This window comes from Mesorhizobium sp. B2-6-4, assembly GCF_006441495.1.
Taxonomy (GTDB): Bacteria; Pseudomonadota; Alphaproteobacteria; order Rhizobiales; family Rhizobiaceae; genus Mesorhizobium.
The window spans coordinates 228,215-340,289 of sequence record NZ_VFUE01000003.1 but is presented as its reverse complement, the minus strand read 5'-3'; the positions used below and the strand labels follow the sequence as shown (position 1 = coordinate 340,289).

The 112,075-nt window shown below is 63.1% G+C and carries 107 protein-coding genes, 1 tRNA gene and 1 pseudogene (2 of these 109 cut by a window edge); 51 read left to right on the top strand and 58 right to left on the bottom strand.

What is annotated here, in order from left to right; all coding sequences use genetic code 11:
• Positions 1-189, top strand: partial view of an NUDIX domain-containing protein gene (locus tag FJ426_RS06230; RefSeq protein WP_140580886.1) — the end only. The gene continues 276 nt to the left of window position 1, outside the view; 189 of the gene's 465 nt are visible here — the last part of the coding sequence; its start codon lies off the left edge, out of view; its stop codon occupies positions 187-189.
• Positions 190-234: 45 nt separating this feature from the next.
• On the opposite strand, the gene FJ426_RS06225 is transcribed toward FJ426_RS06230, so the two are convergent.
• The 9 genes from FJ426_RS06225 to FJ426_RS06185 form a co-directional block, all read right to left on the bottom strand.
• Positions 235-753, bottom strand: a complete 519-nt coding sequence (locus FJ426_RS06225; protein ID WP_140824808.1) for a PaaI family thioesterase — start codon at positions 751-753, stop codon at positions 235-237.
• Positions 750-1,520 (bottom strand): DNA repair protein RecO, encoded by a 771-nt coding sequence (recO, locus tag FJ426_RS06220; protein ID WP_140494585.1) that lies wholly within the window; start codon positions 1,518-1,520, stop codon positions 750-752. The genes FJ426_RS06225 and recO overlap by 4 nt, the downstream gene beginning before the upstream one ends.
• 132 nt (positions 1,521-1,652) lie before the next feature.
• The gene (locus FJ426_RS06215; protein ID WP_140517808.1) at positions 1,653-2,789 is read right to left on the bottom strand and encodes a porin; all 1,137 of its coding nucleotides are present in this window, start codon (positions 2,787-2,789) and stop codon (positions 1,653-1,655) included.
• Positions 2,790-3,370: 581 nt separating this feature from the next.
• Positions 3,371-4,261 carry an aminoglycoside phosphotransferase family protein gene (locus FJ426_RS06210; protein ID WP_140824803.1) on the bottom strand — a complete coding sequence of 297 codons (891 nt, stop codon included), beginning with the start codon at positions 4,259-4,261 and terminating at the stop codon, positions 3,371-3,373.
• A 5-nt stretch (positions 4,262-4,266) separates the two neighbouring features.
• A complete protein-coding gene (gene era, locus FJ426_RS06205) occupies positions 4,267-5,199 on the bottom strand; it encodes a GTPase Era (protein WP_140494591.1) in 933 nt (310 codons plus the stop codon).
• Positions 5,196-5,921 carry a ribonuclease III gene (gene rnc, locus FJ426_RS06200; RefSeq protein WP_140494593.1) on the bottom strand — a complete coding sequence of 242 codons (726 nt, stop codon included), beginning with the start codon at positions 5,919-5,921 and terminating at the stop codon, positions 5,196-5,198. Before rnc ends, era begins: the two co-directional genes overlap by 4 nt.
• A gap of 4 nt (positions 5,922-5,925) precedes the next feature.
• Positions 5,926-6,675: a signal peptidase I gene (gene lepB, locus FJ426_RS06195; protein ID WP_140494595.1), complete on the bottom strand. Its 750-nt coding sequence runs from the start codon at positions 6,673-6,675 to the stop codon at positions 5,926-5,928.
• Positions 6,676-6,752: 77 nt separating this feature from the next.
• Positions 6,753-7,166: a holo-ACP synthase gene (gene acpS / locus FJ426_RS06190; RefSeq protein ID WP_140494597.1), complete on the bottom strand. Its 414-nt coding sequence runs from the start codon at positions 7,164-7,166 to the stop codon at positions 6,753-6,755.
• Positions 7,163-7,762: a DUF2062 domain-containing protein gene (locus FJ426_RS06185; protein WP_140824801.1), complete on the bottom strand. Its 600-nt coding sequence runs from the start codon at positions 7,760-7,762 to the stop codon at positions 7,163-7,165. The genes acpS and FJ426_RS06185 overlap by 4 nt, the downstream gene beginning before the upstream one ends.
• A gap of 216 nt (positions 7,763-7,978) precedes the next feature.
• Between FJ426_RS06185 and FJ426_RS06180 the strand changes: the two genes are divergently transcribed.
• Positions 7,979-8,500: a GNAT family N-acetyltransferase gene (locus tag FJ426_RS06180; protein ID WP_140559459.1), complete on the top strand. Its 522-nt coding sequence runs from the start codon at positions 7,979-7,981 to the stop codon at positions 8,498-8,500.
• Between the two features lie 6 nt (positions 8,501-8,506).
• Here the strand turns inward: FJ426_RS06180 and FJ426_RS06175 are convergent, their stop codons facing one another.
• The 4 genes from FJ426_RS06175 to rpoZ all read right to left on the bottom strand — a co-directional run bounded on the left by FJ426_RS06175 (position 8,507) and on the right by rpoZ (position 12,263).
• Entirely contained in the window at positions 8,507-8,887 is a 381-nt protein-coding gene (locus FJ426_RS06175) for a VOC family protein (RefSeq protein WP_140559458.1), read from the bottom strand.
• A 10-nt stretch (positions 8,888-8,897) separates the two neighbouring features.
• Positions 8,898-9,476, bottom strand: coding sequence for an orotate phosphoribosyltransferase (pyrE, locus tag FJ426_RS06170; protein WP_140517801.1), 579 nt, complete (start codon positions 9,474-9,476; stop codon positions 8,898-8,900).
• A gap of 28 nt (positions 9,477-9,504) precedes the next feature.
• A complete protein-coding gene (locus FJ426_RS06165) occupies positions 9,505-11,733 on the bottom strand; it encodes a bifunctional (p)ppGpp synthetase/guanosine-3',5'-bis(diphosphate) 3'-pyrophosphohydrolase (protein ID WP_140517800.1) in 2,229 nt (742 codons plus the stop codon).
• A gap of 128 nt (positions 11,734-11,861) precedes the next feature.
• Positions 11,862-12,263 carry a DNA-directed RNA polymerase subunit omega gene (gene rpoZ, locus FJ426_RS06160; RefSeq protein WP_140494610.1) on the bottom strand — a complete coding sequence of 134 codons (402 nt, stop codon included), beginning with the start codon at positions 12,261-12,263 and terminating at the stop codon, positions 11,862-11,864.
• Positions 12,264-12,596: 333 nt separating this feature from the next.
• Here rpoZ and FJ426_RS06155 point away from each other — a divergent pair, with 333 nt between their 5' ends.
• Together FJ426_RS06155 and FJ426_RS06150 are read left to right on the top strand one after the other, a co-directional pair.
• Positions 12,597-13,178 carry an NYN domain-containing protein gene (locus tag FJ426_RS06155; RefSeq protein WP_140494612.1) on the top strand — a complete coding sequence of 194 codons (582 nt, stop codon included), beginning with the start codon at positions 12,597-12,599 and terminating at the stop codon, positions 13,176-13,178.
• An 11-nt stretch (positions 13,179-13,189) separates the two neighbouring features.
• A complete protein-coding gene (locus tag FJ426_RS06150) occupies positions 13,190-13,852 on the top strand; it encodes a uracil-DNA glycosylase (protein WP_246672586.1) in 663 nt (220 codons plus the stop codon).
• A 14-nt stretch (positions 13,853-13,866) separates the two neighbouring features.
• On the opposite strand, the pseudogene FJ426_RS06145 reads toward FJ426_RS06150, so the two are convergent.
• The 3 genes and pseudogenes from FJ426_RS06145 to dapA form a co-directional block, all read right to left on the bottom strand.
• A pseudogene (locus FJ426_RS06145) lies at positions 13,867-14,576 on the bottom strand (GH25 family lysozyme).
• Positions 14,577-14,659: 83 nt separating this feature from the next.
• Positions 14,660-15,139, bottom strand: coding sequence for an SsrA-binding protein SmpB (smpB, locus tag FJ426_RS06140; RefSeq protein ID WP_140494616.1), 480 nt, complete (start codon positions 15,137-15,139; stop codon positions 14,660-14,662).
• Positions 15,140-15,164: 25 nt separating this feature from the next.
• A complete protein-coding gene (gene dapA / locus FJ426_RS06135; protein ID WP_140517797.1) occupies positions 15,165-16,046 on the bottom strand; it encodes a 4-hydroxy-tetrahydrodipicolinate synthase in 882 nt (293 codons plus the stop codon).
• A gap of 302 nt (positions 16,047-16,348) precedes the next feature.
• Here dapA and FJ426_RS06130 point away from each other — a divergent pair, with 302 nt between their 5' ends.
• Together FJ426_RS06130 and FJ426_RS06125 are read left to right on the top strand one after the other, a co-directional pair.
• Positions 16,349-18,394, top strand: a complete 2,046-nt coding sequence (locus tag FJ426_RS06130; RefSeq protein ID WP_140559456.1) for a lytic transglycosylase domain-containing protein — start codon at positions 16,349-16,351, stop codon at positions 18,392-18,394.
• A 175-nt stretch (positions 18,395-18,569) separates the two neighbouring features.
• Positions 18,570-19,466, top strand: coding sequence for an alpha/beta hydrolase (locus tag FJ426_RS06125; RefSeq protein WP_140559455.1), 897 nt, complete (start codon positions 18,570-18,572; stop codon positions 19,464-19,466).
• Between the two features lie 134 nt (positions 19,467-19,600).
• Here FJ426_RS06125 and FJ426_RS06120 read toward each other — a convergent pair whose 3' ends face one another.
• Both FJ426_RS06120 and FJ426_RS06115 read right to left on the bottom strand, forming a co-directional pair.
• Positions 19,601-20,668 carry a site-specific integrase gene (locus tag FJ426_RS06120; RefSeq protein WP_140559454.1) on the bottom strand — a complete coding sequence of 356 codons (1,068 nt, stop codon included), beginning with the start codon at positions 20,666-20,668 and terminating at the stop codon, positions 19,601-19,603.
• A 241-nt stretch (positions 20,669-20,909) separates the two neighbouring features.
• Positions 20,910-22,052 carry a porin gene (locus tag FJ426_RS06115; protein WP_140494624.1) on the bottom strand — a complete coding sequence of 381 codons (1,143 nt, stop codon included), beginning with the start codon at positions 22,050-22,052 and terminating at the stop codon, positions 20,910-20,912.
• A gap of 470 nt (positions 22,053-22,522) precedes the next feature.
• On the opposite strand from FJ426_RS06115, the gene FJ426_RS06110 reads away from it, so the two are divergent.
• From FJ426_RS06110 to FJ426_RS06095, 4 genes are all read left to right on the top strand, one after another.
• A tRNA-Ser gene (locus FJ426_RS06110) sits at positions 22,523-22,613 on the top strand.
• A gap of 96 nt (positions 22,614-22,709) precedes the next feature.
• Positions 22,710-22,952, top strand: a complete 243-nt coding sequence (locus FJ426_RS06105) for a GIY-YIG nuclease family protein (RefSeq protein ID WP_140559453.1) — start codon at positions 22,710-22,712, stop codon at positions 22,950-22,952.
• 123 nt (positions 22,953-23,075) lie between these two features.
• On the top strand, positions 23,076-24,224 hold the full coding sequence (locus FJ426_RS06100) for a porin (protein ID WP_140494626.1): 1,149 nt from the start codon (positions 23,076-23,078) through the stop codon (positions 24,222-24,224).
• 214 nt (positions 24,225-24,438) lie between these two features.
• Positions 24,439-25,551, top strand: coding sequence for a pyridoxal phosphate-dependent aminotransferase (locus tag FJ426_RS06095; protein WP_140559452.1), 1,113 nt, complete (start codon positions 24,439-24,441; stop codon positions 25,549-25,551).
• Positions 25,552-25,587: 36 nt separating this feature from the next.
• On the opposite strand, the gene FJ426_RS06090 is transcribed toward FJ426_RS06095, so the two are convergent.
• Positions 25,588-26,592: a bifunctional helix-turn-helix transcriptional regulator/GNAT family N-acetyltransferase gene (locus FJ426_RS06090; protein ID WP_140559451.1), complete on the bottom strand. Its 1,005-nt coding sequence runs from the start codon at positions 26,590-26,592 to the stop codon at positions 25,588-25,590.
• A gap of 166 nt (positions 26,593-26,758) precedes the next feature.
• On the opposite strand from FJ426_RS06090, the gene FJ426_RS06085 reads away from it, so the two are divergent.
• From FJ426_RS06085 to FJ426_RS06060, 6 genes are all read left to right on the top strand, one after another.
• Positions 26,759-27,043 carry an acylphosphatase gene (locus FJ426_RS06085; RefSeq protein ID WP_140517994.1) on the top strand — a complete coding sequence of 95 codons (285 nt, stop codon included), beginning with the start codon at positions 26,759-26,761 and terminating at the stop codon, positions 27,041-27,043.
• Between the two features lie 69 nt (positions 27,044-27,112).
• A complete protein-coding gene (locus tag FJ426_RS06080) occupies positions 27,113-27,763 on the top strand; it encodes a TetR/AcrR family transcriptional regulator (protein ID WP_140559450.1) in 651 nt (216 codons plus the stop codon).
• Positions 27,764-27,829: 66 nt separating this feature from the next.
• Positions 27,830-28,993, top strand: coding sequence for an isovaleryl-CoA dehydrogenase (locus tag FJ426_RS06075; RefSeq protein WP_140559449.1), 1,164 nt, complete (start codon positions 27,830-27,832; stop codon positions 28,991-28,993).
• A 1-nt stretch (position 28,994) separates the two neighbouring features.
• On the top strand, positions 28,995-30,602 hold the full coding sequence (locus FJ426_RS06070; RefSeq protein WP_140517991.1) for a carboxyl transferase domain-containing protein: 1,608 nt from the start codon (positions 28,995-28,997) through the stop codon (positions 30,600-30,602).
• A gap of 1 nt (position 30,603) precedes the next feature.
• Positions 30,604-31,167 (top strand): O-acetyl-ADP-ribose deacetylase, encoded by a 564-nt coding sequence (locus FJ426_RS06065; protein WP_140517990.1) that lies wholly within the window; start codon positions 30,604-30,606, stop codon positions 31,165-31,167.
• Complete coding sequence (locus FJ426_RS06060; RefSeq protein WP_140559448.1) at positions 31,149-33,110, top strand: acetyl/propionyl/methylcrotonyl-CoA carboxylase subunit alpha; 1,962 nt, start codon at positions 31,149-31,151, stop codon at positions 33,108-33,110. Before FJ426_RS06065 ends, FJ426_RS06060 begins: the two co-directional genes overlap by 19 nt.
• Before the next feature lie 153 nt (positions 33,111-33,263).
• On the opposite strand, the gene FJ426_RS06055 is transcribed toward FJ426_RS06060, so the two are convergent.
• A complete protein-coding gene (locus FJ426_RS06055; protein ID WP_140494645.1) occupies positions 33,264-34,385 on the bottom strand; it encodes a branched-chain amino acid ABC transporter substrate-binding protein in 1,122 nt (373 codons plus the stop codon).
• Positions 34,386-34,783: 398 nt separating this feature from the next.
• Positions 34,784-35,050 (bottom strand): sel1 repeat family protein, encoded by a 267-nt coding sequence (locus FJ426_RS06050; protein ID WP_010915070.1) that lies wholly within the window; start codon positions 35,048-35,050, stop codon positions 34,784-34,786.
• 445 nt (positions 35,051-35,495) lie between these two features.
• Here FJ426_RS06050 and FJ426_RS06045 point away from each other — a divergent pair, with 445 nt between their 5' ends.
• From FJ426_RS06045 to FJ426_RS06030, 5 genes are all read left to right on the top strand, one after another.
• Complete coding sequence (locus FJ426_RS06045) at positions 35,496-35,837, top strand: DUF2147 domain-containing protein (protein WP_140494647.1); 342 nt, start codon at positions 35,496-35,498, stop codon at positions 35,835-35,837.
• A gap of 207 nt (positions 35,838-36,044) precedes the next feature.
• Positions 36,045-36,203 carry a hypothetical protein gene (locus FJ426_RS31255; protein WP_181169517.1) on the top strand — a complete coding sequence of 53 codons (159 nt, stop codon included), beginning with the start codon at positions 36,045-36,047 and terminating at the stop codon, positions 36,201-36,203.
• Positions 36,204-36,256: 53 nt separating this feature from the next.
• Entirely contained in the window at positions 36,257-36,451 is a 195-nt protein-coding gene (locus FJ426_RS06040) for a hypothetical protein (RefSeq protein ID WP_140494649.1), read from the top strand.
• Between the two features lie 101 nt (positions 36,452-36,552).
• On the top strand, positions 36,553-38,013 hold the full coding sequence (locus FJ426_RS06035; RefSeq protein WP_224519193.1) for an AMP nucleosidase: 1,461 nt from the start codon (positions 36,553-36,555) through the stop codon (positions 38,011-38,013).
• 159 nt (positions 38,014-38,172) lie between these two features.
• Positions 38,173-39,183, top strand: coding sequence for an endonuclease/exonuclease/phosphatase family protein (locus tag FJ426_RS06030; RefSeq protein ID WP_224680932.1), 1,011 nt, complete (start codon positions 38,173-38,175; stop codon positions 39,181-39,183).
• A gap of 13 nt (positions 39,184-39,196) precedes the next feature.
• Here the strand turns inward: FJ426_RS06030 and FJ426_RS06025 are convergent, their stop codons facing one another.
• Both FJ426_RS06025 and FJ426_RS06020 read right to left on the bottom strand, forming a co-directional pair.
• Complete coding sequence (locus tag FJ426_RS06025; RefSeq protein WP_140559445.1) at positions 39,197-39,790, bottom strand: DUF922 domain-containing protein; 594 nt, start codon at positions 39,788-39,790, stop codon at positions 39,197-39,199.
• A gap of 137 nt (positions 39,791-39,927) precedes the next feature.
• The gene (locus FJ426_RS06020; protein ID WP_140559444.1) at positions 39,928-41,607 is read right to left on the bottom strand and encodes an electron transfer flavoprotein-ubiquinone oxidoreductase; all 1,680 of its coding nucleotides are present in this window, start codon (positions 41,605-41,607) and stop codon (positions 39,928-39,930) included.
• A gap of 220 nt (positions 41,608-41,827) precedes the next feature.
• Here FJ426_RS06020 and FJ426_RS06015 point away from each other — a divergent pair, with 220 nt between their 5' ends.
• The 3 genes from FJ426_RS06015 (at position 41,828) to FJ426_RS06005 (ending at position 44,306) form a co-directional block, all read left to right on the top strand.
• On the top strand, positions 41,828-42,472 hold the full coding sequence (locus FJ426_RS06015) for a hypothetical protein (protein ID WP_140517982.1): 645 nt from the start codon (positions 41,828-41,830) through the stop codon (positions 42,470-42,472).
• A 109-nt stretch (positions 42,473-42,581) separates the two neighbouring features.
• The gene (locus FJ426_RS06010) at positions 42,582-43,454 is read left to right on the top strand and encodes a uracil-DNA glycosylase (protein ID WP_140520708.1); all 873 of its coding nucleotides are present in this window, start codon (positions 42,582-42,584) and stop codon (positions 43,452-43,454) included.
• 48 nt (positions 43,455-43,502) lie between these two features.
• The gene (locus tag FJ426_RS06005) at positions 43,503-44,306 is read left to right on the top strand and encodes a helix-turn-helix transcriptional regulator (protein ID WP_140559443.1); all 804 of its coding nucleotides are present in this window, start codon (positions 43,503-43,505) and stop codon (positions 44,304-44,306) included.
• Positions 44,307-44,315: 9 nt separating this feature from the next.
• Here FJ426_RS06005 and FJ426_RS06000 read toward each other — a convergent pair whose 3' ends face one another.
• The gene (locus FJ426_RS06000) at positions 44,316-45,218 is read right to left on the bottom strand and encodes a DMT family transporter (protein ID WP_224617863.1); all 903 of its coding nucleotides are present in this window, start codon (positions 45,216-45,218) and stop codon (positions 44,316-44,318) included.
• A gap of 282 nt (positions 45,219-45,500) precedes the next feature.
• Between FJ426_RS06000 and pepN the strand changes: the two genes are divergently transcribed.
• Positions 45,501-48,146, top strand: coding sequence for an aminopeptidase N (gene pepN / locus FJ426_RS05995; RefSeq protein WP_140559442.1), 2,646 nt, complete (start codon positions 45,501-45,503; stop codon positions 48,144-48,146).
• Positions 48,147-48,247: 101 nt separating this feature from the next.
• On the opposite strand, the gene FJ426_RS05990 is transcribed toward pepN, so the two are convergent.
• Positions 48,248-48,661 carry a hypothetical protein gene (locus FJ426_RS05990; RefSeq protein ID WP_140520712.1) on the bottom strand — a complete coding sequence of 138 codons (414 nt, stop codon included), beginning with the start codon at positions 48,659-48,661 and terminating at the stop codon, positions 48,248-48,250.
• A 243-nt stretch (positions 48,662-48,904) separates the two neighbouring features.
• Between FJ426_RS05990 and FJ426_RS05985 the strand changes: the two genes are divergently transcribed.
• Positions 48,905-51,229 (top strand): PAS domain-containing sensor histidine kinase, encoded by a 2,325-nt coding sequence (locus tag FJ426_RS05985; protein WP_140494675.1) that lies wholly within the window; start codon positions 48,905-48,907, stop codon positions 51,227-51,229.
• A 44-nt stretch (positions 51,230-51,273) separates the two neighbouring features.
• Here the strand turns inward: FJ426_RS05985 and FJ426_RS05980 are convergent, their stop codons facing one another.
• The 14 genes from FJ426_RS05980 to FJ426_RS05915 all read right to left on the bottom strand — a co-directional run bounded on the left by FJ426_RS05980 (position 51,274) and on the right by FJ426_RS05915 (position 66,825).
• Entirely contained in the window at positions 51,274-51,753 is a 480-nt protein-coding gene (locus FJ426_RS05980; RefSeq protein WP_140559441.1) for a DUF4179 domain-containing protein, read from the bottom strand.
• Positions 51,754-51,804: 51 nt separating this feature from the next.
• Positions 51,805-54,765 carry a bifunctional [glutamine synthetase] adenylyltransferase/[glutamine synthetase]-adenylyl-L-tyrosine phosphorylase gene (locus FJ426_RS05975; protein ID WP_140559440.1) on the bottom strand — a complete coding sequence of 987 codons (2,961 nt, stop codon included), beginning with the start codon at positions 54,763-54,765 and terminating at the stop codon, positions 51,805-51,807.
• Positions 54,765-56,240, bottom strand: a complete 1,476-nt coding sequence (locus tag FJ426_RS05970) for an ATP-binding protein (protein WP_140559439.1) — start codon at positions 56,238-56,240, stop codon at positions 54,765-54,767. The genes FJ426_RS05975 and FJ426_RS05970 overlap by 1 nt, the downstream gene beginning before the upstream one ends.
• 8 nt (positions 56,241-56,248) lie before the next feature.
• Positions 56,249-56,923: a response regulator transcription factor gene (locus FJ426_RS05965; RefSeq protein WP_181165141.1), complete on the bottom strand. Its 675-nt coding sequence runs from the start codon at positions 56,921-56,923 to the stop codon at positions 56,249-56,251.
• A 343-nt stretch (positions 56,924-57,266) separates the two neighbouring features.
• On the bottom strand, positions 57,267-58,811 hold the full coding sequence (locus tag FJ426_RS05960) for a Do family serine endopeptidase (RefSeq protein ID WP_140494686.1): 1,545 nt from the start codon (positions 58,809-58,811) through the stop codon (positions 57,267-57,269).
• Between the two features lie 136 nt (positions 58,812-58,947).
• Positions 58,948-59,415: a cytochrome c-type biogenesis protein gene (locus FJ426_RS05955; RefSeq protein ID WP_140517973.1), complete on the bottom strand. Its 468-nt coding sequence runs from the start codon at positions 59,413-59,415 to the stop codon at positions 58,948-58,950.
• A complete protein-coding gene (locus FJ426_RS05950; protein ID WP_140559438.1) occupies positions 59,412-61,403 on the bottom strand; it encodes a heme lyase CcmF/NrfE family subunit in 1,992 nt (663 codons plus the stop codon). Before FJ426_RS05950 ends, FJ426_RS05955 begins: the two co-directional genes overlap by 4 nt.
• 29 nt (positions 61,404-61,432) lie before the next feature.
• Positions 61,433-61,876: a cytochrome c maturation protein CcmE gene (gene ccmE, locus FJ426_RS05945; protein ID WP_140494692.1), complete on the bottom strand. Its 444-nt coding sequence runs from the start codon at positions 61,874-61,876 to the stop codon at positions 61,433-61,435.
• 14 nt (positions 61,877-61,890) lie between these two features.
• Positions 61,891-63,045, bottom strand: a complete 1,155-nt coding sequence (gene ccmI / locus FJ426_RS05940; RefSeq protein WP_140555843.1) for a c-type cytochrome biogenesis protein CcmI — start codon at positions 63,043-63,045, stop codon at positions 61,891-61,893.
• Positions 63,046-63,172: 127 nt separating this feature from the next.
• Entirely contained in the window at positions 63,173-63,610 is a 438-nt protein-coding gene (locus FJ426_RS05935; RefSeq protein WP_140520719.1) for a hypothetical protein, read from the bottom strand.
• A gap of 187 nt (positions 63,611-63,797) precedes the next feature.
• Complete coding sequence (locus FJ426_RS05930) at positions 63,798-65,186, bottom strand: ATP-binding protein (RefSeq protein ID WP_281405479.1); 1,389 nt, start codon at positions 65,184-65,186, stop codon at positions 63,798-63,800.
• Between the two features lie 28 nt (positions 65,187-65,214).
• Positions 65,215-65,880 (bottom strand): response regulator transcription factor, encoded by a 666-nt coding sequence (locus tag FJ426_RS05925; RefSeq protein WP_140494700.1) that lies wholly within the window; start codon positions 65,878-65,880, stop codon positions 65,215-65,217.
• Between the two features lie 73 nt (positions 65,881-65,953).
• Positions 65,954-66,244, bottom strand: coding sequence for a hypothetical protein (locus FJ426_RS05920; RefSeq protein WP_140494702.1), 291 nt, complete (start codon positions 66,242-66,244; stop codon positions 65,954-65,956).
• 173 nt (positions 66,245-66,417) lie between these two features.
• On the bottom strand, positions 66,418-66,825 hold the full coding sequence (locus tag FJ426_RS05915; RefSeq protein ID WP_140494704.1) for a DUF3168 domain-containing protein: 408 nt from the start codon (positions 66,823-66,825) through the stop codon (positions 66,418-66,420).
• A gap of 256 nt (positions 66,826-67,081) precedes the next feature.
• Between FJ426_RS05915 and FJ426_RS05910 the strand changes: the two genes are divergently transcribed.
• The gene (locus FJ426_RS05910; protein ID WP_140520722.1) at positions 67,082-67,870 is read left to right on the top strand and encodes a fumarylacetoacetate hydrolase family protein; all 789 of its coding nucleotides are present in this window, start codon (positions 67,082-67,084) and stop codon (positions 67,868-67,870) included.
• A gap of 45 nt (positions 67,871-67,915) precedes the next feature.
• Here the strand turns inward: FJ426_RS05910 and FJ426_RS05905 are convergent, their stop codons facing one another.
• The 5 genes from FJ426_RS05905 to FJ426_RS05885 all read right to left on the bottom strand — a co-directional run bounded on the left by FJ426_RS05905 (position 67,916) and on the right by FJ426_RS05885 (position 72,907).
• A complete protein-coding gene (locus tag FJ426_RS05905) occupies positions 67,916-68,722 on the bottom strand; it encodes an ABC transporter permease (protein WP_140559436.1) in 807 nt (268 codons plus the stop codon).
• A 3-nt stretch (positions 68,723-68,725) separates the two neighbouring features.
• Positions 68,726-69,559, bottom strand: coding sequence for an ABC transporter permease (locus FJ426_RS05900; protein WP_140559435.1), 834 nt, complete (start codon positions 69,557-69,559; stop codon positions 68,726-68,728).
• A gap of 16 nt (positions 69,560-69,575) precedes the next feature.
• Positions 69,576-70,688, bottom strand: a complete 1,113-nt coding sequence (locus FJ426_RS05895; protein ID WP_140494711.1) for an ABC transporter substrate-binding protein — start codon at positions 70,686-70,688, stop codon at positions 69,576-69,578.
• 69 nt (positions 70,689-70,757) lie between these two features.
• A complete protein-coding gene (locus FJ426_RS05890) occupies positions 70,758-71,852 on the bottom strand; it encodes an ABC transporter ATP-binding protein (protein ID WP_140494713.1) in 1,095 nt (364 codons plus the stop codon).
• Between the two features lie 158 nt (positions 71,853-72,010).
• Positions 72,011-72,907: a LysR substrate-binding domain-containing protein gene (locus tag FJ426_RS05885; RefSeq protein ID WP_140553936.1), complete on the bottom strand. Its 897-nt coding sequence runs from the start codon at positions 72,905-72,907 to the stop codon at positions 72,011-72,013.
• Between the two features lie 75 nt (positions 72,908-72,982).
• On the opposite strand from FJ426_RS05885, the gene FJ426_RS05880 reads away from it, so the two are divergent.
• The 6 genes from FJ426_RS05880 (at position 72,983) to FJ426_RS05850 (ending at position 80,659) form a co-directional block, all read left to right on the top strand.
• Positions 72,983-74,572 carry an amidohydrolase gene (locus FJ426_RS05880; protein WP_181168499.1) on the top strand — a complete coding sequence of 530 codons (1,590 nt, stop codon included), beginning with the start codon at positions 72,983-72,985 and terminating at the stop codon, positions 74,570-74,572.
• Positions 74,573-74,600: 28 nt separating this feature from the next.
• The gene (locus FJ426_RS05875; RefSeq protein WP_140559433.1) at positions 74,601-75,533 is read left to right on the top strand and encodes a dimethylarginine dimethylaminohydrolase family protein; all 933 of its coding nucleotides are present in this window, start codon (positions 74,601-74,603) and stop codon (positions 75,531-75,533) included.
• A 206-nt stretch (positions 75,534-75,739) separates the two neighbouring features.
• Positions 75,740-77,893 (top strand): penicillin-binding protein 1A, encoded by a 2,154-nt coding sequence (locus tag FJ426_RS05870; protein WP_140520727.1) that lies wholly within the window; start codon positions 75,740-75,742, stop codon positions 77,891-77,893.
• A 133-nt stretch (positions 77,894-78,026) separates the two neighbouring features.
• Positions 78,027-78,611 (top strand): DUF1214 domain-containing protein, encoded by a 585-nt coding sequence (locus FJ426_RS05865; RefSeq protein WP_140520728.1) that lies wholly within the window; start codon positions 78,027-78,029, stop codon positions 78,609-78,611.
• Positions 78,604-79,173, top strand: a complete 570-nt coding sequence (locus FJ426_RS05860; protein WP_140520729.1) for a DUF1254 domain-containing protein — start codon at positions 78,604-78,606, stop codon at positions 79,171-79,173. Before FJ426_RS05865 ends, FJ426_RS05860 begins: the two co-directional genes overlap by 8 nt.
• A gap of 454 nt (positions 79,174-79,627) precedes the next feature.
• Positions 79,628-80,659: a hypothetical protein gene (locus FJ426_RS05850; RefSeq protein ID WP_140629390.1), complete on the top strand. Its 1,032-nt coding sequence runs from the start codon at positions 79,628-79,630 to the stop codon at positions 80,657-80,659.
• On the opposite strand, the gene FJ426_RS05845 is transcribed toward FJ426_RS05850, so the two are convergent.
• The 3 genes from FJ426_RS05845 to FJ426_RS05835 form a co-directional block, all read right to left on the bottom strand.
• On the bottom strand, positions 80,637-80,984 hold the full coding sequence (locus FJ426_RS05845; RefSeq protein ID WP_140494737.1) for a DUF1491 family protein: 348 nt from the start codon (positions 80,982-80,984) through the stop codon (positions 80,637-80,639). The genes FJ426_RS05850 and FJ426_RS05845 overlap by 23 nt on opposite strands.
• Positions 80,985-81,055: 71 nt before the next feature.
• Positions 81,056-81,820, bottom strand: a complete 765-nt coding sequence (locus FJ426_RS05840; RefSeq protein ID WP_140520732.1) for a peptidoglycan-binding protein — start codon at positions 81,818-81,820, stop codon at positions 81,056-81,058.
• The gene (locus FJ426_RS05835; protein WP_140520733.1) at positions 81,795-83,540 is read right to left on the bottom strand and encodes a PAS domain-containing sensor histidine kinase; all 1,746 of its coding nucleotides are present in this window, start codon (positions 83,538-83,540) and stop codon (positions 81,795-81,797) included. The genes FJ426_RS05840 and FJ426_RS05835 overlap by 26 nt, the downstream gene beginning before the upstream one ends.
• Before the next feature lie 198 nt (positions 83,541-83,738).
• On the opposite strand from FJ426_RS05835, the gene FJ426_RS05830 reads away from it, so the two are divergent.
• From FJ426_RS05830 to FJ426_RS05820, 3 genes are all read left to right on the top strand, one after another.
• Positions 83,739-83,978, top strand: a complete 240-nt coding sequence (locus tag FJ426_RS05830) for a hypothetical protein (RefSeq protein WP_140520734.1) — start codon at positions 83,739-83,741, stop codon at positions 83,976-83,978.
• Between the two features lie 95 nt (positions 83,979-84,073).
• Positions 84,074-84,424: a DUF5330 domain-containing protein gene (locus FJ426_RS05825; protein ID WP_140517959.1), complete on the top strand. Its 351-nt coding sequence runs from the start codon at positions 84,074-84,076 to the stop codon at positions 84,422-84,424.
• Positions 84,425-84,522: 98 nt separating this feature from the next.
• Complete coding sequence (locus tag FJ426_RS05820) at positions 84,523-84,951, top strand: SufE family protein (protein WP_140495047.1); 429 nt, start codon at positions 84,523-84,525, stop codon at positions 84,949-84,951.
• A gap of 184 nt (positions 84,952-85,135) precedes the next feature.
• Here the strand turns inward: FJ426_RS05820 and FJ426_RS05815 are convergent, their stop codons facing one another.
• Complete coding sequence (locus FJ426_RS05815; protein ID WP_095089970.1) at positions 85,136-85,561, bottom strand: MucR family transcriptional regulator; 426 nt, start codon at positions 85,559-85,561, stop codon at positions 85,136-85,138.
• Positions 85,562-85,990: 429 nt separating this feature from the next.
• A complete protein-coding gene (locus FJ426_RS05810; RefSeq protein ID WP_140520957.1) occupies positions 85,991-86,359 on the bottom strand; it encodes an SH3 domain-containing protein in 369 nt (122 codons plus the stop codon).
• 116 nt (positions 86,360-86,475) lie between these two features.
• Here FJ426_RS05810 and FJ426_RS05805 point away from each other — a divergent pair, with 116 nt between their 5' ends.
• The 3 genes from FJ426_RS05805 (at position 86,476) to FJ426_RS05795 (ending at position 89,834) form a co-directional block, all read left to right on the top strand.
• Entirely contained in the window at positions 86,476-88,590 is a 2,115-nt protein-coding gene (locus tag FJ426_RS05805; protein ID WP_140520735.1) for a S9 family peptidase, read from the top strand.
• 67 nt (positions 88,591-88,657) lie between these two features.
• On the top strand, positions 88,658-89,284 hold the full coding sequence (locus FJ426_RS05800; RefSeq protein ID WP_140520736.1) for a LysE family translocator: 627 nt from the start codon (positions 88,658-88,660) through the stop codon (positions 89,282-89,284).
• A 160-nt stretch (positions 89,285-89,444) separates the two neighbouring features.
• The gene (locus FJ426_RS05795) at positions 89,445-89,834 is read left to right on the top strand and encodes an SET domain-containing protein-lysine N-methyltransferase (RefSeq protein ID WP_140494748.1); all 390 of its coding nucleotides are present in this window, start codon (positions 89,445-89,447) and stop codon (positions 89,832-89,834) included.
• On the opposite strand, the gene FJ426_RS05790 is transcribed toward FJ426_RS05795, so the two are convergent.
• The 4 genes from FJ426_RS05790 to FJ426_RS05775 form a co-directional block, all read right to left on the bottom strand.
• Positions 89,835-90,785 carry a cytochrome c gene (locus FJ426_RS05790; protein ID WP_140559432.1) on the bottom strand — a complete coding sequence of 317 codons (951 nt, stop codon included), beginning with the start codon at positions 90,783-90,785 and terminating at the stop codon, positions 89,835-89,837. It abuts the gene before it with no gap.
• A 9-nt stretch (positions 90,786-90,794) separates the two neighbouring features.
• On the bottom strand, positions 90,795-91,232 hold the full coding sequence (locus FJ426_RS05785) for a cytochrome c (protein ID WP_140559431.1): 438 nt from the start codon (positions 91,230-91,232) through the stop codon (positions 90,795-90,797).
• 161 nt (positions 91,233-91,393) lie between these two features.
• Positions 91,394-91,996: a superoxide dismutase gene (locus FJ426_RS05780; RefSeq protein ID WP_140494754.1), complete on the bottom strand. Its 603-nt coding sequence runs from the start codon at positions 91,994-91,996 to the stop codon at positions 91,394-91,396.
• Between the two features lie 173 nt (positions 91,997-92,169).
• On the bottom strand, positions 92,170-93,048 hold the full coding sequence (locus FJ426_RS05775; protein ID WP_140494756.1) for a branched-chain amino acid aminotransferase: 879 nt from the start codon (positions 93,046-93,048) through the stop codon (positions 92,170-92,172).
• A 154-nt stretch (positions 93,049-93,202) separates the two neighbouring features.
• Between FJ426_RS05775 and FJ426_RS05770 the strand changes: the two genes are divergently transcribed.
• Together FJ426_RS05770 and FJ426_RS05765 are read left to right on the top strand one after the other, a co-directional pair.
• Positions 93,203-93,865, top strand: a complete 663-nt coding sequence (locus FJ426_RS05770) for a haloacid dehalogenase type II (RefSeq protein ID WP_140494758.1) — start codon at positions 93,203-93,205, stop codon at positions 93,863-93,865.
• Between the two features lie 202 nt (positions 93,866-94,067).
• Complete coding sequence (locus tag FJ426_RS05765; protein ID WP_140494760.1) at positions 94,068-94,892, top strand: L,D-transpeptidase; 825 nt, start codon at positions 94,068-94,070, stop codon at positions 94,890-94,892.
• 85 nt (positions 94,893-94,977) lie between these two features.
• Here the strand turns inward: FJ426_RS05765 and FJ426_RS05760 are convergent, their stop codons facing one another.
• Positions 94,978-96,516, bottom strand: a complete 1,539-nt coding sequence (locus FJ426_RS05760; protein ID WP_140559430.1) for a helicase HerA-like C-terminal domain-containing protein — start codon at positions 96,514-96,516, stop codon at positions 94,978-94,980.
• 282 nt (positions 96,517-96,798) lie between these two features.
• Here FJ426_RS05760 and FJ426_RS05755 point away from each other — a divergent pair, with 282 nt between their 5' ends.
• From FJ426_RS05755 to FJ426_RS05740, 4 genes are all read left to right on the top strand, one after another.
• Positions 96,799-98,241 carry a methylmalonyl-CoA mutase subunit beta gene (locus FJ426_RS05755; protein WP_140559429.1) on the top strand — a complete coding sequence of 481 codons (1,443 nt, stop codon included), beginning with the start codon at positions 96,799-96,801 and terminating at the stop codon, positions 98,239-98,241.
• Positions 98,238-100,358: a methylmalonyl-CoA mutase gene (scpA, locus tag FJ426_RS05750; protein ID WP_140559428.1), complete on the top strand. Its 2,121-nt coding sequence runs from the start codon at positions 98,238-98,240 to the stop codon at positions 100,356-100,358. The genes FJ426_RS05755 and scpA overlap by 4 nt, the downstream gene beginning before the upstream one ends.
• A gap of 111 nt (positions 100,359-100,469) precedes the next feature.
• Positions 100,470-100,691, top strand: coding sequence for an AbrB/MazE/SpoVT family DNA-binding domain-containing protein (locus FJ426_RS05745; protein WP_140494768.1), 222 nt, complete (start codon positions 100,470-100,472; stop codon positions 100,689-100,691).
• Positions 100,688-101,077, top strand: coding sequence for a type II toxin-antitoxin system death-on-curing family toxin (locus tag FJ426_RS05740; protein WP_140559427.1), 390 nt, complete (start codon positions 100,688-100,690; stop codon positions 101,075-101,077). The genes FJ426_RS05745 and FJ426_RS05740 overlap by 4 nt, the downstream gene beginning before the upstream one ends.
• A gap of 9 nt (positions 101,078-101,086) precedes the next feature.
• Here FJ426_RS05740 and greA read toward each other — a convergent pair whose 3' ends face one another.
• On the bottom strand, positions 101,087-101,563 hold the full coding sequence (gene greA, locus FJ426_RS05735) for a transcription elongation factor GreA (RefSeq protein ID WP_140559426.1): 477 nt from the start codon (positions 101,561-101,563) through the stop codon (positions 101,087-101,089).
• Between the two features lie 117 nt (positions 101,564-101,680).
• Here greA and FJ426_RS05730 point away from each other — a divergent pair, with 117 nt between their 5' ends.
• Complete coding sequence (locus FJ426_RS05730; RefSeq protein ID WP_140559425.1) at positions 101,681-103,057, top strand: TIGR03808 family TAT-translocated repetitive protein; 1,377 nt, start codon at positions 101,681-101,683, stop codon at positions 103,055-103,057.
• Positions 103,058-103,068: 11 nt separating this feature from the next.
• On the opposite strand, the gene FJ426_RS05725 is transcribed toward FJ426_RS05730, so the two are convergent.
• Both FJ426_RS05725 and FJ426_RS05720 read right to left on the bottom strand, forming a co-directional pair.
• Complete coding sequence (locus tag FJ426_RS05725) at positions 103,069-104,073, bottom strand: asparaginase (RefSeq protein ID WP_140559424.1); 1,005 nt, start codon at positions 104,071-104,073, stop codon at positions 103,069-103,071.
• A 26-nt stretch (positions 104,074-104,099) separates the two neighbouring features.
• The gene (locus tag FJ426_RS05720; protein ID WP_140494778.1) at positions 104,100-105,266 is read right to left on the bottom strand and encodes an acetyl-CoA acetyltransferase; all 1,167 of its coding nucleotides are present in this window, start codon (positions 105,264-105,266) and stop codon (positions 104,100-104,102) included.
• A gap of 188 nt (positions 105,267-105,454) precedes the next feature.
• Between FJ426_RS05720 and betI the strand changes: the two genes are divergently transcribed.
• From betI to betB, 5 genes are read left to right on the top strand one after another with little or no spacing between them, the layout of a single operon-like run.
• Positions 105,455-106,060: a transcriptional regulator BetI gene (gene betI / locus FJ426_RS05715; RefSeq protein WP_140559423.1), complete on the top strand. Its 606-nt coding sequence runs from the start codon at positions 105,455-105,457 to the stop codon at positions 106,058-106,060.
• On the top strand, positions 106,041-107,570 hold the full coding sequence (gene betC / locus FJ426_RS05710) for a choline-sulfatase (protein WP_140559422.1): 1,530 nt from the start codon (positions 106,041-106,043) through the stop codon (positions 107,568-107,570). Before betI ends, betC begins: the two co-directional genes overlap by 20 nt.
• The gene (locus FJ426_RS05705) at positions 107,567-108,574 is read left to right on the top strand and encodes a threonine/serine dehydratase (RefSeq protein WP_140559421.1); all 1,008 of its coding nucleotides are present in this window, start codon (positions 107,567-107,569) and stop codon (positions 108,572-108,574) included. The genes betC and FJ426_RS05705 overlap by 4 nt, the downstream gene beginning before the upstream one ends.
• Positions 108,575-108,577: 3 nt before the next feature.
• On the top strand, positions 108,578-110,230 hold the full coding sequence (gene betA, locus FJ426_RS05700; RefSeq protein ID WP_140824797.1) for a choline dehydrogenase: 1,653 nt from the start codon (positions 108,578-108,580) through the stop codon (positions 110,228-110,230).
• Positions 110,231-110,286: 56 nt separating this feature from the next.
• Positions 110,287-111,750, top strand: a complete 1,464-nt coding sequence (gene betB / locus FJ426_RS05695; RefSeq protein ID WP_140824793.1) for a betaine-aldehyde dehydrogenase — start codon at positions 110,287-110,289, stop codon at positions 111,748-111,750.
• Positions 111,751-111,780: 30 nt separating this feature from the next.
• Here the strand turns inward: betB and FJ426_RS05690 are convergent, their stop codons facing one another.
• Positions 111,781-112,075: the 3' end of an AGE family epimerase/isomerase gene (locus tag FJ426_RS05690; RefSeq protein WP_140494790.1), read on the bottom strand. 1,946 nt of this gene lie beyond the right edge of the window; the window shows 295 of its 2,241 coding nt (coding positions 1,947-2,241); the start codon falls outside the window, past its right edge — the gene reads right to left on this strand; it ends in the stop codon at positions 111,781-111,783.

The window sequence follows — 112,075 nt, the reverse complement described above, 5'->3', positions numbered from 1 at the left end:
GACGTCGACACCGATGCCATCAAAAGCAACATGTTCACCATGGAGTGGCCACCACGGTCGGGATCCATGAAGGCATTTCCCGAAGTGGACCGGGCCGGTTGGTTTTCAGAGTTGGAGGCCGGTCTCAAGATACTCAAAGGCCAGCGCGCGATCCTGGACGATTTCGTGGAACGGCAAAATGCCGGATAACATCCGCTGTTATCACCGCTCGCCCAGTGCGCCTTAGGACGATTCCTATCGTGCCGCCAGATTGGAGGCCGGGAAGATCGAGCATGTCTCGGTGCCGAAAGCCAGCAGCTTGCCGCCGGCGTCCTTCAGCGTCGCTTCCGAAACGGCCAGCGTGCGGCCCTTGTGAATGACCTTGCCCTCACAGACCACCTCTCCGGTCCTGGGCGTGATCGGCCGCGTCAGGTTCACCTTGAATTCCGCCGTCGTATAGGCCTCGCCTTTTGCGAGCAGCGTCTGCACGGCGCAGGCAAGCGCCGAATCGAGCAGTGTCGCCGCCCAGCCGCCATGCACGCCCCCCAACGGGTTCAGGTGGCGCTCGTTCGGCACACCCCGAACCACGGCACGGCCTTCCGAGACTTCGGTCAGCGCGAAGCTGAGCTGGAAGGAAATCGGCGGCGCCGGATATTTGCCATCGATGATGCGCTGCAAAAGTTCCAGGCCGGTGTAGGCAAGCATGTCGGCATGCGGAATGGTGCCGAGGCCGAGCGGCGAGACCCGGCCTGGATAAAGTTCCACTTCGCTCATGTGATGATTTCTCTCGCGGCGGTTTCTCCCGACAGGCCTTTTGTCGTGTGGTGCTTGCGCAGCGCGGCGAGGAAGCCGGAGCGCGCGTCCGGCTGCTCGATGCCGCGCGGCTCGTAGACGTGACGGGTGAAGAAGAAGCCGGTGAGCCGGAAGGCATCCTGGATCGCCGCCGGATCGGCGCGCAGGCCGGAGCCACGCAGGAAGGCCGGCAGCGCCAGCATCTTGTCGCGCCAAGGCGCGCCGGCTTCCCGCGACACCGCTCGGCCCGATTTCGGCGAGACATAGGCAAGATCCTGCCGCGTGCCGGTCGCGGCGCACTGGCTGAGATCGAGACCGAAACCCAGTTCGTCGAGGATCAGGAGCTCGAAACGGGCCACCAGTTCGCCGGCCGCATCGACGTCATCGAGATGCACGATCATCACCGACAGCGCCTCGTAGAGGCCGCCATGGGCGTCGCGCTCGGGCAACAGGCGCAGATGCGCGGCCATGGTCTGCAGGCCATACACGGCGACCGCACTCTCCATCAACCTGGCCGCATTCATCTCGATCGCTTCGGCCTGGAACGTGCCGAGGTGCTCATCAAGGCGCGCCCGCCAAAGCAGGTCGACACGGTTGCCGGGCTGGAGAACAGGCTGCTGCTTGCGCGAGCGCCCGCCACGCACGAGGCCGAGATGGCGGCCATGCGCACGCGTCATCACCTCGAGGATGGCGCTGGTTTCGCCATGCTTGCGGGTGCCGAGAATGATTCCCTCGTCGCGCCATTCCATGCCTGGAGCATTTCACCGATCGGGTGGCGAAATCAAGGTACGGGCTTGGTGCCTGGGCTGGCTCTCGCAAGGGTGCATAAAAAGCCGCCCGCAGCACAGCTGCGGGCGGGTCTGGTGGGGTCAGTCGATCCGTTAGAACGAGCGCTGGAAGCGGAGGATGCCGCCGACGCTGCTCTTCTTGTCGGCCTTGGTCCAGTTGTTGAAGTCGGCGTCGTCGAATTTTCCTGCATTGAGGTAATCGACTTCAGCCGTGATCGTGTAACCGGGCACAATCGTGTATGCGACGTTGGCAGCGACGCCGAGGTTCTTCCAGTCGTCATAGGAGATCTGGGCGTTGAACGAGGTCTTGTCGTTGAACTTGTAGGTGCCGCCACCCCAGATCGCCCAGTTTCCGCCCCACGGCTTGTATTGGGTGCGGCCCGTGCCGAAGTCGTTGATGTTGTCGTTGGTGCCGTAGCCGCCCATGACGAACAGCGTCAGTTCCTTGCCGACATTGACGTCCAAGCGAACCTTGCCGGCCACTTCCTCGTAATTGCTATCATAGGCGACGACGCCGGTGACCGCACCCCAGTCGCCCTTGTACTTCAAGCCGCCGACGACATGCGGAACATAGCTGTCGATCGTGTTGACGCCGGTACCTTCTTCGAGCGAGACCACGGCCGAGAAGCCGCTGCCAGCGTCGAAATAGTACTGCACGACGTTGGTATCCTTGATACCGTACGGGATGATCGTGTCCTGGATGACGTTGCCGGCATAGCCGATAAACGAATCGTATGCCGTTTCATCCTTACCGACGCGCAGGCCGCCGAGCTGAATCCAGGCGAAGTTGAGGGTGGTCGCCTTGTTGCCGGCCTGCCAGCCAGTGCCGCCAGTCTCATAGTCGCCGCTGCTGTTGCCAAATTGAAAGCGAGTCTCGGTGTAGGTCTTCAACGTACCGAGCTCGGTTTCCTGGCCGGTCCAGGTCTTCAGCGCGAAGCGCATGTTCTTGTAATAGGTGTCGTGGCTATCGCCGTCCATGTGATCGGCAACGTTGTTGACGCCATCCAGCGTGCCGCTGTCCCCGACGCCTATGTCATAGCGGAGATAGCCGCCGATGCGCAGGCAGGTCTCGGTGCCGGGGATATAGAAGTAGCCGGCGCCGTAGACGTCGCAGATCCTGACGTATTCAGCGGGTTCCGGCTCGGCGACGACGACAGCGTCAGCGGCGCGAGCGCCGGAGACCGCGATCAGTGCCGCGGCTGAGCCGAGAAGAAGGCTCTTGATGTTCATTTTCTGACCTCTCCAGTCAAAGTTAAAAATGGCTTCGGATTTTGGTTGGCGGATATATTTTCCCGCCTCACCACAACGAAAAAGGCCCGCACCGCGTCCCCTTTTCGCGGCGAACATACCCATCAATCTTCCGCCTTCAATGACAATTTCACAAACATTCGGGATTGATGACATAGATTAAATCCGTGTTGCAGAAATAGCACTGGAGAATTCACTTCAGACTACGGCACCGCACAAGTGGAACATTGTCATATTTCCGTAATAATTCCCTGTATGTTCCAATTTTATGATGATATTCTACGAACACCAATTGTTTGAGAAACTTCGCGTAAATAAACCCACTTCCATGGTCGTTTCTACCTAGCCATTCCCCAGCCACGTGAAACCGAAGCCGATCCCCTCGAAGGAGTCTTTTCAGCGGGTCACGGACACGCCGGGACGGACCACAGGCCATGATGGGAAGATCAATCCGACGTCGGCGGACTCGTCTGCAAGAATCCGCGCTGGCCAACTGAGAAGTCGACCCAACGGAACCTCGGCGTCCCTGGTCGATAGCCACCAGCCAACGGTTTGGGTCATTATTACCGGCGCTTGTGGTCGGCCAGCACCGCGTCGATCACGCGCCAGGATTGTTCGATCTCGGCCGAGTTGACGTCTATCTCGCCGGCGGCGGTGATCAGCGCCTTCCACAGTGCCCAGCCGCGGCCGCGCGCCCAGGTCGCGTCGTCGACGCCGAGGCCAGCGCGGAAGGCCCCCCTGCTCTTTCCCTCGAACAATGTCCAGGCAATCGCCAGATCGCATGAGGGCTCGCCGACGCCGGAGGTGCCGAAGTCGATCACCGCGCTTAGCCTGCCGTGTTCAACCAGAAGATTGCCCCAGCTGACATCGCCGTGGAACCAGACGGGCGGGCCTTGCCAAGGGGCGGCAAGAGCCGTTTCCCAGACAGCGCTTGCCGCGCCGGCGTTGATACGGGTGTCGAGCGCCGCGATCGCTTGTCTCGTCTCCCCGTCATAGACGTTCAGCGGCCCGCCGCGAAAGAAATTGTGTTGGCCCGGCCCCGGTCCGCCAGCCGGGTCGATCCGCTTCAGCGCAACCAGAAAGCCGGCCAGGTCCGCCGCGAATTCCGACAGGTTGGCGATACGCTCGCGCTTTGCAGTCTCACCTTCGATCCACCTGTAGACGGACCAATGCCACGGATAGCCTTCGGCCGGGGCTCCCATCGCCAGCGGTATAGGGATGGGCAGCGGCAACAGCGGCGCCAGCCTCGGCAGGCAGCGATGTTCCTTCTCCACTTGCAGGGAATAGGCGGCGGCACTGGGCAACCGAACGGTCATCTCGTCGCCGAGACGAAAGCTTCTGTTGTCCCATCCGCCAGGTTCAATCGGCCGAACCGCAAGATCCCTCCAGCGAGGAAACTGCGCCGCGATCAACCGGCTGACCAAAGCTGCGTCGATATTCGACTTGCTAACCATCCATCCTAGTGCGGAAACTCGAGCCCCATCTCGCGGTAGCGCTCGGGATCGTCGCCCCAGTTCTCGCGCACCTTGACGAACAGGAACAGATGCACCTTTTGCTCGAGGATGCCGGCGATTTCCATACGCGCCGCCTGGCCGATGGCGCGGATGGTCTCGCCCTTGTGGCCGAGCACGATCTTCTTCTGGCTGTCGCGTTCGACATAGATGACCTGCTCGATGCGCACCGAGCCGTCCTTCTTCTCTTCCCATTTCTCGGTTTCGATGTGCGAGGAATAGGGCAGTTCCTGATGCAGCCTGAGATAGAGCTTCTCGCGAGTGATCTCAGCGGCGAGCTGGCGCATCGGCAGATCGGAGATCTGGTCTTCCGGATAATACCAGGGCCCCACCGGGAGCGCCTCGGCAAGGTAATCGAGGAGGTCCTTGCAGCCCGAGCCGGTCAGCGCCGAAACCATGAAGGTGCGCTTGAACGGCACTCTTTCGTTCGCTGCTGCCGCCAGCGCCAACAACGCCTCCGGCTTGACGCGGTCGACCTTGTTGAGGATCAGCGCCATCGGCTGGCGCACATCCTTCAGGCGTTCGAGAATGGCATCGGCATCACCTCTAATGCCACGCTCGGCATCGATCAGGAGCAGCACGATATCGGCATCCTTGGCGCCGCCCCAGGCTGTCGTCACCATTGCCGTGTCGAGACGCCGCTTCGGCTTGAAGATGCCCGGCGTATCGACGAAGACGATCTGCGCGTTGTCGTGCGTGGCGATGCCTCTGACGATGGCACGCGTCGTCTGCACCTTGTGGGTGACGATTGACACCTTGGCGCCGACAAGCTGATTGACCAGCGTCGACTTGCCGGCATTGGGCGCACCGATCAGCGCTACGAAGCCGGAATGCGTAACGGCCGCAGGCGCGGCCGGAACCGTGTCTTCCGTGGCTGTCATGCCGCGTCTCCCTGATCGATCCAGACACCTTCACGAATGAGAAGGGCGGCGGCGGCGGCCTGCTCGGCCTCGCGTTTGGAGCGGCCGCTGCCGACAGCCGGCTGAAACCCACCAACCATGACACTGACGGTGAACAGCGGATCGTGATCCGGCCCCTCGCGGCTATCGATGCGGTAGACGGGCACGGCGCTTGCCGCCTGATGCGCCCATTCCTGCAACTCGGTCTTGGCGTCGCGTCGGCCGGCGCCCGACGCCTGCGAGCGCGGCTGCCAATATTTGTGGATGAAAGCGCGCGCCGCTTCCAGCCCTCCGTCGAGGTAGAGCACGGCGATCAGTGATTCCAGCGCGTCGGCGCGCAGATTGACGCGCTTGCGTCCCTCGAGCCCTTGAACGTCGGATCCGGCGCGGATCAGCTCCGGCAGACCAATATGTTCGGCGATCTCCGACAGCGCCTCGGCATTGACCAGCGCGTTGAACCGCAGCGACAATTCGCCTTCCGCCGCATCGGGAAACGCGGCCAGCAGCATATCGGCCACCACGAGGCCGAGAACCCGGTCGCCCAGGAACTCAAAGCGCTCATAGTCGGTGCCGGCATTGGCGCCGCGGGCGCTGGCATGGGTCAAGGCACGCTGCAGGCGCCTGCGGTCGGCAAAGGCATGGCCCGTGCGCTCCACCAGCGCTTCGGCGAGCGCGTCGGCGGTCAGCCGTCTTGTCGCCGCCATGACCCTAATTAACGAAGTGGAAGAGGCGCGAAGCACGCATAAGCGACGGCCACTTCCAGATTTCGAGCGGGCTCGCCTTGCCGGCGATCGAGAAGAAAACAAGGTTGGCCCGGCCAACCAGGTTTTCGGCCGGAACGTAGCCGACGGAGAATCGGCTGTCGGCGGAGTTGTCCCTGTTGTCGCCCATCATGAAATAGTGACCGGGCGGAACATCGAACTCGCGCGTGTTGTCGCCGATCGAGTTCGGCGACAGATCCAGCGTGTCGTAGCTGACGCCGTTGGGCAGCGTCTCACGATAGACGTCGATCGGATAATCCTTTTCGGTGATGTCGGGATTGTCGATCTGTCCGGTCTTCACGCGCGGCACGCCGACGCCGTTGATGAACAGCTGGCCGTCCTTCACCTGGATTTTGTCGCCAGGCAGGCCCACCACACGTTTGATATAGTCGACGGACGGGTCTGGCGGGAACTTGAACACAGCCACATCGCCGCGCTTCGGCTCGGAGCCCCAGATGCGGCCCGAGAAGATGTCCGGGCCGAAGGGCAGCGAATAACGGGAATAGCCGTAGGACCATTTGGTGACGAAGAGATAGTCGCCCTCGAGCAGCGTCGGCCGCATCGAACCCGACGGGATGGAAAAGGGTTGGAACAAGAGCGTGCGAATGACCAAGGCAAGCAAGAGCGCCTGGACGATGACGCTGACGGTTTCGCCAAGCCCGCCGGATTTCTTCTGGGGTTTTTCAGCCACGCTCATGTCGTCCTCGATTGTGCGTTGGATGGTATAGAGTCTCGGCGCGCGCTGGGCAACGTCATGCCGGTGGTCAGATGCAATCAATGTGGCGCTTGTTCGACGGGCAACGCTTCGATGATCACAAAGGCTTGAGCAAGCGGAAAATCATCCGTGATGGTGAGATGGATCATCGCCCGATGGCCCTTTGGCAGAATCGCGTTCAGCCGCGCCTCGGCGCCACCGGTCAGTGCCATGGTGGGCGCGCCGCTCGGAAGATTGACGACACCCATGTCGCGCCAGAACACGCCCTGCGCCAGGCCGGTGCCCAGTGCCTTGGCGCAGGCCTCCTTGGCTGCGAAGCGCTTGGCGTAGGAGGCCGCCCGCGCCCGACGGTTTTCGGAGCGGGCTTGCTCGACCTCAGTGTAGATTCTCTGGATAAAGCGCTGGCCATGGCGCTCCAAGGACTTTTCAATGCGTCTGATATCGATCAGGTCGCTGCCGATGCCGATGATCATCGCGCGGTGGAACCGATGCTTGCGTTTGGGTGAGACGATTGCTCATGGCGGGCCGCGCGCTCTGCCAGCCGTTTGCGCCGCTGCTCGCGAAAGGCGTTCATGCCCCAGCGCGTGATGGCGTAGAACAGAAGCCCAAACGCCAGTCCAAGCGGTATCGCACCGATCAGCATCGGCTTCAGCACCGGGGCCCACAATTGCGCGAAGGAAAGGTTGTGCAGCATCTCGCCCAGAGGCGCGGGCGGGCCGTGCGCCGGCAGGCGGTTGTGCAGGATCAGCTTGCCGGTCTCCCAGGAGGCGCCCCACAGCAGCGGGAACGTCAGTGGATTGCCGAAGAATACGGCGCCAAGTGCGGCCGCCACCAGATTGCCGGCTATGAGCCAGCACAGCACCGCGGCAATGGCGAAATGGAAACCCACCGGAAAGAACGAAGCAAAGACGCCAGCGGCGACGCCGGCCGCCACCGCATGCGGCGTGGCCTTCAGCCGCAGGATGCGCTTGGAGAAGTACTGCAGCGAGCGCGAAAACGACCGGCGCGGCCATAGATAGGTACGCACCCGCTCCAAGAGGCCATCAGGCTCGCGGCGTCGAAAAAGCACTCTATTCCAATTCCTGATCTACCAATACCCGCCGTCCTGCCACCCAAGCCAGGTCACAGCAACTTATCTTGCGCTTCCGGGGCGCAGAAAGGCAACAACGACTTTGATATAGCGACAGGCTGCCTTCGGAACAACGAAACGCTGCCGCGATGGTCTGCCGCAGGGGGTAACAAGATCGCCATTGAGGCGAAACTGAGGAAAAGAAGGACGGCCGGCATGGCCACCATTCGACCAGCGCGCGACGACGAGGCGAAAGAGTTGCCCGATATCGAGCAATCCGCCGGGCTGGCGTTTCGTTCCATACCGGACCTCGCCTGGATCGCCGAAGACGGCAATATGAGCGTCGAGCGGCACCGCGCGCTGACCACGGAGGGCACATGCTGGGTCGCCACGGACAAGCGCGACCGCGCCATCGCCTTCTTGAGCGCCAGCGTTGAGGACGATGCATTGCATATCCTGGAATTCGACGTTCGTTTTGAGTGGCAAGGCTCGGGCATCGGCCGAGCCCTGCTGGAGACCGTCATCGAGGAGTCCAGGCGGCGCGGCCTTGCAACGATCACGCTGACGACATTTCGCGATGTTGCTTGGAACGTGCCGTTCTACCGAAAGTTCGGATTCCGCGTCCTGGAGGATGCGCAGATCGATGCGCGGCTCGCCGGGTGGCTGAGACAGGAAGCCGCGCACGGCATGCCGGTGAGCCGGCGCTGCGCAATGCTGCTCGATCTCGCGCGGATTTAACGGCGGCTATTCCAGATATTCACTGACCTCGATCAGATTGTCGTCGGGATCGCGGAAATAGACAGACATCATGCGGCCGCGTGCGCCGATCCGCTCTACTGGTCCAAGTTCCACCGCCACACGATCGGCTTCGAGACTGGCGAGGAGTTCGCCGAGCGGCCGATCGGTGATCAGGCAGAAATCACCGGCTCCGGGCGTCGGCGACTTCGCCTTCGGCTCGAAGGTGCGGCCGACCTCGTGGACATTGATCTTTTGGTTGCCGAAAGCCAGGGCTGTCGGCAGGCCCGGCGTATCGATGCGCTTAAAGCCCAGAACGCGCTGGTAAAAGGCGCAGGTCGCCTCGAGTGAGGCCACCGTCAGCACGAAATGATCGATACTGATGATCATCCCGCCCCTCTCAGATATTGCGACTGCCCGGCTTGATCGCCGGTATGGCGGCGAGTTCCGGCGGCAACCGATCGGCCGGATAGGCCGGCACCTCGTACTCGGCGAGGGCGATCAGCGGCACGCCGACATCGGTCTTGCCCGCCGAGCGGTCGATGATGCAGGCCGCCGCCGTGACCTCGGCGCCAAGTTCGCGCAGGCAGTCGATGGTCTCGCGGATAGACAATCCAGTGGTGACGATGTCCTCGACAATGACGACACGCGCGCCGCGCGCGATCTCGAAGCGGCGCAGCCGGAACTCGCCCCCTTCCCGCTCGACCCAGATCGCCGGCACGCCAAGATGGCGCGAAGTCTCGTAGGCCGGGATCAGCCCGCCGATGGCCGGGCCCACGACATAGTCGATTTTGCCCGGCACGGCGGCGCGGATCTTTTCGGCCAGCGCCTTGCACAGCCGCTCGGTCTTGTCGGCATGCATGAATACGCGCGCCTTCTGCAGGAAGACAGGGCTGCGCAGACCCGATGTCAGGATGAAATGCCCCTCCAGGACAGCACCAGCCTGGCGAAAGATATCCAGCACTTCGTCCGTATTCATCCGTCCATCCCCGTGTAGATCAGCCGAGCTAGCCATTGACACGCCGTGCATCGCTGACGCTCGAATTGTCCTTGAGCTGCGACAGCAGCCGGTTGAGATGCTTCAGATCCCAGACTTCGAGATCGATCAGCATTTCGGTGAAATCGGGCGCGGTGCGCACCATTGACAGCGTATGGATGTTGGCATCGTTCGAGGCAACGACCTGGGCGATGTCGGCGAGCGATCCCGGTGCATTGATGGCGGTGACGGAAACACGCGCGGGGAAGCGTTCCTTGGTGCGCTCGTCGATGTCCCAGCGCACGTCAATCCAGCGCTCGGGCTGGTCGTCGAAAGCCTGCAGCGCCGGCGACTGGATCGGATAGATGGTAATGCCGGTGCCCGGCTGCACGATGCCGACGATGCGGTCGCCAGGCACCGCCCCTTCCGGCGCGAAACGCACCGGCAGGTCGCCGCGCACGCCACGGATCGGCACCGCGCCGTCGCGCGGCTGGTCCTTGTCCTTGCGCGCGGCACGGCCCGGGATCTGGAACAGCATGCCGGCGGCGTTGCGGATCTTCGACCAGCCTTCCTCGCGCTGCTTGGGCGCCGCCGGCGTGACGCGCTCGTCCTTGTAATCTGGGAAGACGGCTTTCATGACGTCGGTGGACGCCAATTCGCCGCGGCCGACGGACGCCAGCACGTCCTCGATGTCCTTGCGCGCCAGCCGGTGCAGGACGGGCTTCAGGTTTTCCTTGGTGAAATTCTTGCCGGCCCGCTCGAAAGCCCGTTCGAGAATGCGCGCGCCGAGACCCGAATACTGCTTGCGGATGGCGTTCTTGGTGGCGCGGCGAATGGCGGCGCGCGCCTTGCCAGTGACGACGACGGATTCCCACGCGGCCGGCGGCACCTGCGCCTTGGAGCGGATGATCTCCACCTCGTCGCCATTCTTCAGCTCCGTCATCAGCGGCATGATGCGGCCGTTGACCTTGGCGCCGACGCAGGTGTCGCCGACATCGGTGTGAACCGCATAGGCGAAGTCGATCGGCGTGGCACCTTTCGGCAGCGCGATCAGCATGCCCTTGGGGGTGAAGCAGAACACCTGATCCTGGAACAGTTCCAGCTTGGTGTTCTCGAGAAAATCCTCGGGATTGTCGCCCTCGGCGAGTTGTTCGATCGTGCGCCTCAGCCAGGCATAGGCATTGGTTTCCTTCGAGATCGAATGGGCCGTGCCGTTCGCCTTGCCGCCGGTATCCTTGTAGATCGAATGGGCGGCGACGCCATATTCGGCGATCTTGTTCATCTCGCGGGTGCGGATCTGAAGCTCGACGCGCTGACGCGACGGCCCGACGATGGTGGTGTGGATCGAGCGGTAGTCGTTCTGCTTCGGTGTTGAGATGTAGTCCTTGAAACGGCCGGGCACCATCGACCAGGCGGTGTGGATGGCGCCAAGCGCGCGATAGCAGTCCTCGACATTGTCGACGACGACGCGAAAGCCGAAAATGTCGGACAATTGCTCGAAGGAGAGCGCCTTGGCCTCCATCTTGCGGAACACCGACCACGGCTTCTTCTGCCGGCTTTTGACGCCTGCATTGATCGCGTGTTTCTCGAACAGAGCCGACAGCGCTTTCTCGATCTCCGACAGCACACCCTTGTTGCGCTCGAAAATCTCGGCGAGCCTGGCGGTGACGGCGCGATAGGCTTCCGGATTGATGTAGCGGAAGGCGATCTCCTCCAGTTCCTCGCGCATGCCCTGCATGCCCATGCGCCCGGCCAGCGGCGCATAGATATCCATCGTCTCCTCGGCGATGCGCAGGCGCTTGGCTTCCGGCACATGGTCGAGGGTGCGCATATTGTGCAAGCGGTCCGCGAGCTTGACCAGAAGCACGCGCACGTCTTCCGAGATCGCCAGCAGAAGCTTGCGCAGGTTCTCGGCCTGCTCGGCCTTCTTGGAGACGAGGTCGAGCTTCTTCAGCTTGGTCAGACCCTCGACCAGCTTGCCCATCTCGGGCCCGAACAGTTCGTCGATCTCGGCCCTGGTCGCCGTGGTGTCCTCGATCGTGTCATGCAGCAGGGCGACGGCGATCGTCGCCTCGTCCATGTGCATTTCGGTGAGGATGGCGGCGACTTCGAGCGGATGCGAGAAATAGGGGTCGCCGGAAGCGCGCTTCTGGTGGCCATGCTTCTGCATGGCATAGACATAGGCCTTGTTGAGCAACGCCTCGTTGACGTCAGGCTTGTAGCGCTGGACGCGCTCGACAAGCTCATACTGACGCATCATGGGCGGAATCTCTCGGCGATGAAATGAATCATGCGCCGCACTGCTGCACGGCGCATGTCATAGATAGCCACGAAACTGCCGGGACGGAAGTGCCGGAAGATTGTTCCAGGCGCCTCCGCAAAGCAGTCTTAGTAGTCGTCGCTCTTTTCCGGCGGCACCAGGCCTTCGATGCCGGCCAGCAGGTCTTCCTCGGTCATGCGATCGAAGGCGATGTTGTCCTCCGCATCATCGGTATCGGCGGCCGTGACGGCTGCGCCGGTCTGATCGGCGATCGCCTCGCCATCGGCTTCGGGCTCGTCGACCTCGACATGCTTCTGCAGCGAATGGATCAGGTCTTCCTTGAGGTCGTCGGGCGACAATGTCTCGTCGGCGATCTCGCGCAGTGCGATGACCGGGTTCTTGTCATTGTCGCGCGGGACGGTGATCTGCGCGCCTTGGCTGATCTGACGAGCACGGTGGCCGGCCAGAAGCACCAGCTCGAAGCGGTTGTCGACCTTGTCGATGCAATCTTCAACGGTTACGCGGGCCATGGATTGCCCCTTTCATGCCTGGATTTAATGGAAAACAGGCGCGGTCAATAACCCGAACGCCGCCGAAATACAAGCATTATGGAATGCCGGGGCCGGAGAACGCAGGATCTGTCATTGCTTTGTCGGATTTCCCCCGAAGCCGGTTTCGGTCGAGCTCCGGTGCGCCCGGTACCAAGCCGGCGATCACAATTGCTTGCAGTGCGGCAACGCACCCTTGGATTGCCACAAAACTGGCGTTATTTCGAAAAGCGTAAGGTCAGCCGGTTTATTGCGAACCCTACTGATAGTCGCATTTCGTTTTGACGGCCGCTTATTTCGAAAAGGAATTTTTCCATGTTCGACCCCCGTGAAAAGATCGCCCTGTTCATCGACGGCGCCAATCTCTACGCCACGTCGCGCGCGCTCGGTTTCGACATCGATTATCGCAAGCTCCTGTCGAGCTTCCAGAAACGCGGTTACCTGCTGCGCGCCTACTATTACACCGCCCTGGTCGAGGATCAGGAATATTCCTCGATCCGGCCGCTGATCGACTGGCTCGACTATAACGGCTTCAAGGTCGTCACCAAGCCGGCCAAGGAATTCACCGACTCGACCGGCCGCCGCAAGATCAAGGGCAACATGGACATCGAATTGACCGTCGATGCGCTGGAACTGGCCGATGTCGTCGACCACTATGTCATCTTCTCCGGGGACGGCGATTTCCGCACGCTGGTCGAGGCGCTGCAACGGCGCGGGCGCAAGGTGTCGATCGTCTCGACCATGGCCTCGCAGCCGCCGATGATCTCCGACGATCTGCGTCGCCAGGCCGACCATTTCATCGACCTGATGACGTTGAAGAACGAGGTGGGCCGCGATCCCTCCGAAAGGCCGGTGCGCCGACCCGAACCGGCCGAGACGGAAGAGGACGAGTACTGAGGGCGGCTGCGTTGGCCGCACATCTGGCCGCCTCCCCGGAACCCGATCGCGATTGCCCGCTCTGTCCGCGGCTGCATGGTTTCATTGCCGAGTGGCGGCAACGCGAGCCATCGTGGTTCAACGCGCCGGTTCCGACCTTCCTGCCGCCCGAAGGCGACGATTCGGTCCGGCTGCTGATCGTCGGGCTTGCGCCCGGCCTGCGCGGAGCGAACCGCACGGGCCGGCCTTTCACGGGCGACTATGCCGGCGACCTGCTCTACGGCACGTTGATCGCGCACGGCCTGGCGCGCGGCGAGTTCAAGGCGCGGCCTGACGATGGGTTGGAGCTCGTTGGAACGGCAATCACCAACGCCGTCCGCTGCGTGCCTCCCGAGAACAAGCCTGTGGGCGCCGAGATCGCCACCTGCCGGACTTTCCTTGTGCCGACGATCGCACGGTTTCCCAATTTGCGGGCCGTGCTGACACTTGGTTCGATCGCGCACCAGTCGACCGTGCGGGCACTGGGCCAGCGCGTCGCCGCCTATCCCTTCAAGCATGGCGGGCGGCAGGAGGCCGGGGGCATCACGCTGTTTTCCAGCTATCACTGCTCGCGCTACAACACCAACACCGGCGTGCTGACCGAAGCGATGTTCGTCAGCGTTTTCAGGGAAATTGCGGCGTTCCTGGATTCGTAGGGTCTGGAATTGGCTTACAACGCCGGCGCGAACAATGCGGACAGTTTCTCCTGACCGCCTTGCAGGACGTTCAGGTCGACGTCACCGACGATGCCTCGACGCGGCCCCTGTTGTGGTACTGCCAGTAGACCCAATCGTCGCGACCCGGCTCGAGCAGCAGTGAGCGAAGCCAGAGCGGACGGGCGGCGATCTGTCCTGCATAGGCCGTTGCTGCATCGTCGGTCAGATAGATGATGGCTTTCTTGCCAAAGGCGGCTTCAACGGGACCGAGGAAGGCCTGGAGTTCGGTGTCGAGTTGTTCGGGCGAAGGACGCTGCGGGCAATTGCCGCCGAACTCGATGTCGACAACCGGCGGCAGCAAAGGCTGGTCGTGCGGCACCACGGCGATGAAATTCTTCGCCTGGTCGGCGCCCGGCCGGCAGAAGGTGAAAAAGTGATAGGCGCCGACAGCGAGCCCGGCAGCACGAGCCTCGCGCAGATTGATGGCAAAGGCATCGTCGACATGATCGCCGCCCTCGGTCGCCTTGATGACCGCAAAGGCGACATCGGCGGCGGCAACGCGTCGCCAGTCGATCCGGCCCTGATGATGCGAAACGTCGATGCCCCTGACAGGATATTTGCCGCGATCCGGAGAAAACGCATGGAAATAGAAGAAGCCGCCAGCGACCATGAGCATTGCAAAAACCAGGCTGACCGATCCCCAGAGGATGATCCGGTTCTTCAAGACTGTCCCCTCCGGTATTCTGGCTCCTTGGCTAGAACCCTGAAAGCCAAACACTTATCCGCTTGGCTACCGCCTGGTGGCGGTCACCCGCGCTCTTTCAAGAGCCTGCCCTTCTCACGCGACCAGTCGCGCTGCTTTTCCGTCTCGCGCTTGTCATGCAGCTTCTTGCCGCGACCGACGGCGAGCAGCAGCTTGGCCCGGCCCTGGTCGTTGAAATAGATCTTCAGCGGCACCAGGGTCATGCCTTCGCGGTCGACGCTCTGCGACAGCCTGGCCATCTCGCGCTTGTTGAGCAGCAGTTTGCGGCGCCGGCGCGGCTCGTGGTTGAAGCGGTTGGCCTGCAGATATTCCGGTAGATAGGAGTTGATCAGCCAAATCTCGCCGCCCTCGACCGAGGCATAGCTGTCCTGGATGTTGGCCTGGCCCTGGCGCAGCGACTTGACCTCGGTGCCGGTCAGCACCAGGCCGGCCTCGATCGTGTCGAGCACCTCATAGGAAAACCGCGCCTTGCGGTTTTCCGCAACGGTCTTGTTGTTGGGATCGGCTTTTCTGACTTGATTCATAATGCGGAGAGGTGGCGCCTCATCCCTAATTTATCAAGCCGGCGTGCTTCATCGCCGCGTCGATCTTTTCGGCCGTCGACTGTTCGACCGTGACCAGCGGCGAACGCAGCACGTTCTCGACCTTGCCGAGCTTCGAAAGCGCATATTTGGCGCCGGATACGCCGGGTTCGATAAAGATCGCCTTGTGCAGCGGCAGCAAGCGATCCTGCAATTCCAGCGCCTTGGCGCTGTCGCCGGACAGCGTCGCCTCCTGGAATTCAGCACAAAGCCGCGGCGCGACGTTGGCCGTCACCGAGATACAGCCGACACCGCCATGCGCGTTGAAGCCGAGCGCGGATGCATCTTCGCCGGAAAGCTGGATGAAATCCTTGCCGCAGGTCATACGCTGCTCGGAAACCCGTTCGACCTTGCCGGTCGCGTCCTTGACGCCGACGATATTCTTGAAGTCGTGCGCCAGCCGGCCCATCGTCTCCGGCATCATGTCGATGACCGAGCGCGGCGGGATGTTGTAGATGATGATCGGCAGCTTGGTTGCCCTGGCGACGGCGGCGAAGTGCTCATAGAGGCCGCGCTGCGTCGGCTTGTTGTAGTAGGGAGTGACGACAAGTGCAGCATCGGCGCCTGCCTGTTCGGCATATTGGACCAGGCCGATCGCTTCCGCGGTGTTGTTGGAGCCGGCGCCGGCGACGACCGGGGCGCGGCCCCTGGCCGCCTCGATGCAGACCTTGACCACCTGACGATGCTCGTCATGCGACAGCGTCGGCGACTCGCCGGTGGTGCCAACGGGAACAAGGGCTGTCGTGCCCTCCGCAAGTTGCCAGTCGACAAAGGCTCGAAAGGCTTTCTCGTCGAAACGCCCGCTCTTTTCGAACGGTGTCACGAGCGCGGTCAGCGAGCCTCTCAGCATGTTCGTCCAACTCCTTGGGACTTCTTGTTCACGCATATCGTTATCCCAAACCGGTAGTCACTTTTGGGCGATAGGCATGGGTGTTTTCGTCTCTGGTCTTAATGTCGCGCCTTCTAACCGAAAGCGAGGCGGCGCACCATAGTCTCGACATGGTTGCGCGGCAAGCATTGCCATGCTGCCAGCAAACGCAATTCGAACGGCCTCGATAACCTTTTGTTAACTGGCCCTTCATGACCTAAGTTTACGGTCTGGTCCAGGTCGCGAAGCTTCCGCGCCTGCTGGTGATGTGTAAAGGCTGAACGATGCCGACTAGGCGGCCTCATCTTTTCGCGCTCCTAGGCGCGGTCGTCGCGCTGATGCCCGAGATGGCGATCGGCGGCAGCGTCGACGTGCAGTTGACATCGGCCATTCCGATACCCGGCATGCAAGGCTCGCAAGATGCGGGTCCACGCGATACGGCCCCCTCTGTCAGCATCGTGCAGTTGAAGAGCGGTCTGGACGCACTGGCGGCGGGCGACATTCCCGGTGCCCGCGCCGCACGCGATGCCCTTCCCGCCCGTTCGCTCGACCAGCACATCCTTGCCTGGGCAATCGCGCTTTATGGCGGCGACAAGGTGCCGAGCGGCGACATTGCGGCCGCAGCGAAAATGCTGCCCAACTGGCCAGGGACAACCGCGCTGCGCAAGAACAGCGAACGCGCACTCTATCGCGAGAACCCCGCCCCCGACATCGTTGTGCAGGCGTTCGACGGCAGCCAGCCGCAGACATTCGAAGGCGTGATGCTTCTTGCCCGCGCCTATATGGCGCTAGGCAAGACAGAGGCGTCGCGTTCGGTGCTGGTACCGTTCTGGCGCACCGCGATCCTGGAGGCCAAGGACGAGACAGCGCTGATCAAGGAATTCGGCGGGCTGATCCCGGCCGCCGATCACCGATTCCGCATGGAGCGCATGTTCTACGCCGACCGGGTCGGCGCGGCGCAGCGCGTCGCCGGCCCGGCGCAAGCGGAGCAACTGGCCACCGCCTGGGCGGCGGCCGACAAGGGCGACAAGAACACCCCCAAGCTGCTCAAGGCGGTGCCGCCTTCACAGCGTTCGGCCGGCTATTTCTTCGCGCAAGCCGAATATCTGCGCAAGCAAGACAATATTGCCGACGCCGCCGCCATCGTGATGAAGGCGCCGACGGATCGCGAAGCGCTGGTCGACCCGGATGCCTGGTGGGTGGAGCGCCGGGTACTGTCGCGCGAGCTGGTCGACAAGGGTGACATGAAGGCTGCCTACAAGATCGTCGCCATGCATGCGGCCGAAAGCACCGCGAACGCCGCCGAAGCCGAATTCCATGCCGGCTGGTACGCTCTGCGCGGCCTGAACGATCCCAGGCTTGCGGCAACCCATTTCGCGCGCATCGCCGACCTTGCCCAGGGACCGATGACATTGTCGCGCGCCTATTACTGGCTCGGCCGCGCCGCCGAAGTTGGTGGTCCGGGTAACGCAAAGGACTATTTTGCGCGCGCGGCGGCCTATGGCACGACATTCTACGGCCAGCTCGCCGCCGAGCGCATTGGTCGCCCGGCGCTGAACATCGCCTATCCCACGCCGAGCGCCGCCGATCGCCAGAGTTTCGTCGGCCGCGAAGCCGTCGCCGCCATCAAGCGGTTGCAGGAGGCGGGCTACGACCGCTATGCCGAGACGCTCTATCGTGACCTTGCAGGACAGTTGACCAGCCCGGGCGAACTGGCGCTGCTGGCCGTGCTGGCGGAAAAGCAGGGCAACCACTTCATGTCGCTCAAGATCGGCAAGATCGCCGGCGCGCGTGGCATCGACGTCGGCGCGCTGTCGCATCCTTTGGGGGTCATCCCCGATAGCGCCGATATTTCCGGTTCGGGCAAGGCGCTGGCCTATGCCATCGCCCGCCAGGAAAGCGAATTCAACATCGGCGCCATATCGAGCGCCGGCGCGCGCGGGCTGCTGCAGCTGATGCCGGCAACCGCCAAGCAACTGGCGAAGAAGGCCGGGCTGCAATTCTCGCAGGCACGCCTGACCACCGACGCCGGCTACAATGCGACGCTGGGCTCGGCCTTCCTCGGCCAGCAGCTCGACCGCTTCAACGGCTCCTATGTGCTGACCTTCGCCGGCTACAATGCCGGCCCCAGCCGCGCTGCCCAATGGGTGGCGAAATACGGCGATCCGCGCGGCAAGGACATCGACGCCGTCGTTGACTGGATCGAGCGGATTCCTTACACGGAAACAAGGAGTTATGTGCAGCGCGTGATGGAGAACTACGAGGTGTACAAGATGCGCATTTCCGGCAAGTATGACATTGTGGGAGATCTTGTGAACGGGCGAAGTTGACGGCTTTCGTTTCCTTGCGAGAGGAGTTGGCCTCGCGCGGATCCACTCGCCTTGGCTGAGTGAAGGGCCTCGCCACCTTCGGCCCGCAAGAGGAGAAGTAACTGCTCCATTTGACCATCCCTTCCCTCGCCTGTAGCAGACGGACCATCCGGCGAGAGCAAGGGGCAGCATTCCAATGGCGAGCGAAGGTTTCTCCGATTTCTTCTACGCGGGACCCAATGGGCTGAAGCTCCATGCCCGGATCTATGGCGACGCAAATTCGCGACATTGGCCAGTCGTCTGTCTGCCCGGGCTCACCCGCAATGCACGCGACTTCCACGAACTCGCGCTCTATTTGGCCGGCAAAGCGGGAAGCCCACGCAAGGTCGTCGCCTTTGACTGTCGCGGCCGCGGGCAGTCCGATTATGATCCCGATGTCAGCCGCTACAATGTCGGCGTCGAAGCCGGCGACATTCTTGCCGGACTGGCGGCATTGGGAATCGAGGAAGCCGCCTTCGTCGGCACCTCGCGCGGCGGCCTGGTCATTCACGTCCTGGGTGCGCTGCGGCCGGCCATATTGAAAGCGATCGTGCTGAACGATATCGGACCGGTGATCGAGCCGGCCGGCCTTGCCTATATCCAGTCGTATCTCGAACGCAAACCGAAGCCGAAGACCTTCGCCGAAGCAGTGGCAGCCCAACGCCGCGTTCATGGCCGGGATTTTTCAGCGCTCGCCGATGCGGACTGGGAGCGCATGGTGCTGGCGCTCTACCGCGAAACGGATCAGGGCCTGCTGCCGGATTTCGACCCGAAGCTGGTCGACACTGTTGCAAATCTCGACCTGACGCAGCCGCTGCCGGCGCTGTGGCCGCAATTCGACGCGCTGTCGGCCCTTCCCATGCTCGCCATACGCGGCGCCAATTCGAGTTTGCTGTCGGTGGACACACAGCGGCAGATGCGGGAGCGCCATCCGGCAATGCAGACGATCACCGTCGAAGGCCAGGGTCACGCCCCTTTTCTCGAAACCGGAACCTTGCCGGGCGACATCGCCGCTTTCCTCGACAGAGCCGAGCGGCTGCCGACTCGCCTTTAAAAACCGTTGCCGGCGAGGCAAACGACAGCAGGGCGACCAAGGTAGGTTCCGAAGCCGGAATAGCATGCCTGAAATAACCCGCAGATCGGGGGATCCACGGAATTGGTTGTCCACAGCGTCTTCAAAGCGTGAACTTATCGGGACTTTGAGGCCTTCTTCATCGCCTTAGCCGTGGTCTTCACGGCTGCCGGCTGGTCTGCCGCACCGCGCGCGGCAGCGCGCGGGGACGGTTCGGGCGCTGCCTTCACGCTGTCGGCGCCGCCAGACCGGGGTACTTCCAGCACGGTGACGCAGCCGTCGAGGTCATTGGTGGCCAGATGCGCATAGCGCATCGTCATCGACAGGGTCTGGTGGCCGAGCCACATCTGCACGCGCCTGATGTCGATACCGCCCTGAACAAGACGCGAGGCGCAGGTATGGCGCAGAATGTGCGGCACCACCTGGTCGTCGGCGGCCAGACCGACTTCGGCCTTCGCATCGTTCCAGATGGCACGGTATTGAGCCTGGCTGAATGTAGTGAACGGGCCTTTCGGCCGACGGCCTTCGCCGGGAGGCAGCTTGATCACTTCCTTGACACGCTCGGTCATCGGAATGGTGCGGCTTCGGCCGGACTTGGTGATCCAGAAGGAGACGCGATGCTCCTGGATGTCGTTCCAGATCAGCCCGAGCGCCTCGCCAAGGCGGCAGCCAGTGTCGACCAGGAAGACGGAAAGCCGGTAGGCATCCTCGCTGCGGCTCCTGATGGCAGCAAACAGCCTGGCCTCCTCGTCCCTTTCAAGGAAACGAATCCGTCCCGACCGCTCCTTCTGGCGGCGGAACTCGGGCAGGCTGTGGATATCTCCCATCTTGTAGGCCTTGCGCAGCAGTTTGCTGAGGGCAGCCATCTTCCGATTGATGGTTGCGTTGCTGTTGCCGCGCTGGCGCAAGGTGCCGATAAGGTTGTCCAGGGTACTCTGGTCAAAGGCGCTGAAACGCTCCCCGAGCAGAATCTCGTCTATCTCGCCGATGAACGAGCTGACATTGTATTTATGTCGCCCATCATCCCACAATATATCTCGATATGCTGAAAAAAGATCTCCAACCCTATGCGATTTTACTTCTCGTATCCTATTGTAGGTGTAGTTAAACTTTGAGTTCTGAGAAGAAAACATCGAAAAATGATCGGAGGGCTCGCCCTCTTGAATCGCTTCGGTCGTCATCATTTGCCACACCCCCGAGTGGGATAGATTCAGCCCTATCCGCTTGGGAGCGTCCTTTCAAGAGATTTGAATCACGCAGTTGTGATTTCATCCGCCATCAGCGGATCCCACGAAACCATCCCACGGACTCTATTCAGCTACCGTTACCCCCTGTTCCTTCTGTTTGCCTTGATCCAGTCACGAAACAAATCCAGCCCGGGCGTTGATGCGCCCGGGCTGGATTTCACCTGTATGGAACCAGCCCTTAGAACGAGCGCTGGAAGCGGAGGATACCGCCGATGCTGCTCTTCTTGTCGGCGCCGGTCCAGTTCGAGAAGTCGGCGTCGTCGAACCTGCCTGCATTGAGGTAGTCGACTTCGGCCGTGACCGTGAAGCCCGGGACGACGTCGTAGGCGATGTTCGCCGCGATGCCCAGGTTCTTCCAATCGTCATACGACACCTGCGCGTTGAACGAGGTCTTCTCGTTGAACTTGTAGGTACCGCCGCCCCAGACAGCCCAGTTGCCGCCCCACTGCTTGTAGAAACCGCGACCATGGGCGTCGACAAAATTGCCGGCGTCGTCGTTGAGGTTGTCATCGGTGCCGTAACCGCCCATGACCCACAGCGACAGTGCGTCGTTGACGTTCACGTCCAAACGAACCTTGCCGGCAACTTCTTCGTAGTTGCTGTCATAAGCGACGACACCGCTGATGGCGCCCCAGCCCTGCGTCCACTTCAGACCGCCGACGACATGCGGAACGTAGCTGTCGATCGTGCCGACAACGCCCGCGCCTTCTTCGAGCGAGACCACGGCCGAAAAGCCGTTGCCAGCGTCGAAGTAGTACTGGACGACGTTGGTGTCGAAGTCACCATAAGGAACCAGCGTATCCTGGATGACGTTGCCGGCGTAGCCGACGAACGTATCGAAGGCCGATTCGTCCTTACCAACCCGGAGACCACCGAGCTGGATCCAGGCGAAGTTCAGCGAGACGTCCTTGTTATGGGCGGTGTTGAACGGCTCGATTGCGTTGTCGTTGCCGAAGTTGAAGCGGGTCTCGGTGTAGGTCTTCAACGTGCCGAGCTCGGTTTCCTGACCGGTCCAAGTCTTCAGCGTGAAGCGGGCATTTTTGTGCCAGGCATCATTTACCGAGCCGTCCTGGTGGTCCGCAGTCTTCGAACCGTTGAACGTGCCGACGTCGCCGCCGCCGATGTCATAACGGATGTAGCCGCCGATGCGCAGGCAGGTCTCGGTGCCGGGGATGTAGAAGTAGCCAGCGCCGTAGACGTCGCAAATCTTGACGTATTCAGCGGGCTCCGGCTCGGCGACGACGACGGCGTCGGCGGCGCGCGCACCGGAAACTGCGATCAGGGCCGCAGCGGAGCCGAGAAGAAGGCTCTTGATGTTCATTTTCTGACCTCCAGTCAAAAGTTAAAAAACGGGTCTGGGTATTCTTTGCTGAAGGACAGCGTTCCCTGCCCCATCCCCACTACCGAAAAAGATGCGCACCGCGCCGCTCCTTCGAAATCGACATTACCCATGAGCAGACGGGGTTCAACCACGATCGTACCGGCGAAAGGGCTGTGCGGCTGCTATCCCCCATCGTTGTTGCACAAATGACACGATTTGGCCTCACTCAGAAAGCTCTCATTAACCTTCGGCCCGCCCCAGCCCCTTGTTTACGGGCGAATCCGGCGATCGGCTGACGGAATCATGGCGAGGCCTTGAGCCACCAGCCAGGGAATCGCCGCAGAACCGCCGCATCGCGGAAAGCCGCAGGCCGGTGCGTTCTTATTTTTCCGTATAATGGCTTCTTTTTCCGAGATATTGGCTGGGGCTTGTTGATTGTGCCGGCGCTTTTCTTTATCCAGCGGCGCAACGGAGAGGTGGCCGAGTGGTCGAAGGCGCTCCCCTGCTAAGGGAGTAGAGGTCAAAAGCTTCTCGTGGGTTCGAATCCCATCCTCTCCGCCATCCTGCTTCGCTCTTCGAGCTTCGCAGGACAAGCCCAGACCAGACCTCAGCGCGAAGCAGGATGCCCTCCGAAGCCTCGGCGAAGGAGGGCCGGTCGTGTGGTATGTATACCTGCTGGAAAGTAAGACTGCCGACGGTGAGCGTTATGTCGGCATCACGTCCGACCTGAAGCGACGGCTTGCCGAGCACAATGAGGGAAAATCCAGTCATACATCCAAGTTCCTGCCATGGCAGATCGTCACCTATGTGGCGTTCTCGAATCAAGCCAAGGCGACTTCATTTGAGCGTTATCTCAAATCCGGTTCCGGGCACGCCTTCGCCAGCAAACGTCTGTGGTGAATGCCCCTTCCTTTGTGAAAAATCCAGGGATTCCCGGAAAAACGCAGCAATACTAATTGTTTGCTGCAAAAACACGCACCACCAAAACGGTTGTTTCGTTCGATTCTGACTGGAGGTCAGAAAATGAACATCAAGAGCCTTCTTCTCGGCTCCGCTGCGGCCCTGATCGCAGTTTCCGGTGCGCGCGCCGCCGACGCCGTCGTCGTCGCCGAGCCGGAGCCCGCTGAATACGTCAAGATTTGCGACGTCTACGGCGCTGGCTACTTCTACATCCCCGGCACCGAGACCTGCCTGCGCGTCGGCGGCTATGTCCGTTACGACATCGGCGTGGGCGACACCGGCTCGTTCGACGGTGCGAAGGCTGCCGATCACCAGGATGGCGACGACCACAACACCTACTACAAGAACACGCGCTTCACGCTGAAGACCTGGACCGGCCAGGAAACCGAACTCGGCACGTTGAAGACCTACACCGAGACCCGCTTCAACTTCGGCGACGACAATGCCTTCGACGAGCCGATCAACGCCGCCCACAACCGGGACGTCTCGCTGAACTTCGCCTGGATCCAGCTCGGTGGTCTCCGGGTTGGTAAGGACGAATCGGCCTTCGATACGTTCGTCGGCTACGCCGGCAACGTCATCCAGGATACGCTGGTTCCTTACGGCGATTTCGACACCAACGTCGTCCAGTACTACTTCGATGCCGGCAACGGCTTCTCGGCCGTGGTTTCGCTCGAAGAAGGCACCGGTACCGACACGATCGACAGCTATGTTCCGCATGTCGTCGGCGGCGTGAAGTATACGCAGGGCTGGGGCGCCATCACCGGCGTCGTCGCTTATGACAGCAATTACGAGGAAGTTGCCGGCAAGGTTCGCTTGGACGTCAATGTCAGCGACGCACTGTCGCTGTTCATCATGGGCGGCTACGGCACTGATGACAACCTCAACGACGATGCCGGCAATTTTGTCGAAGCCCATGGTCGCGGCTTCTACAAGGCGTGGGGCGGCAACTGGGCTGTCTGGGGCGGCGGCACCTACAAGTTCAACGAGAAGACCTCGTTCAACCTTCAGGTGTCTGCTGACGACTGGAAGAACGTCGGCGTTGCGGCGAACGTGGCTTATGACGTCGTTCCCGGCTTCACCGTCACGGCCGAAGTCGACTACCTCCATGCCGGCCGGTTTGACGATGCTGGCTTCATCAACCCATCGTTTACGCCTGCCGATAAGAAGAACAGCGTCGGCGGTATGCTCCGCTTCCAGCGCTCGTTCTAACAGCTATCGCTTCGAATATAGAAACCCGGCGGGCAACCGCCGGGTTTTTTCATTGGGGATTTCGACTGCGCGATTCCGCAGCGGACGATGATTGCTCTGGGATGCATCAGGTGTTTGGATCAGGCGGGCGGCAACGATTGCTCATTGCGCGCAACTTGCACCCGCCTACTGACCGCGCTAGCAAGAAGCCCCTTCCCTCACGCGAGCTTTTGCCATGCGTCTGCGCCCTCCCCTTATGCCGCTCGTTGCAGCGCTTCCGTCGACCGTGCCGTTTGTCGGCCCCGAAGCGCAGGAGCGCGAGCGCGGGCGTGCATTCCGCGCCCGCATCGGCGCCAATGAGAGCAGCTTCGGGCCGTCGCCGCGCGTCATCGCCCGGATGGCTGAGATCGCGCGCGACATGTGGATGTATTGCGATCCCGACAATCACGACCTGAAAGTGGCCGCGGCAGCGCATCATAATCTGAAGGTCGAGAACGTCGTGGTCGGCGAAGGCATCGATGGCCTGCTCGGCCTGGTGGCGCGCATGTATGTGGCGCCTGGCGATGCGGTGGTCACCTCGCTCGGCGCCTATCCCACCTTCAACTTCCACATTGCCGGTGTCGGCGGACGGCTTGTCACCGTGCCCTATGCGAACGACCACGAGGATTTGGAAGGGCTGCTGGCTGCGGCCGCCAGAGAGAAAGCGCCGCTGGTCTATCTGTCCAATCCGGACAACCCCATGGGGAGCTGGTGGGAAGCGGCCGAGCTGACGCGCTTCATCGAAGCGCTGCCGGAAACCACCATGCTCGTGCTCGATGAAGCCTATGGAGAATTGGGGCCGGCCTCCGCACTGCCGCCCATCGACGTCTCGCGGCCGAACGTCATCCGCATGCGCACCTTTTCGAAAGCTTACGGGCTTGCCGGCATACGCTGCGGCTATGCGGTCGCCGAGGCCCAGGTGATCAGCGATTTCGAGAAGATCCGCAACCACTACGGCGTCAGCCGCATGGCGCAGGTGGCGGGCGTCGAGGCGCTCGCCGACCAGGATTATCTGGATTCAGTGGTGGCGCGGGTGGCGGCAGGGCGCCGGCGCATCGCGCAGATAGCCGAACAGAACGGGCTGACGCCGCTGCCGTCGGCGACCAATTTCGTTACCATCGATTGCGGCCGCGACGGCGCTTTCGCGCTGAAGATCCTGCAAGGCCTGTTGGCGCGCGACGTCTTCATCCGCAAGCCGATGGCGCCGGGGCTCGATCGTTGCATCCGCGTCAGCGTCGGACTGGACCACGAGCTCGACATTTTTGCCGAGGAACTGCCCGGCGCACTGGCCGCCGCCCGTGGAAACTAAACGAGTGTTGCCATAGCGGCGACACTTGCCGGCCCGTTAGAGATCGAGTTCCCAGTTCTGGCCGGTCAGTTCCTTGCCGAAACTGTGATGGCGCTCCTGTGAGACCAGTCTGAACCCGGCGCGCTCATAAATCGCGCGGGCGGCGACCAGAATATCATTCGTCCACAGAACGAGCTTGATGTAGCCGCAGGCGTGCGCCTGGTTCACGCATTCCGCAACCAGGCGCTTGCCGATGCCCAACCCGCGCGCCGCAGCCTCGACATGCAGCAGCCGCAGTTTCGCGACCTCGTCGTCCTGGTGAACCAGAAACACCGCGCCAAGCGGGAGGCCGGCGCGTTCGGCGATCCAGCAGAAATCGCGCCCTGGCTTGAAATTGCGGATGAAGTCGGCTCCGATTTCGGCAACCAAGGCTTCGAACTCGATGCTCCAGCCATATTCCTCGGCATAGAGCTGGGCCTGACGCTGAACCACCCAGCCAATGTCGCCGACGCGATGCGGACGCAACGTCACGACGGGGGGCGCCGCCTGGCCTTCAGCCGCCGGATCGCCCAGCAGCTCCGCTGCCTTGCGCAAGGCGTCGCCGAGTTCGGCCAAGCTGTGGTCGGGCAGGTTCTCGATAAGCCGGGAAGTGTCGCGGTCCGCCGCGGCCTGCAAACCGGCAAGGGCGGCCCGTCCCCTTGCCGTCAGCGACAGAATACGCCTTCGCCGGTCGACCGGATCGTTCCGGGTTTCGGTCAGGCCTTCTCCGGCGAATTTTCGCAGGATCCGCGTCAGATAGGCGGGGTCGAGACGCAGCTGCTTGGCGATGTCGGAAGCGGCTGGGCCGATATCGATGTCGAATGCTTCCGAAAGGAAGCCGCGCTCACCGGCGATTTCCGCCGCTGCCGGGCGATCCCGGTGGCCAAGCTCGAACAGAACACGCGCCTCCGTGAGCGTGAACGGGCTCTGCGTCAAGGTCTCGTCGAGAAGACCGACAGTGCGGGTGTAAAAACGGTTGAAGTGCCTGATATCGGCCACCAAAGCACTGCGTTGGTCCAGCATCTGCGTTCAGCCCTGGATTATGATCGTCGCAGTGTGAGAAATTTAGTGGACTGAGTCAATTAAATTCGAGTTCGACTCGGGCCCCCTCCATCCTCGTTTCGACCGGCCTGTTGCATTCCCCGTCGCCTGCGCCAGATTCCAGCAGACGAGCCTCGGGAGAGACGCAATGGCTGACGATCGCAAGGCAGTGCGTGTGCGGGCCCACGGCAAGGTGCAAGGCGTCGGCTACAGGATCTGGGTCCGAAGCCAGGCCGCCAGCCTTGGGCTTACGGGCTGGGTGCGCAATGAAGCGGATGGCTCGGTGACCGCCGAGATTGCCGGCACAGGCGAAGCCGTCTCGACCATGATCGGCCGGCTTTGGAAAGGACCGCCGGGAGCGTCCGTTTCCGGGATTGACGTCGAGGATGCGGTATCCAGCAATCCTGTTACCGGCTTCCGGATCGATGCCTGATGCGGCTTCGGCATACCTCTTGAATTAATTGAACGTTCGTTTTATTAATTCGCAACAAGGGAGGCTCTTTTGGCGCGCACGACAGGATCCGATGGCGGGAAGACCGAGGCGGCAGCCCGCGAGGCGGCGGTCAACCTGATCGCACAGCTCGGCTATGAGGCGATGTCGATGCGCCAGCTGGCGGCCGAAGTCGGCGTGCAGGCGGCCGCGCTCTATCGCTATTTCCCGACCAAGGAGGATTTGCTGTTCACGCTGATGCGCGAGCATATGGAGGAGCTGATCGCAGCCTGGAACGCCGCACGACCAGCCGATGCCGATCCGGCAAGCCGGCTTTCGGCCTATGTCGAGAACCACATCGCCTTCCACATCGCCCGCCGCCATGCGACGCATGTTTCGAACATGGAGCTGCGCAGCCTGTCGCCCGAAAGACTGACGCAGATACTGCGGATGCGCACGGCCTATGAGAAGGAACTGCGCACCATTCTGCGTGACGGCGCCGAGGCAGGCGTGTTCGTCGTCGAAGATACCGGCCTCACCGCCATGGCGCTGATCCAGATGATGACCGGTGTCATCGTCTGGTTCCGGCCGGGCGAGCGGCTGTCGATCGCAGAAGTCACGGCGACATATCTTTCGATGACGATGCGGCTCGTCGGCGCGAGGATCGACACGTACAGCGCCGCACGTCCGTTTGGACGCGCAAACGACGCCGTGGGATTTTAGTTTCGCGCATGATCCTTTCCGAAAATCCAAGTCGATTTTCGGGGGTCATGCGGCAGGAGGAACCGGATGTACACGAACACGCTCAGCTTCGGGCATGACGAGGATATCGAGGCATTGCGCGAGCTGGTGCGGCGCTTCGCCCAGGACAGGATCGCGCCGATCGCGGCGGAAATCGACCGCTCGAACGAATTCCCGGCGCATCTGTGGGCGGAACTCGGCAATCTCGGCCTCCTCGGCATCACCGCCGATCCGGAGTTCGGCGGCGGCGGCATGGGTTACCTCGCCCACGTGATCGCGGTCGAGGAGATCTCAAGGGCCTCGGCCTCGGTCGGCCTGTCCTACGGCGCCCACTCCAATCTCTGCGTCAACCAGATCAACCGCTGGGCAACGCCGGCGCAGAAGGAGAAATTCCTGCCGCCGCTTTGCTCGGGCGAGCGCGTCGGCGCGCTAGCCATGTCGGAGCCCGGCGCCGGCTCCGACGTCGTCTCGCTCAAGCTGCGCGCCGAAAAGCGCAACGACCGGTACGTGCTCAACGGCACCAAGATGTGGATCACCAACGGCCCGGACGCCGAGACGCTGGTGGTCTATGCCAAGACCGATCCGGAGCGCCATGCCCGCGGTATCACCGCCTTCATCGTCGAAAAGGCCTTTGCCGGATTTTCGGTCGCGCAAAAGCTCGACAAGCTCGGCATGCGCGGCTCCAACACCGGCGAACTGGTTTTCGATAATGTGGAGGTGCCGTTCGACAACGTGCTGCACGAGGAAGGGTGTGGCGTCGAGGTGCTGATGTCTGGTCTCGACTATGAGCGCACGGTGCTGGCCGGTGGCCCGATCGGCCTGATGGCCGCGTGTCTCGACGTCGCGGTGCCCTATGTGCATGAGCGCAAGCAGTTCGGCCAGGCGATCGGGGAATTCCAGTTGGTGCAAGGCAAGCTCGCCGACATGTACACGACGATGAACGCCGCGCGCGCCTATGTCTACGCGGTCGCCGCCGCCTGCGACCGCGGCCAGACCACCCGCAAGGACGCCGCAGGCTGCATTCTGTTTGCCGCCGAAAAAGCAACGCAGATGACGCTTGACGCACTCCAGCTTCTGGGTGGCAACGGATACATCAACGACTATCCGACCGGCCGGCTGCTACGCGACGCCAAGCTCTACGAAATCGGTGCCGGCACCAGCGAAATCCGGCGATGGCTGATCGGCCGCGAGATCATGGCGGAGGGGGTATAGCATGGCCGTCCTCCGGACCCAGATCTCCCCTTCCTCCGATACCTTCCACACCAATGCCGAACGCATGCGGGCGCTGGTCGGCGATATCGCCGAAAAGGCCGCGAGCGTCGAGCGCGGTGGCTCGGAAGAGGCGCGCGAGCGACACGTCGCGCGCGGCAAGCTGCTGCCGCGCGAGCGGCTGGCGCAATTGCTCGACACCGGGTCGCCCTTTCTCGAGATCGGCCAGTTCGCCGCATGGTCGATGTATGGCGAGGACATTCCCTCCGCCGGCATCATCGCCGGTATCGGGCGCGTCGAAGGCACGGAAGTGATGGTCGTCGTCAATGACGCCACGGTGAAGGGCGGCACCTATTACCCGCTGACGGTGAAGAAGCATCTGCGCGCGCAGGAGATCGCGCTGCAGAACAATCTGCCTTGCGTCTACCTGGTCGACAGCGGCGGCGCCAACCTGCCCAACCAGGACGAGGTGTTTCCCGACCGCGAGCATTTCGGGCGCATATTCTACAACCAGGCCAACATGTCCGCCTCAGGCATCCCGCAGATCGCCTGCGTCATGGGTTCGTGCACGGCGGGCGGCGCCTATGTGCCGGCAATGTCGGACGAGACGATCATGGTGCGCAACCAGGCGACCATCTTCCTCGGCGGTCCCCCGCTGGTGAAGGCCGCCACCGGCGAGGACGTCAGCGCCGAGGATCTCGGCGGCGCCGACGTCCATACACGGCTCTCCGGCGTCGCCGACCACTACGCGCTCGACGACGAGCATGCGCTGGCCATCTGCCGGCGCATCATCAAGAACCTCAATCGGAACAAGACCGTAAGCCTTGCCGTCCAGAAACCGATTCCGCCGCTTCATCCGGCAGATGAGATCTACGGCATCGTGCCGACGGATCTGCGCCAGCCCTATGACGTGCGCGAGGTGATCGCGCGCCTCGTCGACGGTTCGGAGTTCGATGAGTTCAAGCAGAATTACGGCACCACGCTCGTCACCGGCTTTGCCCATCTCCACGGCATGCCGGTCGGCATCATCGCCAACAATGGCGTGCTGTTTTCCGAAAGCGCGCTGAAGGGCGCGCATTTCATCGAACTGTGCTGCCAACGCAAGATTCCACTGGTGTTCCTGCAGAACATCACCGGCTTCATGGTGGGGCGCAAATATGAGGCAGGCGGCATCGCCAAGGACGGCGCCAAGCTGGTGATGGCAGTCGCCACCGCCCGCGTGCCCAAGGTCACCGTGATCATCGGCGGCTCGTTCGGCGCCGGCAACTACGGCATGTGCGGGCGCGCCTACTCGCCCCGCTTCCTGTGGATGTGGCCGAACGCCCGCATTTCGGTGATGGGCGGCGAGCAGGCGGCGACGGTGCTGGCCATGGTCAAGCGCGAGGGTATCGAGCGCAAGGGCGGCGAATGGAGCGCTGAGGAAGAAGCGAAGTTCAGGAAGCCGATCCTGATGAAATACGAGCATGAAGGCCACCCGCTCTATTCCTCCGCAAGGCTATGGGACGACGGCATCATCGATCCGGCCAAGACGCGCGAGGTGCTGGCGCTCAGCCTCTCGGCCGCGCTCAACGCGGAGATCGAGGAAACGCGCTTCGGCGTGTTCAGGATGTGAAATGGGCGAGGTGCAGGACAGGATCCGCATTAACGTCGGCGACATCACCAAGTTGGATGTCGACGCCATTGTCAACGCGGCCAATTCCTCGCTGCTCGGCGGCGGCGGGGTCGACGGCGCCATTCACCGGGCGGCGGGGCCGGAACTCCTCGCCGAATGCCGCACGCTCAACGGCTGCAAGACCGGCGATGCAAAGTTGACCAAGGGCTATCGGCTGCCGGCCCGCTACGTCATCCATACGGTCGGTCCAGTCTGGCAGGGCGGCGGCAAGGGCGAGGCGGAGTTGCTCGCCTCCTGCTATCGGCGTTCGCTCGAAATCGCCGCCGAGAAGGAATGCCGCTCGGTCGCCTTTCCGGCGATCTCGACGGGCATCTACCGCTATCCGAGGGATGAGGCGGCAGCAATTGCAGTCGGCGCCGTAAATAGCTTCTTGAGCGGAAATACGACGCCGCAGACCGTCATCTTCTGCTGCTTCGACGAACAAATGGCCGAACTATACCGTGAGGCCGTTGCTTCCTCGAGGCGAACGCAGTCTACGGAGGTTTCATGTTCACAAAGATCCTGATCGCCAACCGAGGCGAGATCGCATGCCGGGTGATCCGCACGGCGCGCAGGATGGGGGTGCGCACGGTTGCCGTCTATTCCGATGCCGATGCGAAATCCCTGCATGTCGAGATGGCCGACGAGGCGGTACATATCGGTGCCTCGCCTGTCAGCGACAGCTATCTGCGCGGCGACAAGATCGTCGCGGCCGCCTTGGCGACAGGCTCGCAAGCCGTTCATCCCGGCTATGGCTTCCTGTCGGAAAATCCTGATTTCGTCGACCAGGTGGCGGCCGCGGGGCTCACCTTCATCGGCCCGTCGGCGGCCTCTATCCGCGCCATGGGGCTGAAGGATGCCGCCAAACGGCTGATGGAAAAGGCCGGCGTGCCCGTCGTGCCGGGCTACCATGGCGAGGCACAGGAGATCGTGGTCCTGGCCTCCAAGGCACGCGAAATCGGCTACCCCGTGCTGATCAAGGCGCGGGCCGGCGGCGGTGGCAAGGGCATGCGCCGGATCGAGCACCCCGACGAGTTTTCCGAAGCGCTGTCGAGCGCACGACGCGAGGCGAAATCCGCTTTTGGCGACGACCGTGTACTGGTGGAAAAATATATCGACAAACCGCGCCACATCGAGGTGCAGGTTTTCGGCGACAATTTCGGCAATGCCGTCCATCTGTTCGAACGCGACTGCTCGGTGCAGCGACGCCATCAGAAGGTTATCGAGGAAGCCCCCGCCCCCGGCATGACGGAGGCGTTACGCAAGGCGATGACCGAGGCGGCGGTGAAGGCCGCCAAGGCGATCAGCTACTGCGGTGCCGGCACCATCGAATTCATCGTCGATGCCTCGCAAGGCCTGACGCCTGACCGCTTCTGGTTCATGGAGATGAACACGAGGTTGCAGGTCGAGCACCCGGTCACCGAGATGGTCACCGGCACTGATCTGGTAGAATGGCAGTTGCGGGTCGCATCCGGCGAGAAGCTGCCGAAAACGCAAGGCGAGATAAAGCTAGCCGGCCACGCCTTCGAGGCGCGCCTCTATGCCGAGGATGCCGCAAGGGAGTTTCTGCCTGCGACCGGCACGCTGCATCATCTGAAATTTCCCGACATGGTTCCCCAAGGGGCCGCCATGCGTGTCGAAACCGGGGTGCGGGCCGGCGACGCCATTTCTCCCTATTATGATCCGATGATCGCCAAGCTGGTGGTGCATGGCGGGGACAGGCCGGCTGCGCTGGAGGCACTCGGCGCGGCGCTTGCGCGAACCGAAGTCGCCGGTTCGATCGTCAATACCGCCTTCCTCGCCGCGCTGGTGACCGATCCGGACTTTTCGGCGGGCGACGTCGATACCGGCCTGATAGGCCGCCACCAGCAGGCGCTGACCGAGATTGCGCCGCCGAGCGGCGAAACGGTCGCGGCCGCGGCCATAGCGGCCTCCGGGGCGGGCGCGCTGCCGGCATCGGATGATCCATGGTCGTCACTTGCCGGCTACACGCATTTCCATGGCATGGCACGACAGATCCGGCTGAAGTTTGGCGAGGACGATATTCTGGCAAGGGTTTCGGTACGACCAGACCGGCGTTCCCAGGTGACGCTCCATGCACCCTATGACAGCGCCAATTCGCATGACCTTCGCGCCGTTCCTCGCCTCGCCCGCTGGCCAGGCCACATCACGATATTCGAAGGCGCGGCCGGCTATACGTTCGCGGTGCCGGACCCGTTGGCCAGAGGCGATGATGCGGCGGCGGCGTCAGGCAGTTTGCGCGCGCCGATGCCGGGACTGGTCAAGCTTGTGCGGGCGACAAAGGGCGATACGGTGATGAAGGGGCAACCGCTGCTTATTCTCGAGGCGATGAAGATGGAGCACACCATCGCCGCGCCCCATGATGGCGTGATCGCCGAGATCGCCACCGAGGGCGCGCAGGTTACCGACGGCACTGTGCTGGTGCGGTTCGAGGATATGCAAGGCTGACAGCCTCGCTGCCGGACGCCAAGCGTCCCTGTCCTGCCGGACAGAGAGAGGCGCCGTAGAATGTCGACCGCCGTTATATGTCCATGGCAAGACACACAGGCAGAAATGAAATGGCCGGGACGAGCCCGGCCATTTCATCGATATAGGCAGCGATTACGGCTGGATCGGCGCATACTTGCCGTCGTGCCACTGGTTGATGTCGTAGCTGGCGTTCTTGAGGTCGCCCTTCTCGTCGAAGGTGACATTGCCGACAACCGTGCTGATTGGCTGCCCGTTCTTCAGCGCCTCGGCGACCTTGGCCGGATCATCGCTGCCGGCACGCTTGATGCCTTCCGCAAAGGCCTGGATCGTGGCGTAGGAGAATAGCGTGAAGCCTTCCGGCACGAAACCGCCGGCTTTGATCTTCTCGACGGCTGCCTTGGCTTCCGGCTTTGCCTGAGGATCCGACGGGAAGACGAACATGGTCCCTTCGCCGGCCGGGCCGGCAACCTGCCAGAATTCCGGCGAGGCTATCGAATCCGGCATGATCAGCTGGAACTTGATGCCCTGTTCCGCCGACTGGCGCAGGATCAGGCCAGCCTCCGGGTGGTAACCGCCGAAATAGACAACGTCGGCCTTGAGGTCCTTGAGCTTGGTGACGAGCGCCGAATAGTCCTTTTCGCCGGCATTGATGCCTTCATAGTCCACTTCCTTCAGGCCGCCGGCATTCATCGTGGCCTTGACCGCATCGGCAACGCCCTGACCGTAGGCACTCTTGTCATGCAGGATGACGACGTTCTTGCCGGCATACTTCTTCGCGATCCAGGGGCCGATGAAGGCACCCTGCGCATCGTCACGCGTATAGAGGCGCATGATCGTCGGCCAGCCGGCCTTCGCTGCGGCGTCGGTCAGCACCGGGTTCGAGGAGGCCGGGCTCATCATCAGGGCACCGGCTTCGGCATAGACGGCGGAAGCCGGAATGCTCGAACCCGAGCAAGCGTGGCCGTCGATGAACTTGACGCCATTGGCGACGATACGGTTGGCGACCGAAACCGCCTGCTTCGGGTCGCACTGGTCATCCTCGATATCGAGCTTGATCTGGCGACCGTCGACACCGCCGGCAGCATTGATCGCGTCGGCGGCAGCCTGCGCGCCCTGCTTGAACTGATCGCCAATGGTGGCGAGCTGTCCGGTCATCGGACCGACCACCGAAAAGGTGATGTCGTCGGCATAGGCGACCGGCGCGCTCATCATCAGGCCGAAAATGGCCGCGTTCAAAATACTTAATTTTTTCATTGCGGTATGACTCCTCCACTCACGCGCGGCCGCCCCGGCCACGCTTCTTCCAGAGAGGCCGGACAATTTCATCCTTCGTGTGGCCTGTCTAGGCGCATTGGCGGCGCTCGATTAGGCCTGCGGAGCATCTCTGGAGCAAAAAGGCAAAAGCCGCGCCGGCCTTGTTCCGGCCGGTCGCGGCTTTGCCTGTCGAGCTGTTTCTCAAGCGCCCCCGCACTCGAACCCAACTCGCCTTTCCTGTCTTCCTGCTGGCCCTGATCTTTCCGAAACCGGATCATGGCCGCCGCGCCGCTGGCCCTGTCGGGCGTGCCGCGTTCTTGGTTTTGTCACGTGGCCGTCTTACCGCGGCCTTGTCCTTGCCTGGCGGACCAGAAGGCCGCCCTGCCTTATCTCTAAATTCAGTGCATCGTCATCCATTCGCGGGCTTCGCGCAGCGCCTTGGCGATCTCGACCTTCGACATCGCAGCCGACAGTTCCGAACGCAATTCCGCAGCGCGGGCCGAACCCTTGATCGCGGCGATGTTGAACCATTTGTGGGCGGCGACGACATCGGTCTCGCAATCGCGGCCCGTCGCATACATCATCCCCAGTTCGAAAAGAATGTCGGCCTGGGCAGTTGCCCCCATGGCGCCGAAGCCTGCTTCAAGCATTTCAAAACGTGCCATTTTTCAATCCTCTCTTCCGGCCCTGTCTGGCTCCCGAGAGCTGCCTCCGTTTGTCTGCCCGGGCTGCTCTTTCGATGCTTTCGAGAATGCCGCTCAGGCTTGAATCCGTCGTTAAATGGCGTGCTTAATTTGAGGAAAACAAAGCTAAAACAATAGGTAAACGTGGAAATTCGTTAAGGATACAAAGCCAGCGATTCAGCCGGATAGCGCCAAATTTGACGACAATTTTCGCGGGCGGAATCAACACTCTGCTAACCACGCGAAACAAACGCCGCGCATGCATGCATTCATTTCCCTGCCGACATTGCTTCCGTCGGCGCATCTGAATTGCCAAAGCTTCCGCTGCGGCACCGCTTTTGTTTTGCAGGGAGCTGGATTAGCTTACGTTTGCGTAAGCGGCAGACCGGCGAGGCGTAGCCTCCTGCCGGTATCCAAGGGAGGAAAGATGTTTCGAAAAGCAAGCCTGGCCCTGGCGGCCACTTTGATCCTGACCGGTCTGGCCTGGGCCGATCCGATCGAGGGAAACTGGAAGACGCAGGCCGGCGATACCGCGGCCATCGGGGGCTCGGGTTCATTTTCCATCACGCTGAAGTCTGGCAAATATGCCGGCAAGACCATCGGTTCGCTCAAGGCGTCCGGCGACAACAAATACACCGGCAACATAACCGACCCGGCAAACGACAAGACCTACTCCGGCAAGGCGACACTATCGGGCACCTCGCTGAAAATGAGCGGTTGCGTGCTCGGCGGGCTGATCTGCAAGAGCCAGACCTGGCACAAGCTCTGATCGACCCCATCCTTGCGACATGAAAACGGGGCCGGCAGGCCCCGTTTTCATTTCATGATCCTGGCATGCTGTGCCGGCAGCCATGCTCCTTATGGCCAGCGCCGCCTCAAAATCCATCAACCGATTTGAACGGCAGATGAACGCCGGCATCAGAGCCGGTTCAGTCGTGCCCGGGCATTCTCCTGCGTATTGAAGGAGACACGACCAATGCTCGCCCGCCGCTTCACCATCGTCTGCCTGCTGGTGAGCCTGTTTGGAATGTTCTTCGCCATCCTCGTCGCCGAAGCGGGCCGTCCGGCCCGTTCCTGGGACGAGGCCAGTTCCAGAACCTGCCGCCTCGCCTGCCCGACCACCCTTCGCCCCTGAGACAGAAACCAAAGACCTGACCAAACCAAGACCTCGAAAGAAAAGCAAAGACCATGAACCGCATCGCCGCCAACCTCTTCAAAACCGTTCGGCTTCTGCCGCGGGCGGCGCTCATCCTGGCGTTTCTTGCCGCGCCGGTCCTGGCCGTACCGATGATGCGTGCCGATGCCGGTTCCACGATCGACGCGCCAGCACTGAAGAAGTCGGGCGTCGGTTTCGTGCTGCTGGTCAGCCTGCAGCGCGGATAAATTGCGCCTTCGATCGGGACACCCCTCCCAACCGCCTTTCCAAATCTCTATATTGAGCCATGGAAAAGCGAATCTATCCCCAAGCCATCGAATCTATCGTCATGCCCGAGCCTTTTGGCCGGCAAAGCTTCGACACCGCAGAAAAGGCCGTCGCGGCGTTGCAAGCCCTTTATGACCGCAACACCAAGTTCCTGCGCGACTCCTTCGCGGCGCTTGCCGCCGGCGGCGACAGCAGCAAGCGCTACCGCGCCTTCTACCCGGAGATCGGCGTCACGACCAACTCGTTCACCCAGATCGATTCGCGCCAAGCCTATGGCCACATGCCGACGCCGGGGCATTTTTCCACCACCATCACCCAGCCGAGCCTGTTCGAAAGCTATCTGGTCGAGCAATTGCGTCTGATCATGCGCAACCACGGGGTCGCGGTCACGGTCTCGGAATCGACAACGCCGATCCCGCTGCATTTCGCCTTTCTCGAAGGCACCCATGTCGACGGAACCGCGGCCGAGCGTATCCAGCGGCCTATCCGAGACCTGTTCGACGTGCCAGATCTCGACGGTACAGACGACCAGATCGCCAACGGCACGTTCGAAGTGGCGTTCGGAGAACCAAGGCCGCTGGCGCCCTTCACCGCGCAGCGGATCGACTATTCGCTCCACCGCCTGTCGCACTATACCGCGACCACGCCGCAGCATTTCCAGAATTTCGTGCTGTTCACCAATTATCAGTTCTATATCGACGAGTTCGTGGCGCGCGCCCGTGACCTGATGGAGGATGGCGGCGGCGGATATGCCGAATTCATCGAACCGGGCAACGTGGTCACCAAAGCCGGGCAGAGCGCCCCGAGCGAAGGGGTGGCGCCGCAGCGCCTGCCGCAGATGCCGGCCTACCACTTGAAGAAGCCGAACCATGGCGGGATCACCATGGTCAATATCGGTGTCGGACCCTCCAACGCCAAGACGATCACCGATCATATCGCTGTGCTAAGGCCTCATGCTTGGGTGATGCTCGGCCACTGCGCGGGCCTGCGCAATACGCAGGCGCTGGGCGATTATGTGCTGGCGCATGCCTATGTGCGCGAGGATCACGTGCTGGACGACGACCTGCCAGTCTGGGTGCCGATCCCGCCGCTGGCCGAAATCCAGGTGGCATTGCAGGAAGCGGTGGCCGAAGTCACCGGCCTGTCGGGGTACGATCTCAAGCGCATCATGCGCACCGGCACTGTCGCCACCATTGACAACCGCAACTGGGAACTGCGCGACCAGCGCGGACCGGTGCAGCGGCTTTCGCAGTCGAGGGCGATCGCACTTGACATGGAATCGGCAACGATCGCGGCCAATGGCTTCCGCTTCCGCGTGCCTTACGGCACGCTCTTGTGTGTCTCCGACAAGCCGCTGCATGGCGAACTGAAGCTGCCCGGCATGGCGACCGAATTCTACAAGCGGCAGGTGGCGCAGCACCTCACCATCGGCATCAGGGCGATGGAAAAGCTTTCGGAAATGCCGATGGAGCGGCTGCATTCGCGCAAGCTCAGAAGTTTTTCGGAAACGGCCTTCCAGTAGCCGATCTGCGCGCCGCCAGAGCCATTCGCCGTCTTGCCGGCGATTCGCCATCTTGCCGGCAATTCGCTATCTTGATTGAGCCGCATTTTTGCCGATAACCGGGCGGGGACCATCGCAGGCAACTCATGCAGATCTGATCCGATGAAACGCAGTCGAGACATGGCGGCTTCACTGGTATTCATCGTGATGATGACGCTCTCGGTCGCGCTGGTGGCCGGCTTCTTAGGCGCGTTGCACCCGGCGCTCGATTCCTTTTCGCATTTCCGCATTCACCTCGCCGTGCTGATGGCGCTTTGCGCGCTGCCGCTGCTGGCGACATCGTTTCGCCTGCAAGCGGCCGCGGCCCTGGTTTTTGCCGTGGCCGCTCTTGCCACCGCTTCGACCGCCTTGCCCCGGCCGTGGCCGGTTCAGGCGGTCGCCAAACCCACCGACCAGGTAGTCTACAGCCTGCTGCAGATGAATCTGCGCTACGACAACCCGACGCCGAAAAAAGTGCTGTCACTGATCGGCCGGACCAATCCCGACGTCATCACCCTGGACGAGGTGTCGGCGATGTGGGCGACGGAGCTTGGCTACATCGCCAGCGCCTATCCATACCGGATCCTCTGTCCCTATCCCAACGGCGTATTCGGCGTCGCGCTGCTCTCGCGGCGGCCCTTTCTCGCCGGCACCGCGCCACATTGCGAGCGCCGGGGCGCAATGGCCGTTGCGACCATCGATTTCGGCGGCAGGAGCGCCGACGTCGCCGCCATCCATCTCAGCTGGCCGTGGCCGCGGGAACAGTATTGGCAGATCGGCGAACTCTCGGAGCAGCTTTCATCGCTCGGCCAAACCGCCATCATGGCCGGCGATTGCAACGCGGTGCCATGGAGCGCTGCGGTGCGGCGCGTCGCCGCTCTCGGCGGACTGACGGTCATGCCGTCGGCCGGGTCGACCTGGATTCACCGGAAGCTGCCCGACTTCCTGCGCCGCTATGCAGGCCTCCCGATCGACCAGGCGTTCAGCAAGGGCGGCGTGACCATTCTGTCGTCAACGCGACTGGAAGATACCGGCTCCGACCATCTTCCCGTACTCGTGGAGTTCTCGCTTCGCCCCGACGACAGGCTGCCCCATGACGAGCATGAGAGCGCGCTCGCGGCGAGCGACCTTGAAAACAATCCGCGCGGTTGATGCTTCGGCATTCTCAGGGTTTGGTCAACGCTTCGACAAGGTGCTCGACAGGCCCGCCGCCGCGATGCTCGCGCGCATCGAAAGCGTTCTGCTTGGCTTCGTATTCGACATAGATGGCCTTGATCCGGCGCCGCGCCTCGAGATGCGTGCCGGTGCAGAACCAGTTGTCCGGGCGCCGCAGGCCGGCAAGCGCGGTCTCGGTGGCCCGCATCATCCGCCTCGCGATACCGCCATGCGTCTGCTCGTGCTTGCGAACGCCGATCATGAAACGGTCCCAACGTTCGCGCAGGACAGGGCTTGCCGACGAGAGCCGCGGGAAAGTGTAGGTCAGGTTGAGCGTCCCGTTGGCCTGCCGCAGATGGCAGGCACCATCCTTCCGGACAATATCGAGATCCCAATGCACGGCGTAACCGGTTTCGGCGATGGCACGCGCCATATAGCCGTGCTTGGGTCCCAGCCGGTCCATTGCCTCGACAAGGGCGGCTCCGGTATTTCCAGCGACATCATAGGTGCGGATGTGAACGGTGAGCTTTGTGCCCGCCGACGCGGCTGATGCGCAAAGCAGCATGAAGGCCATGGCGAGCATCGTCGGGCTGGTCAGGCGCATGTCCGCCTCCTTTGTCGGAGCCGAGCAGACCACACTCGGCGGAAGGCTTCAACGGGCTTGATCGAGGCAGGCGGTCGACGGCGACAGACAAGTCCGCCGCCGCTCGCATGTTTTCGTGACGGCTTAGCCGGGCACGCTCACATGTTCTGATAGACCGGGCCTTCGCCACCTTGCGGCGGCACCCAGTCGATATTCTGGTTCGGATCCTTGATGTCGCAGGTCTTGCAGTGGACGCAGTTCTGCGCGTTGATGACGAAGCGCACGTCCTTGGCCGCCGGATCGGCAGCGGCATTGCCGTCCTTGTCGACCCATTCGTAGACGCCTGCAGGGCAGTAGCGCGTCGAAGGTCCGGCAAAGACGTCATGCTCGGAACGCTTCTGCAGCTCCATGTCCGCCACCAGCAGATGCACCGGCTCGTTTTCCTCGTGGTTGGTGTTGGACAGGAACACCGAGGACAAGCGGTCGAAGGTCAGCACGCCATCGGCCTTGGGATAGTCTATTTTCTTGTGCTTCGCGGCGGGCTCTAGCGTGGCGTAGTCGGCCTTGCCATGCTTCAGCGTGCCGAAGGGCGAGAAGCCGAACAAAGTGTTCAGCCACATGTCCAGGCCGCCGATGGCGACGCCGGCGATGGTGCCGAAGCGCGACCACAGCGGCTTGACGTTGCGCACCTTCTTCAGATCCTTGCCGATGTCTGTCGCCCGCCACGCGGCTTCGTAAGCGGAGAGCTCGTCATTGGCGCGGCCGGCGGCGATTGCCTCGGCGACATGCTCGGCCGCCAGCATTCCCGACAACACGGCATTGTGCGAGCCCTTGATGCGCGGGACGTTTACGAGGCCGGCGGCGCAGCCCATCAACGCGCCACCCGGGAAGCACAGTTTCGGCACCGACTGCCAGCCGCCTTCGGTAATCGCGCGCGCGCCATAGCCCAACCGCCTGGCGCCCTCGAAAGTACCGCTGATCGCCGGGTGGGTCTTGAAGCGCTGGAACTCCTCGAACGGCGACAGCCAGGGGTTCTTGTAATTGAGGTGGACGACGAAGCCCACCGCCACCTGATTGTCGTCCAGATGATAGAGGAAAGAGCCGCCGCCGGTCTTGAGATCGAGCGGCCAGCCGAAGGAGTGCTGGACGAGACCTGGCCTGTGCTTCTCCGGCTTGACCTGCCACAGTTCCTTGAGGCCGATGCCGTATTTGCCCGGCTCGCGGCCCTCGGAAAGCCTGAACCTGGCGATCAACTGCTTGGCGAGCGAGCCGCGCGCGCCCTCTCCGATCAGCACATATTTGCCCATCAGCGCCATGCCCGGCGCGAAACCCGGGCCGTGTGTGCCATCCTTTTCGACGCCCATGTCGCCGGTGACGACACCGGTGACGGCGCCTTCCTCGTTATAGAGCAGGCCGGCCGCGGCGAACCCCGGATAGATTTCCACGCCGAGCGTCTCGGCCTTGGCCGCCAGCCAGCGGCAGACATTGCCAAGCGAGACGATGTAGTTGCCGTGATTGTTCATCAGCGGCGGCATCATCATGTTGGGCAGGCGGAAAGAGCCGGCGGGGCCGAGCACCAGGAAATGATCCGCCGTGACCGGCGTTTTGAACGGATGGTCTTGTTCGTCGCGCCAGCCCGGCAGCAACCGGTCGATGCCGATCGGATCGACGACGGCGCCTGACAAGATGTGGGCACCAACCTCACCGCCCTTTTCCAGCACGACCACGGAAAGCTCGGGATTGACTTGCTTCAGGCGGATGGCGGCGGCGAGGCCGGCCGGGCCCGCACCGACGATCACCACGTCGAATTCCATGCTTTCGCGTTCGATATCGCTCATCAACCCCTCCGCACTGGCTTGTCGCTATTGCGCGTATCTTGCTGGCTGATGCGCTGCATAGCGCATCAAGTCGCGACAGGAAACCGGCGCGTCTGTGACAACGCGGATTTGGCCAAAAAGTCGCGCATCGTGCCGAAGGACACCCGTTTTGCGCCGGCCTGCCCGCAACGCGTACGTTTTTAATTGTTCGACGGCTTGCTTATCGGCCATACTTCGCACCATGCGCATTCCTGGGCCAGCCGGCTTCTCATCAACGCGCTTCCCATCGACGCCCGGCAGGGCCTGCCGGGCGTTCCTTTCGGCCCTCCCCCTGCTGGCGCCGGTCCATGCCTTTGCAGACGAGGTGAAGGTCTGGGCCACCGGTGCCTACTCCTTCTCCGACGAGCTTGGCGGGTTCGAAATCACCGGCGCTTCCGGCACCGGCACCAAGGACGATCCGCTCGTCATCACCGAAGAGCTGAATTCAGCGACGCCGGTGACGTTGACCATCCGTGCAACCAAGCCGATCCAGGCGTTCGGCAAGGCGGGCGAGTTCGCCAACGGCATCATGTATTTGCGCTTGGACGTGCTCAACAACAGCGGCCAGGCCTGGATCGAATTCCAGTTCGAGCTTCAGGAGGTCCTGAATCAGCCGAGCGTCTTCGGCGACGGGCTTTCGTTCGACCAGCGCAACAAGACGCCTGACAATATCTGGTCGAGCAATTTTGCCGATTTCGACCGCGATTTTGAACCGTATGACCGTCTGCTGTTCAAGAACGGCAAGGTCGACCCGCTAAAGACCGCCAGGTTCGAATTCCTGATCACCGACTATACGCCGCGCTGGACCTTTTATCTGGTGCAGGACCCGCGCATACCGACGGGTTAGGTTGCGGTGAGCGTATGACGCTGCCACAGACAGGCCGTCATTGCCCGGTTGTGCCAATGTCCCCAATCACCAACTTGCAATATGCGACCAGTCGAACGATGGTGGCGCCATGACTGCCGCTTCCCCAAACAGCCGACCTGATATCGCCGAGCTGCTCGCCTTCTATGCCAGCGCGGGCGTCGACGAGGCGTTGGAGGACGCGCCGGTGAACCGCTTCGCGGAAGCCGCGCCCAAGCCGGCGGAGCGGATGCCGGCTGCCGCGCCGAGCGATAGCAGAGCACCGGAGCGGCCCGCCCAACCGCGTCTCGATGCGAGCGCCGTGCCTAACGCTCCGCCGGCGCGCCCGCCCATTTCGGCGGTACCCGACGAGGCGCAGGCGGCGCTGGCGCGTGAATTGGCCTCGGCTGCCTCGACGCTGGACGAGCTTCGCCAGCACATGTCGACTTTTGACGGCTGCAACCTGAAGTTCACCGCCAAGAACCTGGTCTTTGCCGACGGCAACCCGGATGCATCGGTGATGCTGGTCGGCGAGGCGCCCGGCCGTGACGAGGATATAGAAGGCCTGCCCTTCGTCGGCCGCTCCGGCCGGCTGCTCGACCGCATGTTGGCCGCGATCGGGCTAGACCGGACATCCGTCTACATCGCCAATGTCATCCCCTGGCGGCCGCCGGGAAACCGCACGCCGACGCCGCACGAAACCGAGATCTGCCGGCCGTTCATCGAAAGGCAGATCGAACTGGTCAAGCCGAAGGTGCTGGTCAATCTCGGCGGGCCCTCGGCCAAAACCCTTCTGAATACGAGCGAAGGCATCTTGCGGCTGCGCGGCAACTGGCGCGCCCACACGACAGCGTCCGGCGTCGTTATTCCGGCGATGCCGACGCTGCACCCGGCCTATCTACTGAGGACGCCGGCGCACAAGAAGCTGGCTTGGCGGGATTTTCTCGAGGTGAAGGCGAAGCTAAGAGCGCTCACCTCTCCATGACCTCGCGGGTAATTGAAATGCGCCTGCCGTCGCCCTAACCATGCCCTCATGATATCTCCTCAAACCTCCGCCGGCAGCCTCATCCGTGAATGGCGCACGCGACGCCGGATGAGCCAGCTCGACCTCGCCACGGAAGCCGATATCTCGCAGCGGCATCTGAGCTTCGTCGAGAGCGGGCGGGCCGCGCCGTCGCGCGACATGGTGCTACACCTGGCCGAGCAGCTTTCGATCCCGCTTCGCCAGCGCAACCAGCTCTTGCTGGCGGCGGGCTTTGCGCCGAGCTTCAGCGAAAGGCCGCTGACCGACATTTCGCTGGCACCGGCCATGGCGGCGGTCGAGACGGTGCTTCGAGGGCACGAGCCGTTCCCGGCGCTCGCGGTGGACCGGCACTGGAACCTCGTTTCGGCAAACGCTGCCATTGGGCCGTTCCTGGCCGACGTTTCCGAGCCCTCGCTGCTCAAGCCGCCAGTCAACGTGCTGCGGCTCAGCCTGCACCCTGGAGGTGTCGCGCCGCGCATCGTCAATCTCGCGGAGTGGCGGGCGCACCTGCTGGAACGCCTGAAGCACCAGAACGACGCGTCAGGCGATCCGGTGCTGATCGAACTGGAGCGTGAGTTGCGCGGTTATCCCTCCGGCCTGAAGAGTGGGCGGCCGGCGCGGGTCGAGCCGAGCGGCATCGTGCATCCGCTGCGGCTTGCCCATGGGGATCAGGTGCTGTCGTTCATCAGCACCATCACCGTGTTCGGCACGCCGCTGGACGTGACGCTGTCGGAGCTGGCGATCGAGTCCTTCTTTCCGGCCGACGAGCAGACGCGGACGGCGCTGGTAAGATTGGCGAAAGAGCGGGCCTAACGGTGCTGATCACCCCTGCGGCGGGGCGGCCTTGCGCGTGCGGGTGCGTTCCAGGCCGAGTTGACGTTCGCGCCAGATGATGAAGATGCCGGCGGCAACGACGATCAGACCGCCGGTCAGCGTGTTCAGCGTGGCGACATCGCCGAAGACGAGATAGCCGACCAAGACGCCGAGGATCATCGAGGTGTATTCGAACGGCGCCACCACCGATGCCTCGGCATGGCGGTAAGCCGAGGTCATCAGGATCTGGCCAAGGCCGCCGCAGAAGCCGGCGGCGACAAGAAGGACCGCCTGCCCCGGCGTCAGCGCCTGCCACCCAAACGGCAGCGACAGCAGCGCCATGACGCTCGCGGTGACCGAAAACCAAAGCACGATCGTGGCGGTGCGCTCGCTTTGCACGAGATTGCGCACGAGCAGCATGGCGACGGCCGAAATCGCCGCCGCTATCAATGCGGCGATGACGCCGAGCACCTCCTGGTCGTCGAGCGCCTCGCCGGAACTCAGGAGCGTCAGCTCCGGCCAGGAGATGATCAGCACACCGACGAGGCCGACGGCGACCGCGCTCCAGCGATAGACACGAATGGCTTCGCCGAGGAAAATCGAGCTGAACACCACCACCAACAGTGGCTGGGCGTAATTCAGCGTGATTGCTTCCGGCAGCGGCAACCGCGTCAGCGCGAAGAAGCCGAGCCCCATGGCGCAGACGCCGACGACGCCGCGCGCGATGTGGTTGAACGGACGGCTTGTACTGAAAGCCGTGCCGAGATTTCCCTTGAAAGCCAGAAAGGCAATGATCGGAAAGATAGCGAAGAAGGAGCGGAAGAAGACGATCTGTCCCGCCGGCACAGTGCCCGCCGCCTTGATGCAGGTCGACATGCCGACGAAGACCGCCACCGAGACGATCTTCAGCATAATGCCAGTGAGCGTGTTGTGCCCTACGGTATTGTCACTGTTGTCGCGGCCTGCTGTCACGCTCCCGCCGCTTCCCGCGTGGTTGCCCAGGTGCGCGCCGGCGTTGCCGGGCTCTCGATATGCCTGACGTCGTAGACGGCGGCCATGACTGCCTCGCGATGCTGGAAAGGAGGGTCTGAATAGACCTTGTCGCAGTTTTGTCGAGGCGCCGGTTCGTGTAAAGAGCGCGGACTTCAAATTTTTGGACGGGCAGGACAGGCCCGGAAAGACAGGAACCACGGAATGCGCACCGACACTGGCCAGGTCTTCAAACTCGAAGACTATCGCCCCAGCGACTATCTCATTCCGGAAACGAACCTTGAATTCCGTCTTTCGCCAGGCGCGACGATCGTCACGGCAATTTTGACCGTCGAGCGCCGGGATGGCGTCGCGGCCTCTACGCCGCTTGTGCTGGATGGCGACGGGCTGACGCTCAGGCGCGTCGAGATCGACGGCAGGAAAGCCAAGCCGACGGATTTTGCCGTGACGCCCGACCGACTGACCATCCTCAGGCCCCCGGCGGCGCGTCGCTTTCGGCTGTCGATCGAGACCGAGCTGGCGCCGTCGGGCAATGAAGCGCTGATGGGCCTCTACCGCTCAAGCAACGTCTATTGCACGCAATGCGAAGCAGAGGGCTTCCGCCGCATCACCTATTTCCTCGACCGCCCCGACATCCTTTCCGTCTACACCGTGCGGATCGAAGCCCGCCGCGACGAGGCGCCGCTGCTTCTGTCCAACGGAAACCGGGTCGACAAGGGCGATCTCGGCGATGGCTGGCACTATGCCATTTGGCACGATCCCTTCCCCAAGCCATCGTATCTGTTCGCGCTGGTCGCCGGCAATCTCGGCCGGGTCGCCGACAGTTTCGTCACCATGTCCGGCCGCACGGTCGAGCTCGGCATCTATGTCGAGCCCGGCAAGGAGAAGCTCGCCGGCTACGCCATGGATGCCTTGAAGCGATCGATGCAATGGGACGAGGAGGCATTCGGCCGCGAATACGACCTCGATGTCTTCAACATCGTCGCCGTGTCCGACTTCAACATGGGGGCGATGGAGAACAAGGGCCTCAACGTCTTCAACGACAAATATGTGCTGGCCGACCGGGAGACCGCGACGGACGCCGATTTCGCCAATATCGAGGCGATCATCGCGCATGAGTATTTCCACAATTGGACAGGCAACAGAATCACTTGCCGCGACTGGTTCCAGCTTTGCCTGAAGGAAGGGCTGACCGTTTATCGCGACCACGAATTCTCCGCCGACCAACGTTCGCGTGCGGTCAAGCGCATCGCCGAGGTGCGCACGCTGCGCGCGCATCAATTCCCCGAGGACCAGGGGCCGCTGGCGCATCCGGTCAGGCCGCGCCGCTATCGCGAGATCAATAATTTCTACACGGCGACCGTCTACGAAAAAGGCTCGGAGGTGGTGCGCATGATCCGTACCATCCTCGGGCCTGATAGCTTTCGCGCCGGCATGGACCTCTATTTCGAGCGGCACGACGGCACGGCGGCGACGATCGAGGATTTCCTGACAGTGTTCGAGGAGGTGTCCGGCCGCGACTTGTCGCAATTCGCGCTCTGGTACCATCAGGCCGGCACCCCTAACCTGGCGGTGAGCTCGACTTATAACTGGGCGGAGCGGGAATTCACGCTGGAAATCGAGCAATCGGTGCCGCCAACCCCGTCGGAAAGCCGCAAACGACTGATGCACATACCGCTCGCCTTCGGTCTGATTGGCGCCGGCGGCGAGCCGGTCGCCTATGACGCGGTCGACGGCGCCAGCGTCGAGGACGGCATCATCCACATCCGCAAGCGCCGGCATGTGGTGCGCTTCTCAGGCGTCGCCGAGCGTCCGGCGATTTCGCTGAACCGCGGCTTCTCGGCGCCGATAACGCTTGCCGTCGAGCAGAAGACCGACGACCAGTTCTTCCTTGCCGGCCACGACAGCGACAGCTTCTCGCGCTGGCAGACCTTCAACACGCTGCTTACGGATGCATTGATCTTGGCCTTCCGCCAGATTCTCGACGGCGCCGAGCCTGGCTTCACCGCGCGGCTGACCGAGCTTGCCGGCAGGATCGCGAGCGACGAGACGCTGGAGCCGGCCTACCGGGCGCTGGCGCTTTCGCTTCCGGGCGAGACCGACATAGCGCGCGACATCGGCAAAAACATCGAACCCAACGCCATCTTCGCTGCGCGCGAGGCGCTGGCGCTGGCAATCGCCAGGGCTAACCGCGACGCGTTCGCCGGCCTCTACGAGCGGCTTGCCGACGCCGGCCCGTTCAGCCCGGACGCAGCTTCCGCCGGACGGCGGGCGTTGCGTAACGTCATGCTTGATTATCTCTCGCTGCTGTCAGATGGCGCCGGGCTTGCGGCGGAGCACTTCCGGTCGGCCACCAATATGACTGACCGCGCGGCGGCACTGACCGTGCTCGCGCACCGCCACCATGGTTCGCCGGAGGCAAACAAGGCACTGGCGGCTTTCGAAGCGACATATGCGTCCGACCCGCTTGTGATGGACAAATGGTTCCAGATTCAGGCCAGCGTACCCGGTCCGCAGGCGGTGGAGACGGTTCGCGCCCTGACCACGCATCCGGCCTTCTCGATGGCCAATCCGAACCGGGTGCGCTCGTTAATCGGCACATTCTCCAGTGCCAACCAGACCGGATTCCACCGCGCCGACGGCGAAGGCTACCGATTCTTCACGCAGACCGTGCTCGAGGTCGAAAAACGCAATCCGCAGGTGGCGGCAAGGTTGGCAACGGCGCTCCGGTCGTGGCGTTCGCTCGAACCTGGCCGGCAGGCCAAGGCCAGGGAAGCGCTGCTTTCGATTGCCAATGCCGAAAACCTGTCGGCGGATTTAAGCGATATCGTCGAGCGTACGCTGGCGTGAGCCAGACCCGAGCGGCCACCATGGTGGTCGGCGGCAATGCCAAGGCAACGCCACCGGCCCGTCAGGCTGTGCTTCTGCTGCTCGAACGGATTCCCGCCTCCCTACGCGGGTATCAACATGGCGATGCGATGCACGCCGACCTCGGCGCTCGTATTCGTCGCCTCGTCGGTCTTGCCCTTGGCGCAAGTGTATATGTCGCCTTCCTTGAGCTTGAACTCCTTGTCGGCCTTCTTGATCGTGAATTCGCCCGCAGTGATGGTGCATACCATGTCGTTGTCCATCACCATCGCCGGCGCATGTGTGCCGGGCTGAAACACGACATCGACGATTGAGATGCTTTTGTAGGCAGGAATGTCTGAGTTTCCCGTGCCTACCTCCACCACTCTGATGCCGGGCGCAATCTCCTTGCCCTCCTTCGGGCCGTATGTCCTCGTTTTTACCGACGCCGCCAGGGCGAACAAAGGCGTTACCGCTGCCGCTGACACGCCGAGAGCAATTGCAGTTCTGCGATTCATGCTTTCCTCCCGATGTGCAATCCCGCACGGAATATGCGTGATTTCTAATATTATTCCCTTTCCACGGTAATCGCCATCGCATGCCTCTGCTCGGTTGGCGGAAAAGCCGCTATTTTAGTCGATTTTTAATCTTTTTTCGCCGGACCACTGGACAAGGCGAATCACCTTTGATTCTTTAATGGCGATTCGGAAGTGCGGCGTTTACCGGATCATCAAGCATAGGCAAATCGGGGAGTGCCATTTATGGCGAAGGCGGACGCGTGGGGCGCGCCCGGAGGGATAGCTTTTGCGCGTCGCGAGACGCCGCGAGGCGACGGCCTTGCCGGGAATACGCGGCTCATCGCCGAACCGGCCTACAAGCGGCTTCTGGCGGCGGAGCCATTGCTGCGCCGATCGATACCGGCTCTCATCGTCATCTTCCTGATCGCGATCGCGGCGCTGCGCGTCCTGTCGCTGATGAACGAACGCGACGATATCGAGCGCAACGCCAAGGCGATCCTGATGCTGGCGTCCGGTCAACTGGCGAGTTCGCTGGCCACCACGTCCGACACCGCGCCGGGCGCCATCCAGGACCTGTTGGAAACGACCAGCCGCCAGGGCGCGATGAGCCGCGGCCACGTTCTTGTCATCACCGACAGCGCCTTCAAGATCACCGCGGTGACGCCGCGCTCGATGTCCTGGCAAGGCCGTTCGCTGGATAGCCTCGCCCAGGGCGGCCAGCCTCTGTTCATGTTCGGCGACCGCGCCGGAGTGATGGAGGTCGATATTGGCGGGCAGGACTGGTATGCAGCGGTCAGCCTGACGAACGGTCGCAAAGGCGCGGCAGCGGCGCTGGTGCCGCAGGACGCGGTTTTCGACGCCTGGCGCAAGACAGTCTCGCTGAATGTGACGCTGTTCGTACTGACGGCCGGCGTGCTGATCATCATCCTCTATGCCTATTTCGGCCAGGCGGCGCGCGCGCAGGCGGCCGACCGCATCTATCTCGAAGCGCATCAACGCATCGACATGGCGCTGGTACGCGGCCGCTGCGGCTTGTGGGACTGGGACATGGTGCGCGGCAAGATGTATTGGTCGCGCTCGATGTACGACATGCTGGGCTACGAGCCATGCGACACGATGCTGTCCTTCGGCGAGGTCGACGAGATCATCCATCCCGATGATGGCGACTTGTTCCAGCTCGCCAACAAGATCGTCGCGCGCGAGATCGATCATATCGATCAGGTGTTCCGGATGCGGCATGCCGACGGGCAGTGGGTATGGATGCGCGCAAGGGCGCAGGTCATGGATCCGGAAGCACCCGAAATCCAGTTGATCGGCATCGCCGTCGACGTCACCGAGCAGCGTCACCTGGCGCTTCGTTCCGAGGCAGCCGATTTGCGCCTGAGGACGGCGATCGAGAACATCAACGAGTCCTTCGTGCTGTGGGATGCCGCCGAGCGGCTGATCATGTGCAATTCCAAATACCAGAAGGACAATGGCCTTTCGGACCGTGACGTGATGCCAGGCGCCGTGCGCGCCACGTTGGAAGAGCGCATGCTCGCTTTCGCTTCCGATCGGCGGCTTGCCAACAGCAATGGACCGCAGGGCGGCGCGACGTTCGAACGGCAGCTGGCCGACGGCCGCTGGTTGCAGGTCAACGAACTCAGAACCCGCGACGGCGGCATTGTCTCGGTCGGATCCGACATCACCCAGATCAAGCTGCATCAAGAAAAGCTGGTCGACAGCGAGCGCCGGCTGATGGCGACCATACACGATCTCAGCCTCGCCCGCCGGGCCGAAGAGGAGCGCGCGCGCGAACTGGTCGAGCTCAACCGCAAATACATGAAGGAAACCGAGCGCGCCGAAGCGGCGAACCGGGCCAAGTCCGAATTCCTGGCCAACATGTCGCATGAACTGCGCACGCCCTTGAACGCCATCATCGGCTTCTCCGAGCTGATGGAACAGGGGCTGTTCGGCCCGCTGGGATCGGAGCGCTACGAGGAATACGCCACCGACATCAACAGCAGTGGCAAATATCTCCTGGGCGTCATCAACGACATTCTCGACATGTCGAAAATCGAGGCCGGCCAATTCTCGCTCGACCGCGAAGAGATCGATCTCGGCCCGCTGATCAGCGAGACGGTCAGGGTCGTCTCGCTGCAGGCCGCACAGAAGGCGATCACCGTGGAGACCCGCATCGCCGACGCGCTGACGCTGTTTGCCGACCGCCGAGCGATCAAGCAGATCGTCATCAACCTTTTGTCCAACGCAGTGAAATTCACCGGCCAAGGCGGCCACATATCGGTCAGGGCCCGCAATACCTCAGGGGCGCTGGTGCTGACGATCGAGGATAATGGCTGCGGCATCCCGAAGGAGGCGCTCGGCAAGCTCGGACGGCCCTTCGAACAGGTGCAGAACCAGTTCTCCAAGAGCCATGCCGGGTCCGGCCTCGGCCTCGCCATCTCGCGCTCTTTGGCCGAACTGCAAGGCGGTGCCCTGAAAATCCGCTCAACCGAAGGTGTCGGCACGATTGTGTCGGTGCGCATTCCCGTGAAGAAGGCGACGCCCGTGGTCAAGGTCGCGGCTTAAGCAACGGGCTCCGGCGATGTCGCCGAAGCCCGTGCCGGAAGGCGTTATTGCATGCTGCCGTCCTCGCCTTCGTCATCCCACTGACGGTGTAAGCCAAAGCGGCCGCCCTTTGGCAGTTCGCCCTTCTTGATCTTTCCGTCATTGTTCTTGTCGAGCAGGGCAAAGAGCTTCTTGTCGCGACTGGCGATGTCGTCCGTCGTCAGCGTACCGTCGCCCTTGTTGTCGTAACGCGCGATGATGCGCCTGGCCATGTGCTCGAAGCGGGCCTTTTCCAGCGCTGCGGCGAGCTGCTCCACCGTGAGCTTGCCACCATTGTCGGCGACCAGCTTCTTCAACCGCGAATCCATGACGCTTGAGAACTGGTCGAAGCTGATGGTGCCGTCATTGTCCTTCATCGCCTTGTTGAGGCGCATCATCGTGCGCTCACGCATGTTGGCGCTGTCGATGTTCTCGGCATAGGCCGCAGTGCCGACGGCTCCTGCCAACGCGATGAAGGCGAACGCGAGCTTGGTTGTCTTTCTCATGGTCTTCTCCTGTTGCATCGTCACCCCCGATGCGATCCGCACGGCCGTTGATCACGGCCGCCCGGCACGAAGCAGAAGGTTGAAATCCTTCCTGACCTTCCGCGACGTCTCCTTGAGATGTGCTTCCAGCACACCGAAATCCGGCAAGTCGGTGACCGCCAGAAGCAGATCCGAAAGCCCCGGCGGCACATCGTCCCGCTCGAACTGGCCGGTGAGGCAAAGCCTGATCATCTGGGTCAGCGCCAGATAGAGGCGGTAGGCCTCGCCAAGCTCCTCCCTGACATCGGCGGCTGCGAATTGTGGCGCAAGGCGCGACAATACCTCCGCGGTTGCCGTGACCCTGCGGCCGGACTCGACATTGCCCGTGACGACGGCCACCTGGGCGATGAATTCGAGATCGATCAGGCCGCCGGCAATGAGTTTGATGTCCCAGAGGTCGCGCGGCGGCTTTTCCTTCTCGATCATGGCGCGCATGTCGGACGCTTCCGCTTTCACCTTTGCTGCGTCGCGCAATTGCCCGAGCACCGCCGCAACGTCGGCTTCGACCTCGGCACAGAGCCTGGCATCTCCGGCAATGGCGCGCGCCCGCGACAGCGCCATGTGCTCCCAGGTCCAGGCCTCCTGGCGCTGGTATTTCTTGAAGGCGTCGACGTGGGTGGCCACTGGCCCCTTGTTGCCGGACGGCCGCAGCCGCAGGTCGAGTTCATAGAGCACGCCTTCCGCGGTCGGCGCGGAAACGGCCGAGATGAGGCGCTGCGTCATCCTGGTGTAGTAATGCGAGGGCGCCAGCGGTTTTTCACCGTCGGATTCCTCGGCGTCCGCATCGTGATCGTAGAGCAGGATGAGGTCGACATCCGACCCCGCCGTCAATTCACGGCTGCCGAGCTTACCCATGCCGAGCAGCGAAACCACGCCGCCGGCGATTGTACCATGGCGCGCCTCGAATTCGGCCATAACCGCGCGCAACGCGGCCTCAATGGTGAGGTCGGCCAGGTCAGAAAAGGCGCGGCCTGCGCGGGCCGGATCGATCGAGCCGGCGAGCAGCCGCACGCCGATCAGGAATTTCTGCTCGGAGGCAAAGATGCGCAAACGATCGAGAACGTCCTCATAGGCGCGGTCGCCTTCGAGGAAAGCGGTAAGCCGTGCCGATAGATAGCCACGATCCGGCAATTCGGTGAGAAGAGCGGGATCGAGCAGGCCATCGAACACATGTGGCCGGCGCGTGATGATCGCGGCCAGTCGTGGCGCGGCGCCCATGATCGTCGCCATAAGCTTCAGCAACGCCGGATTGGACTGGAGCAGCGAGAAGAGCTGGATGCCTGCAGGCAGGCCGGCGAGGAACTCGTCGAAACGGATCAACGCCTCATCGGCCCGACGCGTCTGGCCGAAAGCCTTGAGCAGCGCCGGCGTCAGTTCCGTCAGTCGCTCGCGCGCCTCAGCCGACTGGGTGACGCGGTAGCGACCGAAATGCCAGCCACGGATCACGCGGCAGATGTCGCTCGTTCGCTGGAAGCCGAGACCGTGCAACGTCTGCAGCGTATCGGGGTCGTCGACGTCGCCGGTGAAGACCAGATTGCCGATGCCTGCCGAAAGCTCCGGCGCGGTTTCGAACAGCGCCGCGTAGTGACGTTCGACCTGCTGCAGCGAGGCGCGGAAGCCCAGGGAAAAAGCAGCCGCATCGGCAAAGCCCAGCATGCGCGCGATTCGCTCCAGCCCTTCATCATCCTCCGGCAGGGTGTGCGTCTGCTCGTCGGCCACCATCTGGATGGCATGCTCGACCCGGCGCAGGAACCAATATTGCCGGGCCAGTGCGTCGCGTGCCTCGGCGGTGATCCAGCCGCGCGCGGCCAGTTGGCCGAGCATCGGCACGGTCTCGCGGCCTCGCAGTTCCGGGAAGCGGCCGCCGGCGATGAGCTGCTGCGTCTGGACGAAGAACTCGATCTCGCGGATGCCGCCGCGCCCGAGCTTGACGTTGTGGCCCTTGACCGCGATTTCGCCATGCCCCTTGTGGGCGTGGATCTGGCGTTTGATCGAGTGGACGTCGGCGATCGCGGCATAGTCCATGTATTTGCGCCAGATGTAAGGTTGGAGCTCCTTGAGGAAAGCGGTGCCGGCGTCCAGATCGCCGGCCACAGGACGCGCCTTGATCATGGCAGCGCGCTCCCAGTTCTGGCCGCGCGCCTCGTAGTAGCGCAGCGCCGCCTCGACCGGGATCGCCAGCGGGGTCGAACCGGGATCGGGACGCAGCCTGAGGTCGGTGCGGAAGACATAACCATGTTCGGTGCGGTCCTGCAGGATGCGCACCAGACGGCGCGTCAGCCGCGAAAACAGCTCCGTCGCATCGAGCGGATCGACGACGGCCGACGCTTCCGGGTCGAAGAAGACCACGAGGTCGATATCGGAGGAAAAATTGAGCTCATGCGCGCCAAGCTTGCCCATGCCGAGCAGGATCCAGCCCGACCGGTTCGAGGGATTGGCGGGATCCGGCAACTTCAGCTTGCCCTGGCCATGCGCGTCGCGCAGCAGAAAATCGACGGCGGCGCGCGTGCACGCATCGGCAAGGTCGCTCAACCGCCGCACCGTAAGCGAGGTCTCGGCCTCGGCGGCCAGATCGGCCAGCGCGATCAGGAAATGCGCATCGGCCTTCCATTGCCGCAGTTCCATCATCAATCTGGATTCGGAGATCGTCTCGGAGAACGATGCCCGGTCGATCGCCACGATGATCGCCTTCAGCCGGGCCTCGACCGGCTGGTCGAAAAGCCCATCCAATATCTGCGGCCGGCGACGCGCCATGTCACGCAGGAACGGCGACAGGTCGAAGACAGCGGCCAGGAAGTCCTGCGCCTCACCCGTTCCAGCCAGGAATTTCGCCAGCCGTGTCAATCCTTCTTCGCGTGCCAAGGTGGCGATCTCGGCCAGCTCCTGCCGGGCCCGGCTGTCGTCCAGAGGAGCAAGCCTTGCCGCGGGCTTCAACAGCCAGTCCTTCGCCGTCCGCTTTGCAGCCGCCGTCATCAATGATCCTCCCGCGCGGGAAAACTCATGACCACGGATAATCCGGGATTACCAGGCAACAGATCAAGCCGGCCATAGTGGAATGTCATGACCGCCTTTGCGAGGCTGAGGCCAAGCCCGGAACCTGGCTGGGAACGGCTCTTCTCGAGCCGCACGAACCGTTCGGTCGCCCGGGCGCGATCGGCATCGTCCGGAATGCCCTGGCCATTGTCGGCGACGACAAGCCTGATTTCGCCATGCGTGCGTTCGAGCGTCACGCGGACAGTCGGCTTGGAGGTGGAATCGGTCGAGTACTTGATCGCATTGTCGACGATGTTAGACAGCGCCTGGCCGATCAGCTCGCGGTTGCCGTCGACAAGGAATGCGCCATTGACCGCGGCTTCGAGCGAAACGCCAGCCTCTTCCGCCACCGGCTCGTAGAGTTCGACGACATCGCGCACGGCTGCGGCCAGATCGACGCGACTGGTGCTTTCGGAGGAATAACCCGCCTCCAGCCGGGAGATCATCAGGATGGCGTTGAAGGTCTTTATGAGCTGGTCGGACTCGGCGATGGTGCCTTCCAGCGCCTGGCGGTAGTCCGATGTCTTGTGCTTGCCCGAAAGCGTCGCCTCGGCGCGGTTGCGCAGCCGGGTCAGCGGCGTCTTCAGATCATGCGCGATGTTGTCGGAAACCTGTTTCAGCCCCTCGTTGAGCATGGCGATCCTGGCCAGCATGGCGTTGAGGTTCTCGGAAAGCCGGTCGAATTCGTCACCGGCGCCGGTCACCGGCAGCCGGCCCGAAAGATCACCGCCCATGATGCGGCGGCTGGCTTCCGAAACGCCATCGATGCGCTTCAGGGCGGCGCGGCCGACGAAGAACCAGATCAACAGCCCGCCCAGCCCCATCATGCCGAGCGCCAGCATCAGGGAGCGGCGGATGACGGCGCGGAACCGCTCAGGTTCGCCGAGATCGCGGCCGACCAGCATGATCATCTGGTTCGGCAGGCGCAGCACCAGCGCGATCGCATTGTGGCCCTTCTCACCTTCGGATCGGACCGCCGTATCGCCGGCTTGGGGCGTGGTCTGATCGGAAGGTGTGCTGCGCTGCCGGTCGAGCTCGCCTTCGCCGAAACGACGGTAGGAGAACGGCTCGGTCGTCCAGCCTTCGGTTTCGATGACCCCCGGCTCCAGGCTCTGCACGTTGCCGGTCAGGATCTGGCCGTTGGCGTCGGCGATCAAATAGAGATTGGCGCCGGGCTGGCGCGAGCGCTGCTCCACCACGCGCACCAGGACCGGCAGGCCGCCGCGCTGGTAGGCGCGGGCAAGGCCGAGCACCTCGTCGTTGATGGTCTCCTGCGTCTGCGCGGTCAGCATGCGCGCCGAAAGCGAGGTCATGTAGAGGACAAGCAGCACGGCGCAGAGTGCGAAGAGCAGGAGATAGAGCGCCGAAAGCCGCGCAGCCGTCGTCTTCATGATGGCAGGCACGGAAAGGGCCATGCCGCCGCCTAACCGGCCCTAAGCATGTAGCCGGCGCCGCGAATCGTATGCAGGATGGGCTTGTCGAAGCCTTTTTCGATCTTACCGCGCAGTCGCGAGACATGGACGTCGATAACGTTGGTCTGCGGATCGAAATGATAATCCCAGACATTTTCGAGCAGCATGGTGCGCGTCACCACCTGACCGGCATGGCGCATCAGATATTCAAGCAGGCGGAACTCGCGTGGCTGCAGCGTGATCTCGCGTCCGGCGCGCCTGACCGAATGCGAAAGCCGGTCAAGTTCGAGATCGCCGACGCGGTAGACGGTTTCGGCTTCCTTGGCGCTGGCCCGGCGGTTCAGCACCTCGACGCGGGCGAGCAGCTCGGAAAAGGCATAGGGCTTGGTCAGATAATCGTCGCCGCCGGCGCGTAGGCCGGTGACCCGATCGTCGACCTCGCCCAGCGCCGACAGGATCAGCACCGGCGTGGCGTTCCCCCTGGAGCGCAGGCCGGCGATGACCGAAAGGCCGTCCCGGCGCGGCATCATCCGGTCGATGACCATCACGTCGTAGTCGCCGGCATCGGCGAGCGCGAAGCCGGTCTCGCCGTCACCCGCGACATGCGCGGTGTGCCCGGCCTCGGTAAAGGCTTTCTGCAGATAATCCGCAGCCTCGCGATCGTCTTCTATGACGAGAATCTTCATAGGACCGTTATACGCGATTTCGCTGGAAGATTGAGTAGCCGGCATCTGCATTTTAGCCTTCGCCAAAGCGCATCGCGATCAAGATGATCCAGGCCGCGCGCGATAAAGTCTTGGTTCTCTGGTGTTACTGGCCCAGACATGCTGCCGGCATGCCGTTGCCACCAAAGCGCTCCGCTTGTTCACTCAGCCTGAGCGCATGGTCCGCGGGCGGAGTGCGGCAGCGGGCGATGGGAAGCCCGCTGCCGCCGGAGGGGAGCACGATGACTGACTAACGTGCTCGGCTCCATACTTCCCGTGCGGCGGCTCGGGGGTGTTTGAAACCACCGCACTGGAAAAGTCGTTGTCAGCCCTTGGCGACGGGCAGCGCCACGAAGCGGTTGTTGTCGTCGCGGGTAATCTGCATCAGGACGGCCTTGCGCCCGGATTTCACCGCTTCGTCCATGGCCTTGGTGACGTCGTCGGTGCCGTTGACTTCCATCGAATTGACCGCGGTGATGATGTCGCCCGGCTGGATGCCACGGTCGGCGGCATCGCTGTCGGGATCGACATCGGTCACCACCAAACCCTTGCCGTTCTCGGATTTGGTGACGGTCAGACCGAGATCGGCGAGCGTATCGGCCTTGGCCGGAGCCGCAGGCTTATCGTCGGCCGAGGCCTGCTTGTCGCTTGAAGGCAGCTTGCCGAGCTCGACCTTGACGCTCTGGCTCTTGCCGTCGCGCCAGACCGTGACGTCAACCGACTTGCCCGGCGAATAGGCGCCAATCAGGCGGGCGAGTTCCTTCGGCGAAGCAACATCCTTGCCGTCGACCTGGGTGATCACGTCACCGGCGGTGATGCCGCTCTTCTTGCCGGGGCCGTCGTCCTGAGCGCTGGATACCAATGCGCCGTTGTTGGACTTCAGGCCGAGCGATTCGGCGATGTCTGATGTGACCGGCTGGATCTCGACGCCGAGCCAGCCGCGCTGCACGGCACCGCTCTTCATCAGATCCTCGACGACCTGCTTGGCGGTCGAGGCAGGAATGTCGAAGGCGATGCCGACGCTGCCGCCGGAAGGCGAGAAGATAGCGGTGTTGATGCCGACCACCTGACCGCTGAGGTTGAAGGTCGGGCCGCCAGAATTGCCGCGGTTGACCGAGGCGTCGATCTGGATGAAATCATCATAGGGACCGGCGCCGATGTCACGGCCCCGCGCCGAGACAATGCCGGCGGTGACGGTGCCGCCGAGACCGAAGGGGTTGCCGACGGCCACGACCCAATCGCCGACCCGAACCTTGGAGTCGTCGGCGAAGTCGACATAGGTAAATTTGCCGCCACCCTCGACCTTGAGCACCGCGAGGTCGGTGCGCGGGTCGGTACCGACCAGCTTGGCGTCGAGTTCCTTGCCGTCATTGGTCACCACGGTGAAGGCGGTGCCCTCTTCGACGACATGGTTGTTGGTGACGAGATAGCCATCCTCGGAGATGAAGAAGCCCGACCCTTGAGCCACCGGGCGCGGCTCGCCATTACCGCGGTCACGATGCCCGAACCGGCGGTGGCCATCGTCGTTCTGGCCGCCCTGATCGCCAAAGCCGCGGAATTCCTTGAAAAAGCGGCGCAGCTGCGGATTGTTGGGCAAATTGTCGAAACCGTCCTGGTCGTCGGAGCCGTCATCGGCGGTGGGCTGGACCTTGGCCTTGACCTTGACGCTGACAACGGCGGGCGAAACGCGCTCGACGACATCGGCGAAGCTGGGGACCTGCGGCGCCTCGACGCGCACGGCATCGGCCAGAACGGGGCTGGTCCCGCTGGTCAATGCGCCAACGCCGATCGCGCCGGCAACGGCGACGGAAGCGACGGCAGCCAGGAGACGCTTGCGGGTGCGGGAATATGAATTGGGGGCAATATTCATGGGGTCTCGTATCCTCTTTTTCGAAGGGACGCGCCTTGTCGGCATCCTGAGGAAGAGAATTAGAGCGGCGTACATTACGACGCCATTTCCGACGCATGAAACTTTGGTAATGTTGGCGAACGATCGCCGCCTGCGCTCAATCGCGGCGCAGGATCGCCTCCAGTGCCGCCCGCTCGTCGGCGGAGAGGGATTTTGTCGCCAGTGTCCGACGCGATCTCGCGCTGATCACGACGAACAGGCCGCCGGCCAAAAGCAGGATCACCGGCGTGCCCCAAAGCAAAGCGTTGCGCAGGTCGAAGCGCGGCTTCAGCAGCACGAACTCGCCGTAGCGCGAAACCACATAGTCCATCACCTGCTTGTCGGTATCGCCAGCGACCAGGCGCTGGCGCACCAGAACGCGCAGGTCACGGGCAAGGTCGGCATCGGATTCGTCGATCGACTGGTTCTGGCAGACCATGCAGCGCAGCCCTTCCGACAGCGCTCGCGCCCTCGCTTCCAGCGTCGGATCGGCAAGCATCTCGTCGGGCTTCACCGCCAGCGCCGTGCCGGCAAAGGACAGCGCCAGCACCATCACGAGCGACGCGATGGACAACTTCGCCTTCATGGCAGGCCCGCGGGGCTCATGGCGCCGGCCTGCTTGCGGCGGCGCGAGGGTGCGCCGACGCGCAGGCGCCTGTCCATCAGCGACATGGCCGCACCAACCATCATGACCAGACCGCCGCCCCAGATCAGCGTCACCAGCGGTTTCCACCACAGGCGCACCACGACCGATCCGTCATTGCCCTCGTCGCCGAGCGAAATGTAAAGCTGCGAAAGGCCCATCGTCCTGATGCCTGATTCCGTCGTCGTCGTCTGGCGTACCGGATAGAAGCGCTTGGCCGAGCTGATTTCGCCAACCGGACTGCCGCCGACGCCGATCAGTTGGAAGCGACCGCGATCCTCGCTGTAATTCGGTCCCTGCGCCGGATGGAGCCCGACGAAACGCAGAGTGTGGCCGGACAATTCGACGGTTTGCCCGGCATGCATCGACAGGATCTTCTCGGTGCCGAAGCAAAGCGTGCCGACGATGCCAAGCGTGGTCAGGCCAAGACCGAGGTGGGCAAGCGCTGTGCCGAAGACCGAGCGCGGCAGGCCGAGCAGGCGCCTGACCATGACCCTCGCAGCCACATTGCCGAACCCCGCCTTGACAGCGAGGTCGGTGAGAGCGCCGAGGATCAGCCAGACGGCAAGACCCACGCCAAGGGCTGCGAATACCGAAGCGCCGTTGATGAACAGGGCGGTGATCAGCGTTGCCAGAAGCGCCGCCGCGAAAGCTGCCATCAGGCGCTGCGCGACGGCGAAGACGTCGCCGCGCTTCCAGGCCAGCAGCGGCCCGAACGGAACCATGGCCAGCAACGGCACCATGAGCGGTCCGAAGGTGAGGTCGAAGAACGGCGCGCCGACCGAAATCTTGTCGGCCGAAAGGGCCTCGACGGCCAACGGATAGAGCGTACCGACGAGTACGGTGGCGGTGGCCGTGGTCAGGAACAAATTATTCAGCACCAGCGCGCCTTCGCGCGAAACCGGATGAAAGAGGCCGCCGGCCGTCAGCCTCGAGGCACGCAGTGCAAACAGCGTCAATGATCCACCGATGAACAACGTCAGTATGCACAGGATGAAGATGCCGCGCGTCGGATCGGTGGCGAAGGCATGCACCGAGGTCAGGACGCCCGAACGCACCAGGAAGGTGCCGAGCAACGACAGTGAAAAGGTCAGGATGGCGAGCAGCAGCGTCCAGATCTTCAGTGCCGAACGCTTTTCCATGACGATGGCCGAATGGAGCAGCGCGGTGCCCGCCAGCCACGGCATGAAGGAGGCGTTCTCGACCGGATCCCAGAACCAGAAGCCGCCCCAGCCGAGCTCGTAATAAGCCCAGTACGAGCCCATGGCGATGCCGCCGGTCAGGAACATCCAGGCCACCAGGGTCCACGGCCGTACCCATCGCGCCCAGGACGCATCGATGCGTCCGTCGATGAGCGCGGCTACCGAGAACGAGAAACAGATCGAAAAGCCGACATAGCCGAGATAGAGCAGTGGCGGGTGCACTGCGAGGCCGAGATCCTGCAAAATGGGATTGAGATCGCGCCCTTCGATGGGCGCCGGCGAAAGCCTGGCGAAGGGATTGGACGTTGCCAGGATAAACAGGAAGAATGTCGCGCCGATCGCACCCTGCACGGCAAGCACGTTGGCGCGTAGCGTCGCCGGCAGGTTGGAGCCGAAGGCGGCGACCAGCGCACCGAAGAAGGTCAGGATCAACACCCAGAGCAGCATCGAGCCTTCGTGATTGCCCCAGGTTCCAGTGATCTTATAGATCATCGGCTGCAGCGAATGGGAATTTTCCCAGACGCTGGCGACCGAGAAATCGGAGCTCGCATAGGCGCTGACCAGTGCGGCGAAGGACAGCGCCGTCAGGGCAAAGCCGGTGATCGCGACGGGAGCGCCGACCGCCATCAGGCGCTGATTGTTGGTGCGGGCGCCAAACAGCGGCACCACCGTCTGCACCAGCGCCAGCGCGAAGGCCAGGACCAGCGCGAAATGTCCGGTCTCAACCATGATCGCCAACCCGGCTATATCGAGCCTGCCTATTCACTCTTGCTCTCCTGCCAAACGCCCTTGGCCTTCAGCCCATCGGCCACTTCCTTGGGCATGTAGCGCTCGTCGTGCTTGGCCAGAACGCTGTCGGCCACAAAGACGCCATCCGGGCCGAACGTGCCCTCGGTGATGACCCCCTGCTCCTCGCGAAATAGGTCAGGCAGGATGCCTGTATAGGTGACCTTGACCGATTTATGGGTGTCGGTCACCGAGAACGCCACTGTCGCCCCCTGCCCGCGCTGGATCGTGCCTTTTTCCACCAGGCCGCCCAGCCTGATGCGCTGGCCCGGCTGCACCGTCGCCGTGGCCAGATCGGCGGGCATGTAGAAATAGGACGCCTTCTGGCCGAGCGCATAGAATGTCAGGCCGGTGGCGGCGCCGAGGAAGGCCAGGCCGCCCGCGATCACCGACAATCGTTTCTGTTTGCGTGTCATTGTCCGGTCCAGCCCTATTGCGTCGCCGTCAGGCCGAGCGAAGCGGCAAAAGCGGTGAATTTCCTGGCTTCGTCACTGTCGGCTCCAAAGACGGCAATAGCTCGGCTCAGCGCCTCGCGCGCCTGGTCGGCCTTGCCCAGCACGATGTAGGAACGAACGAGCCGCATCCATCCTTCCGGGTCGCGCGGATTCTGCCGCAGCTTCTCGTCGAGCCCGGCGACCATGGTGTTGATCATGGCTTCCCTGTCCTGCGGCGACATCGATGAAGCGGCATCGATATCGCCCGCGGTCGGTCCGTTTGCCGGCTCGCTCGAAGCGATGCCTGCATTGCCGGCGCCGGAACTATCGGACTTGGCCAGCGCCTGCTCGATCGCGCCGCGCCATGGCGAATCCTTCGGCAGCGTGCCCAGCATCGCCTGCCAGGCCGCGGCCGCCTCCTTGCTGCGGCCCTCCTGCGCCAAAGCCATAGCCAGGTAGAAGCCGGCCTTGGCATTGGCCGGGTCAAGTTTCAGGGCCGCCTCGAAGGCCTCCTGGGCATCCGCCGAAACGATGCCGCCGGCCGCGCTGGCGATCGCCTCGCCGAGACCGGCCCGGCGAACAGCGCTGTCGCCGTCGAGGCGAATGGCGTTGCGATAGGCGGCGACCGCGTCGGAAAAGCGCTGCATGCGCAGATAGACCGGCGCCAGCACGTCCCATCCTCTGCCGTCGGACGGATTGGCGGCAAGATGGGCTTCGGCGCGAGCCACAAGTTCGTCGACCGAGCTGTCGGCCGGATTCTTGGCCAGGCGCTCGCTGAGCGGCTGCGAGGGCAGATCGGGCGAGCCTATGTTGATGTAGAGGCCCCAACTGACCAGCGGCACCGCCAGCACGGCCGCGGTGGCGACAAGCCGCGTCGCGACGGATGTACGTCCGACGGATGCGCTGCCGGTCTGGTCCGCATTGTCGAGGCGAAGGATGCGCCGGGCGATCTCGGCGCGCGCCTCATCGGCTTCGGCAGGCTTGATCAGGCCACGGGCGGCGTCGCGGTCGAGTTCGGACAGTTGGTCGCGATAAACTTCCAGATCGTGCTCGCCGCTCGAAGACGCGCTTCTGGCGCCACCGGCCAGCGGCAGCAGCACCGCCAGGCTGGCGCCCAGCGTTAGGATTGCGGCTATGACCCAGAACAGCATGGTTCTTCCAATAACGGCAGAGCCTTGCCCTGCCAACACAAGCATACTGCGACGCTTTGACGGCGGGCGCGCCGCATATCCTTCATCGACATCAACCGGCCGGGTCCGAAATGGACCGGCTAGCCTGTCAGGTGAGCGGCGTCCAACTGCCATCGGCGTTGCGGCAAGCCGTTCCACGCGCCGTGACGCCTGCCCCGCCGGTAAAGACGGTCTGCGTGTACTGGCGGCAGTCCTGTGAGCCGACGCGGTAGGGCTGAGCCGGAACCACTTCGCCATAGCGGGACGCCTGGGTGCCCTTCCACGTCACCTTCTGGCCGCTCGTGGTGTATTCGAGCGCCTTGTATTCAGCCTCCAGCGCGCTGCGCTTCTCGGCTTCGCTAAGGCCGCTGCCGACCGACCCGCCGATGAGGCCGCCGCCCATCGCCGAAATGATCGTCGTGGCGACTTTGCCGCTGCTGGGTGGCGTGGAGGCCGGCGTCGCAGCGATGGTGGGAGCCTTGCCGCCCAAGGTGGTGCAGCCGGAAACGGCCATCAATGCGGAAACAAGTGCGACGCGAATCTTCATGCCAACAACCGGTTTTCTTGAGCTGGAGCCTGTCATGGATGCGCCGGGGGCCGCGTCATCGGAGAAGTCGGCGAGCCTATAATGTTGATATTTGTCGGAAATTTGGCCGTTGGGCCGGCTACGGAGCCAATCGGTGCGCCGCCATAACATGCCCAGTCCGTCAATGTCGATCGGCCGGGGAAAGGCATCACTGAAGGCTCCGCAATCGCACTACCGCCTTCAATCCGCCCATGCCGGACCGTTCGAGCAGCAGTATGCCTCCATACTCGTTGACGAGGTCGGCGACAATGGCCAAGCCGAGACCCGTGCCCGGCTTGGTCTCGTCCAGGCGTCGTCCGCGTTTCAACGCTTCGCGCGCTTTTTCCTCGGGTATGCCCGGCCCGTTGTCTTCGATGGCGATCTCGAACATGTTGTCGTCCTTGTCGCCCACGGGAACGACGGAAACCGAAACCGCGCTCTTCGCCCATTTCATCGCGTTTTCGAGCAGATTGCCGAGCAACTCCTCGAGGTCCTCGCGCTCGCCGGCAAAGACGATCTCGATCGGCGGCAGCGACAACGACAGGTTGGTCTGCGGATTGAGCTTCTGCAAGACCCTGACCATGCGCTGCACCAACGGCGCTATCGGCGTGCGGTAGACGACGCTGTCGCGCTGCGCCGCGACGCGGGCGCGCTGGAGATAGTGATCGACCTGCTTCTGCATGGAAGCGGCCTGTTCGGCGATCAGTTGCCCCTTGGCGCCACCAAGCGCCCGCCCCTCGTTGAGCAGCACCGCCAGCGGCGTCTTCAGGGAATGGGCGAGATTGCCGACCTGAGTCCGCGAGCGCTCGACGATACGCCGGTTGTTCTCGATCAAGGCATTGGTTTCGTTGGCAAGCGGTTCAATCTCGGCTGGAAACTGGCCGTCAAGTCTTTGCGCGGTGCCTTCGCGCACCATGGCGAGCGCGTCCCTGACCCTTCGCAGCGGTTGCAGGCCGAGCAGGATGGCGATGGCGTTGATGGCGATCATGCCGACGCCGAACAGGGAAAGGTAGGTCAGGAGGCGGCGCTGGAAGGTGGCGATCTCCTGTTCCAGTTCGGTCTTGTTGCCCATGACGCGAAAGCGGGCGGCGCGGTTCTTGGCATCGAGAACGAATTCGCTCTCGAACACGACCAACTCCTCGCCATCGATGCCTTGCGCCGCGTAGCTGCGCTGGAAATTGGCGTTGAAGGGAACGTCCGCCACATCGGGCGACGGGATCGTCCTGGTCATCGACGATGAGTGGAGATTGCCGTGCACGCCTTCCGAAGCGGGTTCGACGGACCAGTACCAGCCCGAATTCGGTTCCGAGAAGCGGAGGTCGCCGAGATCCGGAGCGCCGGTGAGCGCGCCGGTATCGGAAATGCCGATGGAGCCGATCAGGTTGAACAGATGCGCAGAAAGTAGGCTGTCGAAACCGCGCTCGCTGGCCTGGCGGTACAGCGTGGTAATGAGGGTGAAAATGACGATGAGGGTCAGGATCGCCCAGACCGTGGAAAAGGCGATGACGCGGAACGTCAGCGAGCGCGGCCACAAGCGCAGCGAGAGCCGCTTGCTCACGGTTGGGTTGGTAGGGAGCGGTTCCGCCTTACGCCTCCGGCTCACGCATGCGATAACCCATGCCGCGCACGGTTTCGATCATGTCGATGCCCATTTTCTTGCGGAGCCGTCCGACAAACACCTCGATCGTGTTGGAATCGCGGTCGAAATCCTGGTCGTAGAGATGCTCTACCAGTTCGGTCCGCGAGACGACCTCGCCCATGTGATGCATCAGGTAGGCAAGCAGGCGGAACTCATGCGATGTCAGCTTCAACGGCACGCCGGCGACATCGGCCTTCGAGGCCTTGGTGTCGAGGCGTAGCGGCCCGCAGGTCAGTTCGGATGAGGCGTGGCCGGCGGCGCGGCGGATCAGCGCCCTGACCCGCGCCAGGACCTCCTCGATGTGGAACGGCTTGGTGACATAGTCGTCCGCGCCGGCGTCGATGCCGGAGACCTTGTCGCTCCAGCGGTCGCGGGCGGTCAGGATCAGCACCGGCATCTTGCGGCCGCCGCGCCGCCAGCGCTCGACCACGCTGATGCCGTCCATCTGCGGCAGGCCGATGTCGAGCACGACCGCGTCGTAGGGCTCGGTGTCACCGAGAAAATGGCCCTCCTCGCCGTCATATGCCCGGTCGACGACATAGCCGGCGTCGACCAGCGCATCCGATATCTGCCGGTTGAGATCCTTGTCATCCTCGACGACCAGTACGCGCATGCGAAGACCACTGCCTGTTGACCGATTGCTTCAGCTATAGGCCGATTCCGCCGGCCTGGGAAACGACGGGGGGTCAGTTCTGCGGGACGACGATCTCGGAGCGGCGCGGACGCTGCCCGTTCTTGCCCGGAACGAGCACGACGATGACGCAGACCGGCTGCCCGCCTCGCGTCGACTGCGAGGCCTTGGCAAGCGTCCCGCCATTCTGCTCGGCCACCTGCTGGCCGATCGCGTAGCAGTCGGCCGCCGCCACGACAATCGATTCATCCTGCGCGGCTGCCGGCGCAACGCTTGCCGGCACCGCAAGCAGCCCCGCGCAGAGCGCCAGGGTCGCGGTTCGGAAATGGGAGCGAAGCGTTCTCATGGCCAGCGTTGTAACGCATCGGCGCTGAACGTGAAATGAACGGTGATCGCCGCTGAAACCATGCTCGCCACCCCTGCAATGCGAGACAAACAAATTGAGATTTCACCGCCCAACCCGATGAAACCCATGAAGTTCCAGTCTAGACTCCGTTTCGTTCATATTGAAAGCGCGCGTCAGGCGTTTTCCTGGGTCAGCGCCCGAAAACGCAGCAGGCCGTGATGGACAAGCAGTTCCTCGTCATACCGCGCCTCGCTGAATTCGAGCGACAGGCGTGTCTGGCCGCGAGCGCCGACCTCCAGCACCGCGTCGGCAAGGCGCGCCTCGATGGCATCCATGATGGCCCGCGTTTCGGCTTCGCCATGGGCCTTCGACCAGACATGCAGCGTAATAAGTTGATCGTCGCGGTTCTCGGCCCCGGTGTCCCAGTCAAAGGCGCAGGTCTGGCCGCATGTCACATAGGGAAAGGCGACGTTGTCGGTTGGTTGTTCGCGCAGTCCGGCGCCGCCCAGCAGAGCCGACAGGGACGGATCGCTTTTTAGCCTCAGAAACAGTGCCTGTTGCAAATCGCCGGGCGCCGTCATCGTTTCTCCCTCACCCGGTGCGCTATCGACCCTGCTCGCCAGAAGCTCTTCCGCACTCCAGACGCTTTGCCATATATAGCCATTTACCGAACGAACACGATTGCCGATTCGTTGTCACGATGATGAATGTCGGTGATCTCGAAAATACGACTTCCCGACAATCTCGTCAGCGACGATGAATAGCGGGTATCCTTTGCGCACCGCAAGCATCAGCAACACCCGGCAGCGCAGCATTTCCTAATTTCAGGAGCTGACCATGCTCGATCCAGAAAAGGCCAGGGCCGCGTCGCGCCTCCTGGTAGGCCATTGGGACAAGGGCACCCGCCTCGACGCCATACCCGAGGAATTGCGGCCGAAGACGCGGGCCGAAGGCTACGCCATCCAGTCGCACGTCATGGATCGCTCAGTGGCTCCGCTCTTCGGCTGGAAGATCGCGGCAACCAGCCTGGCCGGCCAGCGGCATATCAACGTCGACGGCCCGATGGCCGGGCGCCTCCTCGCCGAGAAGGCGGTCGAGGTCGGTGGCTCCGTTTCCCTGGCGACAAGCAAGATGCGTGTCGCCGAGATCGAATTCGCCTTCCGGTTCGGCCGTCAGTTGCCGCCTCGCCCGGCGCCTTATGAAATCGGTGATGTAGTGGACGCCGTGGCGAGTTTGCATCCGGCGATCGAAATACCGGACTCCCGCTATGACGATTTCTGCGCTGTCGGCGCGCCGCAGCTCATCGCCGACAATGCCTGCGCCAATCTGTTCGTCATCGGCGAGGCGGCGGAAGACGATTGGCGTGACGTAGATTTCGCGAAGCACCCGGTGGCCGCTTCTGTCTCTGGAAGGTCGCAGCATATCGGATCAGGAGCAGCCGTGTTGGGCGATCCGCGTGTTGCGCTGACCTGGATCGTCAACGAATTGTCGGGGCTGGGCATAACGCTCCAGCCGGGGCAAGTGGTGATAACCGGCACCTGCGTGACGCCGATAAATGTCGAGGCCGGCGACGAAGTCATCGGCGATTTGGGCAGGTTCGGCCGGGTCTCGGTGCGCTTCTGCTAGCAGTTTTACCCCTGTGACAATCCCCTGAGGCAGACAGGCCCCCGGTCATTGTCCTCCACGCAGCCGCACCACAACGCTGCGCACTGCAAGCACCAGCACGGTGATGACGATCAGGATCACTGAAAGGGCCGCGATCGCCGGGTCGATATTGTCGCGCAGACCCATCCACATCAACCTGGGCAGCGTGATGGCGTTGACCGAGGTGATGAACAGCGTGACGCCGATTTCCTCCCAGGAGAGCACGAAGGACAGCAGTGCCGCGGTGACGATGCCGAATTTGATGTTGGGCATGATGATGCGCGTGGCGCGCTCCCAGACGGCGGCGCCAAGGCCACGCGCTGCGAGGTCGATACGGCGGTCAAGCTGGCTGAGGGAGACCAGGATCAGCACCGTGGCGAAGGGCACCGTCATCACCGAATGCGCCATGGCCACACCCAGCCAGGTGTCGTAGCCGAAAAAGGAACTGACGCCGGAGATCGAGGTGAGCAGGAAATAGAGCGTCACCGCCGAGACCACCGGCGGCACCACCATCGGCAACAGCACGAAGCCGACCAGAGCCGCGGTGAAGCGCGGCTGGAACATCCACACGCCAAGGCTGAAGCACAGTGCCAGCACCGTCGAGATGACACTGCTGACGATGCCGATCCTGATCGAGAGCAGGATGGACTGAAGCCAGCGCGGATCCTCGACCAGCGAGCGGTAGTGGCGCAGCGACAACTCGCCCGTTGGCATCGCCAGCATCCGGCTGGGCGTCAGCGAGACCGGGATCACGGCCAGCAGCGGCAGGAGCAGGAACAGCGCCACCATGACGGCGAGGGCAAGCGAGACGGGACCGGGGCGATAGGTCGGCATAGGCTACACCAATTGCTTCGGTCTGACGTAGCGGAAGAGCAGCGCCATCAGGATGCCGACGAACAACACCAGCACCACGCTGATGGCAGCACCCAGCCCCCAGTCCGGGCTCTGGAAGATGCGGAGATAGATCAATTCGGCGATCATGACGCTGCGGCCACCGCCAAGGATCGCCGGCGTGACGAAGAAGCCGAGCGAGAAGACGAAGACGATCAGCGCGGAGCCGATGATGCCGGAGCGCGTCATCGGCACGAACACCGTCCAGAAGGTGCGCATGCGGCTGGAACCCAGCCCGCGCGCGGCGAGCAGCACACGCTCGTCGAGGCTGCGCATGGAAGACGCCAGCGGAAAGACGGCGAAAGGAATGAGGAAGTGCGTCATGCCGACGATGACGCCGAATTCGTTGCGCACCAGCGTCAGCGGTTCGCTAATGAAGCCGATCGACTGCAGCCAGGTGTTGATCAGGCCGCGGTTGGAGAGAAGCGCCACCCAGCCGAAGGCGCGCGTCAGCACCGATATCCAGAACGGCACCAGGATGCAGAATTCGGCCAGCACCCGCTGCGCCGGGCTGCCGCGCACCCAGACCACGGTGATGGCGTAGGCAGCGGCAACCGATACAACGGTGACGATCGCCGCGATGCGCAGCGTGCGGACGAACACCGACTGTACCAGCGGGTCGGTTATCAGCGCGCCGTACTGGCCAAGCCCCGGCGTCGGCAGCGTGAAGCTCCACTTCACCACGCCGAGGAACGGCCAGGCATAGGCGAGGCCAAGGAACAGGAGCAGCGGCGCCATCAACAGCGCCGCGCCCATCCTATCCGAGAGAACGCCTCTCATGTCAGCCCAGCGCCGGTCAGGCGGAGATGATCTTGGTATATTCGTCCAGCGCCGCCCCGTAATTCTTGGCGTACCAGTCCATGTCGAGCGGGATCTGCTTCTTCATGTTCTCGGGATCGACCGGGTTGATGCGCTTCTTGTCGGCGGGAACCAGAGCGTCGGCAGCCGGGTTGGCCGGGCCCTGACCGAGCTTGTCGAACATGACAAGCTGCTTTGCAGGGTCCTGCGCGCTGGCGATGAACTTCATCGCCGCGTCCTTGCCGCCGGGGTTGTTCTTCAACACGGCCAGTGCGCCGGGCGAAATCAGGCCCTGGTCCCAGATGAACTTGATCTGACCGCCCGAATCCTGCTCGATCAGCGAGGCTCGCGTCGACCAGACGATCGCCATCGAGGCTTCGCCGTTGAGCAACACGCTCTGGCTTTCCGCGCCGCCGCCCCAATAGGCGACGACGTTCTCCTTGAACGCGGCGATCTTGTCATGCGCGCGCTTGAGGTCGAGCGGATAGAGCGACGCCGGCGCGATGCCGTCGGCGAGAAGAGCCGCCTCCCAGCTCGACACGCCCCATTTGTAGAGGGAGCGCTTGCCGGGGAATTTCTTCACGTCGAAGAAATCGGCCATGCCGGTCGGGGCATTGCTGCCGTATTTCTGCGAATCGTAGGCGATCACATAAGAGAAGAAATAGGTCGAGGCGGCGTAATCCCAGCCGAAACCCGGCCGCATCTTCTTCTTGTCGACTATTGTGTAGTCGATCGGCTCGAGCATGCCTTGCGCGCCAAGCGTGATGGCCGAGAACGGGTCGACGTCGACAAGATCCCAGGTCGGCGCACCGCTTTTAAATTGTGCCGCGATGGCCCCTTCGGTCGGGCCGGAGCCATCCATCTTGACGGTGATGCCGGTGTCCTTGGTGAAAGCCTGGCCATAGGCGGCGTCGTAAGCCGTGATGGCGTCGCCGCCCCAGTTGACCAGCACCAGTTCCTTCGCGGCGGCGAAGGACTTGGTCGAGCGCAGCAGCAGCGGCGTGCCGGCAAGCACGAGACCTGCAAGTTGCGTGAATTGCCGGCGCGAGATCTCACCGCGCCTTGTCCTTTCGGAGAGCGTTTCGATGGCCTGTTTCTTGGTATCGTTCATGTTAGTTCCCCTTTGTTTTCGTTGATCGAATCCGGAATCCGGTGCGGCGAATTCAGGCCGCGCCGGTGCTCATTGCCCTCCGTCCGGAAGGAGGAAACCCTTTTCCGCCGGCCAGGTCAGCCAGACGGAATTGCCTTTGCTGAGTGCCGCGGCCGCGACCTCGTTCGGCACAGAGACGGTCACCTTCGCACCTTGGCGTGTCGTAAGGTCGAGTTTGGTCGCCGCGCCCAGATAGGTCGATCCGATCGCGGTGGCAGCTATGCCGTTCTCGCCTGCCGCCGCCTCGCGCGCTATCGACATATGTTCTGGCCGGATCGCCAGGATGGCATTGCCATCCACTGCTTCGGCGTTGCCGCGCAGCTTGATTGCCCGGTCTTCGCAGAGCGCGGTCGCGCCATGGTCGGCGACGCGCACGCCCTTCAGCGGCAGCATATTGATCTCGCCCAGGAACTCGGCGACGAAGCGGTTGGCGGGCCGGTCATAGACCTCGTCAGGCGCTCCGACCTGCAACAATTTGCCATGGTTGAAGATGGCGACACGCGAGGACAGCGCCAGCGCCTCGCTCTGGTCGTGGGTGACGAAGACGAAGGTGGTGCCGGTCTCCTGGTGCAGACGTTTCATCTCGGCCTGCATCTGGCCGCGCAGGCTCTTGTCCAGCGCCGAGAACGGCTCGTCGAGCAAAAGCACGCCCGGCTCGAACACCAGCGCGCGGGCCAGCGCCACGCGTTGTTGCTGGCCGCCGGAAAGCTGCGCCGGCAGCTTCTTCTCGTGGCCGAGCAGACCGACGCGCTCTATCATCTCGCCGACGCTACGCTTGATCTCGGCGGCAGATTTCTTGCGAACCTTGAGGGGAAAAGCGATGTTTTGCTCGACGCTCATATGCGGGAAGAGCGCATAGCCCTGGAACACCATGCCGGCGGCGCGCTGTTCGGCCGGCCGGTCGGTAATATCGACGCCGTCGCTGAACAGGCGGCCCTCGCTGGGCTGCAGGAAGCCGGCCAGGATCATCAGGAAGGTGGTCTTGCCGGAGCCGGAGGGGCCGAGCAGCGTCAAAAACTCGCCGCGGCCGATATTGAGCGTCAGATTGTCCAGCGCACGGAACGAGCCGAAGCTCTTGCCGATCCCGTTCGCCTTGATCTCTGCGGCCCGGCCGGGTTGCTGCATCCTGCCTCTTCCTTGGTGGCTGGGGAAATCGTAGGCAGCGCGAAGGCTCACCGCAACCGAATAGTTTTCGCCTGATCGGCAAATTTGATTCATCTATAGCGAATGCCGGCGACGCTGGAGCCGCGAAATTCACCTCTCCTGGGGGAGATCAGTTGATCTCAATATGTCCGCAACCTGTTCTCCGATAGCTTCGACCTCAACCATCCCCCAAACGCCTCCAGCACAGGGTGACCCGCCTTGGCGTGCTCGGAAACCAGGAAATAGGAACGCGGCGACGGGATCGAGGTCTCGAACGGCTTGACCAGCCGGCCCTCACTCAGCGCCCGGCGGCTGGTCAGCTCGTCCCCCATGGCGATGCCCTGGCCGGCAATCGCCGCCGAGAAAACGAGGTTCATGTCGGAAAAGAAGATGCCGCCCTCGGTGTCGGGGTTCTCGACCTTGGCCAGCGCCAGCCAGCGCGCCCAGTCCTCCGTATCGCCAAGATGCAGCAGGTTGGCGCGCAGGACGTCGGCGGGCTTGGAAAAGCCGCCCACTTTGTTGAGTAGCGTCGGGCTGCAGAGCGGCGTGAACGAGATTTCGCACAGCAGTTCCACCACGCGGTTCGGCCAGTTGCCGACGCCAAAGGCAATGAAGGCGTCGGCGTCCGGATTGCTGACGTCGTCGAGCCGCCGGGGCGTCAGTATGCTCAGCGCCACGTCCGGATACATCTGCCGGAACTCGCCGATATGGGTGCACAAGAACAGCGAGGCGAAGCCTGGTGTGCATGAGACTGCGAAGGAGCCGCCGACCCCGGTGCCGGCGTTTTGCGCCACCGCGTCGCCGAGCACGGTCAGCGCCTTGCGCACGTCCGCGGCATAGCGCTGGCCGCGCGGCGTCAGCGCCACGCCCTTGCCGATGCGCTCCAGCAGATCGAAGCCGAGGTCGCGTTCGAGCAAGCGCAATTGATGGCTGACCGCACTGCGGGTGAGGTGCAATTCGTCGGCGGCGCGCCAGACGCTGCCATGACGGGCGAAACTGTCGAGGGCGCGTAGCGCCTGCGTCGATGGAATTCTCAAGAGGTGAACCGAATTTGCACGAACCGGGAAAACATATCACTTTTTGGCGAGCCGCTTCACTGCTTTCTTTGGCGCATGGAAAAACCGGTGACGACATCGGCGCAAGAAACCGCTCTTGCCTGCCTCGACGGCATCCAGCCGCTGCTGTCGGCCTGGACGCGCACCATCTTCGACTTCGGCGAGACTGCCTGGCGCGAGTACCAGTCGGCAGACTGGTATGTCGATCGGCTGAAGCGCGAGGGGTTTGCGGTCGAGGAAGGCTCCGCGGGCATGCCGACGGCCTTCTGCGCCCACTGGACCAATGGGGACGGTCCGACCATCGGCATGTATGCCGAATATGACGCCGTGCCCGGCAACTGCCAGGACGCTGCCACGGTGAGGCGGCCACGCCTCGGGCTCGGTTCCGAAGCCGGCGGCCATACCGATCCACACTCGGGCCTGGGCATGGCCAGCCTGGGCGGTCTGCTCGCCACCAAGGCCGCCATGCAGCGCCACGGCATTGCAGGCACGCTGCGCTTCACCGGCGAGCCGGCGGAGAAGGTGCGCGGCTCGAAACCGATCCATGCAGCCAAAGGCTATTATGACGGCCTAGCCGGCATGATCTCCTTCCATCCCTTCTACATGCTGCCGCTCTGCAACACTGCGCGCTGGGACACCCATTGCGGCGCTGCCTACGCGATGATCTATCGCTTCATCTGCGATGAGCCCGAGAATTGGGCACGCGCCGCCGGCGACGGCGCCCCGATCCCGCAAGCACATTCGGCGGTTCGCGCGCCCGGCGCCAACGACGCGCTGATGACGATGTACATAGCCTCCAAGGCGCTGCGCGATTCCATGCTGCCGCACCAGGGCGGCTGGTCGATCAGCGAGGCGATCCTGACGGCGGGCCAGGCCACCGCCGACAATCTGCCGGCAGGCCTTGCCGAGATCCAGTACATGATCCGTGTTCCGACCATCGCCATGGCCGAGCAGGTCACCGCCGTGCTCGACCGAAACGCCTCGGCCGCCGCCGCGATCAGCGGCTGCCGCTACGAACGGCACTGGGTTTCGAAGTCGCGGCCGGGGCTGGCCAATCATGCCATGGCCGGGATCGCCTATGAGGCGTTGGCGAGCGTCGGCCCGCCCCGCTGGGACGAGGCGGCGAAGAAGATCGCCCGCGAGATCCAGGTCAATGCCGGTGGGGTGGCGAGCGAAAACCCCTTCATCGACGAACTGGAGCGGCTGATTGCACCACAGGAGGCAGAGGCGATCCTGCGCCGCGACCTGCCGCCGTCGCAGGTGAACTCGACCTCGGACGACTACACCGACATGAGCTGGCACGCGCCGACGGCGCGTTTCTATGTCGCCCGCCCTGCCCTGCGTTCGGCAAACGGTCATGTTTTTCCAGCTTGGGCGATGAACGCGCTGGGTGGCATCCCGGCGACCATCGACCCGATGGTCATCTGCGCGGCGAAGACCGTCGCGCTATCCGCCCTTCGCCTGCTGGAAGACAAGGCCGCGCGCGACATGGCGATGGACGAGTTCGTCACCCGAACCGGCGGCGGCATTGGCGGTTCGACCTGGATCGCGCCGCTCTGCGACTACGATCCGCCCATCAACTTCCGCTGGCCGGAATATGTCACCACGCCGCGCGGCCGCGACTGGTGGATACCAAGCAAGCTATGACCGCAAACGCCCATACGAGGAGAACCGCATGACCGTTCATGACCGCATCATCGCCGAGCCGTTTTCGCTGCAGCGCCGCAACCCGGCCGGCGGCACCAAGCCGCTGACATCGTGGGGTTTCGCCAACGAGACCGACGTCTTGACCGACGTGCTGCTCGGCTCGCCCAATTTCCTGCGCCATCTCTCGACCAGCTCCCTGTCGCGCAAGCACCTGCGCGAGGCGCCCTGCAACATCCAGATCGCGCAGGCACAACACAAGGATCTGGTCGCGGCCTACGAGCATTTCGGCGTCAACATCCACTGGCACGAGCCGACGCCGGAGCTGCCGATGCAGGTCTACTCCCGCGATTCGAGCGTGATGACGCCGTACGGCGCCATCATCACCGCCATGGCCAATTGGTGGCGGCGCGGCGAGAATTACGCCGCCATCCGCACCTATGAAAAACTCGGTATCCCGATCTACGACATGGTCACCGCAGGCACCTTCGAGGGCGGCGATTTCAACGTCATCGAGGACGGCGTGGTGCTGATCGGCTGCGGCGGCGCCCGCACGCAGGAAGAAGGCGCCCGCCAGGTACAGGCCTGGTTCGAGAAGGAGGGCTGGGAAACACGTATCGCCTTCATCGACGAGTACTATGTCCATATCGACCTGATGGTGGTGCCGATCGCCGAAAAACTCACCGCCGTCTGCCTCGCCTGCACCGAGCCGGGGATCGTCGACTGGCTGAGGGGCAAAGGGCACGAGATCATCGACGTGCCGTTCCAGGACACGATGGCGCTCGGTTGCAACTTCATGTCGCTGGGCAAGGACAGGGTGATCGCGCCGACATCCAGCCAGTCGCTGATCGGTCAACTCAAGGCGCGCGGCTTCGAAGTGGCGGCCGTCGACATGAGCGAGATCTCCAAGACCGGCGGCGGCATCCACTGCATGGTGCAGGCGCTGAAACGCGAGGCGGCCTGAGCCCGGAACGGCAACCCCCATCTTCGCCGGCCTGATCAGCGTCAGGCGGGTGAATGGCGGTTTGTAACCGCCCCCATCAACAAACCCCGCAGGTGTGTCCTCGCCACCCTTGTGGGCGTCCGCAAATGGATGAATAGTCAGGGCGGCGTCGCCCTGAAACTGCCCGCTTGGTTTTCAGGCCGTGCCATAGCCGTCCGGGTTTTTGAATGGTCAGTCCTGAACCACGCAAGAGAAGAGGTGCGATCGCCGCTCGGCTGCTGGCGCTCGACGCATGGATCGATTCCTCTCTCTACGAGATCGGGTTCAAGGCGCGCCAGTTCTGGGAGGGCGCGACGATTTTCTCGCGGCGCTTTCGCGTCAACGGCTGGCGCCGTGGCATCGTCGAGCTGTTGAGCGAAGGTTTCACGCTTGGCGCCGGCGGCATCGTCGTCATGCTGGCGCTGGCTATTCCCGCCTTCCAGGACACGGCCGGCGACTGGCGCGCCCAGGGCGACTTCGCCGTTACCTTCCTCGACCGTTATGGCAACGAGATCGGCCAACGCGGCATCATCCAGCGCGATTCCGTGCCGGTCGACGAAATGCCCGATCATGTCATCAAGGCGGTGCTTGCCACCGAGGACCGGCGTTTCTTCGACCATTACGGCATCGACGTTCTTGGCCTGTCGCGCGCAATCTTCGAAAATGTGCGGGCAAACTCCGTCGTCCAGGGCGGCTCCAGCATCACGCAGCAGCTCGCCAAGAACCTGTTCCTGACCAATGAGCGCACCTTCGAGCGCAAGATCAAGGAAGCCTTCCTGTCGCTGTGGCTCGAAGCCAATCTGTCGAAGAAGGAAATCTTGCAGCTCTATCTCGACCGCGCCTATATGGGCGGCGGCACATTCGGCATCGAGGCGGCGGCGGACTTCTATTTCGGCAAGAGCGTCAAGGACCTCAATCTCGCCGAGGCGGCGATGCTTGCAGGCCTGTTCAAGGCGCCGACCAAATACGCGCCGCACATCAACCTGCCGGCGGCGCGCGCGCGCGCCAATGTGGTGCTGTCCAATCTCGTCGATTCCGGCTTCATGACCGAGGGCCAGGTGCTGCAGGCAAGACTGCATCCGGCCGATGTCGTCGACCGCGGCGAACAGAAGAGCCCCGATTATTTCCTCGACTGGGCCTTCGACGAGGTGAAGAAGATCGCCAAGCCCGGGCAGCACTCGCTGGTGGCGCACACCACCTTCGACGCCAACATCCAGAAGGCTGCGGAAGAGTCGGTGGAGTTCCACCTGCGCCAGTTCGGCAAGGAGTACAACGTCACCGAAGGGGCCGTGGTGGTCATCGAGACCAACGGTGCGGTGCGCGCGATCGTCGGCGGCCGCGACTATGGCGCCAGCCAGTTCAACCGCGCCACCAAGGCGCTGCGCCAGACCGGCTCCTCCTTTAAGCCCTACGTCTATGCAACGGCGATGGAGCACGGCTTTACGCCGAATTCGATCGTATCAGGCGGGCCGATCAGCTGGGGCAGCTGGTCGCCGCACAATTACGGTGGCGAGTCGGCGGGCAAGGTCCCGCTGATCGTGGCCATGGCCAAGTCGATCAACACGGTGCCCGTGCGGCTTGCCAAGGACTATCTCGGCATCGGGCCGATCAAGGCGATGGCGGAATCATTCGGCGTGGAATCGCCGCTCGAAGCGCACAAGACCATGGTGCTCGGCACCTCGGGCATGACCGTGATGGACCAGGCGACGGGCTACAGCGTGTTCGCGCAGAACGGCTTCGTCGGCTCCAGGCATGGCATCACGCAGCTCGTCACCCGCACCGGCGAGGTGGTCTACGATTTCGCCAAGGATGCGCCGCCGCCGCATCGCGTGCTGTCCGAGCAGGCGCTGAAATCGATGAACACCATGCTTGTCGCGGTACCGGCGATGGGTACCGCCAGGCGCGCGCAGATCCCCAACATCGTCGTCGCCGGCAAGACCGGCACGACGCAATCCTACCGCGATGCCTGGTTCGTCGGCTTCACCGGCAACTACACGGCGGCCGTCTGGCTGGGCAACGACGATTTCACGCCGACCAAGAACATGACAGGCGGCTCGCTGCCGGCGATGGTGTGGCAGCGGCTCATGGTCTATGCGCATCAGAACATCGACCTCAAGCCTATCCCCGGCATCGACAAGCCCTTCGTCGACGAGGAGATCGCGGCCAAGGCCGCGGAAGCGCAGAAGAAGAGCGAGGAACAGGCAGCGGCCGATGCCGCCGCCGAACGGCCGCCGGTGCTGTCCAGCCGGACGACACAGACGCTCAGGGACATGACCCACCTGTTCGAAACGGCGCGCAGGCTCGGTGCATCGGCTCCGCCCGAAACGCTGTCGGCGCTGTGATCGCGGCGCCTCTTCCCTTCTGCCTTCGGGAAGATGGAAAAGCCACACCTTGCGAATCCGCGTCCTGCGGCTTGCCACACGACCCCGCGCCGCGATATCCCCGAGCGGCAATTCTTCATGCGCCCGGCCTTTCATGCTCAAGAACGCCTTCCTGACGCTGCTTTCGCTTGCCATAGCCATCGGCGGCGGCGGCGCCAGCGTCTGGTATGCGCTGAAAATGCAGGACGGCGTCGGGGCGATCAGGATCGGCCAGTGGACCGCCTTTCCCGATATCGGCACACCCGCAGCCGACCCCTATTCCAAGGCCCGCGTGGCGCGCGAGGGCGTGCTCGCGCTCGGCCGCGCCGAAGGGCTGTCCTTTGTCGCCGAGGAGGACGCAGCTGGCGGAGAACTCAGGCGCGAATGTACCTACACGATCGAAGGCGGATTTCCGACCGCCCGATTCTGGACCCTCTACGCCGCCGACCAATCGCTCGGCGTGGTCGAGACCGGCAAATCGCGGCTTGCCGCGCTTCAATCCTATGGCGTGCTGCGCCAATCCGACAATTCGGTGCTCATTTCCGTCGGCCATCACCCGATGCCCGGCAATTGGCTGCTGACCGACGGTTCCGGCAGGATGTATTTCGTTTTGACATTCTACGACACGCCGATCGCCAGCAGCACCGGCCTGTCGGACGTTTCGCTGCCCAAGATCACCAAGGTCGGCTGCGATGCGTAGTGTCTATGCCGCGACGCGCAGACTTCTACATGCCGTCCTGCTCGGCCTCGTCGGCGCCGGCATCGTGCATATCGTCGTGCTGCTTCTGGTGCCTGAATTCTCGGAACGCGATGCCTGGTCGCGGCTGTCGATGACGTCGGATCTCTACCGGATGACCCGGCTCGATGCGGAGGCGGGCGGCGCGCCGGTGGTGAAATCGGTCGACCCGCTGTTTTATGCGACGGCTTGCCGGTTCGACCTCGATGAGGGAATGGTGAGGATCAGGGCGCCGGGCAATGTGCCCTTCTGGTCGGTGTCTGTCTATGACCGCAACGGCCACAACATCTATTCATTCAACGACCACACGGCGACCGGGGGCAAGCTGGATGCCGTGGTGCTGACGCCGGCGCAGATGATCGACATACGCAGGGACCTTCCCGAGGAGCTTCAGGGAGCGATCTTCGTCGAAGCGCCGATCGACGAGGGCATATTCGTCATCCGCAGCTTCGTGCCGGACGACAGCTGGAAGTCGATCGTGTCGCGCTTTCTGGAGCAGAGTTCGTGCGAGCTGCAGGACTTTTAGACCGCGGCCCGGACAATCCGCATCACAACAATCAAGGGCGGTGCCGCAGGGATGATTCGCGCCTCGGCCTCAAGAACGTTCAGTGGTGCGGCACTGGCGCGCGTGGCGATCCCGGCTTGTCAGGGCCGGCGGGCCGCGCTTCCCCCGCGGCGGACCGCTCATAGCGGATGCCGGGAAAGATGATTACCGCCGCCGGTATTTCGGTGGTTTGCTTTGCTCGATTGGTTGGTGCCGTTCTCGGCACGAAAGACAGTACCATGCCCATGGTTCGCGTATTCCTCTCGGTTGCCCCGGAGCACAACGCAACGCCTCCAAATATCATTAAGGCCGGCAGAGGGTTAACGGAGCGCTAACGGATCCCAGCTAACTTGATCTTTGTTTTTGGCAATCGCGAAACCGACACGGTTCCGGTCGAGCATGGTCAAGCGTGTATAGAGTATCGGGCGTATCCCTCGTGTCATCTTCGGACTTCAGGCAAATCGCGGCAGGGACGGAATCAGGAAAGGCCGAAAGGCTGTTCCGCGCAGCGGTGTCTGCGTTCTGCTCGCTCACCCGGCCATCCCGCCGTGAAATTGGCCAGCTCGAAGATCTGACGCTGCCGCTGTTCGACAACGTGTCCGCCGAATCGCGCCGCTACGTGGCGGCGGCCCTCTCTGAATGCGAATATGCTCCGGCCGGGCTGGTGCGGCGCCTGTGCGAGGAGCCGGTGGGCATCGCCGCCCCCTTGCTCATCCGCTCGCGCGCAGTCAGTGACATCGACCTCATTGCGCTGATCGGCCGGCACGGGCTGCCGCATGCGCGCGCGATCGCGCGCCGCAAGAACCTTAATCCGACTATCGCCGATCTGATCAGGGCACTGGAAAGGCCGACGCTGGTGCGGGTGCGCGATCCGGAAGCGGAAGCCTCTCCGGCACAAACCGCTCCCTCGAAGGCGCCGGCCGCCGACAGCGCGGCGAAGCAGCAGACGCCGGGCGTTGGTGCCGAAAATGCGCGGCGCAGACTGCGCTCCATGATGCGGACCGGCGAGGAGGCGCAGGCGGCGCAGGTCGATCCGTTCACCGGAGCCGACACCTATGCCAAATTGCGCGAGACGGCGCTGACCGGAAACGCCGCCTTCTTCCAGACCGCGCTCGCCGATGCGCTCGATATCGATTTCTCGACGGCCAGGTTGCTGACGGCGAACCAGAATTACATGCCGCTGCTGGCGGCGCTGCGCTCGCTCGACCTCAGCGAGGACCGGGCATTCCTTATCACGGTTGCCGTCTACTCCCGCGAGTTTCCGCATCCGCAGGCGATCCGCACCTTTCTCGATCGCTACCGGCTCCTGCACCGCGACGCGGCGCTGGACAAGGTGCGGGAATGGAAGGCCGTGACCCTGTCCGATGTGGTTCGCGACGCCGCCCCCACCAACAGCGCCAGCCGCGAGGCGTCGAACAGTGACGATGCAGCGGCCTTCCCTGGCCTCAGGACATCTTCACGGAAATAAGCTCCTCGACAGGAACAGCGCCGGCCTCGATCTCAACCACCCAGATGTCGGGATCGAATTTCTTCTCGCGTTCCAGTCTGGCGTCCAGCACCGAAGCATCGGCGGCGGTGGCGAGAAGGCTAAAGAAACGGTCGTCGGGCTTGGCCGAATCGTAGCTCGTCTGTGGCGCCGGCCCATAGAGAGCGATTTCACCAAGCCGGCTCCGCGTTAGAACGAACACGGCGCCGGCTTCGGTCGCGCCGCGCTTGACCACGGCGGCAAACCCGCCCGCGCCGAAAACCCGACGCAACAGGGCCGATACCCAGAGATCCGTGGTCACGCGCATGAGAAAAGTCCGGACAGCATGCGGGCTATCTATCGGTATTTACACCGCTGGGCGAGCCGTTGTTTGCGCCGTCAGTTGGTCAGGCCGATCTCGCGCATCTTGACATAGACCAGTTCGTCGGGCTCGCCGGTCTGCGGCAGGCCGAACAGCGACTGGAATTCCTTGATGGCCGCCTTGGTACGGGCGCCGACGACGCCGTCGAGCTGCATGTCGTCATTGCCGAAGGCCTTGAGCCCGGCCTGTATCTTGACAATGCGAGGATCCGGCGCTTGGGAAGCCGTATCGGTCTGCAGCGACACTGGAACCGCCTGCGACACTTCGGGACGCGGTTGCGGTTTCGGCACGGCGGCGGTTTTCGGGGTCGCGCCCAGCTGATCGAGCAGCAGCGCGTCGATCTCGCCGGACGTGTTGAGCCCAACCTTCTGCTGATAGGCCTGGATCGCCTTGCGCGTGTTGGGTCCGGAAATGCCGTCGACCGTGCCGGCGTAGAAATCGAGATCCTTCAATATGCCCTGCACCTGCTCCACCACCGGATCGCCCTTGACCGGCGCCGGCGCGGTACCTGGCCGCACGATGTTGAAGGTGGTCTCCGGCTCATCAGCGGCCGCGTGCGGAACGCCCTGCATGCTGCGGGTCGCGAAGAAGGCGCCGGCATGCGGAAAAGGCTGGTACCACAGCGCATTCGCCGAAACGTAGAACAGCGTCACCAGGAATGCCGTCGACCCTCCCGCCAGGACGGGATTGCGCGAAATCATGCCGCCGATGGCGACGGCTCCGTCCTGGAAGGCGTTGCTGCGGCGCTTGGCCGCCTTAGGCTGTTTTGCGGAGCGCGCCATTTCCGTCCCCTTTCGCCCTGGCCAGCGGCATCGTCAGCACCCCGGCCTTGTCCGCCGGCCGCCCTTTCGGCCCGTTCACCGGCAGGCTGATGGTGACCGTGGTGCCCTCGCCCGGCATGCTTTCGATCGACATGGTGCCTTCGTGCAGCGCCACCAGTCCCTTGACCAGCGACAGGCCAAGGCCGGTCCCCTCGAAACGACGGGTATAGTCGTTCTGGATCTGCATGAACGGCTTGCCGAGATTGGCGAAATCTTCCTCGGCGATACCGATGCCGGTGTCCCGCACCCAGAAATGCAGGCGCGAACCGATCCGCTTGGCACCGACGACGACATCGCCGCCATCGGGCGTGAACTTGATCGCATTCGAGACGAGATTGATGAGGATCTGCTGCACGGCGCGCCGGTCGGCGTTGATTTCGCCGGCGTCCGGCGCGATCTGCGCCTTGAGATCGATGTTCTTGGCCTGCGCCTGGAGCCGCATCATCTGCTGACACATGTCGACGGCTTCCATGAAGCGGAATGGCTCCGGTTCGGTCGCATAGACGCCCGATTCGATCCGCGACACGTCGAGAATGGAGGTTACGACGGCAAGCAGATGCTGGCCGGAATCGCGCACCAGACCGACATATTCCTTCTGCCGTGGATCCTTGAAGGCGCCGAACATCTCGTGCAGCAGCATGTCGGAGAATCCGATGATGGCATTGAGCGGCGTGCGCAGTTCGTGGCTCACCACCGCCAGGAAGCGCCCTTTCGCCACTTCGGCGGCGGCGGCCGCGTCATTGGCGGCGCCGAGGTCTTCGCGCAACCGGGCGACCTCGTCGTTCTCGCGCAGCACAAGCGTGAAAACGTCGCCCTGCTCCTGAGCGCGCATCAGTTCGAGCGAAAACGGCCGATAGTTGTCTGCCGCGCCATTGCCATTCTGTCCATTGCCGTCCTGCGGCAGCCTGACGCGCAACTCCAGCCTGCGCGACAGCGCCCCGTCTCGCATGTCGGCCAAGGCACTGAGATAGGAGACGCGATCCGAGAGATGCACGCGATCGAAAAGCCCGGTTCCGCAAAGCAGTTGCGGGGGCAGCTTCAACAGCGTACGCGCCTTTGCCGAGGCATCGATAACCTCGCCATGGCGGGCGACGCGCAGGACCACCGCGTCGATCATGTCTTCCAGACGATCGCCGGTGTCCCCTACGTCGGCCGCAGCCGCCGTGTTGCGAACCGCCGATATACGCGGCACCAGCGTCAGCGCCCAGGCCAATGGCAGCAGCCAGTGCCACGCGGCGATCGGCACCGCGGCGTGCGGGAGGACGGTTGCCGTCACAGGCTGCAACAGAATGGCGACGACGGCGCAGACGGCTCCCCACAGCGCTGCGCGGCGCGAGGCGCCGATCCACCAGGCTTCGAACGGCAGCGCCACGAAAAGCATCGCGACCGGAGAGCTCAGCCCGCCGGCAGCGGCAACAAGACCGGCGAGCGCAAGTCCCGCGATCGCCAGCGCGGCCCGGCCGGCCAGATCCATCCTGCCGGTCGCGGCCACCAGCAAGGCGATGAACCAGCAAAGACCAAAGGCCGCGAAGATGGCGGCCACGGTGACGGCTGCGCCCATGCCTGACGTGACGAGCGTGACCGCGGCACCGGCGGCAAAGAACGGAGCGGCCAGCATGGCGCCGATAAAGCGACGCTGACGCTCGCGGTCGTCCAGCCCAAGAATGGAGGGATGGACCATACGTTCACAACCGGCGGCCATTGCCCCAGGCAATTCAACGTATCTGGCCTTGATCGGCATCAACTCAACGCACCCGCACTCGTCGTGAACAGCTCTGCTTTTGCAGATCGTTTTGATTGACTCTGAAACTCGCACCCAGCCTTTAAAGAATGGATAAGGCAGGGCCGACCCAAGGCCCGGCCCACGGCGAATATCGGGATGGGAGCGCCCGAAAAGGCGGGCAAATGCCACCATAGTAAACGGAGGGTTATCCGCAGGGGCCGCCCGCAGCGTGGCCAGCCGCAGCGCACCGACCGCCTGATTTTGTGGAAAACGCAACAGAAACAAAGGAATATATGGCTGATGGATGATAAGAAAAATGGTTCCAATCTGAGACAAATCGACAGCAAAACGCTTCGTTTCGAATTTGCCTCAAATTTGAAGAAAATTCTCGGCTAACCCGCAAGCCGTCCTTTGCGCCTGTGTGCCAATATCCCGCCCACAAAAGAGGTCATGCTCATGGCTGCATGATCCGGTCACGACAAGAGGCGAGCATGTTCTTCCTGATGAGAATGGCTTTCTGGTTTTCGCTGGTGCTGCTGGCACTGCCGCTGGGCGTCGGTCCCGGCGAGCCGGGCCAGGAAAGCGTAGGACCGATCCAGGCCCTGTTCGCAGCCCGCGACGCGGTCGGCGACATCGCCGGTATTTGCGAACGCAAGCCCGATGTCTGTGAGACCGGCAAGTCGGCAATGCACACCATCACCGCAAGGGCCAAGGAGACAGCCAAGATCGCGGCCGCCATGCTGGACGACAAGTCCGCAGGCCCCGACATCTCCACAATGACCGGCAGCGTTCCCGAAGAAGTCGTCTTGCCCGAGACAGTCAACCTGCCGGTAAAGAATTAAGCCGTTTCGACGGCGCACCGCGGGCAGTCTGCCTCTCGACGCCCGCGGTGTTTTTGTTTTTCCGTGACGCGGCGACGGTGGATGACTATATCCCTGTCATGACGACCACGATCCAGACGATCCGCGACGACTTCTCATTCCTTGACGAATGGGAGGACCGCTATCGTTATGTCATCGAACTCGGCGAGGCGCTGCCGCCATTCCCGGATGAGGAACGCACCGCCGCCAACAAGGTGCCGGGCTGCGTCAGCCAGGTCTGGCTGACCACCGAACGGGGACCGGGCGGCGATCCGGTCATCACCTTCAGGGGCGATTCGGACGCCCATATCGTACGCGGGCTGGTGGCGATCATGCTGGCGCTGTTCTCCGGCAAGACCGCCAGCGAGATCCAGAAAATCGATGCGGAAGCGACGCTGAAGGCGCTCGGCCTGGACGAGCACCTGTCGCCGCAGCGCGCCAACGGCCTTCGTTCGATGGTCAAGCGCATCAGGCGCGACGCAGAGGCCGCACTCGAGCAGACGGCCTGATATCGCCTCCGCGATCAGCCGATCGCATCATACCGCGCACTGGTACCAGCGCTGTCCGGCCCGGCCGGCAAAGTAAAACGGCGCCCGAAGGCGCCGATGTCGATCGTTGAACCTTCCGTCCGGCTCTATCTATCGTTTGAGCCGCATTCTGCGATACCAAGTGTACTCACCTGGCAGCAAATGCTTAGCGGGCCTTGCGCTTGCGGCCGAGCCCCATCTTCTTGGCGAGCTGGGAGCGGGCGGCCGCGTAGTTCGGGGCAACCATCGGGTAGCTCGGGTCGAGGTTCCACTTTTCGCGATACTGATCCGGCGTCAGATCATAATGAGTCATCAGGTGACGCTTGAGCGACTTGAACTTTTTGCCGTCTTCAAGGCAAACGATGTAGTCGTCATGAACCGAGCGCTTCGGGTTCACTGCCGGCTTCTGCTTGTCGGCGGGCGGCTGTTCGGCGGTTCCGCCCACACGCCCGAGAGCAGCATGGACATCGGAGATGAGGTTCGGCAGTTCGCCGACCGGCACGGGATTGTTGCTGACATAGGCGGCCACCACGTCGGCGGTCAGCTCGATCAGCGCGTCGCTGTTTCTGGAAGGTGTTTCGACAATATCCATGGTCTTCAGGCCCCAACGAGAGTTAGTTTAGTGCGCCCTTTTTTACAGGCAAGGCATTGCACGAATTTTGTGCAGACAGAGCTTCTGCGATTCGTGTCGCGGGGGCATCAATGAACCTACCTAGCAAGTAAGTCAATTCGATCCTTGCACTATATTGAACGATGTTGATCAAATATTTTCGGATCAGCTTCAATCTTTCGTGCACGATGTAATTTTTCGATATTTCGCAGGCGAAACCAGCGACCGGTGACGCAGCGTTAGCTAACCGTTACATTCGCGCTAACTCACAAAGCATCTCCGAGTGCTTCGCTTTGCTTGGCGATCGCGCCGGCAATCTTGGTTGCTCACCCCCTTTCACAAAACCATAGGTTGCCCCACCTCGGCCATTGCCGGCCCTCACGCGTCGTGCAGCCGACCAGCTCGGATCACTCAATACGGGGCGATGTATTTGCCATAGGCCCACCCGGTGACAAAACCGCCGTTCTTCGCCGGATCATGCCAGACTTCGCACCAGCGATAGCGAACCGCCTGCTGCTGCTTCCATGCCGGCTGATTGGCGATGTCGAGCAGGTTCGTCCCGCCAGTGCATCGTCCGGTCATCTGCAAAACGGTGCCGTTCGGATATGCGGCCTGTTTCTGGGACGTGCCCGAGGGATATTTGCGCACGTTGAGCGTGTCGCCGAACGGCACGTTGGCCACTTGCCAAGCGGCGAATACGGTCGCATGAGATTGGCCGGCGATGGCCATAGTTGCGGAAACGACGGCGAGAGCCGCGACGGTGCGAGCATAGATATACATTATTTCTCCTCCCGGCCCGCTTTCTGGAGCCCGGCGCAGCAATAAGACCCGGCTCTTGAACCCGCGCTGATCGGCGTGTTCATTGGCCATTCAGGACATTTCCAAAGCGAGACGCAATGACCAAAACTTCTGCATTCCCGGATGTCACCCCGCCAACGCCCGAGAAGCGGCCGGTTTTCGACACGCATCACGGTATCACGCGAACGGACGACTATTCCTGGCTGCGGGCCGACAATTGGCAGGAGATGTTCAGGGACCCCGCATTGCTCGATGCGGGCATCCGCGCCCATCTCGAAGCCGAGAACGCCTACCAGTCGAAACTGATGGCCGACACGGCCGATTTGCGGAAGCGGCTGTTCAAGGAGATGAAGGGTCGCATCAAAGAGGACGATTCTTCCGTGCCGATGAAGGACGGACCCTACGCGTATGGCTCCTCCTTCAAACTCGGCGGCGAGCAGCCGCGCTATTTCCGCATGCCGCGGGACGGCGGCGCGCAGCATATCCTGCTCGACGGCGATGCCGAGGCCGAAGGCAAGGCCTATTTCCGGCTTGGCGGCGTCGATCATTCGGCCGACCATGGCAAGCTTTTATGGGCGTTCGACGACAAGGGCTCCGAATTCTATACGCTTCGGGTGCGCGACCTCTCCGACGGCAAGGAACTCGCGGACACGGTTCCAGACACCGGCGGTTCGGGGGTGTGGAACGCCGCCAATGACGGGTTTTTCTACACCCGGCTCGACCCCAACCACCGTCCCTCCAAGGTGCTGTTCCATGCGCTTGGGCAGGATCCGGCAAGCGACCGGCTGATCTATGAGGAAAATGATCCCGGCTTCTTCATGAATGTCGGCGGCACGCGCTCCAATGAATGGATCATGGTTGCCATCAACGACCACGAGACATCGGAATACCGGCTGCTGAGCGCGGGCGAGCCGTTTGGCGAGCCGAAGCTGGTGGCGGCGCGCGAGACCGGTCTTCAATACGAGATGGAGGAAGGCGGCGACATTTTCTTCATCCTGACCAACGCCGATGGGGCCAAGGACTTCAAGATCATGACGGCGCCGGCGAGCGATCCGATCCGCGCCAACTGGCAGGAACTGGTTCCGCACGAGGCCGGCCGGCTGATCCTGTCGGTGATCGGCTTCAAGAACCATATGGTCAGGCTGGAGCGCAAGGAGGGCCTGCCGCGCATCGTCGTGCGCGACCGTGCAACCGGCGAGGAACACCTGATCTCCTTCGACGAGGAGGCGTTTTCGCTCGGCCTGTCGGGATCCCTGGAATACGACACCGAGATCATGCGCTTCACCTATTCATCGATGACGACGCCGGCGCAGGTCTTCGACTACAACATGCGCACCCGCGAGCGCGTGTTGCTCAAGACCCAGGAGGTGCCGTCCGGCCACGACCCGGAGCGCTATGTCACGCGTCGGCTGATGGCGCCCGCGGCTGATGGCGAATTGGTGCCGGTCTCGCTCTTGTACCGCCGCGATACCCCGCTGGACGGCTCCGCGCCTTGCCTGCTTTACGGCTACGGTTCCTATGGCATCACGGTGCCGGCGGCCTTCAACACCAACTGGTTCTCGCTGGTCGACCGCGGCTTTGTCTTTGCAATCGCCCACGTCCGCGGCGGCAAGGACAAGGGCTATGGCTGGTACGATGACGGCAAGCGGGCGCACAAGATGAACACTTTCACCGATTTCATCGCCTGTGCACGCCATCTGGTCGCCGAACGCTACACTGTGCATGACCGCATCGTCGCGCAAGGTGGATCCGCCGGCGGCATGCTGATGGGCGCGGTCGCCAACATGGCGCCGGACTGTTTCGGCGGCATCGTTGCCGAGGTGCCTTTCGTCGACGTGCTCACCACCATGCTCGACGCCAGCCTGCCGCTGACCCCGCCGGAGTGGCCTGAATGGGGCAATCCGATCGCGTCGGCGGACGATTACCGGACGATCGCCGCCTACTCGCCCTATGACAATGTCGCCGCGCTCGGCTATCCACCGATCCTGGCGCTAGCCGGTCTCACTGACCCGCGCGTCACCTATTGGGAACCGGCCAAATGGGTGGCGCGGCTGCGCGAGCGCAAGACGGGCGACAATCCGGTCCTGTTCAAGATCAACATGGAATCGGGCCATGCCGGCGCGTCCGGCCGGTTTTCCCGGCTGGAGGAGATCGCCTACACATATTCATTCGCCTTGAAAGTGACAGGCAAGGCAACAGGGCCGCAGGGCTGAAGCGGTCATTGCCCTTCGGCCCCTGGCGTGACTTGATCGGCGACGAACGCCGAGGAGGATGCGAGCAATGATCGACCTGGCCACATTGACCACCTATGTCGCCGTGGTGCTCGGTTTTGTGTTTATTCCCGGCCCCGCCACGCTGCTGACGGTCGCGCGGGCAACGAGTTCGGGAACCAAAGCCGGCATCGCAACCGGCGCAGGGATCGCGGCCGGCGACGTGTTTCACACCTTCACGGCCATGGTCGGCATCTCGGCGATCATCGCCGCATCGGCGGTGTTGTTCAGCGCCGTGAAGTATCTCGGTGCGGCATATCTCGTTTATCTCGGCATTCGCGCGATCATGGAAAAGACGCCGGCCGATCTCGCCGCCGGCAGGTTCCCAATCTCAGCGGGCAAGGCGTTTCGGCAAGCCATACTGACTGAGATGCTCAACCCCAAGACGGCGCTTTTCTTCCTCGCGTTCCTGCCACAGTTCGTCCGGCCCGAAAACGGATCGGTCATGCTCCAGCTGGCGGTATTGGGGATCATCTTTGTTCTGCTGGGCCTCTTCAGCACAGTGGTTTTTGCGGTGAGCGCAGGCGGGCTTGGCACTTTCCTGCGTCGAAATCCCACGGTGTTAAAATGGCAGGGCAAGATTGTCGGCGGCATCTATTGCGGCCTGGGCGTGCGGCTGGCGCTTCAGCAGCGCTGACGCGAAACGGTGACCGGCGCGGCCTTCTCGGCGAGCCGGGCAATCATTGGTTTTTGAATTCCGTGTTGCTGGTTTTCGCTCGCAATTGCGATGCCCGCGCGCTACCCAAGGCGCGTTTTGTCCCGGGCCATGACAGCCCACAATCGCACAAGGGCCTGCCATGCTGCTCGTCGACGTCTATCTCGACAAATCCCCCATCCAGGGCATTGGTGTCTTTGCCAAGAATCCCATTTCCCGCGGCACGATGATCTGGAAGCTGGATCCGAGATTCGACCGGCTCATCGAGGTCGAGACCTATGAGAGCCAGACAGGACCGGTGAAGAGCTATCTCGATCGCTATGCCTATCCGGACAGGCGAGATCCGAACTACATCGTCTTCGAGGCCGACGATGCACGCTACATGAACCACGCCGACGAGCCGAATTGCGACGTATCCTCGCCGGAGGAAAGCTTTGCGTTGCGCGACATCGCGGCCGGCGAGGAACTGACCTGCAACTACAATCATTTCTTCGCGGCGGGCTTCGACTTCCTGGGCGATCGCCACCCGTAGTCAGCTCGCCGGTTTTTTGCGCGCCGGATAGCCGTTCGGATGCGGCGGAACCGCCTTGAGATAGGCCGCGATCGCCGCGCGGTCCTCGGGCGCCAGTTCGGCCATGTTCCTCTGCACGTCGACCATGGCCCCGCCAACGGAATCGAAATCGGGCGTGAAGCCGGTTTCGAGATAGTTGGCGATATCGGCCTGCGACCAGTCGCCGATGCCGCCCTCCCCGGAGGTGATATTGGGGACGATGCCGCTGCCTTCGGCGGCTGTGGCTCCAGCCAGCCACTCGCTCTTCTTTGTCCCCCCCGCAAGGTCACGCGGTGTGTGACATTCGCCGCAATGACCCGGTCCCTCGACCAGGTAGCGACCGGCAATCACAGGACCAGGCGCGCCTTCGGGCAGGGACACAACAGGCTGCTCGCTGAGATAGAGCCGTTTCCACAAGCCGATGCCGCGACGGATGTTGAACGGGAAACTCAATGAATTGGCCGGCGCTCGGCCGGCAACCGCCGGCAGCGTCTTCAGGAAGGCATAGAGATCGGCAATGTCGGCGGGCTTCATGCGCGCGTAGGACGTATAGGGAAATGCCGGATAGAAATGCTCGCCCGACGGCGAGACACCCTTCAGCATGGCATTGGCTAGATCCTCGGCCGACCACGCGCCGATGCCGTCCTTGGGGTCTTGCGAAATGTTGGGCGGCACAAACGTGCCAAACGGAGTCTTGAGTTCAAGGCCGCCGACAAGTTCGAGCCGCTCATCGCCTTTCGAACCGGGTTTTGCATGGCAGGAGGTGCAGCCGCCGGCATAAAAAATGCGCTTGCCCCTGGCCGCGTCACCAGGCGCGAGCTTGGCCAGGGTTTCCGCATCGAGCTTCACCGGCGCCGAAAGCGTCCACGCGGCCACCGCGCCGACGCCGCCGAGCACGAGTGCGGCGCCGACAAACTTCCTCAGCCATGCCATGGCCGGCGATCAGCCTTTCTTGACCCTGTAGCCCTTGTGGCAGGTGCCGCAGTCGGAGCCGATGACGCCGATTTGCGTCTTCAGGGAATCCACGTCGGCTGGGGCCGCGGCGACCGCGGCCTTGACGTCGGCAAGATACTTGTCTTCTGTCGCCTTGAAACCGGCCATGTCTTGCCAGATCTTCGGCGCCGCCGTGGTGTCGCCCGTGTCGCTGCCCGCCGGGAACAGGACGTCGGCGTCGAATTTTTCCGCGTTCGCCTGGAGCGCCTGCAGCGCAGTCAGTACTGCGGCGGCATCAAAGGGCTCCTCACCCTTGACCACTTTCGACAGGCCGCCGACGATCTTCCCGCGTTCCTTCATCAGCGCCTGGCGGTCGAGGATCGGGTCGGCAAAGGCCGCCGAACCGGCGAACGCGAGCATAGAGATGGCGACGACAAGCTTTCTCATTCAATTGGCTCCATGATGAAGGCATTTCGGGACAGGACGTTAACGGACGTGGCGGGAGGAATATTCCCTTCCCCCAACGATTTTGCCAGACCTTTACTGCTGTGGGATCTCGGCACACAAAAAGAAAAGCCCCGGGAGTGCCGGGGCTTTCTGAATCTCGATCAGGCTTTCGCTTTTTCGTAGAGTTCGAGAACATGATCCCAGTTGATCAGGCTGTCGACGAAGGCCTCGAGATATTTCGGCCGGGCGTTGCGATAGTCGATGTAATAGGAGTGCTCCCAGACATCGACGCCGAGAATCGGCGCCGCGCCATGGACGAGGGGATTCTCGCCGTTCGGCGTCTTCGAGATCGCCAGCTTGCCATCCTTGACCGAAACCCAGGCCCAGCCGGAACCGAACTGGGTCGTGCCGGCGGCGATGAAGTCGGCCTTGAATTTGTCGTAGCCGCCCAGATCGCTGTCGAAAGCCGTCTGCAACGCGCCCGGCAGCTTGTTGCCGCCGCCGCCCTTTTTCATCCACTTCCAGAAATGGATGTGATTGTAGTGCTGGGCGGCATTGTTGAAGAGGCCGGCATTCTTGCCGAACGACTGCTTGACCACCTCTTCTACCGACAGATCGCCAAGGCCGGCTTCGGCGGCAAGCTTGTTGCCGTTGTCGACATAGGCCTTGTGGTGCTTGTCGTGGTGATATTCCAGCGTCTCTTTCGACATGTAGGGCTGCAAGGCCTCATAGTCGTAAGGCAGAGCGGGCAATTCAAAAGCCATGGAAGGTACTCCCTCAAGGAAAATCCGGTGTCGATACCGGACTAAGATAGGTCTGGATTGGGTTCGGACAACTCCGAAAAGTGAAGCGCCGGGTGCTCTTTCTAAGCGGGTTCCGGAGAACTGTCACACAGTTTCCGGAAACCGGGCGCATTGCGACGAAAAGTCTGGACGGATCAGCCCGCCGACGTCGAATGCGCCCAATCCCAATAGAGCTCCCGCGCCTTCTTGGCCACCGGCCCGGGCTGCAGGCTGCGGTCCTCGATGCGCGTGATCGGAATGACCTTGGAATGGTTGCCGGTCGAAAAAATCTCATCCGCCTCGAGGAATTCACGCACCGACAGCGCCTTTTCGGTGGTCTTGAACCCGTACTCGCCAAGCAACGTCATCGTGCGCGAGCGGGTGATGCCGGACAGGAAGGTGCCGTTCGGCGCCGGCGTCAGGACGTGGCCGTCCTTGACCAGGAAGATGTTCGAGGTTCCGGTCTCGGCGACGTTGCCCAGCATGTCGAGCACCAGGGCGTTGTCGAAGCCGCGCATCTTGGCTTCGAGGATGGCACGGCCATTGTTGGGATAGAGGCAGCCGGCCTTGGCGTTGGTCGGCATGGTTTCGATAGTCGGGCGCCGGAACGGCGAAACCGTCACGGAAAAGCCGGTCGGCGAGATCATCGGCGATTCGTAGAGGCACAGGCAGAAACGGGTCGAGGCGGGATCGGCCGGCACGCCCATATAGCCGCCGTGCTCGGCCCAATACATCGGCCTGATATAGACAGCCGTCTTGCCATCGAATTTCTTCAATCCGTCCCAGGTCAGCCCGACGATCTTCTCGGCCGTCATCGAAGGCTTGAGACCGAGCGCGATCGCCGAGGCATTCACGCGCGCGGCATGAAGGTCAAGATCGGGAGCGACACCCTCGAACCAGCGGGCGCCGTCGAACACGCTGGTGCCGAGCCACATTGCGTGGCTGCGCGGGCCCAAAACGGCGACATTGCCCTCGTACCAGTCGCCGTCGACGAAAGTCCATGTCGCGGAAAGTGCGGCAGCCGCCAGTGTCATTGCTTTGTCCCGTTCCGATCAATCTCGTGTTGCAGCATTGGATGACGCTTTGGCCGGCGTCGTCAACCAGCATCGGGGAGTTTTGTTGAGGCCACGGACGGCGCGCTGCAATCAAGACTTGCACCTTGCCCCGCCTCGCCTCAAAACTGTTGCCATGCAATACGCCGCTTATGTTTTCGACGCCTACGGCACACTGTTCGATGTTCATGCCGCCGTGCGCCGCCACGCCGACGCCATCGGACCGGACGGCCAGTTGCTGTCCGAGATCTGGCGCGCCAAGCAACTCGAATATTCCTGGGTGCGTACGTTGATGGGCGCCTATGCCGATTTTTGGCAACTCACCGAGCAGGCACTTGATTTCGCGTTGCACAAGGTGCCCTCTGCCGATCCCGGCCTCAAGGCGGCATTGCTGGACGCCTATTGGCGGCTGGACTGCTATGCGGAAGTGCCCGCCGTACTGAAGGCGCTGAAGGCGTCTGGTGCCAAGCTGGCAATCCTGTCCAACGGTTCGCCGGAGATGCTTGAGGCAGCGGTCAAATCCGCGGCGCTCGATCAGGTGCTGGACGATATCTATTCCGTCGATGCGGTGCGGCGCTTCAAGACCGACCCGTCGGTCTACGACATGGTCACGACAGGCTGGCGCCTCTATCCGGGTGCGGTCTCCTTCCAGTCGTCCAACCGCTGGGACATTGCCGGCGCGACCAAATTCGGCTTCCGCACCGTGTGGATCAACCGCTCCAACCAGCCGGAGGAGTATCGGGATTTTCCACCGGCCCTGATCCTGCCGTCGCTCGATGCCCTTGTCACAGGTGGCTAACGCATGCGGCCCAAAAGTAATCCTGGTTTTCGCTCCTGTGACCGTAGCGCCACAGTGGCGACGCGGTCACAGCTTCGCCTTTGTTTGTCCACCTTGAGGCCAGATTCGGAACCGCCTATCGCGCCCAAGTGTTGATCAGGCACCCTCGCAACGGTCGGCATATTCATGCTTTGTTGCGATTTCAGACTTAAAGAAGGCAACCATGTTCCCAGCCGAAATCGAATCCTATCGCCTGAGCCGTCGCGGCTTTCTCAATGCCGCAGCCCTGGGCGCCGCCTCGATCGCGGTTTCCGCATGCGCCACCACCGGGTCCGGGCCAGTCGAGCCACCGCCACCGGCCTATGTCGAGCCGCCGCTCGCCGACTACGTGACGATGTACGCCGCCGTCAGCGATGGCGGTTTCGAAGTGCCGGCCATTCCCGTCGACAGGATCGATCCGCAATTCCTGCGCCAGATCGTGCCCGACCCGACCGGCCAGAAGCCGGGAACCATCGTCGTCGATACGACCGGCCACTTCCTCTATCTGGTTCGTCCGGGCGGCCAGGCGATCCGCTACGGCGTCGGCCTCGGCCGCGCCGGCTTCGAATGGTCGGGCGATGCCGTCGTCCAGTGGAAACAGAAGTGGCCGAAATGGACGCCGCCGGACGAGATGATCGCCCGGCAGCCGGAACTGAGGCAATACAGCGCTGACAATGGCGGTATGCCGGGCGGGCTGAAAAACCCGCTCGGTGCACGTGCGCTCTATCTCTTCCAGGGCAACGTCGACACGCTCTACCGGCTGCACGGCTCGCCGGAATGGCGTTCGATCGGCAAGTCGGTGTCGTCGGGCTGCGTGCGCCTGATGAACCAGGACATTATAGACCTATATGATCGCGTGCCTTCGAAGACCCCGGTCATCGTGACCAGCGACGCCAGCCAGCCCATGGTGGCGACCGCGAATCACAAAGCCATCCCGATCGATGCCGGCGTGCCGGACGGATCGGTGCTGCTTGGCCCGGTGAAAGCGGTGAGCGACGCGATTTTCTGATGGGAGCGAGGGTGAATGCGGCGACTCGCCGCCTTCACCTCCACATCAGCCTATCCCTGCATGGCCGTTGCGCGATCGCGCTTCCCTATCTGCCCCTCGACAGACTCCCGAGTATCCCGCGCACGATGGCGCGGCCGACCGACGAGCCGACAGAGCGCACCACCGACTTGATCGCGGCTTCCGCCACCGTCTGGCGGTTGGACGGGCGCGGTTGAGGCGGGCGTCTGCCGCCGGGTTGCGGCGGCGGAGCATCATTGCCGAAGCCCGGAATGGTCCAGCGTGAACGGCCGGCGTCGGCCTGCTGTGCCTCGGCATCCGCCGCGTCCTTGGCCTTTTTCAGCAGCATCTCGAAAGCCGATTCGCGATCGACACCCTCATCGTACTGACCGATCACCGGGCTTTCCTGGATCAGCTTCCGCCGCTCGGCTGGGGTTATGGGCCCAAGTCGTGACGATGGCGGACGGATCAGCGTGCGCTGGACCATGGACGGGATGCCCTTGGCTTCCAGCACTGAAACCAGCGCTTCGCCGGTGCCCAGTTGCGTGATCACGGTCGCGCAATCGAAATCCGGATTTGGCCGGAACGTCTCGGCCGCGGTCCTTACCGCCTGCTGCTCGCGCGGCGTGTAGGCGCGCAACGCATGCTGGACCCGGTTGCCGAGCTGGGCCAGAACCTTCTCAGGAATATCCAGAGGGTTCTGCGTGACGAAATAGACGCCGACCCCCTTCGAGCGGATCAGACGCACCACCTGCTCGACGCGGTCGATCAGCACCTTCGGCGCGTCGTCGAAAAGCAGATGTGCCTCGTCGAAGAAGAAGACCAGCTTCGGCTTGTCGGGATCGCCCACTTCGGGCAGCTCCTCGAACAGTTCCGACATCAGCCAAAGCAGGAACGTCGCGTAGAGTCGCGGATTCATCATCAGCTTGTCGGCGGCCAGCACGCTGATGGCGCCGCGGCCGTCGCGGGTGGTGCGCATGATGTCGGCGATGCGCAATGCCGGCTCGCCGAAGAAATTCGCCGCCCCCTGCTGTTCCAGCACCAGCAGCGTGCGCTGGATGGCGCCGACCGAGGGTTTCGTCACATTGCCGTAGCGGGCGCTGATCTCTTCGGCGCGCCCGGCGATATTGGCGAGCAGCGCCTGCAGGTCCTTGAGGTCGAGCAGCAGCAGGCCTTCCTCATCGGCGATGCGGAAGGCGATGTTCATGATGCCTTCCTGGGCTTCGGACAAATTCATCAACCGCGACAAGAGCAGCGGGCCCATCTCGGAGATGGTGGCGCGGATGGGGTGGCCCTGTTCGCCGAACAGATCCCAGAAGATGACGGGGAATTCCTGGAAGTCATAGGGGTCGAGCTTGACCTGCTCGGCACGCTTGACCAGGAAATCCTGCGCCGTGCCGATCATGGCTATACCGGAGAGATCGCCCTTGATGTCGGCGCAGAACACCGGCACGCCGGCATTGGAGAATCCCTCGGCCAATATTTGCAAGGTGACCGTCTTGCCGGTGCCGGTGGCACCGGTCACCAAGCCGTGACGGTTGCCATAGTGCAAAAGCAGGTTTTCGGGACGCTGATAGCTGTCGTCGGGCTTGCGGCTGGCGCCGATGAAAATGGTGTCGTCAGCCATATGTCCGGTCTCCGCAACTGCTGTGTATAAAACCAGCCCTTCGCCCGAAGGTATAGTGGGGGCCTTGCACAGCGACAATGGCGATCGGCGAAAATGGCCTTTTTTGGAGCTTGCGGATTGTGCCCATGTTTGGCAATCGTTCATGCTTCGTGCTCGAAGGCTGGTGTACGCTCGAGGGATCTAATTCGAGTCTTGGAAGCGCATTGCATTGCGGTATCGCACCGGGACCCGTAGACTGAAGTGCTCCAGGCTGATGCGGCCGCATAGTGACGAGGACAGTGGATGAGCGCCGGAGCCTTGACCAGGGATAACGAAGTTCCGAATGCCGACCGGCAGCGATGGCTGGCCCTGGCTGAAAAGGCGCTCGCCGGCGCATCTTTCGAGGAAAAACTGGTCTCGCACACCGATGACGGCATCCGCGTGGAACCGCTTTATGAGCGCGCGGCGGCGGCCGAGCCGATCGTGCGCGCCAACCCCGGATCGCCGTGGATCGTCAGCCAGCGCATCGACGATCCCGACATTGGTCGCGCCAAAGCCCAGGCGCTGGAGGACGTCGCGCAGGGCGCGACGGGATTGTCGCTCGTCTTCGAAGGTGCCCCGAACGCCTTCGGCTACGGCCTGCCGAGAACGGCGCAGGCGCTGGAGACGGTTCTGGACGGCATCCCGTTAAACCGCGTCCAGATCCGGATCGACGCCCACCCATGGAGCCGCCCCATGGCCGACTGGCTGGTGGCGTTCCTTGGCAAGCGCCGCTCCGATCCGGCAAAGCTCAACCTCTCCTTCGGCATCGATCCGGCGGCGATCCTGGCCGGAACCGGCCGGTTGCGCATGTCGATCGAGGCGCTGCAGGAATCCATGCCGCAATCGCTGGCACATTTCTTTTCAATGGGCGTGCCCGGCGTGCTGCTCGAGGCGGATGGGCGGGTGTTCCACAATGCCGGCGCCACGGAGGCGCAGGAGCTTGGCATCATGCTCGCTTCGGCCGTCTCCTATCTCAGGATGTTCGAGAAAGCGCGGCAACCGCTCGTCTACGCAGCGCCCCATATCGGGTTTGCGCTGAGCGCCGACCAGGATCAGTTCCTGTCGATGGCCAAGGTCAGGGCCTTGCGCAGGCTGTGGGCTCGCGTCCAAGAAGCCTGCTCGATCCCGACTTCGACGGCCAATATTCACGCCGAGACGTCGTTTCGGATGATGACGGCATTGGACCCGGAGACCAACATCCTGCGCACGACGATCGCCTGCTTCGCCGCGGCGGCGGGCGGAGCCGATTCGATCGCCATCCTGCCGCACACCGCCGCGCATGGCCTGCCGGCGCCTTTCGCACGCCGCGTGGCCCGTAATGCGCAGTTGATCATGGCCAACGAAAGCCACATCGATCAGGTCGCCGATCCCGCCTGCGGCTCCGGTGGCGTCGAAGCGCTCACTGCTGGCCTCTGCGAAGCGGCCTGGGCCGAGTTGCAGGCGATCGAGGCCGAGGGCGGCGTGCTGTCCAGCCTTCAGGAGGGACGCATACAGGAGCGCGTTCGCACCGCCGCCGCCCAGCGCGCTGCCGCCTTCCGATCCCGCGAGCGCGCCATCGTCGGCGCCACGCTCTATCCGCAGAAAACCGAGCGCGCGGTCGAGACGCTGGCCGCGGAGCGGCGACCTGCCTTCACGGAAGGCATCGTCATGTGCGAGCCGCTGTTTCCGGTCCGCATCGATCAAGCGATCGGAGCCGCTTCTTGATTCCGGATTTCAGCCAGGTCGGCTGGGCGCCGCCGCGGCGGGCGCCGGTCGAGATCAAGGGCCAGCGGATGACGCCGGAAGGCCTTGCCGTCAAACATCTGTACAATCAGGGCGACCTCAAGGGGCTGCCGCATCTCGACACCTATCCGGGCATGCCGCCCTTCGTGCGCGGACCCTATCCGACCATGTATGTCCAGCAGCCGTGGACGATCCGGCAATATGCCGGTTTCTCGACGGCGGAAGAGTCCAACGCCTTCTATAGGCGCAATCTTGCCGCCGGCCAGAAAGGCTTGTCGGTCGCCTTCGATCTCGCCACGCACCGCGGCTATGACAGCGATCATCCGCGGGTGGCCGGCGATGTCGGAATGGCGGGCGTGGCCATCGATTCCATCCTCGACATGCGCCAGCTCTTCGACGGCATTCCGCTCGGCGAGATGACGGTGTCGATGACCATGAACGGCGCGGTGCTGCCGATCATGGCGCTCTACATCGTGGCTGCCGAGGAACAAGGGGTTGCGCAGAAGGATCTCGCAGGGACCATTCAGAACGACATTCTGAAGGAGTTCATGGTCCGCAACACCTATATCTATCCGCCGAAGCCCTCGATGCGGATCGTGTCGGACATCTTCTCCTACACATCCAGGCATATGCCGAAATTCAACTCGATCTCGATCTCCGGCTACCATATGCAGGAGGCCGGCGCGACGGCGGACCTGGAGCTCGCCTATACGATTGCCGACGGAATCGAATATGCCCGCGCCGGCGTCGCGGCCGGGCTCGACATCGACCGCTTCGCCCCGCGCCTGTCCTTCTTCTGGGCTGTTGGCATGAACTTCTTCATGGAAGTCGCCAAGCTCAGGGCGGCGCGGCTGCTGTGGTCAAGCCTGATGATGAAGAATTTTTCGCCGAAGGACGAGCGTTCGCTGTCCTTGCGCACCCACTGCCAGACTTCTGGCTGGTCGCTGACGGCGCAGGATCCCTACAACAACATCATCCGCACGATGATCGAGGCGATGGCCGCCACACAGGGCCATACACAATCGCTGCACACCAATTCCTTCGACGAGGCCATGGCGCTGCCGACGGATCATTCGGCCCGTATCGCCCGCAACACGCAGCTGATCCTGCAAAAGGAATCCGGCACCACGCGCATCATCGATCCGTGGGGCGGTTCGGCTTATCTCGAGAGGCTGACGCATGATCTGGCAGCGCGTGCGCTTGCCCATATCGAGGAGGTCGAGGCGCTCGGCGGCATGGCCGCGGCCACCGAGAAGGGCATTCCCAAGCTGCGCATCGAAGAGGCCGCCGCCCGCACCCAGGCGCGCATCGATTCAGGCGAGCAGGTGCTGGTCGGCGTCAACTCGCACCGGCCCGGTGCGGATATCGAAGTCGACGTCTTGAAGATCGACAATGCCGAGGTAAGAGCCCGGCAGTTATCGAAGCTGCAGCGGCTGAAGGGCACGCGCGACGTCGCGGTGCTCGAGAATGCGCTCGCAGCGCTCTCCCGCGCGGCCGAGAGCGGCGAGAACCTGCTCGAATTCGCCATCCACGCCGCGCGCGCCAATGCGACGGTCGGGGAGATTTCGCTGGCGCTGGAAAAGGTCTTTGGCCGCCACATCGCGTCGGTGCAGACGATTTCCGGCGTCTACCGCCAGGCGCTCGGCGACAATCCGGCCGTCGACCGGCTGCAGGAGAAGATCGGCGCGTTCGAAAAGAAGACCGGCGGCAAGCCGCGCATCCTGGTCGCCAAAATGGGACAGGACGGACATGACCGCGGCCAGAAGGTGATCGCCACAGCCTTTGCCGACCTCGGCTTCGACGTCACCGTCGGCGCCATGTTCCAGACGCCGGAGGAGATCGCGAAGCTCGCCCACGAGCAGGATGTGCACATTGTCGGCGCGTCGTCGCTGGCGGCGGGACATCTGACGCTGATCCCGGAACTCAGGGATGCGCTGAAGAGGCTCGGCCACAGCGACATGCTGATCGTTGCCGGCGGCGTGATCCCTCCGCAGGACTATGATGCCGTGCTGCAAGCGGGTGCGGCGGAAATCTTCCCGCCCGGTACCGTGATCCCGCAAGCAGCGGAGCGGCTGATCGACCGGCTGCTGGCGTCCTGAGTTATCGGCAACGAGTGTGTCCGGGCCTTCCTCCCATTCGTAAGTTATAATATCTGTTGCAACGGTGCGGCGGTCGAGTTATAATTGACGTTGCAACAGGAGCAATCCAGCATGAACACCACCATTCGCAAGATCGGCAATTCCGAAGGTGTGATCCTGCCCAAGGAGCTACTCGACCGCCTGAATCTCAAAGCCGGTGATCAGCTTCAGGTTCTCGAAACAGACAAGGACATCGTCCTCAAACCGGTCGACGATAGTTTCGAGCGGCAGATGGAAGCTGCTCGCAAGGTCATGGACAAGTACAAGGTCGCGCTTCAGAAGCTCGCCGAATGAACTGGGAGTTCCTGTCGCGCCGCGCGGTGGAGGCGATGCATGCCGAACAATTGCGCCGGCATGGCGGCGCACAAGGTTTGCGGGATGAAAATGCACTTGAATCGGCACTGGCCCGGGCCGAGAACAAGGCTAATTACGGCACTCCGTCGATTGCAGATCTTGCAGCAGCCTATGTCTTCGGCATTGCCAGAAATCATGCCTTTGTCGACGGCAACAAACGCACGGCTATTGTCGCCGCCGGCGCCTTCCTGATCGTCAACGGTCAGGTCCTGACGGCGGACAACGGCACGCTTTATGAATTCGTGATGGCTATCGCCGCCGGCGAGATCGATGAAGCGGGTGCCGCCGCATTTTTTCGCGACCACCTCGTGAAGACCGAGGACTGATGTTGGGGTTCAGCCGCCCGCGCTCAGCTTGACGATTTCCCATTCCTTGCCATTGACGGTGGCGACATCGCCGACCTTCTTGCCAAACAAAGCAATCGCCATTGGCGATACATGGGAAATGCTGCCTTTCGATGGGTCAGCCTCGTCCTCGCCGACGATCTTCCAGTGCACCTTCTTGCCGTCGTGGGCTTCGAGCGTGGCGCCCATGCCGAAGCGGATGACGTCGCTCCCGGGCTCGGGCACCGAAAGCTCGGCACTTTCGCGCCGCGCGGTCCAATAGCGCAGGTCGCGAGATACCAGTGCGATGCGCTCGCGGTCTCCCCGCCGCTCGGCTTTGGCCAATATGTCGCGCAGATCGGCCAGATTCTCGTCGATCATTGCCAGGCCACGCTCCGTCACCAGGTTGCGGTGTTGACTGATCGGCCGTTCGCCGACGCCTGCGATGGCGTTTTCGCTGTCTTCCTCGCGGGTAAAGGCTCTGCTCATTGCTTGAACTTATGCCCGCCCTCACGACTTCACAAGTCATTGCCCCTCGCCGGGGACGCAGGTGCCTGACTGGCACGAATCCTGCCACTAGACGGGCAAAAGCCAGGACCTGTGCCGATGTTGAACAGACGCAAGCTGCTTGTGCGGACAGCCGGTTTTGCCGTGTTCGGGCTTTCGCTGGGCAAGGCAGCCGCCGCGAGCTTGCCCGGCGTCGAGAAAGCCTCGATGCGCGGATCGATCAACGCCACCGAGCTTGGCGTGCAACCCGGCACCTTTGACGATCAGAGCAAGGCTTTCGCCAAGCTGCTGCGCGAGGCCAGCGATCGCGACATGCCGGTTTTCCTGCAGCCCGGCACCTATGTCGTGTCCAACCTGACGCTGCCCGGCCGGGTGCGCCTTACCGGCGTGCCTGGCGCAACGCGCATCGTCTATGGTGGCGACGGCCACCTGTTCATGGCCGAACAAGCCGATCACATCGAGCTCAGCGGCCTGGTCCTCGACGGCTCAAACCGCTCGATGGGCGACTACGCGCAAGGACTGCTCGATCTGCGCCGCGTGGCGCATCTCATCGTCGATAATTGCCAGATAACCGGCAGCGGCAAGAACGGGCTGGCGCTCGAGCACGCGGCGGGCCGGGTCGAGCGCACGGAAATATCCGGAGCGGCGGACGCCGGCATCTATTCGGTCGAGGCCGCAGGGCTGGCGATCACAGGCAACACCGTCTCCGACTGCGCCAATGGCGGCATCCTCGTGCACCGCTGGCAGGCGGCGGAGGACGGCACTATCGTCACCGGCAACCGGGTCGAACGCATCGCGGCGCGCGGCGGCGGCACTGGCCAGAACGGCAATGGCATCAATGCCTTCCGCGCCGCCAACGTGATCGTCTCCGGCAATATTGTTTCGGACTGCGCATTCTCCGCCATCCGCGCCAACAGCGCCAGCAATCTGCAAGTATCGAGCAACACTTGCATGCGTTCCGGCGAAACGGCGGTCTATTCCGAATTCTCGTTCGAGGGCGCCGTTATCAGCAACAATATCGTCGATGGTGCCGCCAACGGCATCTCGATCGTCAATTTCAACGAAGGCGGACGCATGGGTGTTTGCTCGGGCAATATCGTGCGCAACCTGTCGACATCAGGCCCCTACCCCGCCGACCCGCCGGGATTCGGCGTCGGCATCGGCGTCGAGGCCGACACCACAGTGTCCAACAACGTCATCGAGAACGCGCCGCTCTACGGCATATCGATCGGCTGGGGACCGTATCTGCGCAACGTCGTGGCCACCGGCAACATCATCCGCAAGGCGGGCACCGGCATCGTCGTCAGCGTGGTCGACGGTGCCGGAACCGCCATCATCTCCGACAATGTCATCGACGGCGCACGCAATGGCGCCATTGTAGGGCAGCGCTGGGCCGACCCGGCCACGGGCGATCTCGCCGCGTCAGCCGATACCGGCTTTCCGCATCTGACCGTCGAGCGCAATCATGTCAGTTGAGAGCGTCCGTCTCAGGCCAGTGCCGCCGTCGGCCTGAGCGCACCGACCTTGGCGCCTATCCGGCTTTCGATGGGTGCATTCGCCATTTCGAGCAGCTTCGCTGCCAAAACCTCGTCCGCGCGCAGCAGTCGGGCGATGATTACGGCCACCATGGATTCGGCGGCCCGGCCGGCACCATCATCGCATTTGAGTGCGATGCCGAGGCCAAGCTCGGGAAGCGCCGCGCAATGGACCCCTTCGGCGCCGCCCTTCGCAAATATTCGGCCAGGCGCCGCCTGCATCAGCGCGAGATCGGCGCGGCCTGTGCCGGCGACGAAGAACGGCTCGGCCATGCAAGCCGACAACAATCGCTTTGCCGCCCTGGCGCGCCCGGGCGCGAAGCCCCTGCCGGTCACCATGCGGGCAAAGCCAAGCGCAAAACTCCTGAGCGGCACCGCGTAGGTCGGGATCGAACAGCCATCGGTTGCGCGTTCGTCGGCGCCGTGGCGAGCTCCTGTCACCGCCTGCATGGCGTCGCGCACCATTTCCTGCAAGGCGTGATCCGCCCTGACATAGCCTTGAGGCTCGATGCCTGAACGGACGCAGGTGCAAAGAAAGCCGGAATGCTTGCCGGAGCAATTGTTGTGCAAGGCGTTCGGGGAACCGCCTGCGCGGGCGAGTGCGATCGTCGCGTCGTGGCTCGACGGCCAATGCGCGCCGCATTCAAGCGCCGACCCGTCCAGCCCGGCCCTGGCGAGCATCGACCGCGCCAGTTCGACGTGGGCCGGTTCGCCCGAATGAGAGGCGCAGGCCAGCGCCAGTTCGCGGTTGCCGAAGCCGTAGGCATCGGCAGCACCGCTTTCGACCAGAGGCAGCGCCTGGATTGCCTTGACCGCGGAGCGCGGAAACACCGGCCTCGATGTGTCGCCGATCTCGAGAACCGGCCTGCCATCGGCGTCGAAAACCGCGACCGCGCCTCGGTGCGCGCTCTCGACGATGGCGCCACGCAGAACTTCGATCAGAACCGGATTTGTCATGTTGCCCCCGCGGATGCGGGTCGCTTTTACCGAATCCGATCGAGAATGGAAACGTAGTTCGCGACCGCCGCGCCGCCCATGTTGAAGATGCCGCCAAGCTTGGCGTTGGGCACCTGGATGCCGCCGGCCTCACCGACGAGCTGCATGGCGCTCAGCACATGCATCGACACGCCGGTGGCGCCGATCGGATGACCCTTCGCCTTCAGGCCGCCGGACGGGTTGACCGGCAGCCGTCCGTCCTTTGCGGTCGTGCCGTCCAGCGCCAGCCTCGCGCCCTCCCCGGGTTTCGCCAGGCCCATGGCTTCATATTCGATCAATTCGGCGATGGTGAAGCAGTCATGCGTCTCGACGAAGGAGAGATCATCAAGCGTCACGCCGGCATTCCTGAGCGCCCGGCTCCAGGCCTGCTCGCAGCCTTCGAAGGTCAGGATGTCGCGCTTCGACATCGGCAGGAAATCCTGCACGTGCTCGTTGGCGCGGAAGGTGACGGCGCGGCGCATCTTCAGTGCCGTCGCTGTGTCGGTGAGGACGAGAGCGGCGGCACCGTCGGAGACAAGCGAGCAGTCGGTGCGCTTCAGTGGGCCAGCGACGAAGGGGTTCTTCTCGCTCTCCTGGCGGCAGAATTCGTAGCCGAAATCCTTGCGCATCTGCGCATAGGGATTGTCGACGCCGTTCTTGTGATTCTTGGAGGCGATCATGGCAAGCGCATCCGACTGGTCGCCGTAGCGCTGGAAATAGGCTTGTGCGATCTTCCCGAAGACGCCGGCAAAGCCGGCCGGTGTGTCGCCATCCTCGGGCAAATAGGAGGCTTTCAGCAGGTTCCTGCCGATCTCGGGGCCGGGCGTCGTCGTCATCTGCTCGGCGCCGACCACCAGCACGATGCGGGCGGCATTGGCATCGATGGCGCGGACGCCTTGCCGGACAGCGGCCGAACCGGTGGCGCAGGCGTTCTCGACGCGCGTCGCCGGCTTGAAGCGCAGCCGGTCGTCGGCCTGGAGGACAAGGCTGGCGGTGAAATCCTGTGCGGAAAAGCCGGCGTTGAAATGTCCGAGCACAATCTCGTCGACGTCGTCCGGGCCAATGCCGGCATGGTCGAGCGCCTCGGTTGCCACTTTGACGATCAGGCTCTCCAATGTTTCGCCTTCAAGCTTGCCGAAGCGCGAATGCGCCCAGCCAACGATGCATGCGGTCATGGCAACCTCCATTTGCCGCGGATCCTAACACGTCATATCGCGGCCTGAGCACTCAATATTGTTCAATAATGAACCGTTTTCCAGTCCGCGGGATGAGCCAGAGCCGACAATCGGTTGTTGTTTGGGCTGAATTTTTGTTGATTGACCCGTCAATAAAAAATAATCTTCACCGAAACAATGGGAACAGCATGCCGAAAGTCGGAATGGAGCCACTGCGCCGCAAAGCGCTCATCGACGCGACGATCTCGGCGATCGGCGAGCGCGGCTCGCTTGACGTGACGATGTCGGAGATCGCCGGGCGCGCCGGCGTGTCGTCGGCGCTGGCCCATCACTATTTCGGCGTCAAGGATGAGCTGCTGTTCGCGACGATGCGGCATATCCTGGCCGAACTGACCACGGACATGCGGCGCGCGCTTCAATCCGCCGGTTCCCCACGCGAGCGCGTCTCGGCGGTCGTGGCCGTCAATTTCTCCGACATCCAGTTCCGAGCCGAAACGATCGCCGCCTGGCTCGCCTTCTATGTCGAGGCGCAGAAATCGGCTGCGCTGCGCCGGCTGCTCAGGATTTATGCGCGGCGGCTGCATTCGAACCTGATGAGCGGGCTGGCCGGCATCCTGTCCCGAGCGGAGGCCGACCGCGTCGCCGAAGCGACGGCGGCGATGATCGACGGGCTCTATATCAGGCGCGCGCTCAAGGACGGCGTGCCCGATGCCGCGACCGCGATCGCATTGGTCGAAGACTATCTCGAAACGAAACTCAGCGGACGCAGACGCAGTGACACGCAAGCACCCTAACTTCCTGATCGTCATGGTCGATCAGCTCAACGGAACTTTCTTTCCGGACGGGCCGGCTGACTTCCTGCACGCGCCGCATCTGAAGGCATTGGCCGCCCGCTCGGCGCGGTTCCGCAACAATTACACCGGCTCGCCGCTCTGTGCGCCGGGCCGTGCCTCGTTCATGAGCGGCCAGTTGCCGTCGCGCACCGGAGTCTATGACAACGCCGCCGAGTTCGCCTCGTCGATCCCGACCTTCGCTCATCATCTGCGCGCCGCCGGCTACCATACTTGCCTGTCGGGCAAGATGCACTTCGTCGGGCCGGACCAGTTGCACGGCTTCGAGGAACGGCTGACCACGGACATCTACCCCGCCGATTTCGGTTGGACGCCGGATTATCGTAAGCCCGGCGAGCGCATCGACTGGTGGTATCACAATCTGGGTTCGGTGACCGGGGCCGGCATTGCGGAAACCACCAACCAGATGGAATATGACGACGAGGTCGTGTTCCTCGCCACGCAGAAGCTCTACCAGCTTTCGCGGGAGCAGGATGATGAGGAGCGCCGGCCCTGGTGCCTGACCGTTTCGCTGTCACATCCGCACGACCCCTATGTCGCGCGCAAGCAGTACTGGGATCTCTACGAAAATTGCCAGGCGCTCGACCCGGAAACCAATTTCATTGCGTATGACGAACAGGATACGCATTCGCAGCGGCTGTATGTCGCCAGCGATTATCCGTCGTTCCAGATCACCCCTGAGCAGGTGCGCCGTTCGCGGCGTGGCTATTTCGCCAATATTTCCTATGTCGACGACAAGCTCGGCGAGCTCCTGGACGTCCTCAAGCGAACGCGCATGCTTGACGACACCACCATCCTGTTCTGCTCCGACCATGGCGACATGCTCGGCGAGCGCGGCCTATGGTTCAAGATGAGCTTCTTCGAGGGCTCGGCGCGGGTGCCGCTGATGATTGCCGGCAGGGGCGTTGCGGCCGGGCTGATCGAAGCGCCGGTTTCCAATCTCGACGTGACGCCGACGCTTTGCGACCTCGCCGGCATCGACATCGATGCCGTCGCGCCATGGACCGATGGCCAATCGCTGCTGCCTCTGATCGACGGTGAGCGGCGCAGCGCGCCTGTGCTGATGGAATATGCGGCTGAGGGTTCATACGCGCCTCTGGTGGCTATCCGCGAGGGCCGATACAAGTTCGTCCATTGCGAGCTCGATGCGCCGCAACTGTTCGATCTCCAATCCGATCCGCTGGAGCGGGAAAACCTCGCGGCCGATCCGGCCAACGAACCGCTGGTCGCGGCGTTCATGGACAAGGTGCGGGCGCGCTGGAACATGGCCGCCTTCGACGCTGCGGTGCGCGAAAGCCAGGCGCGCCGCTGGGTCGTCTATCGGGCGCTGCGCAACGGCGCCTACTACCCTTGGGATTTCCAGCCGCTGCAGAAAGCGTCCGAGCGCTACATGCGCAACCACATGAACCTCGACAATCTCGAAGAGAGCAAGCGGTATCCGCGAGGCGAATGATGACTACGCTTGTCCCCTCACTCGACCACCTGAAGCAAGCCTATGCGGTCACCGCCAAGGCGACGCAGATCACGCCGCTGCTGGAATCGGCGGCGCTCGCCAGGGAAACCGGCGCCGCTCGCGTCTTCGTCAAGGCGGAATCGCTGCAATGGGCGGGATCGTTCAAGGTTCGGGGCGCCTATTGGCGGCTGAAGCGGCTGTCGCCCGACGAAGCCAAGAAGGGCGTCATCGCTTATTCTTCCGGCAATTTTGCGCAAGGACTGGCGGCTGCGGGCCAGGCGCTCGGCATTCCCGTCACCATCGTCATGCCGATCGACGCGCCGGCCGCCAAGCGCGACGCCACAGCAGGCTACGGCGCGCGCGTGGTGCTTACCGATCACGGCGAGCGCGCGCGTGAGGAAGTCGCCGCCGCCAAGGCGCGCGAGATCGCCGAGACCGAAGGGCTGACATTGCTGCATCCCTTCGACGATCCGGAAATCGTCGCCGGCCAGGCAGGTGCCGGGCTGGAGGCGCTGGAGCAGCTTTCTGCCAAGGGCGCGAAGGCGGACGTGCTGTTCTGCTCGGTCGGCGGCGGCGGCCTGATCGGCGGCGTTTCGCTCGCTTTCCACTACCTGTCGCCGGCCACAGAAATCATCGGCGTCGAGCCCGAAGGTTTCAACGGCATGGGCGCCTCGCTGGCGCATGGCAGCATCGAGACCATGCCGCTCGCCCCGAATTCGATCTGTGACGGGCTGATGTCGCGGCGGCCCGGCGACGCGCCGTTCGCGGCGGTCAGAACCGCCGGCGTTCGCGGCATCACTGTCGACGACGCCTTGGTGCGGCGGGCAATGAAAATCGCCTTCGAGCGGATGAAGCTGGTGCTTGAGCCGTCCGGAGCTGCCTCGCTGGCGGCACTGCTCGGCGGCAAGGTGGATGTGGCCGGCAAGACCGTCCTTGTGGTGGCTACCGGCGGCAATGTCTCGCTCGCCGATTTCATCACGCATATGAACGATGGGCGCATATGAACAATGCTTGAAGCGGATTTCGTCATCATCGGCTCCGGCTCCGCCGGCTCGGCCATGGCCTATCGCCTGTCAGAGGATGGCAAGCACTCGGTCATCGTTATCGAATTCGGCGGCTCCGATGTCGGGCCGCTGATCCAGATGCCATCGGCGCTGTCGATCCCGCTCAACATAAGCCTCTACGACTGGGGTTTTGCCAGCGAGCCCGAGCCGCATCTCGGCGGCCGCGTGCTGGCGACGCCGCGCGGCAAGGTGATTGGAGGCTCGTCCTCGATCAACGGCATGGTCTATGTGCGCGGCCACGCCCGCGACTTCGACCACTGGGCCGAACAGGGAGCCGCCGGCTGGGGTTTCGCCGACGTGCTTCCCTATTTCAAGCGCATGGAAGATGCGGAGGGCGGCGAGGACGGCTGGCGGGGCCGTGGTGGGCCGCTGCACGTGCGGCGCGGCACGCGGAAAAACCCGCTCTATGGCGCCTTCGTCGAGGCGGGCCGCCAAGCCGGCTTCGAACTGACCGACGACTATAATGGCTCCAGGCAAGAGGGGTTCGGCCCGATGGAGCAGACCATTTTCGGCGGCCGCCGCTGGTCGGCGGCATCAGCCTATCTGAGGCCGGCGCTCAGGCGCAAAAACGTAAGCCTGGTCAAGGGCTTTGCGCGACGGGTGATCATCGAGAATCAACGCGCCATCGGGGTCGAAATCGAAGCTCGCAAACAGATTCAGGTCGTTAAGGCGCGACGTGAGGTGATCGTCGCGGCATCGTCGATCAATTCGCCGAAAATCCTGATGCTGTCGGGCATCGGGCCTGCAGAACATCTCAGGGAAAACGGCATCGCGGTGGTGGCCGATAGACCCGGCGTCGGCCGCAACCTGCAGGACCATCTGGAACTTTATATCCAGCAGGAATCGACAAAGCCGATCACGCTGAATTCGGTACTCAACCCGTTTTCCAAGGCGATGATCGGGGCGCAGTGGCTGTTCTTCAAGACCGGCCTTGGCGCTACCAATCATTTCGAGGCGGCGGCCTTCGTGCGCTCGCGCGCCGGGGTCGACTATCCTGATATCCAGTACCACTTCATCCCGGCGGCGGTGCGCTATGACGGCAAGGCGGCGGCGAAGGCGCATGGTTTTCAGGCGCATGTCGGGCCAATGCGCTCGAAGTCGCGCGGCTCGGTGACGCTGCGCTCGCCGGATCCGAATTCGAAACCGGTGATCCACTTCAACTACATGTCGCATCCCGACGACTGGAGCGAGTTCCGCCACTGCATCAGGCTGACGCGCGAGATTTTCGGCCAGAAGGCGTTCGACGGCTTCCGCGGCCAGGAAATTTCGCCCGGCAGCCATGTGCAATCGGACGACGACCTCGACATCTTCATCAGGGATCACGCCGAAAGCGCCTATCATCCCTGCGGCACCTGCCGGATGGGCCGCGCCGACGACGTCACGAGCGTCGTCGATCCGGAATGCCGCGTGATCGGCGTCGAGGGCCTGCGGGTAGCCGATTCCTCTATCTTCCCGCGCGTCACCAACGGCAACCTCAACGCGCCGTCGATCATGACTGGCGAGAAGGCTTCCGACCACATTCTCGGCCGCACGCCGCTGGCGCCTTCCAACCAGGAACCATGGATCAATCCCCGCTGGCAGGCGTCCGACAGATAGAGCATGATCGTGCAACCGCACGATCGGCATGCCGCTAAGACGATTTGGAGAAGCCCATGCGCGCCCAGCCAACGGCATCGCACTATGTCAACGGACGCTACATAGACGACGAGCAAGGCGCGCCACTGCCGGTCATCTATCCGGCAACCGGCGAGACCATCGCCCTGCTGCGCTCGGCGACGCCGAACGTGCTGGAACTCGCCATCGAGGCTGCGCGTGCCGCGCAACCGGCTTGGGCGCGGCTGAAGCCGGTGGAGCGCGGCCGCATCCTGCGCCGCGCCGCCGACATCTTGCGCGCCCGCAACGCCGATCTTGCCCGCCTCGAGACGCTCGACACCGGTAAGGCGATTCAGGAAACGCTGGTGGCGGATGCGCCATCGGCCGCGGATTGCCTGGAATATTTCGGCGGCGCGGTTGCAGCTTACAATGGCGAGGCTGTCGATTTGGGCGGGGCCTTCGCCTACACGCGGCGCGAGGCGCTCGGCGTTTGCGTCGGCATAGGCGCCTGGAACTATCCAATCCAGATCGCCGGCTGGAAATCCGCGCCCGCGCTCGCCATGGGCAACGCCATGGTGTTCAAACCATCGGAAAACACGCCATTGTCGGCATTGGCCCTGGCCGAGATCTACAGCGAGGCAGGCCTGCCCGACGGGCTGTTCAACGTCGTGCAAGGCTATGGCGATGTCGGCGCCAGCCTGGTCAGCCACGATGTCGTGGCCAAGGTGTCGGTGACCGGCTCGGTGCCGACCGGCCGCAAGGTGCTGTCGCTCGCCGGCTCGAAGATGAAGCACGCGACGATGGAACTCGGCGGCAAGTCGCCGCTGATCGTCTTCGACGACGCCGATCTCGAGAATGCCGTCGGCGGCGCCATGCTCGGCAATTTCTATTCGACGGGGCAGATCTGCTCCAACGGCACGCGCGTCTTCGTCCAGAAGGGCATCCATGACCGCTTCGTCGACCGGCTCGTCGAGCGAACCAAGAAGATCCGCATCGGCGACCCACTCGATGCCGAAACCCAGATGGGCCCGCTGGTCAGCAAGGCACAGCAGGAGAAGGTCGTCTCCTACATCGCGGCGGGCAAGCAAGAAGGCGCCACGCTCGCCTGCGGTGGCAACGTGCCCTCGCTGCAAGGTTTTGAAGGCGGCTTCTTCGTCGAGCCGACGGTGTTCACCGGGGTGAGCGACAGCATGCGCATCGCGCGCGAGGAAATCTTCGGGCCTGTCATGAGCGTGCTGAAATTCGACGGCGAGGACGAGGTGGTCGAGCGCGCCAACGACACCGAGTTCGGTCTCGCGGCCGGCGTGTTCACGCGCGACCTGTCGCGCGCCCACCGCGTCATCGCCGAGCTGCAGGCCGGCACGTGCTGGATCAACGCCTACAACCTGACCCCGGTCGAAATCCCCTTCGGCGGTATCAAGCAATCCGGCATCGGGCGAGAAAATTCACTGGCCGCGCTGGCGCTCTATTCGCAGATGAAGGCGGTTTATGTCGAGACCGGGGATGTGGCCAGCCCGTATTGAGCAAAATGTCGTCGGGACAGCGCCTCTTTCTCAGCCGCCCTTCTCGGCAGTCCCATCCAGATACTGCGTCAGCGCGCACACGAGATGATAAAAAATGCTGGCCGGCACATCTGATGCCCGCGAGCGGCCGCGCTCGTCGACGCGGTCGATCCACAGACCCAGCGGCGCCGGGTCGATGTGCCAGCGGAACAGCCGGCCTACGCGTTCCTCGATCTCCGGCTTGAGATCGGGTCCGCCAGAACCGTCCAACGCAATCGCCGCCTTGACCGCTTCGGCCTGTGGCCAACTACGCGAGACCAGGTCCAGCGGCAGACCCTGCCGGGAG

Excerpts from the sequence above, each read along its gene's own strand:
- FJ426_RS06225 (WP_140824808.1), bottom strand. The coding sequence starts at position 753 with ATGAGCGAAGTGGAACTTTATCCAGGCCGGGTCTCGCCGCTCGGCCTC.
- recO (WP_140494585.1), bottom strand. The coding sequence starts at position 1,520 with ATGGAATGGCGCGACGAGGGAATCATTCTCGGCACCCGCAAGCATGGC.
- FJ426_RS06215 (WP_140517808.1), bottom strand. The coding sequence starts at position 2,789 with ATGAACATCAAGAGCCTTCTTCTCGGCTCAGCCGCGGCACTGATCGCG.
- FJ426_RS06210 (WP_140824803.1), bottom strand. The coding sequence starts at position 4,261 with ATGGTTAGCAAGTCGAATATCGACGCAGCTTTGGTCAGCCGGTTGATC.
- era (WP_140494591.1), bottom strand. The coding sequence starts at position 5,199 with ATGACAGCCACGGAAGACACGGTTCCGGCCGCGCCTGCGGCCGTTACG.
- rnc (WP_140494593.1), bottom strand. The coding sequence starts at position 5,921 with ATGGCGGCGACAAGACGGCTGACCGCCGACGCGCTCGCCGAAGCGCTG.
- lepB (WP_140494595.1), bottom strand. The coding sequence starts at position 6,675 with ATGAGCGTGGCTGAAAAACCCCAGAAGAAATCCGGCGGGCTTGGCGAA.
- acpS (WP_140494597.1), bottom strand. The coding sequence starts at position 7,166 with ATGATCATCGGCATCGGCAGCGACCTGATCGATATCAGACGCATTGAA.
- FJ426_RS06180 (WP_140559459.1), top strand. The coding sequence starts at position 7,979 with ATGGCCACCATTCGACCAGCGCGCGACGACGAGGCGAAAGAGTTGCCC.
- FJ426_RS06175 (WP_140559458.1), bottom strand. The coding sequence starts at position 8,887 with ATGATCATCAGTATCGATCATTTCGTGCTGACGGTGGCCTCACTCGAG.
- pyrE (WP_140517801.1), bottom strand. The coding sequence starts at position 9,476 with ATGAATACGGACGAAGTGCTGGATATCTTTCGCCAGGCTGGTGCTGTC.
- FJ426_RS06165 (WP_140517800.1), bottom strand. The coding sequence starts at position 11,733 with ATGATGCGTCAGTATGAGCTTGTCGAGCGCGTCCAGCGCTACAAGCCT.
- rpoZ (WP_140494610.1), bottom strand. The coding sequence starts at position 12,263 with ATGGCCCGCGTAACCGTTGAAGATTGCATCGACAAGGTCGACAACCGC.
- FJ426_RS06155 (WP_140494612.1), top strand. The coding sequence starts at position 12,597 with ATGTTCGACCCCCGTGAAAAGATCGCCCTGTTCATCGACGGCGCCAAT.
- smpB (WP_140494616.1), bottom strand. The coding sequence starts at position 15,139 with ATGAATCAAGTCAGAAAAGCCGATCCCAACAACAAGACCGTTGCGGAA.
- dapA (WP_140517797.1), bottom strand. The coding sequence starts at position 16,046 with ATGCTGAGAGGCTCGCTGACCGCGCTCGTGACACCGTTCGAAAAGAGC.
- FJ426_RS06130 (WP_140559456.1), top strand. The coding sequence starts at position 16,349 with ATGCCGACTAGGCGGCCTCATCTTTTCGCGCTCCTAGGCGCGGTCGTC.
- FJ426_RS06125 (WP_140559455.1), top strand. The coding sequence starts at position 18,570 with ATGGCGAGCGAAGGTTTCTCCGATTTCTTCTACGCGGGACCCAATGGG.
- FJ426_RS06120 (WP_140559454.1), bottom strand. The coding sequence starts at position 20,668 with ATGATGACGACCGAAGCGATTCAAGAGGGCGAGCCCTCCGATCATTTT.
- FJ426_RS06115 (WP_140494624.1), bottom strand. The coding sequence starts at position 22,052 with ATGAACATCAAGAGCCTTCTTCTCGGCTCCGCTGCGGCCCTGATCGCA.
- FJ426_RS06100 (WP_140494626.1), top strand. The coding sequence starts at position 23,076 with ATGAACATCAAGAGCCTTCTTCTCGGCTCCGCTGCGGCCCTGATCGCA.
- FJ426_RS06095 (WP_140559452.1), top strand. The coding sequence starts at position 24,439 with ATGCGTCTGCGCCCTCCCCTTATGCCGCTCGTTGCAGCGCTTCCGTCG.
- FJ426_RS06090 (WP_140559451.1), bottom strand. The coding sequence starts at position 26,592 with ATGCTGGACCAACGCAGTGCTTTGGTGGCCGATATCAGGCACTTCAAC.
- FJ426_RS06085 (WP_140517994.1), top strand. The coding sequence starts at position 26,759 with ATGGCTGACGATCGCAAGGCAGTGCGTGTGCGGGCCCACGGCAAGGTG.
- FJ426_RS06075 (WP_140559449.1), top strand. The coding sequence starts at position 27,830 with ATGTACACGAACACGCTCAGCTTCGGGCATGACGAGGATATCGAGGCA.
- FJ426_RS06070 (WP_140517991.1), top strand. The coding sequence starts at position 28,995 with ATGGCCGTCCTCCGGACCCAGATCTCCCCTTCCTCCGATACCTTCCAC.
- FJ426_RS06065 (WP_140517990.1), top strand. The coding sequence starts at position 30,604 with ATGGGCGAGGTGCAGGACAGGATCCGCATTAACGTCGGCGACATCACC.
- FJ426_RS06060 (WP_140559448.1), top strand. The coding sequence starts at position 31,149 with ATGTTCACAAAGATCCTGATCGCCAACCGAGGCGAGATCGCATGCCGG.
- FJ426_RS06055 (WP_140494645.1), bottom strand. The coding sequence starts at position 34,385 with ATGAAAAAATTAAGTATTTTGAACGCGGCCATTTTCGGCCTGATGATG.
- FJ426_RS06050 (WP_010915070.1), bottom strand. The coding sequence starts at position 35,050 with ATGGCACGTTTTGAAATGCTTGAAGCAGGCTTCGGCGCCATGGGGGCA.
- FJ426_RS06045 (WP_140494647.1), top strand. The coding sequence starts at position 35,496 with ATGTTTCGAAAAGCAAGCCTGGCCCTGGCGGCCACTTTGATCCTGACC.
- FJ426_RS31255 (WP_181169517.1), top strand. The coding sequence starts at position 36,045 with ATGCTCGCCCGCCGCTTCACCATCGTCTGCCTGCTGGTGAGCCTGTTT.
- FJ426_RS06040 (WP_140494649.1), top strand. The coding sequence starts at position 36,257 with ATGAACCGCATCGCCGCCAACCTCTTCAAAACCGTTCGGCTTCTGCCG.
- FJ426_RS06035 (WP_224519193.1), top strand. The coding sequence starts at position 36,553 with ATGCCCGAGCCTTTTGGCCGGCAAAGCTTCGACACCGCAGAAAAGGCC.
- FJ426_RS06030 (WP_224680932.1), top strand. The coding sequence starts at position 38,173 with ATGGCGGCTTCACTGGTATTCATCGTGATGATGACGCTCTCGGTCGCG.
- FJ426_RS06025 (WP_140559445.1), bottom strand. The coding sequence starts at position 39,790 with ATGCGCCTGACCAGCCCGACGATGCTCGCCATGGCCTTCATGCTGCTT.
- FJ426_RS06020 (WP_140559444.1), bottom strand. The coding sequence starts at position 41,607 with ATGAGCGATATCGAACGCGAAAGCATGGAATTCGACGTGGTGATCGTC.
- FJ426_RS06015 (WP_140517982.1), top strand. The coding sequence starts at position 41,828 with ATGCGCATTCCTGGGCCAGCCGGCTTCTCATCAACGCGCTTCCCATCG.
- FJ426_RS06010 (WP_140520708.1), top strand. The coding sequence starts at position 42,582 with ATGACTGCCGCTTCCCCAAACAGCCGACCTGATATCGCCGAGCTGCTC.
- FJ426_RS06005 (WP_140559443.1), top strand. The coding sequence starts at position 43,503 with ATGATATCTCCTCAAACCTCCGCCGGCAGCCTCATCCGTGAATGGCGC.
- FJ426_RS06000 (WP_224617863.1), bottom strand. The coding sequence starts at position 45,218 with ATGCTGAAGATCGTCTCGGTGGCGGTCTTCGTCGGCATGTCGACCTGC.
- pepN (WP_140559442.1), top strand. The coding sequence starts at position 45,501 with ATGCGCACCGACACTGGCCAGGTCTTCAAACTCGAAGACTATCGCCCC.
- FJ426_RS05990 (WP_140520712.1), bottom strand. The coding sequence starts at position 48,661 with ATGAATCGCAGAACTGCAATTGCTCTCGGCGTGTCAGCGGCAGCGGTA.
- FJ426_RS05985 (WP_140494675.1), top strand. The coding sequence starts at position 48,905 with ATGGCGAAGGCGGACGCGTGGGGCGCGCCCGGAGGGATAGCTTTTGCG.
- FJ426_RS05980 (WP_140559441.1), bottom strand. The coding sequence starts at position 51,753 with ATGAGAAAGACAACCAAGCTCGCGTTCGCCTTCATCGCGTTGGCAGGA.
- FJ426_RS05975 (WP_140559440.1), bottom strand. The coding sequence starts at position 54,765 with ATGACGGCGGCTGCAAAGCGGACGGCGAAGGACTGGCTGTTGAAGCCC.
- FJ426_RS05970 (WP_140559439.1), bottom strand. The coding sequence starts at position 56,240 with ATGGCCCTTTCCGTGCCTGCCATCATGAAGACGACGGCTGCGCGGCTT.
- FJ426_RS05965 (WP_181165141.1), bottom strand. The coding sequence starts at position 56,923 with ATGAAGATTCTCGTCATAGAAGACGATCGCGAGGCTGCGGATTATCTG.
- FJ426_RS05960 (WP_140494686.1), bottom strand. The coding sequence starts at position 58,811 with ATGAATATTGCCCCCAATTCATATTCCCGCACCCGCAAGCGTCTCCTG.
- FJ426_RS05955 (WP_140517973.1), bottom strand. The coding sequence starts at position 59,415 with ATGAAGGCGAAGTTGTCCATCGCGTCGCTCGTGATGGTGCTGGCGCTG.
- FJ426_RS05950 (WP_140559438.1), bottom strand. The coding sequence starts at position 61,403 with ATGGTTGAGACCGGACATTTCGCGCTGGTCCTGGCCTTCGCGCTGGCG.
- ccmE (WP_140494692.1), bottom strand. The coding sequence starts at position 61,876 with ATGACACGCAAACAGAAACGATTGTCGGTGATCGCGGGCGGCCTGGCC.
- ccmI (WP_140555843.1), bottom strand. The coding sequence starts at position 63,045 with ATGCTGTTCTGGGTCATAGCCGCAATCCTAACGCTGGGCGCCAGCCTG.
- FJ426_RS05935 (WP_140520719.1), bottom strand. The coding sequence starts at position 63,610 with ATGAAGATTCGCGTCGCACTTGTTTCCGCATTGATGGCCGTTTCCGGC.
- FJ426_RS05925 (WP_140494700.1), bottom strand. The coding sequence starts at position 65,880 with ATGCGCGTACTGGTCGTCGAGGATGACAAGGATCTCAACCGGCAGATA.
- FJ426_RS05920 (WP_140494702.1), bottom strand. The coding sequence starts at position 66,244 with ATGAGAACGCTTCGCTCCCATTTCCGAACCGCGACCCTGGCGCTCTGC.
- FJ426_RS05915 (WP_140494704.1), bottom strand. The coding sequence starts at position 66,825 with ATGACGGCGCCCGGCGATTTGCAACAGGCACTGTTTCTGAGGCTAAAA.
- FJ426_RS05910 (WP_140520722.1), top strand. The coding sequence starts at position 67,082 with ATGCTCGATCCAGAAAAGGCCAGGGCCGCGTCGCGCCTCCTGGTAGGC.
- FJ426_RS05905 (WP_140559436.1), bottom strand. The coding sequence starts at position 68,722 with ATGCCGACCTATCGCCCCGGTCCCGTCTCGCTTGCCCTCGCCGTCATG.
- FJ426_RS05900 (WP_140559435.1), bottom strand. The coding sequence starts at position 69,559 with ATGAGAGGCGTTCTCTCGGATAGGATGGGCGCGGCGCTGTTGATGGCG.
- FJ426_RS05895 (WP_140494711.1), bottom strand. The coding sequence starts at position 70,688 with ATGAACGATACCAAGAAACAGGCCATCGAAACGCTCTCCGAAAGGACA.
- FJ426_RS05890 (WP_140494713.1), bottom strand. The coding sequence starts at position 71,852 with ATGCAGCAACCCGGCCGGGCCGCAGAGATCAAGGCGAACGGGATCGGC.
- FJ426_RS05880 (WP_181168499.1), top strand. The coding sequence starts at position 72,983 with ATGGAAAAACCGGTGACGACATCGGCGCAAGAAACCGCTCTTGCCTGC.
- FJ426_RS05875 (WP_140559433.1), top strand. The coding sequence starts at position 74,601 with ATGACCGTTCATGACCGCATCATCGCCGAGCCGTTTTCGCTGCAGCGC.
- FJ426_RS05870 (WP_140520727.1), top strand. The coding sequence starts at position 75,740 with ATGGTCAGTCCTGAACCACGCAAGAGAAGAGGTGCGATCGCCGCTCGG.
- FJ426_RS05865 (WP_140520728.1), top strand. The coding sequence starts at position 78,027 with ATGCTCAAGAACGCCTTCCTGACGCTGCTTTCGCTTGCCATAGCCATC.
- FJ426_RS05860 (WP_140520729.1), top strand. The coding sequence starts at position 78,604 with ATGCGTAGTGTCTATGCCGCGACGCGCAGACTTCTACATGCCGTCCTG.
- FJ426_RS05845 (WP_140494737.1), bottom strand. The coding sequence starts at position 80,984 with ATGCGCGTGACCACGGATCTCTGGGTATCGGCCCTGTTGCGTCGGGTT.
- FJ426_RS05840 (WP_140520732.1), bottom strand. The coding sequence starts at position 81,820 with ATGGCGCGCTCCGCAAAACAGCCTAAGGCGGCCAAGCGCCGCAGCAAC.
- FJ426_RS05835 (WP_140520733.1), bottom strand. The coding sequence starts at position 83,540 with ATGGTCCATCCCTCCATTCTTGGGCTGGACGACCGCGAGCGTCAGCGT.
- FJ426_RS05830 (WP_140520734.1), top strand. The coding sequence starts at position 83,739 with ATGGGAGCGCCCGAAAAGGCGGGCAAATGCCACCATAGTAAACGGAGG.
- FJ426_RS05825 (WP_140517959.1), top strand. The coding sequence starts at position 84,074 with ATGTTCTTCCTGATGAGAATGGCTTTCTGGTTTTCGCTGGTGCTGCTG.
- FJ426_RS05820 (WP_140495047.1), top strand. The coding sequence starts at position 84,523 with ATGACGACCACGATCCAGACGATCCGCGACGACTTCTCATTCCTTGAC.
- FJ426_RS05815 (WP_095089970.1), bottom strand. The coding sequence starts at position 85,561 with ATGGATATTGTCGAAACACCTTCCAGAAACAGCGACGCGCTGATCGAG.
- FJ426_RS05810 (WP_140520957.1), bottom strand. The coding sequence starts at position 86,359 with ATGTATATCTATGCTCGCACCGTCGCGGCTCTCGCCGTCGTTTCCGCA.
- FJ426_RS05805 (WP_140520735.1), top strand. The coding sequence starts at position 86,476 with ATGACCAAAACTTCTGCATTCCCGGATGTCACCCCGCCAACGCCCGAG.
- FJ426_RS05800 (WP_140520736.1), top strand. The coding sequence starts at position 88,658 with ATGATCGACCTGGCCACATTGACCACCTATGTCGCCGTGGTGCTCGGT.
- FJ426_RS05795 (WP_140494748.1), top strand. The coding sequence starts at position 89,445 with ATGCTGCTCGTCGACGTCTATCTCGACAAATCCCCCATCCAGGGCATT.
- FJ426_RS05790 (WP_140559432.1), bottom strand. The coding sequence starts at position 90,785 with ATGGCATGGCTGAGGAAGTTTGTCGGCGCCGCACTCGTGCTCGGCGGC.
- FJ426_RS05785 (WP_140559431.1), bottom strand. The coding sequence starts at position 91,232 with ATGAGAAAGCTTGTCGTCGCCATCTCTATGCTCGCGTTCGCCGGTTCG.
- FJ426_RS05780 (WP_140494754.1), bottom strand. The coding sequence starts at position 91,996 with ATGGCTTTTGAATTGCCCGCTCTGCCTTACGACTATGAGGCCTTGCAG.
- FJ426_RS05775 (WP_140494756.1), bottom strand. The coding sequence starts at position 93,048 with ATGACACTGGCGGCTGCCGCACTTTCCGCGACATGGACTTTCGTCGAC.
- FJ426_RS05770 (WP_140494758.1), top strand. The coding sequence starts at position 93,203 with ATGCAATACGCCGCTTATGTTTTCGACGCCTACGGCACACTGTTCGAT.
- FJ426_RS05765 (WP_140494760.1), top strand. The coding sequence starts at position 94,068 with ATGTTCCCAGCCGAAATCGAATCCTATCGCCTGAGCCGTCGCGGCTTT.
- FJ426_RS05760 (WP_140559430.1), bottom strand. The coding sequence starts at position 96,516 with ATGGCTGACGACACCATTTTCATCGGCGCCAGCCGCAAGCCCGACGAC.
- FJ426_RS05755 (WP_140559429.1), top strand. The coding sequence starts at position 96,799 with ATGAGCGCCGGAGCCTTGACCAGGGATAACGAAGTTCCGAATGCCGAC.
- FJ426_RS05745 (WP_140494768.1), top strand. The coding sequence starts at position 100,470 with ATGAACACCACCATTCGCAAGATCGGCAATTCCGAAGGTGTGATCCTG.
- FJ426_RS05740 (WP_140559427.1), top strand. The coding sequence starts at position 100,688 with ATGAACTGGGAGTTCCTGTCGCGCCGCGCGGTGGAGGCGATGCATGCC.
- greA (WP_140559426.1), bottom strand. The coding sequence starts at position 101,563 with ATGAGCAGAGCCTTTACCCGCGAGGAAGACAGCGAAAACGCCATCGCA.
- FJ426_RS05730 (WP_140559425.1), top strand. The coding sequence starts at position 101,681 with ATGTTGAACAGACGCAAGCTGCTTGTGCGGACAGCCGGTTTTGCCGTG.
- FJ426_RS05725 (WP_140559424.1), bottom strand. The coding sequence starts at position 104,073 with ATGACAAATCCGGTTCTGATCGAAGTTCTGCGTGGCGCCATCGTCGAG.
- FJ426_RS05720 (WP_140494778.1), bottom strand. The coding sequence starts at position 105,266 with ATGACCGCATGCATCGTTGGCTGGGCGCATTCGCGCTTCGGCAAGCTT.
- betI (WP_140559423.1), top strand. The coding sequence starts at position 105,455 with ATGCCGAAAGTCGGAATGGAGCCACTGCGCCGCAAAGCGCTCATCGAC.
- FJ426_RS05705 (WP_140559421.1), top strand. The coding sequence starts at position 107,567 with ATGATGACTACGCTTGTCCCCTCACTCGACCACCTGAAGCAAGCCTAT.
- betA (WP_140824797.1), top strand. The coding sequence starts at position 108,578 with ATGCTTGAAGCGGATTTCGTCATCATCGGCTCCGGCTCCGCCGGCTCG.
- betB (WP_140824793.1), top strand. The coding sequence starts at position 110,287 with ATGCGCGCCCAGCCAACGGCATCGCACTATGTCAACGGACGCTACATA.